Source organism: Pseudoduganella flava, from assembly GCF_007830495.1.
Taxonomy (GTDB): domain Bacteria; phylum Pseudomonadota; class Gammaproteobacteria; order Burkholderiales; family Burkholderiaceae_D; genus Rugamonas; species Rugamonas flava.
Genome location: NZ_VLKW01000013.1, coordinates 1 through 112,786 on the forward strand (window position 1 = coordinate 1; position 112,786 = coordinate 112,786).

The window sequence follows — 112,786 nt, forward strand, 5'->3', positions numbered from 1 at the left end:
CTGAGATAGCCCGGATTCCGTAGACAGTCTAATTTGGCATCGCGTGCCGTTTTTCGACTTCGATTGGACTGCGGTAGCCCAGCGTTTGGTGGGGCCGCCGCAGATTGTAGTACAGCTCGATGTAATCGGAGATTTCGGCGATGGCTGCTGCTCTGGTGGCGAAGATGCGGTGACGGGTTAGTTCGTTCTTCACTGTGGAAAACCAGCTCTCCACCACGGCGTTGTCGTGGCAGTTGCCGCGCCGGCTCATGCTTGGTCGTACGCCGTGCTCCTCGAGCATGGTGCGGTAGTCCTTCGACCCATACACGGAGCCTTGGTCGGTGTGGCAGATCAGTCCTGCGGCCGGCTGACGCTGATCAAATGCCATTATCATGGCCGCAATTGGCAGGTCTGCATTCTGTCGAGCGCTCATCGCCCAGCCGACGACACGACGCGCAAACAGGTCCAGCACAATGGCTAGATGCAGCCATCCTTCGCGCGTGTTGATGGTCGTGATATCGGCGGCCCAGACTTTGTTCGGCATCGGCACCATAAACGCTCTCTTGAGCAAGTCTGGGGCTGGTGGCTCTGTATGCTGATGGGCGTGCATGACTCGGAACTTGGCTTTGCGCGACGCTTCAATACCGTCGAGTCGACGTAGGCGTGCCACCTGATGCTTGCCACAGTCAATTCCTTCCCCCTTCAGGACCTTCCAAGTCTTCACCGCACCAAGAGCTTGGCGATGTGATTGATGGATGCGCAGGATGTGTGCGCGCAGAGCTTGATCTTCCTGGCTGCGCTGGCTCGGCAGCCGTTGTTGGGAGGCGTAGAAGCCGCTCCGACTGACCCGTAGCGCCCGGCACAGCGCCTTCACCGGGTACCGCTTCCTGTACTTTTCAATACACGCGTACTTTACCGCTTCATCCGCTTCAAGTACACGTCGAACTTTTTTAGGATTTCGAGCTCCTGCTTGGCATTGGCAAGCTCGCGCCGCAGGCGCACTACCTCGTCTTCCTCGCTTGCCGGTTTGCGCCCGCGCGCATTGAAACTGCCTTCCGTGCCTTTCTGCTCCAGCGTCTTTGCCCACTTGTACAGCTGGTTGCGCCTGATCCCCAGCTCCAGGGCCAGCGACTCGGCACTCTGCTTGCCGTCCTTCAGGCGAGCGACAGCGGCGATCTTGAATTCTTTGGTATAGACAGAACGATGCTGCCGCTCGGCGGCGGCATCTTCCGTTGGGGTATTGGATGGTTTGATTGTCATGGATTCCTCAAGACGTATTGTCTCTTGTTTAGGATGTCCACGAAACCCGGACCACCTCAGTCCCTCCCGCCGGCGCAACGCTTTTTCGTCGCGCGCTGGCCACGTTTTGACAGTGCGTCAGAGAGCAGGCCCGCAGGCAGCGTAGCGCGGGCGCGACGGGGGACTGTCCCTCGATTTGGGAAATATTTCCGAAAATGAGGGACAGTCCCTAAGGGTGCTGGTGTCGTTTTACGACCAGCTCAACCGACTGGGGACAGTCCCTGGTGTTGTTTTGAGACCAGCTCGGCTTTAGACCACGCGTCAGGCTTTGTCGGCAGCCAGCGCCGCCGCTTCGCGCAGCTTGTCCTTCTTGCTTTTGCGTTTGCCCTTGATGCCGCCGTTCGGGTCGGATGGGGTGCAGGCCGGGCTGGCGGCCGCGGTGGTGGGCGATGGTGCTTCGGTTGGGGCGTAGCCGTCGATGCGTTCGCGCGGCACGCGCTTGGCTTGCCGTTTTTCGATCAGGCGGAAGTGCTGCTCGGCGTCCGGCGTGATGAATGAGACGGCGACGCCGCTGGCGCCCGCGCGGCCCGTGCGGCCGATGCGGTGGGTGTAGTCGGCCGGGGAGCGCGGCAGGTCGTAGTTGACGACCACCGGCAGCTGCGCGATGTCGATGCCGCGCGCGGCGACGTCCGTTGCGACCAGCACGTGCAGCTTCCCGGCGCGGAAGTCGGCCAGCACTTCGGTGCGGGCGCCCTGGCTGAAGTCGCCGTGGAATGCCTCCGCCGCGACGCCATTGCGGCGCAGCTTGTCGGCCACATGTTCGGACGCGTACTTCGTCGCGACGAACACCAGCACCTGCCGCCACTGATGCTCGCGGATCAGCGCTTTCAGGAGCTGCGTGCGGCGCACCGCGTCGACCTCGATCGCCCGCTGGACGATGTCCGGCTCGTGCGCCGCATTTCCCTGCACCTCGGCGCGCACCGGATCGTGCAGCAGCGTCGTCGCGAGACGCTGCACGGCCGGCGGGAACGTCGCCGAGAAGAACAGGTTCTGGCGCTTGGCGGGCAGCAGCGCGAGGATCTCCCCGATCTCATCGGCGAAGCCCATGTCGATCAGCTTGTCGGCTTCGTCCAGCACGAGGGTCGCGGTGGCGTCGAGCTTGACCGCGTTCTGGCGCACCAGGTCGAGCAAGCGGCCGGGCGTGGCGACGATGATGTCGGTGCCGCCGCGCAGCGCCATCATCTGCGGGTTGATCGAGACGCCGCCGAACGCGATCGACACCTTGATCGTCGACGGCAGGTGCTGCACCAGCGCGCGGATCGCTTCGCCCACCTGCGCCGCCAGCTCGCGCGTCGGCACCAGCACGAGGCCGTGCAGGCCGCGCCGCGTGCCCTGGCGTGCCAGCAGCGCATGCAGCATCGGCAGCGTGAAGGCCGCGGTCTTGCCCGAGCCGGTCTGCGCGGCGCCCAGCACATCCCTCCCCTGCAGCGCGGCGGGGATCGCGGCCGCCTGGATGGCGGTCGGGGTGTCATAGCCGACGGCGGCGACGGCTTCGAGCAGGGCGGGCGACAGGCCCAGGGAGGTAAATGACATGGAGATGCAATCGGATGAACAAGCGCGCAGTATAAGCGAAGCGGCTTGCTCAGCCGCGCCTGCCCGTCAGGCGGGGCGCTTCAGCCGCGCCTTCAGGTAGGCCGCCAGCGCCTGCGTGAATTCTTCCGCCAGCAGGCGGCGCTCCGCCGCGGATGCCGCGGCATACAGGGGATTCATGCTCTTCACGATCTGCAGCGCCACCGTCGCGATGCGCTGCGCCTCGGCTGCATCGAGCCAGTCCGCGTGCGCGCGCAACAAGCCGGCGAACGCACTGCGCAGGCGCTGGCGCGCATCCGCATTGCGCTCGTAGGCGACGGGCGCCGCCAGCAGCACGAAGTAAGCGGGATGCTCCTCCAGGAAACCCGTCATCAGCGCGACGACCTGCTGCGCCAGCAGCGGAATACGCAGCGCGGCGCCGCTGTCGGCCAGCGCGGTCCAGCGCACCGCCATCTCGTCCGCATAGCTCGTGCGCAGCGCCCGCGCCAGCGCTTCCTTGTTGGGGAAGTACTGGTACACGGCGCCGATCGAAGAGCCGGAGCGGGCCGCGATCTGCGTCATCGTCGCCGCCTCGTAGCCGGCTTCCGCGAAGACGTCGGCGGCCGCCTGCAGCAGCATGTTGACGCGTTGTTCGCCGCGCTGCTGGCGCGGTGCGCGCCGCCCGGACGGCGGCGTGGATGTTGAATGTGAGCCCATCCTCAGATTGTACCGTACAATATCTGAGGATACCCTCACATACGGAGCCCTCATGACTGAAAGCCTGTTTACCCCAGCCACCACCGCCCTCGTCCTGATCGACCTGCAGCACAGTAACGTCGAGCGCACGTTGGCGCCCTATCCCGCCAGCCAGGTCGTCGCCAACGGGACGCTGCTGGCCGACCGCCTGCGCGCTGCCGGCGGCACGATCGTGCACGTGCGAGTGCTCGTGCACGACTTGCTGCGCCTGCCCGCGGACAAGCCAGTCGGCCGCGATACGTCCGCACCGCCGCTGCCGCCCGCGGCGTCGGAGCTGGTGGCGGACGTGCCGAAGCACGAGACCGACGTGTTCGTGACGAAGCGCCAGTGGGGCGCGTTCCACGGCACGGACCTGGACCTGCAGCTGCGCCGGCGCGGCATCCGCACGCTGATCCTGGCCGGCATCGCGACGAACTTCGGCGTCGAGTCCACCGCCCGCGCGGCGCTGGACATCGGCTACGCGCTCGTGTTCGCGGATGACGCGATGTCGGGCATCAGCAGCGCGCTGCATACGTTCGCGACGACGGAACTGTTCCCGATCATGGGCCGGGTGCGCACGACGGCGGACATCGTCGCGGCACTCGGCGGCTGACGGCTTACAGCCCCGCCAGTGCGCGCATCTCGGCGTACAGGTTGGCCTTGCCCTCGAAGCCGATACCCGGCAGGTCCGGCATCGTGATGTAGCCGTTCTCCACCTTGACACCGTCGGGGAAGCCGCCGAACGGCTGGAACAGGTCCGGATAGCTTTCGTTGCCGCCGAGGCCCAGGCCGGCGGCGATGTTCAGCGACATCTGGTGCCCGCCGTGCGGGATGCAGCGCGTGCGCGACCAGCCGTGTTCGTGCAGCATGTCCAGGGTGCGCAGGTATTCGACGAGGCCGTACGACAGCGCGCAGTCGAACTGCAGCCAGTCGCGATCCGGACGCATGCCTCCATAGCGGATCAGGTTGCGCGCGTCCTGCATCGAGAACAGGTTTTCGCCCGTCGCCATCGGGCCGCTGTAGTAGCTGCGCAGCGTGGCCTGCAGCTCGAAGTCGAGCGGGTCGCCCGCCTCCTCGTACCAGAACAGGTCATACTGCGACAGCGCCTTCGCGTAGGCGATGGCCGTATCGAGGTCGAAGCGTCCGTTCGCATCGACCGCGAGCTTCTGGCCGTCGCCCAGCACGGACAGGATCGAGTCGATGCGGCGCAGGTCCTCGTCCAGCGACGCGCCGCCGATCTTCTTCTTCACGACCGTGTAGCCGCGGTCGATGTAGCTACGCATCTCGTCCTTCAGCGCATCGTGGCTCTGGCCCGGATAGTAGTAGCCGCCCGCCGCGTAGACGAACACCTTGCGGTCCGGCGTGCCGCTGCCGTAGCGCTCCGCCAGAAGCTGGAACAGCGGTTTGCCGGCGATCTTCGCGGTGGCATCCCAGATCGCCATGTCGATCGTGCCGATCGCCACCGAGCGCTCGCCGTGGCCGCCCGGCTTCTCGTTCTTGTACATGCAGTCCCAGATGCGGTGCGGATCGAGGTTGCCGCCGTCGTCCGTCACGAGGCTGGCCGGATCGGCTTCCAGGATGCGCGGGATGAAGCGCTCGCGCATCAGCATGCCCTGGCCATAGCGGCCGTTCGAGTTGAAGCCGAAGCCGACGACGGGTTTGCCGTCGCGGATCACGTCCGTGACGACAGCCACGAGCGACAGCGTCATCTTCGAGAAGTCGATGTAGGCGTTGCGGATCGGTGAGCTGATCGGGATGGTCTTTTCGCGGATCTCGACGATTTTCATGCTGGTCTCCAGTGATGGTCAGATGACGCACAGCTTACTCTTGTCCCGCGCGCCTATAATTCAATCGAATTGAACTCATTTTTAAGAAAAAGTGAAAAGCGACCTGGAATTTATGGTGCTGCTGGCGCAGCTGGGCAGCCTGTCGGCGGCGGCGCGCGAGCTGGGCGTCACACCGCCGGCCGCGACGCGCCGGCTGGCGCAGATGGAAGAGCGCCTCGGCGTGCGGCTGGCGAACCGCAGTACCCGGCGCGTCAGCCTGACGAGCGAGGGCGAGCTGTACCTGGCGCAGGCGACGCAGATCCTGGCCGACATCCGCGCGATGGAGGACTCGGTGCGCAGCAGCCGTGCCGTGCCGAAGGGCTTGTTGCGCGTGAACGCGACATTGGGCTTTGGCCGCACCAGCATCGCGCCGCTGGTGTCGCGCTTCGCCCGCAAGTATCCTGAGGTGGAGGTGCAGCTGCAGCTGACGGACCGGGCGATCAATCTGGTGGAGGAAGCGTACGACCTGGGCATCCGCTTCGGCGAGCTGCCTGATACCCGGCTGACGGCGCGCCGCATCATGAGCAACCGCCGCTTCCTGTGCGCGGCGCCGGCCTACCTGAAGAAGCATGGAACGCCCGCGGTACCGGCCGACCTGACGCGCCACGCTTGCATCCTGCACCGGCAGAACGACGATGCGTACGCCACCTGGCGGCTGACCAAGGGGCGGCGCGGCGAGACCGTGAAGGTGCGGGGGCGGCTGTCGTCGAACGACGGCGACGTCGTGCTGGGCTGGGCGCTGGACGGTCACGGCATCCTGCCCCGCTCGGAATGGGATGCGGCGAAGTACCTGGAGAGCGGCCGGCTGCAGGTCGTGCTGCCCGATTATCAGCTGCCGCCGGCGGACCTGTACGCGTACTACCCCAGCCGCGAGCACCAGGCGGCGAAGGTACGTGCGTTCATCGATTTCCTCGTCGCGGCGTTCGCCGCCTGATCACATGCCGACGTCGCCGTACGGCCCGGCGATGACGACGACATAGCCTTCCGGATCGCGCAGCCAGATCTCGCGGTGCTGCGCATTGCGGTTTTCCTTCGGCCCCTCCAGCACGGTGGCCGATGCGGCCGCGGCGCGGTCGACGGCATCGTCGAAGTCGTCGGTCCAGAACCACAGCAGCACGCCGTTGCCGTACGGCCGGCAGCCGGGATCGCCGATGTGCGCGTGGTGGTGCGCATCCCAGCGGTGCAGCTGCAGGATCATGCGGCCCTCGAACATCAGCTGTTCGTATTCGGTGCCGCCATGGCCGCTCTTACAGCCCAGCACGGCCTGGTACCAGCGGCTCGCCGCCTCGACGTCGGCCACGGCGATCAAAGGTTGCGCTTGCATAGCCCTCCTCCTTGGACGCAGAGGTGCACAGGATAGCATCGCCCGCCACGGCCGCGCCGCCCGGATCGGCATCAGAAGGCGCGACTCGTCAGTGCCGGCTCCGGTCGGATGCGAAGCCGTGGTAGCGGTGTCAGGCTCCATGCGCTTTAAGGCTGAGCTCGTGTCTCTGGTGCCTGGCACTAAAGGGACACAAGCTCAGCAGCGTCGCCTCGCTCGATCCACACGCGTCGAGCGTAGAGACCGGCAGCGACGGTCGAGCTCGTGTCTCTGGTGCCTGGCACCAGAGACACGAGCTCGACCATAAGGCGATCAATCCCGCTGCCGTGGAGGCGCTACCGGCACCCACTGCGCAATCCCCCACGCCAGCTCCGGCACAATGAACACCCACAGCACGGGCGTCCCGGTGGCGGCCAGCGTCCAGCCCATCCACAGCGCGAAGCCGAAGCGGCCGGCGCCGTCGTAGCGGCCGAAGCGCTGTTGCGGGTCGGTGATGCGCAGCACGGCCCACAGCAGCACGACGGTGCCCATCAGGCAGGCGAACAGCACGTGCAGCGGTGCGAATGGCGGCAGCGGCGCGCCGCCCAGCGCCGTGTTCAGCGCCGTGAGGTGCTCGCGCAGCAGCGCGAACGTCCACGGCGTCGCGAACGGCGCCGTCAGCAGCAGGTCGTACCACGCGCTGGCGCGCACGATGCGGGTGAAGGTGGTGAGGGAAATGGCGGTCATGTGACGGCTCCTGTAATGAACGTGACCGGATGCTAAAGCGTGGAGTACACTCCAGGGTCAAGCACTGACGATCATTTCCACGAGGAGCCCTCATGCGCATCGGCGACGTCGCCCAGGCCACCGGCATCAGCCGCGACACGCTGCGGTTCTACGAGAAGCGCGGCCTGCTGCGCGCGCGCCGCCATGCCAACGGCTACCGCGACTACGAGCCCGAGGCCGTGCAATGGCTGACGTACATCCGCACCGCGCAGGCACTCGGCTTCACGCTGGCCGAGATCGAGGCGGACCTGCCGCTGCTGGCCGATCCGGCCGCATCAAGCGACGCGATCCGGGCCGCGCTGCGCGGCAAGCTGGCCGAGATCGACCGCCGCATCGCCGGCCTGGCCGCGTTGCGCGGCGAGCTGGAACGGCGGGTGGAACTGGCGCCGGACGATTGCCCGCTGCGCCCTGCCCCTCAAGCCGCCAGCGCCGCCAACGCGGCCGCGTAGCGCGCGCCCGCTTGCGCCAGCACGTCCGGCGCCGCATCGCGCGCATCGTAGACGACGAACGGCGCCTGCCACGCCAGGCCGCAGCGCAGCGCCGTCGCCTGCAATGGCCGCAGCAGCTCGTCGAGCGTGAAGCCGTTGCGGCCATCCGGGCGGTACGCGCTTTCCGGCGCCCCGCACGTCACGGCCACGAGCAGCTTGCGGCCGCGCAGCCTGGCCCCTTCCGTATCCCCATGCACGTACACCATCCGCGTCAGCACGGCGTCGAGCCAGTCCTTCAGCAGCGCCGGCATCGCGTACCACTGCAGCGGGAACTGCAGCACCAGCGCGTCATGCTCCAGCACCTGCGCGGCTTCCGCCGCGGGATCGATCGCGCCGTCGGGATAGCGTGTGGCGAGGCGGTTCACGGTGGCGCCGCCGGCCGCGGCCAGCAATGCTTCGTTGGCGCGCGAACGGGCCGGGTCGGGGTGGGCGAAGAGAATCAGCGTCGTCATGTGTGGCTCCTTGTGGGGTGGTCGATGAAGCCATTCTGGGATGGCGCCCATCATCCGTCCAACGGATAATTTGTATGATCTATAATTCACCGCATGAATTTACGATCGCTCGACCTGAACCTGCTCGTGATCCTCGATGCGCTGCTCGACGAGGCGCACGTGACGCGTGCCGCGACCCGGCTGGCGCTGTCGCAGCCGGCCACGTCGAGCGCGCTGGAGCGCTGCCGCCACCTGTTCGGCGACCGCCTGCTGGAGCGCGGCGCCGGCGGCAGGATGCGGCTGACACCGAAGGCGCAGGCGCTGCGCGAACCGCTGCGGCGCGCGCTGGCGGCCGTGACGGACGTCGTCGGGCCGGCGCAGGCCGACCTGGCCACGTTGCGCCAGACGGTGCGGATAGTGATGGCGGACCTGCCCGCCGCACTTGTCGCGGCGCCGCTGTATGCCGGGCTGCAGGCGACGGCGCCCGGCATCCGCCCCGTGCTGCTGCCCTGGCGCAGCGAGGCGGAGGCGCTGCGAATGCTGGAAAACGACACGGCGGACATCGCCGTCTCCGTGGCCGGCGAGCCGGTGCCGGGCGTGCACGGCATGCTGCTGCTGGACGAAACGTATGTCGTCGCGATGCGCGCCGGCCACCCCGCCGCGGCAGGCTTCGACCTGGAGCGCTGGCTCGCCCATCCGCATGTCATCGTGTCGAGCCGCGGCCAGAGCGAAGGCGCGCTGGACCGCGCGCTGGCGGCACAGGGCCGGCAACGCACCGTCGGCATCGTCGTGCCGGCGTTCGCGATGGTCGTGCCGCTGCTGCGCGAGTCCGACCTGATCGCGATGGTCCCGTCGCGCGCGTTGCGTGGCGTCGCTGGCCTGGCCGTGTTCGCGCCGCCACTGGCCGTGCCCGGCTTCAGCCTGGCGATGAGCTGGCATGCGCGACGCGACCGCGATCCGGGCGTGCGCCACGTCACCGCGCTGCTCGAGGAACGCGTGCGCGCGCTGTGATGGCCGCATGACATACTCGCCCCACGCATACTCGCCCCATGGTCACCGCCACCTTCCGCTTCGACCCCGCGCTGAACGCCTTCCTGCCGCGCGACCGGCGCGAGCACGCGTTCACGACGCCCTGCGCGCGCGCCGCCACGGTCAAGCACATGGTCGAGGCGCTCGGCGTGCCGCACACGGAAGTGGGCACGGTGCTCGTCAACGGCACGCCGGCCGCGCTGGGCCATATGCTGGCCGATGGCGACGACGTACAGGTGCTGCCGCCGCAGCCCGTCCGCGTGGCGCCGGACGACGCGCGCTTCGTCGCCGATGCCCACCTGGGCGGCCTCGCCCGGTTGCTGCGGATGGCGGGCTTCGACACGCTGTACGACAACAATATCGACGATGCCGAGGTCGAGGCGATTGCCGAATCCGACGGCCGCATCGCGTTGACGCGCGACCGCGAGCTGCTCAAGCGCCGCGGCGTGCTGCGCGGCTGCTACGTGCGGGCATTGAAGCCAGAGCAGCAGTTGCGCGAGGTGTTCGTGCGCTACGGCCTAGCGGAAGCGATGCGGCCGTTCTCGCTGTGCCTGTCCTGCAACGTGCCGCTGCACGGCGTCGCGAAGACGGACGTCGAACACCGCCTGCCGCCGTCCGTGCGCGCCGGCCACGATGAATTCCTCGCTTGCGCCCAGTGCGGCGGCGTGTTCTGGCGCGGTTCGCACTGGAGGCGCATGCATGCGCTGCTGGACGATGTCCGCGGCGATTGACTGAAACCCCTCGCCCCCCGGCAAGAAACGCGTTACCATTAAGAAATTGCCGAAAAGAATTATCTTCAGGGGAATAAAGTGCTTGTCATCCTGGGTTTCATCGTCGTGCTCGCGTCGGTGCTGGGCGGCTTCGCCCTGCAGGGCGGGCATCTCGCCGCACTGTTCCAGCCCACCGAACTGCTGATCATCGGCGGCGCCGCGCTGGGCGCCTTCTTCGTCGCCAACGACGGCAAGGCGATCCGCGCCACGCTCGGCGCGCTGCCGACGCTGTTCGAAAGCGCCACGTATACGAAGACGATGTACATGGACCTGATGTCGCTGCTGTTCGAGCTGCTGACGAAGATCCGCAAGGAAGGCCTGATGTCGATCGAGAACGACGTCGACAACCCGTATGAAAGCCCGGTCTTCACGCGTTATCCGCTGATCATGCAGGACCACCTGATCCTCGAGTTCATCACCGATTACCTGCGCCTGATGGTGTCCGGGAACATGGACGCGTTCCAGATCGAGAACCTGATGGACAACGAGATCGAGACGCACCACGAGGATGCCGAACTGCCCGCTCATACGATCGCCCAGATGGCCGAGGCGATGCCGGCCTTCGGCATCGTGGCCGCCGTGATCGGCGTCGTGCACACGATGGCGTCGGTGGGCCTGCCGCCGGCGGAGCTGGGCGTGCTGATCGCCGGCGCGCTGGTCGGCACGTTCATCGGCATCCTGCTGGCCTACGGCTTCGTGGGCCCGATCGCCAGCCTGCTGCGCCGCAAGCACCATGAAAAGGCCAAGATGTACCAGTGCATCAAGGTGACGTTGCTGGCGAGCCTGAACGGCTATGCGCCGGCGCTGTCCGTCGAATTCGGCCGCAAGGTGATCTCGGCCACGGAGCGGCCATCGTTCGTGGAGCTGGACAAGCAGGTGCGCACGGTCAAATCCAAATAATCGTCGGGCCAAGCGCCTGTTGACGATTTTTTCGCGCCGTCGCGCGGCAAGCTATAATGGCCGGCTGAACCTGTTCCGCCGTGAACCCCGCCGCGAATCCGCCGCAAATCAGCCGTGAAGCCCGCCGTGAATCCCTTACTCGACAAACTGCATCCCTACCCGTTTGAAAAGCTGCGCCAGCTGTTCGCCGGCGTGACACCGAATGCCGACTACCGGCCGATCAGCCTCGGCATCGGCGAACCGAAACACCCGACGCCGCCGTTCATCTGCGAAGCGCTGTCCGCCAACCTGGCCGGCCTGGCCGCGTATCCCGCCACGGCAGGCTCCGAGGCGCTGCGCGGCACGATCGCCGCATGGCTGGAGCGCCGCTACCATCTGCCGCCGCTGGACCCGGCCACCCAGGTGCTGCCCGTGAACGGTTCGCGCGAGGCGCTGTTCGCGTTCGCGCAGGCCGTGATCGACCCGGCCCGCACGCCGGGCGCCGGCGCGCTCGTGATGTGCCCGAACCCTTTCTACCAGATCTACGAGGGCGCGGCCTACCTGGCCGGCGCCGAGCCGTACTACGTCAATTCGGACCCGGCCCGCAACTTCGGCTGCGACTACGACAGCGTGCCGGCCGAGGTGTGGCAGCGCGTGCAGCTGCTGTATCTGTGCTCGCCGGGCAATCCGACGGGCGCCGTGCTGTCGCTGACGGAATGGGAAAACCTGTTCGCGCTGTCCGAGCGCCACGGCTTCATCATCGCGTCCGACGAGTGCTATTCCGAGATCTACCACGGTGCCGAACCGCCGCTGGGCGCGCTGCAGGCGGCCCACACGCTGGGCCTGTCGTACGACCGCCTCGTCGTGTTCTCCAGCCTGTCGAAGCGCTCCAACGTACCGGGCCTGCGCTCCGGCTTCGTGGCCGGCGACGCGGCCGTGCTAAAGAAGTTCCTGCTGTACCGCACCTACCATGGCGGCGCGATGAGCCCGCCCGTGCAGGCGGCCTCCGTGGCGGCCTGGAACGACGAGCGGCACGTCGAGGAAAACCGCGCGCAATACCGCGCCAAGTTCGACGCGATCACGCCGCTGCTGGCAGAAGTGCTGGACGTGGCGCTGCCGGACGCCGGCTTCTACCTGTGGGCGGACGTGACGCGCACGGGGCTGTCCGATACCGAATTTGCCCGCCGCCTGTACGCCGAATACAATGTCACGGTCCTGCCGGGCAGCTACCTGGCGCGCGACGCGCATGGCACCAACCCGGGCCGCAACCGCATCCGGATGGCGCTCGTTGCCGAGACGGCCGAAGGGCTGGAAGCGGCACAACGCATCGTCCAATTCTGCAACACCCTCACCCAGTGAACATCATGACTCAACAACTCCAGCAAATCATCGAACAGGCTTGGGACAACCGCGCCGAGATCAACCCGTCCAACGCGACCGCCGAGGTACGCGACGCCGTCAACCACGTGCTGGCCGGCCTGGACGACGGCAGCCTGCGCGTGGCGCAGAAGGACACCGGCACCTGGGTCGTGAACCAGTGGATCAAGAAGGCCGTACTGCTGTCGTTCCGCCTCGAGAACAACGTGGTGCTGCCGTCCGATGGCACGATGCAGTTCTACGACAAGGTGCCGACCAAGTTCGCCAACCACACGGCCGACGACTTCGCCAAGGGCGGCTTCCGCGTCGTGCCGCCGGCCGTTGCGCGCCGCGGCTCGTTCATCGGCAAGAACGTCGTGCTGATGCCGTCGTACGTGAACATCGGCGCCTACGTCGATGAAGGCGCGATGGTCGATACGTGGGCGACGGTGGGCTCGTGCGCGCAGATCGGCAAGAACGTCCACCTGTCCGGCGGCGTCGGCATCGGCGGCGTGCTGGAACCGATGCAGGCCAACCCGACGATTATCGAAGACAACTGCTTCATCGGCGCCCGCTCGGAAATCGTCGAAGGCGTGATCGTCGAAGAGAACTCGGTGATCTCGATGGGCGTGTACATCGGCCAGTCGACGAAGATCTACGACCGCACCACCGGCGAAGTGACGTACGGCCGCGTGCCGGCGGGCTCCGTGGTGGTCTCCGGCTCGCTGCCGTCCGCGGACGGCAAGTACAGCCTGTACTGCGCGGTGATCGTCAAGCGCGTCGACGCGCAAACGCGCGCGAAGACGGGCATCAACGAGCTGCTGCGCGGCGTGTAAGCGCAGCGCTGGGGACTGTCCCTCCGGGACTGTCCCCGGTTTTTCACGCTTTCAGGATGCTTACCATGATGGACCGCCTGTTCCAGCTGATGAAGGAGAAGAACGCGTCGGACATGTTCTTCGCCGTGAATTCGCCCGTGCACCTGAAGATCAACGGCAATCTCATTCCGATCAACCAGCAGAAGCTGGAACCGGACAACATCGATGCGCTGCTGGCCGAGGTCTGCACGCCGGCCCAGCTGCGCGAGCTGGCCCAGACCAATGAGCTGAACATGGGTGTGTCGGTGCCGAACCTGGGCCGCTTCCGGCTGTCCGCGTTCCGGCAGCGCGGCACGATTTCCGCCGTGTTCCGCTTCGTTCCAGCCAACATCCCGGCGCTCGGCGAACTGGGCCTGCCTTCCGTGCTCGCTGAACTGATCATGGAGAAGCGCGGGCTGATGCTGATCGTCGGCTCCACGGGCTCCGGCAAGTCGACGACGATCGCGGCGATGCTCGATCATCGCAACGAACTGCGTTCGGGTCACATCCTCACTTTGGAAGACCCGATCGAGTACCTGTTCAAGAACAAGAAGTCCATCGTCAACCAGCGCGAGATCGGCAGCGATGCGCAGGACTTCGACACGGCGCTGCGGAACTCGATGCGCCAGGCGCCCGATTGCATCCTGATCGGCGAAATCCGCGACCGCACGACAATGGCCGCGGCGCTCGCCTATGCGCAGTCGGGCCACCTCGTGCTGGCCACGCTCCACGCCAACAACAGCTACAACGCGCTGAACCGCATCATCAGCTTCTACCCGATCGAGAACCGCCCGGCCCTGCTGCAGGACCTGGGGACGACGGTGAAGGCGATCGTGTCGCAGCGGCTGATCCGGTCCAGTGCCGGCGGCCCGCGCACGCCGGCCGTCGAGGTGATGGTCAATACCCGCTACGTGTCGGAGCTGATCGAGAAAGGCGAGATCGGGCAGATCAAGGAAGCGCTGGACAAGAGCCTGTCGCCAGGTTCGCAATCGTTCGAACAGGCGCTGTACAAGCTGGTCCAGGAAGGCAAGATCACGCAGGACGAGGCGCTGGCCAATGCCGATTCCGCGACGAACCTGCTGTGGCTCCTGAATAACGGCCCGGACAACCGCCAGGCCGCCGAGCCGGAACCGAAGCCGGTGGCCGAAACGTCGTTTACCGAGTTCACGCTCAATTCCTGACGCGCTGTTCGCGTTAGCTGAGCTTTCCTCGGAACGGAACTTATCGCAGATATAACGGTCGCTCCTGCTGCCGGGGTGCAACCGCCGCCCGCAGCCAATGCTCGGGAATGGTCAGCGCCGCCGCATCAAGGATCATTTGCCAGCCGGCGTAATTGGCCAGGTAGCGGCTCGCCACACCGCAAAAGCAGCGCAGCCAGGTCCTGAAGCGGCCATGCCAGCCGTTGACGCCGTTGACGTGGATTGCGCCGCGCGCGTACTCGCCGGCGCGCACGTTGATCGCCCGATGGCTGATCCCGGCCAGCTTCGCAAATCGCGGATAAGCGGCGGCGCCGTCGCTGACCAGCAAGGCATCGCGCGCCAGCACCGGTTTCAGGTAGCGCAGCAGGCGCTCGGCGTCCGGCTCTCCCTGGCCGGCATGAAAAGCGTGCGTGGTCTTGCCGCGATCGCGCGCGACCAGCACACACTCATGCTGCTGACTGATGCCGCGGCAGGTGGCCTTGCCACCGCGCTTGCGGGGCGGCCTGTCGAGATGGCGCGAGCCTTTCTGCGATTCGAAGACGTAGGTTTCGTCAGCTTCGACGATGCCCTTCAATGTAGGCGGCTCCTCGCGCCGCACGGCGGCGATGAAACGGTGGCGCCAGCGAAAGCTGGTCGACTTCGCGACCGCGACGCGTTCGGCGGCTGCGCGCACCGTGCGCGACTCGATCAAGCACTGGAAATAGGAGAGCCATTTGTCGCGATGCCGCAGGCGCGCTAACGGCGTGCCGGTCAGCGCGTTGAAGCTGTGTCGGCAGACGATGCAGCGATACCGCTGCAAACCGTCCGCGTGCCCGCTGCGGTGACAGCGCGCGTTGCCGCAATACGGACAGACGCATCGCCCCTTTGCTTGTTCGATCAGCGCCAGGCAGCGGCCGGGTGCCTCCAGCGCGGCGAGCCAGTCCCGCAGACAGGCGATCTCGTCAGCCGACAGCGGTAGCTGCGCCAGCGCACGGAACAGGTGCTGAAAGCCGCTCGTTCCCATCGTTGCCTCCTGTTATCGATGAGTTATCTCAACAGAAGGTAAGACAGCGTTGACGCCTGGAAGTTCCCCAACCTTACGCGAACAGCGCCATTCCTGACGTCCCCCGTCAGCCCCGCCACACCAGCTCGCACCGCACGCCATCCCCGCCGCAGGCGACGAAGCCCAGCGCTTCGTACAGCCGGCGCGCCCGTCCATTGGTGTGCAGCACCGACAACACGACCCGCTTGCCCCGCCCCGCCGCTGCGCGCTGCCAGATGCCGATCAGCGCCGTGCCGATGCCCTGCCCGCGGGTCTGCGGCAGCAGCGCGATGTCCACCAGCCGCAGTTCCTCATCGTTCTCGTCGACGATGGCTCGCCCCAGCGGCTCGCCGTCCCGTTCGACGACCAGGTAGCTGGCCCGCGGGTACATCGCCCGATAGCCGGTGCGCTGCGCCTCGTACTGCATGTCGATCAACGCGCCGAGCGACGCGGGATCAAGCGGCAGCTGGCGCAGGTCGTCCCGCGTCATCGCGTACAGGTGGCGCAGGAAGGCTTCGTCCTCCGGTCGTTGCGCGCGCAGCATGGGGCTCGTCATGGGCGTCGTCCAGCTTATTGATTTGCTATCATCGGCGCTTTCCCTTCATGGCGCAAGAGCATGGACCACCTCGATACGCTGCGGCGGCTGAGCCGCGCGCTCACCGATCCCGCCCACGCAATGACGGACCTGGTGGCTGAAGCCACCGCGCTGCGCGAACTGCTCGAGCACTGCTCGACCTTGTCGACCGCCGGCGGCATGCCCGTCAACGCAGACGCTTCCGTGCTGGACTCGGGCCTGGCCATCTCGCCCGTGCAGGCGGCGCTGTGCGCCCTCCAGCCCTACCGCACGATCGCCTTCATCAAGGGCCTGCATGCCGCGATCGGCACCGTGCTGCGGGCGCATGAGCGGGTGCACGTGCTGTACGCCGGCTGCGGGCCGTATGCGCTGCTGGCGCTGCCGCAGATGGCGTTGTACGGCGAACAGGTGGGCTTCACGCTGATCGACGTGCACGACGAGTCGCTGCGTCACGCGCGCGCCCTGGTCGACAGCTTTGGCCTGGGCGATTGCGTCGACGCGTGGGTGTGCGCCGATGCGACGCACCACCGCATCGATCCGGCCCGGCCGCCGCACGTGATCGTCAGCGAAACGATGAACGCGGCGCTGCGCAGCGAACCGCAGGTGGCGATCTTCCGCGCGCTGCACGCCCAGGCGCCCGCCGCGCTGCTGGTGCCGGAACGGGTGACGGTGCACGCCTGCCTGCTCGATCCGGCCCGCGAACTGAGCCCGCCGGTACCGGATGCCAGCGTGCCGTTCACGCCGCCGCAACGCGACCGGATCGACCTTGGCCCCATCTTCACGCTGGACAGTGAAGCGCTTGCCGCATGGTGCGCGCTGGAAGGCGACGAGCTGCCGGCGGCGGCCGTGCGCGTGCCGCCGTTCGGGCCGGCCCAGCAAGCGCGCCTGCTGACGAAGATCGACGTGTATGGCGGCCACCGGCTGGACGACTACGAGTGCAGCCTGACCGTGCCCCAGCGCCTGCCCGGCCGCATGCCCGTCGCGCCCGGCGACACGCTCCAGTTCAGCTACCGGCTCGGCAGCAGCCCGGGCCTCGTGTGTGCGCGGGTGTGACGGGGCGCGTAGTCCGAGCGGCTATAATGGCGCACTTTGGTTCCCCGGCACTGCGCCATTCCCCGATTTTCCGATGATCACTCTCTACGGCATCCCCAACTGCGACACCGTCAAGAAAGCCCGCACCTGGCTGGCCGAGCGGCAGCAGGACTTCACGTTCCACGACTTCAAGAAGCAAGGCCTCGACGAGGCCACGGTGCGGCACTGGCTGCAACACCTGGACTGGGAAGTCCTCGTCAACAAGAAAGGCACGACGTGGCGCGGCCTGCCGGACGAGCGCAAGGCGCAGGTCGTCGATGCGGCCAGCGCCACCGCGCTGATGCTGGAGAACCCGTCCGTGATCAAGCGCCCCGTGCTGCAAACGGCACAGGCCTGCCACGTCGGCTTCAAGTCGGAACAGTACCAACAGATCTTTACGAATTGAGACCATGAGCGAATCGCGTACCCTCGTGCTGACCGAGAAACTGATCGGCCGTTCTTCCGTCACCCCCGAGGACAAGGGCTGCCAGCAGCAGTTGATCGAGCTGCTCGAGCCGCTCGGGTTCAAGTGCGAGACCATCCGGTCCGGCGACGTCACCAACCTGTGGGCGCGGCGCGGCACCGAGCAACCGGTGTTCGTGTTTGCCGGCCATACGGACGTGGTGCCGACGGGCCCCGTGGACCAATGGACTTCCGAGCCGTTCTTCCCGACGATCCGCGACGGCAAGCTGTATGGCCGCGGCGCGGCGGACATGAAGACGTCGCTCGCGGCGATGGTCGTCGCCTGCGAGGAGTTCATCGCCGCCCACCCCGACCATAAAGGCTCGATCGCTTTCCTGCTCACCAGCGACGAGGAAGGCCCGGCCACGGACGGCACCGTCGTCGTCTGCAACAAGCTGAAGGAACGGGGCGAAGCGATCGACTACTGCGTGGGCGGCGAGCCGACGTCGTCGCGCACGCTGGGCGACATGATCAAGAACGGCCGCCGCGGTTCGCTGTCCGGCTGCCTGACGATCAAGGGCGTGCAAGGCCACATCGCCTACCCGCAGCTGGCGAAGAACCCGATCCACCTGGCCGCGCCGGCATTGGCCGACCTGGTGGCCGAGGTGTGGGACGAAGGCAACGAGTACTACCTGCCGACGTCGTGGCAGATGTCGAACGTGAAGGCCGGCACGGGCGCGAACAACGTGATCCCGGGCGAGATGGTCATCGACTTCAACTTCCGCTTCTCCACCGCCAGCACGGCCGACAGCCTGAAGGAGCGCGTCCACGCGATCCTCGACCGGCATGGCCTCGAGTACCACCTGAAGTGGACCTTGTCCGGCCTGCCCTTCCTGACGCCGCGCGGCACGCTGTCCACCGCGATCTGCGAGGCGATCAAGGCGGAAGTCGACATCGACACGGAACTGTCGACGACGGGCGGCACGTCGGATGGCCGCTTCATCGCGCAGATCTGCCCGCAGGTCATCGAGTTCGGCCCGCCGAACGGCAGCATCCACAAGATCGACGAGCACGTGGAAGTGCGCTTCATCGACCCGCTGAAAAACATTTACCGCCGCACGCTCGAGAATCTGCTCGCGTCGGGCGCATAAGGAATACCATGGACACCTCCCTCTTCACGACCCCGCGCGACCTGCTGCGCTACGCAACGACCCGCTTCAACACGGAGCAGCTGTTCTTCGGCCACGGCAGCGCGGAAGCGTTCGACGAAGCCGCCTACCTTATCCTGCACACCCTGAAGCTGCCGCTCGATAAACTGGAGCCGTTCCTCGACGCGCGCCTGCTGCCGGACGAAGTGCAGAAGGTTGCCGCCGTCATCGAGCGCCGCGCCACCGAGCGGATCCCGGCCGCCTACATCACGAACGAGGCCTGGCTGGGCAGCTACCGCTTCTACGTGGACCAGCGCACGATCGTGCCGCGCTCGTACATCGCCGAGCTGATTCCCGATTACTTCTCGCCATGGGTCAACAACCCGGAAGGCATCGAGAACGTGCTGGAACTGTGCACGGGCTCCGGGTGCCTGGCGATCATGCTGGCCGACGCGTTCCCCGATGCGCAGGTCGACGCCGTCGACATCTCCGCCGATGCGTTGGAAGTCGCGCGCAAGAACGTCGAGACGTACAAGCTGGAAGACCGCGTCAACCTGATCCAGTCGGACCTGTATGCGAACGTCCCGGCCGGCAAGAAGTACGACCTGATCATCACCAACCCGCCGTACGTGAATTCCGGTTCAATGGGCCGCCTGCCGCAGGAATACCGCCATGAGCCGCAGATCGCGCTGGACGGCGGCGTGGACGGCATGGACCTGGTGCGCAAGATCGTCGCCGGCGCCGCCGAGCGCCTGACGGACGAGGGCCTGCTGATCGTCGAAATCGGCAACGAGAAGGACTTCGCGGAAGCGGCGTTCGGCGACCTGGGCCTGACGTGGCTGACGACGAGCCAGGGCGATGACATGGTGTTCCTGCTCACCGCCGACCAACTGAAAATCTAACTGAAAATACGCAGATGATACGTATCGAAGGCGTCAGCCTGATGCGCGGCGTGAAGCCGCTGCTGGAAGGGGCTGACCTGACGCTGAACCCGGGCGACAAGATCGGCCTGATCGGCGCGAACGGCGCCGGCAAGTCCAGCCTGTTCGCGATGCTGCGCGGCGAGATCCATCCGGACGGCGGCAATATCGACTTCCCCGCCAGCTGGCGCATGGCCTACGTGGCGCAGGAAACGCCGCCGCTCGAACGCGCGGCTCTCGACTACGCGATCGACGGCGACGTCAACCTGCGCCGCCTGCAGGCGGAACTGGAGCGCCTGGAAGCGCTGCCCGAATCGCCGCACGGATCGCACGACACAGGCATCGCGCTGGGCGAGGTGCACAGCGCGCTGGCCGATGCCGATGCGTACACGGTGCAGTCGCGCGGCGAGCAGCTGCTGCTGGGCCTGGGCTTTTCGCTGGCGCAGATGCGCCAGCCGGTGTCCAGTTTCTCCGGCGGCTGGCGGATGCGCCTGAACCTGGCGCAGGCGCTGATGTGCCCTTCCGACCTGCTGCTGCTGGACGAACCCACCAACCACCTGGACCTGGATGCGATCATCTGGCTCGAGGATTGGCTGAAGCGCTATCCCGGCACCCTGATCATCATTTCGCACGACCGCGATTTCCTCGACGAGATCGTCAACGTCATCGTGCACATCGACGACCGCAAGCTGAAGCGCTACTCGGGCAATTACTCGAGCTTCGAGCGCCAGCGGGCCGCGCAGATGGTGCTGGCCGCCGGCATGATCGAGAAGCAGCAGAAGAAGCGTGCGCACCTGGAATCGTTCATCAACCGCTTCAAGGCCAAGGCCACCAAGGCCAAGCAGGCGCAGAGCCGCATGAAGGCGCTGGCGAAGATGGAAGAGCTGGCGCCGCTGCGCGCGGCCGCCGAGTTCTCGTTCGAGTTCCGCGAGCCGCTGTCGGCACCGAATCCGCTGCTGGTGATGGAAGGCGTAAACGCCGGCTATCGCAGCGAAGACCCGAAGACCTACGCGGTCGAAGAAAAGGTCATCGTGCGCGGCATCGATTTTTCGCTGCAGACGGGCCAGCGCATCGGCCTGCTCGGCGTGAACGGCGCCGGCAAGTCGACGCTGATCAAGACGGTGGCGGGCGAACTGGCGCCGCTGGCGGGCACGGCGACGACGGGCAAGGGCCTCGTCATCGGCTACTTCGCCCAGCACCAGGTCGAGATGCTGCGCCACGACGAGTCGCCGCTGTGGCACCTGCAGAAAATCGCGCCGACGGTGCGCGAGCAGGAGTTGCGCAACTTCCTGGGCAGCTTCAACTTCCCCGGCACGATGGTGACCAGCCCGATCGCGCCGTTCTCCGGCGGCGAGAAGGCGCGCCTGGCACTGTCGCTGATCGTGTGGCAGCGGCCCAACCTGCTGCTGCTGGATGAACCGACGAACCACCTGGACCTGGAGACGCGCGAGGCGCTGACCGAGGCGCTGGCGCAGTTCGACGGCACGCTCGTCGTCGTGTCGCACGACCGGCACCTGCTGCGGGCGACGACCGACCAGTTCATCATCGTCGCGGACGGCCGCCTGCAGCCGTTCGACGGCGACCTGGACGACTACAAGGATTGGCTGTTCCAGACCAAGCTGGGCAAAGGCACCGCCGTGCTGCCGGCGGCGACCGCGGCGACGGCGACTGCCGAACGCCCCGCGGCCGCGAGCGCACCCGTGGCCACGCCGGCGGACCGCAAGGAACAGAAGCGGCTCGAGGCCGAGCAGCGCCAGCGCACGGCGGCGCAGCGCAAGCCGCTCGAGAACCGGCTGAAGAAGGTCGACGACCGCATCGCGCAGCTGACCGCGCAGAAGAGCGGCATCGACGCGCAGCTGCTCGATCCGGCCATCTACGAAGCGGACAACAAGCCGAAGCTGAAGGCGCTGCTGGCCGAGCAGGCCGCGTGCGCGAAGGAGCTGGAGCAGCTGGAAGAGGAATGGCTCGAACTGCACGAACAGCTCGAAGCGCTCGCCGCATGATCGAAACGCCGCCTTCGGGCGGCGTTGTTTTACGCGGCGTGCAGGTCGTCCTGCTTCACGCGCCGGATCGCCATCAGCTTGTCGATGTCGACGACGATCAGCTTGCGGCCATCCAGTTCGCCCAGTCCTAACAGGTAGTCGGCATCCTGCGGGCCGTTCGGGAACGGCTTGATCTGCCGGCCGGACAGGCTGACGATGTCCGTCACGCCGTCGGTCACCATGCCCATCACGCAGGTCGACAGCTTCAGGATGATCACGTCCGTGTGCGGATCGTGCTGCGGCGGCCTGGGGCCGAACGCGATGCGCATGTCGACGATCGGCATGATGACGCCCCGCGACACGGCCACGCCGCTGATGATTTCGCCGTCGGCGGCAAAGCGCTCGAGCGCCTTCAACGGCCGCAGCTCCTGCACATTGCAGTAGTCGAGCGCGTATTCCAGTCCGCCCAGGCGGAACGTCAGGTATTGCCGCACATCGTCGGCAGGGACAGCGACAGCGGTGGCTTCGTGAGTCGGTTGCATGGTGATCCTTTCGTCTGATCGACTGGCGGCGACGGGGTTCGGGTAACCGCCATTGGCCATGCTAAAGTCGGCCCCGGCTGGAGACGTTGATTATTCTCAACCCCCGGTCCCGCTCGCCTGGTTTGACAACGCCCGTCACTCTTCCACCACAACGCCCGCCACAACAGCCGCCACCGTGCGCGCCGACACGACGCGGAGCGCGGCGCGCTCTTGCCCGATCGGCCCATACGCATTACCGTGGCGGCAAGCCCCCGATTGGAGACTGTCATGGACATCGCACTGCCGCTCGCTGGCATCCGCGTGCTGGATTTTTCGCGCCTGCTGCCCGGGCCCTACGCGGCGATGCGGCTGGCCAGTCTCGGTGCGGACGTGCTGAAGATCGAGCAGCCCGGCGCGGGCGACCCGGCACGGGGCATCAGCGCCGCCATGCACCGCGCGCTCGACACCTGCAAGCGCACGCTCGCGCTGGACCTGAAGGACCCGGCCGGCCGGGCCGAAGCGCTGCGCCTCGTCGACGGCGCCGACGTGCTGCTCGAAACCTTCCGCCCCGGCGTGATGGACCGGCTGGGGCTCGGCTGGGCCGTGCTGAAGGCGCGCAAGCCGGATCTGGTGATGTGCGCGATCTCCGGCTACGGCGCGGCAGGCTCGCTGGCCGACCGGGCCGGCCACGACATCAACTACGTCGGCTGGGCGGGCATGCTGGCCGCGAACACGGATGCGGACGGGCGCCCCGTGCTGCCGAACCTGCAGGTGGGCGACCTGCTGGGCGGGGCCGCGCTGGCCGTGCAAGGCATCCTCGCCGCGCTGCTCGCGGTGCGCATGGGCGGCCCGGGGCGCTTCGTCGACGTGTCGATGACGCACGGCGTGTTTGCCCACAACGTGATGCCGCTGGCCGCGCTGAACGATGCGCGGTCAGGCGGCGCCCCGGACCGGGCGGCCTTGCTGACGGGCGGCGTGCCGTGCTACGGCGTGTACCGCAGCCGCGACGGCCGCTGGATGGCGGTAGGTGCGCTGGAACTGAAGTTCTGGGAAGCGTGTTGCGCGGTGCTGGGGCGGCCGGACCTTGCACGGCGCCACTGGCAGCTGGGCCAGGAGCCCGGCAGTGCGGACGCGTTGGCGGTGCGCGCGGAACTGGAAGCGCTGTTCGCCACCCGCACGCAAGGCGAATGGACCGCGGCATTCGCCGCCGCCGACTGCTGCGTCAGCCCGGTGCTGACGATGGCCGAGGCGCTTGTCCATCCGCTGTTTGCGCCATCCATCTCAGACGACGGCAGCGGCTTCGTGACGGCGCGCTGCCCGCTGCGCTTCGTGGCGTAACAGTCAAGCCGGGGACGTGGCTTCGGGCGCGGACGTCCACGCCAGCGTTCCCTGCGCCGCATGCACCACGGGCGCGTGGCTCCACGAGCCGGCACGCAGCTTCGCCTTGACGTCTTTCGGCGCCAGGTCGTGCGGCGGCCCGGCGTCCGGCTGGAACACCATCGTGCGCAGCATCGTGTCGCCGGACAGCATCTTGACCTTGCACGTCGAGACGCCGGCGATTTCCGTGCGGCGGGTGCGCAGCAGCGCCACCTGCTCGGCCATCTTGTCGTGCTGCGCCTGCGCTTCCTTGCCGGCCAGCGACAGCTTGGCGACATCTTTCAGCGCCGGGCCCACCTGCTCGGCCATCTTGTGGAAGCGCGGCAGCTGCTCGGCCGTCAATGTCAGCTCGCGCTTGCGCACGCGGGTCGCCAGGGTCAGGTAGCTGCGCACGTCCTGGCGGGTGGTGATCGCGTCGATCGCCGCCTTGTGCCGCTCGGCCGCGGCGGCGCCGGCGGCCGCGCGCGCCAGGCTGTCGGCGATCGCGTCGTCGTAGCGCGTGGTATCCGGCACCAGCGCGAACAGCAGCATCTCGCTCTGCTTGCGCGGGCCGGCGTAGTCGATCGCGATGCGCCGCGCCGCGATCGCGCAGCCGGTCGCGTTGCCGATCACCACCTCGTCGGCGATGATCTCGCAGTTGGTGGCTTCCCGTATCGTCACCTTCGAGCCCGTGATCACGCAGCTTTGCGCCTGGCGGATCGTGACTTCGCCCTGCTTCGTCTGCACGACGGCATTCGCGGCCACGCCGCCGATGCGGATCGGGCCGTTTACGTTGGCGGCGCTGCCACCCATCAGGTTGCGCTTCAGGTGCACACTGCCGCCGCGCGAAGCGATGTTGCCGAATACGTCGCCATGGATCGTGATGTTGCCGCCTTCGACGACGCGGTTTTCCTGCACCTCGCCGAATTCCTCGTACTCGCCGGTCAGCTGCAGATTGCCCGTCGTGCGCACGCTGACGCCTTCGCGGCTGACGATCTTCGGGCCGATCGACAGGCGCTGCGTCTTGCCGTCCACGTTGATGAAGCCTTCGACGGCGGCGATCAGGTAGTCGTACCCGTCCAGGTGCTCGATCACGGTGCCCTGCCCCGCGACGCGGGTCAGCTCCAGGTCCTTGCCGGCCGGCGCTTCGATCGGAATGCCGGACAGCTCGAAGCCGCGGCTGCCCTCGGAGCGCGGCTCCTTGCGCAGCAGGCGCACGCGCGCCTTCACTTGCGGGAAGCGGTTCTGGAACGTGTGCAGGTCGAAGCGGCCGTTGGCCAGCTCGCGCGGCGCGTTGGAGCGGTGCAGGTCGTCCGACACCTCGACGATCGCCGCATCGCGCCCCGGCACGGGGTCAAGCCGGCGGGCGACGACGCGCCGCGCCGGCTTGCCGCTGGCGATCGCGTCGCGCACGGCGGCGGCGTCGATGCCGAAGCGGATCCCCTTGATCCACATGTCGGCGACGAATTCGTCGAACTTCAGCGTGGCCGGCTGCGGCTCGCCTTCGCCCGTGTCCAGGAACACGGGCTCGAAGAAGTAGTCGGCTTCGCCGGCGATGATCTTGACGGACTTGTACAGCGCCCGGCGGGCGGAGACGAACGGCACGATCGCGTCCGCGAAGCGCACCAGCGGCTGCTCGCGCTGCGCCTCGGGCAGCTCCGGCCCGGCGCCGAACAGCATGCGCAGGAACACGCCGTAGTCGAGCCCGGCGAAGCAGGAGCCGGACAGGAACACGTGCCCCACCGCGGCCTGCGCGTCGACAGGCGCAACGCCGGCCACCAGCCAGACGCCGTCGTCACGCGGGACGACAGCCGGCTGCGGCGCGAGCGCCGGCGATGGCACTGTGGCGGCCGGTAAGTCGTCCGGCACGGCGTCGGTTTGCACGAGATTCCCCCAATATTGCCCGGCATCAATGTCAAGAATGGTGCCGTTAATTTATAAGTTTTTTTCTAGGGTAACATGACGCCAGCACAAACGTTGGTGCGAAATTGTCGCCAAAACGCACAACGGGCCGGAAAACCGGCCCGTCTGGGATGCAGCGGCGGCGCTCAGCGGCGCGGTGTCACCGAATACACTTCCTGGCTCGCCTCGTTGATCTGGCGGCGCAGGTCGCGGCGCTCGTCCGGCGTCATGCGGCTCATGCGGCGCGTCATTTCGGCGTTGTTGGCGTTTTCCTGCATGATGCGGCGCTGCTCCTCGGCGCGCGCTTCGAAGCTGCGGGGATCGGCCGCGTCGCCCCAGCGGCTGTCGCGAAAATCGCGGCGCTGCTGCGATTGCTGGCCGCGGTCGTCGCGGCGACCTGGACCGTCGTTCGGCCCGGCCACGGCGGCGGACATCGCCACCACGCCGCCCAAGGCAAGCGCCAGTGCGCCGGCCAAGGCGCGGACGCGATACGCGCCTGCCCTGCTCCGTTCCTGTGCCTGCTTGCTCATCCGTGTCCTCGTGTCGTGTCTGGTAAGCTCTACCCGATGGTCAAAGTGTATGCCCCTTTCCCAGCGCGCATAAGGGTGTTTGGGTAAAGTATGTAACACTTTGTAATGGGTGCGTCTTCGCGCGCCTTGTCACGCGTTAAGACGTTACCATAGCAACATGCTTCTGACAATTCCGACAGCACTATGACAACGAACCCGACTGATTCCGGCAACACTCAGGCCACCACATCCACCGCCGCGAACCATGGCGGCCACCAGGCCAAGATCATGGTGGTGGACGACGACGTCCGCCTGCGCGACCTGCTGCGCCGCTACCTCACCGAACAGGGCTTCAACGTGTTCACGGCCGAAAACGCGACGGCGATGAACAAGCTGTGGCTGCGCGAACGCTACGACCTGCTGGTGCTGGACCTGATGCTGCCCGGCGAGGACGGCCTGTCGATCTGCCGCCGCCTGCGCGGTGCCGGCGACCAGACCCCGATCATCATGCTGACGGCGAAGGGCGAGGACGTGGACCGCATCGTCGGTCTCGAGATGGGTGCCGACGACTACCTGCCGAAGCCGTTCAACCCGCGCGAACTGGTGGCCCGCATCGGCGCCGTGCTGCGCCGCAAGGCCCCGGACGAGATCCCCGGCGCGCCGTCGGAAACCCCGCAGACGTTTGAATTCGGCCAGTTCGTGCTCGACCTGGGCACCCGCACCCTGAAGAAGAACGGCGAGACGGTGCCGCTGACGACAGGCGAATTCTCGGTACTGAAAGTATTCGCCCGCCATGCGCGCCAGCCGCTGTCGCGCGAGAAGCTGATGGAGCTGGCGCGCGGCCGCGAGTACGAAGTGTTCGACCGCTCACTGGACGTGCAGATCTCGCGCCTGCGCAAGCTGATCGAGCCAGATCCTTCCAGCCCGCTGTACATCCAGACGGTCTGGGGCCTGGGCTATGTGTTCATTCCGGAGGGCCAGCCACGCTGATGCGTGACGCCGCATGAGGTTCCGCCGCCCCACCCTGGCGCGCCTGAAGAGTGGCCTCTTCTGGCGCACGTTCCTGTTGCTCGGTGTGCTGACGACGCTGTCGATGGCGTCCTGGGTCGGCATGATCAGCTTCGTCCAGCGCGAACCGCAGGCGCAGCAGCTGGCCGCCCAGGTCATCTCCGTCGTGACGATCACCCGCGCGGCGCTGACGCACTCGGCGCCCGAGCTGCGCACCGAGCTGCTGTTCGAACTGGTGTCGAACGAAGGCATCCGCGTCTTCCTGCTCGAGGAAAACGACGAGATCGACCCGCCGCCGGACAACGCCCTGATGCCGGACGTCGAGCGCCTCGTCAAGGCCAAGCTGGGTGCGGACACCCGCTTTTCGGCCCGCGTGAACGGCATGCGCGGCTTCTGGGTCAGTTTCAAGATCGACGACGACCAGTACTGGCTGATGCTCGAACGCGAGCGCATCCCATGGCTGACGGGCATCCAGTGGATCGGCTGGGCGGCCGTCGTGTCGCTCGTGTCGCTGCTCGGTGCCGCGGCGATCTCCAGCCTCGTCAACGCGCCGCTGCGCCGGCTGACGGCGGCCGCGCGGGCAATCGCCCAGGGGCGCCGGCCCGAGCCGCTGCCCGAGAAGGGGCCGCAGGAAATCAGGCAGGCGAACCGCAGCTTCAACCAGATGGTGGACGACCTGCAGCAAGTCGAGTCGGACCGCGCCGTGATCCTGGCCGGCATCTCGCACGACCTGCGCACGCCGCTGACGCGCATGCAGCTCGAGGTGGAGATGGCCGACCTGACGCCCGATGCGCGCGACGGCATGAAGTCCGACCTGGCCCAGATGGACGCGATCATCGCCCAGTTCCTCGACTACGCGAAGCCGACGGAAACGTCCAGCTTCGTCAACGTGGACGTATCGGCGATGCTCGACGAAGTGGCGCACGAGGTGTCGCGGCTGCCGGACGTGAAGGTGGTCACCGACATCGCCGACGGCGCCCACGTGCGCGGCAACGGCACCGACCTGAAGCGCGTGTTCCACAACCTGATCGAGAACGCCCGGCGCTACGGCAAGACGCCGGGCACGGACCTGGCAGAGATCGACATCCGCTGCACCGTGAAAGGCATGCACACGGCCAAGCGCGTCGTCATCGAAGTGCAGGACCATGGCGTGGGCGTGCCGCCGGAACGGATGACGGAACTGCTGAAGCCGTTCACGCGGCTGGACACGGCACGCAGCCAGGCCAACGGCGCGGGCCTGGGCCTGGCGATCGTCGAGCGCGTGCTGCAACGGCACGGCGCCGAGCTCCAGCTCGGCAACCGCGACGGCGGCGGCCTGCTGATCCAGATTTCGCTGGAAGCCATCTAGGCTACTGACAGGATCTGTCAGCACGCGCGCCTACCATGGTTGTCCCTCACTTATCCGAAGGAGACAACCATGAACGAAGTAAAGAAAATCCCTGAAGGCATGCACACCGTGACCCCGCACCTCGTCTGCCGCAATGCCGCCGACGCGATCGAGTTCTACAAGAAGGCGTTCGGCGCCGTCGAGCTGGGCCGCATGCCCGACCCCGCCGGCAGCGGCAAGCTGATGCACGCGATGATCCGCATCGGCGACTCCCCCATCATGATGATGGACGAATACCCGGGCTGCACCGGTCCGCAGGATCTGGCCGCCTCGCCAGTCACGCTGCACCTGTATGTCGAGGACGTCGATGCGTCGTTCCGGCAAGCGGTGGCCGCCGGCGCCGAGTCGAAGGCGGAACCGGCCGACATGTTCTGGGGCGACCGCTACGGCGTCGTGCGGGACCCCTTCGGCCACTTCTGGTCGCTGGCGACGCACGTCCGTGATGTTTCCCCACAGGAAGCGATGGAAGCGGCAAAAAAACAATACCGTTGATGTAGGTCAAAACGGCCGCGGCGTGCGCGTCGCGGCCCCCTGCAAAAAAAATTTTCGCGTGCTTGTCGATCTGGCCTTGGCCCGTCCGTCGTGGGAGTATGGGAGCGCAGTTCCGCGCTTCCTCAACCACGATGAAGGAGATACGCCATGAGCACCGTCAAAAAAATCCCCGAAGGCATGCCCGCGATCGTGCCGCATCTCGTCTGCAGCGACGCGTCCGCCGCGATCGAGTTCTACAAGAAGGCGTTCGGCGCCGTCGAAGAAGTGCGCATGCCCGTGCCGGACGGCAGCGGCAAGCTGATGCACGCGATGGTCCGTATCGGCGGCGCCCCCGTGATGCTGGTCGACGAATTCCCCGAGTGGGGCAGCGTGGGGCCGCAGGGCAACTCGCCCGTCACCCTGCACCATTACGTCGAGGACATCGACACCGTGTTCAAGCGTGCCCTGGATGCCGGCGCCAAGGAAAAACTGCCGGTGGCCGACATGTTCTGGGGCGACCGCTACGGCATCCTCGTCGACCCGTTCGGCCACAGCTGGTCGTTGGCCACGCACGTCCGCGATGTCAGCCCGGAAGAGGCGATGGAAGCGTCGAAAACGGCGATGGTCGGCTGCCCCGAAGCGGCCCAACAATAAGAACGGGAGACCATCATGCGTTTCATGATCATCGTAAAAGCCAATGCCGATTCCGAAGCGGGCAAGATGCCATCCACCGACCTGCTGGCGGCGATGGGCAAGTACAACGAACAGCTCGTCAATGCGGGCGTGCTGCTGGCCGGCGAAGGCCTGCACCCCAGCTCGAAGGGCGTGCGCATCCGCTTCCAGGGCAAGGACCGCAGCGTGATCGACGGCCCTTTCTCGGAAACGAAGGAACTCATTGCCGGCTTCTGGCTGATTCAGGTAAAGTCGCGCGACGAGGCGATCGAATGGGTCAAGCGGGCCCCGATGCCCGACGGCGACGAGATCGAGATCCGCCAGGTGTTCGAGGCGGAAGACTTCGGCGCCGAATTCACGCCCGAGCTGCGCGAACAGGAGGAGCAGCTGCGCTCTCGGGTGGCCGCCAACGCGACATGACCTGACCAACACGAGGAGGATGCAATGGCTTTCATGGTGATACGGCGCGGCGACGCCAGCCTGGACGAGGCCGAGCAACTGGCACGCAGCGTGCCGGACGGACGCTGGTTGCATCCCTCCTCAGCGGCCCTGCGCATGACCAGGGCGGGCGATATCTGGCAGACGCAGGAAGGCCCGTTCCCCGCCGATGAAACCGTGGCCGGCTTCGCGATCGTCGATGCGCCGTCGCAGGAGGCGGCGCTCGCGTGGGCGCAAGGCTGGCCGACGGCGGATGCGGAAGGCAATGCCGTCCTCGAAGTGCGCGAGACGGGCTGCCCGGGCGGCTGCCATGGCGTCGACTCGCAATCGCCGGCGCACCTGACGCCGTACGCGGTGCTGATCCGCTCGTGCCCGAAGCTGGAAGCGGACATGATGCCGGCGCCCGGCGTCATCGAGCGGATGAACGCGCGCAACGCGGCCGACGCGCAAGCGGGCGTGCTTCTCGCGGGCGACGGACTGAAGTCGACGGCGAAAGGCGCGCGCGTCAAGTTCAAGGGCGGCCGCGCCACGGTCGTCGATGGGCCGTTCACCGAGATCAAGGAACTGATCGCCGGCTTCTGGCTGATCCAGGCCGCCAGCCGTGACGAGGCCATTGCGTGGATCAAGAGCTATCCGTTCCCGTGGCCGGACGCCGTACTGGAACTGCGTGAAGTGATCCGGTGACGGCACACGTCCACCGCGCCGTCGAAGCTGTCTGGCGCATCGAATCGGCCCGCATCATCGCCGCGCTGACGCGGATGCTGCGCGACGTCGGCCTGGCCGAGGAAATGGCGCAGGAAGCGCTGGTCGCCGCGCTGGAGACGTGGCCGGCCGCATTTCCCGAAACCGGCATGCCGGACCGCCCGGCCGCCTGGCTGATGGCCACCGCGAAGAACCGCGCGCTGGACCACCTGCGCCACCGCAAGCTGGCGCACGACAAGGAACCGGAACTCACCTACGAAATCGAAAGCCTGCTGGAAGACGCGGCGCCCGACCTGGAGCGGGCACTGGAAAACCGCATCGGCGACGATCTGCTGCGCCTCGTCTTCATCGCCTGCCACCCGGTGCTGCCGACCGAGGGCCGCGTCGCCCTCACGTTGCGGCTGCTGGGCGGCCTGACGACGGACGAGATCGCGCGCGCCTTCCTCGTGCCGGAACCGACCGTGGCGCAGCGCATCGTGCGTGCCAAGCGCACGCTGGCGGAAGCGAAGGTGCCGTTCGAGGTGCCCACCGGGCACGAGCTCGTGCAGCGGCTGTCGTCCGTGCTGCAGGTGATCTACCTGATCTACAACGAAGGCTATTCGGCGAGCGCCGGCAGCGACTGGATGCGCCCGGCGCTGGCCGACGAGGCGCTGCGGCTCGGCCGCATCCTGGCCGAACTGGTGCCGCGCGAACCGGAGGTGCATGGGCTGGTGGCGCTGATGGAAATCCAGTCGTCGCGCGCCCGCGCCCGCGTGGGCCCGGGCGGCGCGCCGGTGCTGCTGCTGGACCAGGACCGCGCGAAGTGGGATCAGCTGCTGATCCGCCGCGGCCTGGCGGCGCTGGAGCGCGCCAGCCAGCTGGGCCGGACATTGGGGCCATACGGCTTGCAGGCGGCAATCGCGGCCTGCCACGCCCGCGCCCGCACGGCGGCCGACACGGACTGGGAACGCATCGCCGCGCTGTACGACGGCCTGGCGCAGCTGGCGCCGTCGCCCGTCGTGGAACTGAACCGCGCGGTGGCGCTGGCGATGGCGTTCGGCCCGGCCGCCGGCCTGGAGGTGGTGGACGCATTGCAGGACGAACCGGCGCTGCGCCACTACCACCTGCTGCCCAGCGTCCGGGGCGATCTGCTGTTCAAGCTGGGCCGGCTGGACGAGGCCCGTACCGAGTTTTTACGGGCGGCGGAGATGACGCAGAACGAACGGGAACGCACGCTGCTACTGGGGCGGGCGGAGGGATGTGTACCGGCCGCGCAGCTGGGCCAGGGACGCTGAGGACCGCTGAGATGAGCTAAGGCAGCTCGCGCGTGCCTTCGCCGCGGGTACGCACGTAGCGCGGCAGCGTGTCGGCCAGCTGCAGCCAGCGCACGTGGCTCTGCATGAACGTGTGGTCGCCGGGCGAGATCATTTCGGGATCGTCCAGGCTGCTTGTCGTGACGTCGACCTCGTTCGGCGAGCGCTCATCCTCGAACGTCAACTGGGTGCCGCAGGCGGTGCAGAAGCCGCGCCGGCAGCCCGGGCTGGAGTGGTAGTAGGACGGCGTGCCGGACGTGAAGTGCAGGCCCGGCCCGGGCACGGAAAACCAGGCGACGGCGGGTGCGCCGCTGGCGCGGCGGCACATCGTGCAGTGGCACAGCGTGCTGTTGAACGGCTGGGCCGTGACGACGTAGCGCACGGCGCCGCAGAAACACCCTCCCTGGTGCATCGCCCCTCCCCGTCAGTCGAGTAATTTCGTCAGCAGCAGTTCCGTCGAGCCGTAGCCGTACAGCGAATCGCTTTCCAGCCCTTCCGTTTCATACGGCACCGAGACTTCCCGTTCCGGCTTCGCTGGGTCGTCCGCGTAAGTCGCCTGCCAGGCGCGCTTGAGCGTGTCCGAGCGGCGGATGAACACGGGCACGGGCCAGTCGCCGCGGTCGAACTGTTCGCAATCGCCCAGCACGGGCCAGCGCCCGTTCGCGAGCGCCATGTCGCCGGTGCGGATCGCCTTCACGGCGTCGCTGGCTTGCAATGTGCACACGTCGGCCAGCGTCGGCATCGTCGCGCGCTTCGGGCCGAACAGGTAGGCAAGCATGATCTTCCCCTGTGGCGACATGCGGGCGACGAGCCCGGCGGCATACCCGCCGTTCATCAACGGCACGGCAAACCAGCTTCCTTCATGATACGGCTGCTTCATCCAGGTCTTCCCATCCGTGAGGTTGTCCTCACATGTTTTCATCGTAGTGATACTGCGCGGCGATCGGGCCGGCCTTGAACAGCGCTTCGCGCAGCTCCTTGTCCAGCTTTGGATCGCGCCGGCGGGCCCATTCCAGCAGCATCGCGACGTGCTTGCGCGTGGCATCGCGCTGGCTGGACATCACGAGCTTCAGTTCCGGGTCCGTGCAGGCTTCGATGCGCTGGTTGTACATGTCCAGCGCTCCCAGCTTGTCGGCCAGCGAGGTCAGCGCGCGGTGCATGTCCAGCACCTGCGCATTCAGGGTCTCGCGGGATTCGACGACGTGCTCCTGCGTCATGGCGGCCTCCTAGTAATGGATTGAACGACAGGGTGACATTGTCGGTCCAAGGCCATGTTTCCTCAAGTGTAACGGCACGTCGGGAAAGCTGGCGCACGAATTTGCAAGCGGATGTGTTAAGCTTGCGCCTCGCTAGGGGTCCTGGCACGCGTGCGTGCCGGGTGAGAGATACCCTTCGTACCTGATCTGGATAATGCCAGCGAAGGAAAGCGCAACACGGTGCCTGTCCCCTCCCCACACGTCTGCTGTGCTCTTTCGCTGCTGAACAACCGAAGAGCACAATAATGTACAAGACCCGCTTTACCGTCACCGCCGCCGCGCTCGCCATTGCGCAGGCGTTCCCCGCATTGGCCCAACAGAACGAACCCGCGATGACGGAAGTCGTCGTCGCCGCCGTGCGCGGCAGTGCCGACACCGCATCCGTCGCCGGCTTTGCCGAGACGCCGCTGCTGCAAACGCCCGCCTCGGTCAACGTGCTGACGCGCGAGCGCATGCAGGACCTGAACATCCGGTCGACGACCGATGCGGCGCGCTACGACGCCAGCATCAGCGATGCCTACAACGCCGTCGGCTACGCGGAACAGTTCTCGATCCGCGGCTTCAAGCTGAACAACGCGAGCAGCTACCGGAAGGATGGCCTCGCCATTTCCGGCGACACCCAGATCCCGCTGGAGAACAAGGAAAGCATCGAAGTGTTGAAGGGCCTGGCCGGCCTGCAGTACGGCATCGCGGCCCCCGGCGGCATCGTCAACTACGTCACGAAGCGCCCCACTGAGCAGGCCCTGCGTTCCGTGCTGTTCGAGGTGAGCGAACGGGGTACCGTGCTGGGCGCGGTGGACGTCGGCGGCCGCTTCGAGGACCGCCGCTTCGGCTACCGGATCAACGTGGCCGGCGAGCGTCTCCGTTCCTACATCGAAGGGGCGGACGGCCACCGCGGCTTCGTTTCCGCGGCGTTCGACTGGCGCATCTCGCCGCAGGCGCTGCTGCAGGTCGATGCCGACTACCAGAAGAAATCGCAGGTGTCGGCGCCCGGCTTCCAGCTGATCGACGGCGTGCGCCTGCCGACCGGCGTGGCGGCCGACACGATGCTGAACAATCAGCCGTGGAGTGAACCCGTCGAGACGGAAAGCGCCAACTTCGGCGCGCGCTTCCAGTACCAGTTCACGCCCGAGTGGAAGGCCGTCGTCAGCGCCAACCAGCACGTGTTCAAGCGCGACGACTACACGGCGTTCCCGTACGGCTGCGGCGCCATCCAGCCGGGCTTCTGCGCCAACGGCGACTACGACATGTACGACTACCGCAGCCTGGGCGAAAAGAAAAAGCCGTTCTCCGCGCAGGCGCTGCTGCAGGGCCGCTTCGCCACCGGCACGCTGGCGCACGAGTTCACGGCCGGCCTGTCCTGGTTCCGCAACAAGGAAAGCTGGGGCGACTATGTGTACGACCCGGTCGGCACCAGCAATGTGTGGCACCCGGTGCCGCTGCAGATGTCGACGAACCAGCCGGGCCCCGTCTCGGAGCGGCGCAACGACCTGCAGCGGGGCGTGTTCGTGCAGGATATCGTGGGCCTTGCCGACGGCTTGAAACTGCATGCGGGCGCGCGCTTCGTCAACGTGCAGCGCAACGAGATCGATGTCGCACCGACCGACGAGAACTTCTGGCTGCCGAACGTGGCTGTGGTGTACAACCCGCAAGCGAACGTGACGTTGTATGCGTCGTACTCGCAGGGTCTGGACCACGGCGGCATCGCGCCGCTGGGCACTGGCAACGCCAACCGCGCGCTGGCACCGGGCAAATCGAAGCAGGTCGAACTGGGCGCCAAGGCGGACGTGCACGGCATCCAGTATGCGGCGGCCCTGTTCCAGATAGAGAAGGGCCTCGAATACACCGACGACGCATTGAAGCTGTTCGTCCGCAACGGCCAGGCGCGTCACCGCGGCCTGGAGTTCTCCGCGCAAGGCAAGGTGCTGCCCGACCTGACGGTGGGCGCGTCGCTGGCGGCACTGCACACGGAGCAGAGCGGCACCGGCAAGAGCAACCTCGATGGCAAGCGCGTCACGGACGTTCCCGCACTGCGCTCGACCGTGTTCGCCGAGTACGCGTTCACGCCGGCGCTGAAGGTGAACGGCGACTGGCAGTTCGCCGGTAAGAAGGCGTTCGACGACGAGAACACCGTGTTCGTGCCGAAGTACCACGTGTTCAACCTGGGCGCTTCCTACGCGACGCGCATGAGCGGCATGCCGCTGGTGCTGCGCGCGCAGGTGCGCAACGTGGCGGACAAGTTCTACTGGCGCGACGTGACGCCGGAGCTGGGGGGCTACCTGTTCCCGGGCGCGGAACGCACGTTCCGGGTGTCCGCGCAGCTGAACTTCTGACCGGAAGGATGGGCCGCTGTCGGCGGCCCAGTACATCAGAGGCCCAGCACCTCTTCCACCTGGCGCAGCCGCTGCGCCATCGGGCCCTGGATGCGCACGTGCGGGATGCCGCGCGCGGCCAGTTCCTCGGCAAGGATCGTGTTGACGGGCACGCTCTGGTCTTCCGGCTCGCGGCACAGGCCATCGGGCGTCCACGGGAAGTCCGGCGCGCACAGGAACGTCACGTCGTAGCGGCGCGCCGCCACCAGCTGCGCCAGCCTGTCCTCGATGCGGCCGAAGTAGTGGCGGCTGTAGACGGCCGTCATCAGCGGCGTCGTGTCGCAGAACAGGAAGCGGCCGGCCCGCGTGGCCGCCAGGTCTTCGCGCGCGGCCTGCGTTTCGGCGATGTGCAGCTGGTCGCCCTCGACCGGCACGCGGCCGCGCGACTCGACGAACTCGCGCAGGTACTCCGGCACCCACACGTCGCGATAGCGCTCGGCGAGCGCCTGCGCCAGCGTCGTCTTGCCCGACGACGCGCTGCCGACGATGGCGATGCGCGCCAGGCCGCCGCGGGCCAGCGTCATTTCAGCACCATCGCCGCACTGGCCGCATTGGCTTCTTCGTCGCCGGCCATCGACTTGCGCCACGCCAGCAGGCCGATGATCGCCATCACGACGAACATCGCATACAGCACGGCCGTCAGCATCAGGCCCTTGTGCACGTACAGCGCGACGTACAGCACGTCGACGATGATCCACGTGTGCCAGTTCTCCAGCTTCTTGCGCGACAACAGCACCTGGCCGACCAGGCTGCCGGCGGTGAGGAAGCCGTCCGCGAACGGCACGTCGGTATCCGTGTTCGACTTCAGGAACCACGCCAGCCCGGCGAACAGCACCAGCCAGGCCACCGCCGCAACCGCCCTGCCCCGCCACGCCAGCGCCGTGACGGGCAGGCGTTCGTGGCTGTCGTCGCCGCGCAGCCACTGGTACCAGCCCCACACGGAAACGGCGATGAACACCAGTTGCAGGCCCATGTCGCCATACAGCTTCGACTCGTAGAACACGGCGCCGTACAGGGCCGACGACAGGATCGCGAACAGCCAGGCCCAGTGATTCTGGCGGATGTTCAGCCACACGGTGGCGATCGACAGCGCGAAGGACAGCAGTTCGAGCGGCGTGGTGGCCAGGCCGAGCAGGTTCAGGGTTTCGTTCATGGGGCTGCGGGATGGGGGACGGCGGATTATGCCACGGTGGCGTTATCGGCGGCCAGCCGCGCGGCAATTCTCACCAATTATTGCAATTGTAGAAAGTCTGTTTCTTCAAGATAATGGACGCTTCATTCATCCGCCACCCGCCGTCATGACATTCCCGACTTTGCCGCTCCTGCTGCCCCTGCTGCTGGCGCAGACTGCCGCCGCCGCCGCGGCGCCCCCTGCCGCGCCGATTCCGATCCGCGCCTTCGTCGGCGACGAACTGCTGGCCCCGCCGAAGCTGTCGCCCGACGGCAAGCGCCTCGTGCTGGCGACGCGCACGCTGTTCAAGGACCGCGAAGTGCGCGGACTTGCCGTGCTGGCGCTGGAAAGCGCGACGACGGAGGCACTGATGCCGTTCCCGCCGGAGCAGGTGCCGATGAACTTCACGTGGGTCAGCAACACGCGCATCGTGGCCGCGCGCGGCTTTCGTGCCGGCTCGCGCGGCCCGGTGCTGGCGCGCGGCGAGGTGCTGGCGGTGAACCGCGACGGCAGCCAGGCCAGGTACCTGTTCGGGCTGGCCAGCGGCAAGTCGCAGGGTTACGGCTATGTGGCGAGCGTGCCGGCGCAATACGACGGCCACGTCAGCCTGGCCGAAGTGATGTGGCACCACGACAGCACCTATCTGCACGATATGGACACGGCGACGGGTTACCGCACGACGATCACGCAGGTGCCGCAAGCCCATGCCACCTTCCTGTTGCAGCACGACGGCCAGCCCCGCTTCGCCTATGGCCACGACGAAGGCGGCAAGTTCCAGCTGTGGCGCCGCGGCGACGGCGCGCGCGACTGGCAGCGCGTGCCGGACAGCCGCGTGGGCAGCCTGCTGCAACCGATCGCGTTCTCCGCCGACGACAGCGAGTTCTTCGCACTGCATTCCGCCGCCGGCGGCCCCGAGGTGCTCGTGGCCGAACACCTGGCGAGGGGCGCGCGCCGCGTCGCGGCCGCCGATCCCGCGGGCGACATCGATACGCTGATGCAGGTCAGCCGCCGCGATGCGCCGTTCGCCGCGCTGTCGAGCGTGGGCATTCCGCGCGTGCACTACCTGAAGCCGGACGGCGACCGCGACGTGCAGTTGCACCGCGAGCTGTCACGCCACTTCAAGGACGCGGTCGTCGAGTTCATCAACGCTTCCGAAGATGGCGGCAAGGTGCTGTTCTCGGTGCGCAGCGACCGCGATCCGGGCAGCTACTACCTGTACGACCGTGCCACCAACAAAGCGAACCTGCTGCTGGCGCGGATGCTGGGCATCGTGCCGGAACAGATGGCCGAGCGCCGCCCGATCGCGTTCCAGGGCCGCGACGGCACGACGCTGCACGGCTTCCTGACGATGCCCGCGCACGCCGCCGGCGCGAAGCTGCCGCTTGTTCTGATCCCGCACGACGGTCCGAACGGGTTCCGCGACCGCTGGTACTTCGACGCGGATGCGCAATTCCTTGCCAGCCGGGGCTACGCGACGCTGCAGGTGAACCACCGCGGTTCGGGCGGCATGGGCCCGGCGTTCGAGCGCGCCGCCTTCGGCCAATGGGGCGGCAAGGTGCTGGACGACCTGGCCGATGGCGTGCGCTGGGCCGCCGGCAATGCCGACATCGACGGCAACCGCATGTGCGTGTTCGGCACCGGCTTCGGCGCCCTGCCGGCGCTGACGCTGGCGGCGCGCGAGCCGAAGCTCTTCAAGTGCGCGATCGGTTACGCCGGCGTCTATGACGTGGGCCTGTACGCGGGCGAAGGCTTCATGTCCGAGATCGGCTCGGGAGAAAACGTGGAGCGTTTCGTGACGGACAAGCGCGCCGAGATGAAGGCGCTGTCGGCCACGACGCAGGCGGCGTCGATCGAGGCCGCCGTGCTGCTGATCCACGGCGGCGAGGACAGGATCGCCCCCGACAGCCACGCCACGCGCATGCGCGCGGCGCTGCGCAAGGCGGGCCGGGAGCCGGAATGGTTCCACGTCGACGACGAAGGGCACGGCTTCCACAAGCTCGACAACCAGGTCGAGGTGTATCGCCGGCTCGAGGCGTTCCTGGCGAAACACCTCGCACGATAGAGCGAGGTAGACTGGCATCGAGGAGGATGCCATGCAATTCGATCTCGACCGTTTCGTTGCCGCCCAGCGGCATGCCTACGACGACGCCGTGCGCGAGCTGCGCGCGGGCCGCAAGACGAGCCACTGGATGTGGTTCGTGTTCCCCCAGCTGCGCGGCCTGGGCCGGTCCGAGACCAGCCGCTTCTACGGCATCGCGTCGCTGGACGAAGCCCGCGCCTATGCCGCGCATCCCCTCCTCGGCGCCCGGCTGCGCGAGTGCACGCAGCTCGTCAATGCCCATGCTGGCACGCCGATCGGCACGATACTCGGCAGTGTGGATGCGCTGAAGTTTCGTTCGTCGATGACGCTGTTCGTGGAAGCGACGGGAGACGCCCTGTTCCGCACCGCACTGGACACGTTTTATGGCGGGGTGCCGGACGAACAGACATTGCGTTTGCTGAACATTGGCAAGTGAAAGCGTCGAACCGCCAGATGCAAACCCGACGCAAACCCGGGGGTCAGACCCGGCGGGTCTGACCCCAGCCCTTGCCGTTGGGTTGAATCCCGTTCGCGACACGCTCCCGAAAAAAAAGGGCGCTGTTCGCATTAAGTCTGCTTGACGATTGGAACGGAACTTTTTGCTGAGGATGGGGTCACTTCCAGCGCTCCTCCGGCGCCACTGCCAGCCTGAGCCAATGTGCCGCCGCCGTGGCCTTGCCGTCGTCGAGCGCACGTCGCCAGCCCGAGTAATTGGCCAGGTAGCGGCTGGCCACCCCATTAAAGCGGCGCAGCCAGGTTTTGAAGCGCCCGTGCCAGCCGTTGACGCCGTTCAAGTGGATGGCGCCGCGCCCATGCTCTCCGCCGCGCACGTTGATGGCCTCATGACTGATGTTGACTTGCCTGGCGAATGAAGCAAACGCTTTCGCGCCATCGCTGACCAGCAGCGCGTCCTTCGCCAACACGGGTTTCAGGTAGTGCAGCAGGCGCTCGGCGGTGGACTGGCCGCGGCCGGCATGAAATTCATGTGTCGTCTTGCCGCGATCGCGTGCCACCAGGATGCAGTCATGCTGGTCGTTGATGCCGCGGCGAGTCGCCCGGCCTCCACGCCGGCGCGGCGGGCGATCCAGATGCCGCGAACCCTTTTGGGATTCGAGCACGTAGGTTTCATCCGCCTCGACGATGCCCTGCAACTTGGGCGGCTGGTCGCGGCGTACGGCGCAGAGGAAGCGGTGACGCCACCGAAAGCTGGTGGACTTCGCCACCGCGACCCGTTCGGCCGACGCCCGCACCGTGCGTGAATCGATCAGGCATTGCAGATACGGCAGCCATTTGTCGCGGTGCCGTAAGCGCGCCAGCGGCGTGCCGGTCAATGCATTGAAACTGCGCTGACAAACGAGGCACCGGTAGCGTTGCAGCCCGTCCGCATGACCGCAGCGGTAGCAGCGCTCATTGCCGCAGTGCGGGCAAGATGGCCGGCCCTTCGCTTGTTCGATCAACTGGCAGCAGCGACCCGGCGCTTCCAACGCGGCGAACCACTCACGCAGGCAGGCAATCTCGTCAGGGGACAACGGCAGTTGCACCAGTACCCGGAACAACGTGCGAAAGTCGAAGTGCGATTCGGTGCATTCCATGCAGCGTCCTCCTGCTGTGAGGGTGATGGCACCTCGATGAGGTACCTCAACAACAGGTCAGACAGCATTGAACAGAAGAAGTTCCCCGACTTTGCGCGAACAGCGCCAAAAAAAGCCGCCACCCTCGCGGATGGCGGCTTCGTTGACGCGGCAGCGCTTACTGCTTCGGATACTTGATCGTCATTTCCTTCAGCACGTTGTCGGCGTGGTCGACTTCCTTCATCACCCACAGCATGTAGCGCACGTCCAGGTGGATCGCCCGCGTGATCGCCGTGTCGAAGTACCAGTCCTTCGTGATCGACTCATACGTCGAATCGAAATTCAGGCCGACCAGTTCGCCGCGCTTGTTGACGATCGCGGAGCCTGAGTTGCCGCCCGTCGTGTCGGCGCTGGACAGGAAGTCCACCGGCACGGTGCCCAGCACCGGGTCCTTGAACTGACCGTAGCGCTTCGCCTTGATCTCATCGAGCAGCGGCTTGGGCGCATCGAACGGGTCCTTGCCAGTGTGCTTTTCGACGATGCCTTCGACCGTCGTGAACGGGCCCTTCGTCACGCCATCCTTCGGCGAATAGGCCGACACGGTGCCGTAGGTGACGCGCAGCGTGGAGTTCGCGTCGGGGTACACGGGCTTGCCCTGCGATTTCTTCCACGCGATCACGGCGCTCATGTACTGCGGGATCACCTTCTCCAGGTTGCCCTCGACTTCCTTCGAACGGTCTTCCAGCTTCAGCGCGAAGTCGTTCAGCTTGACGGCCAGGCGGATGAACGGATCCTCCGATTTCTCCAAGGTGGCGGCATCCGCGTCCAGCAACGCCAGGCGGGTCTTCGTGTCGCCCAGCTTGGAGCCGCGGTACAGCGCCGGCACGTCGGCCACGCCCGGCAGCAGCGCATCGAGCCCTTGCGGGTGGAACGCGGCGGGCAGCTTCGCGTAGCGCTGCAGGCCGGCGGCAAAGCGCGCTTCGTCGACGCTGCCGACGTATGACTGCTCCAGGCGGGTCAGGCGCGCCTTGATCATCGCCAGGTCGCGGTCCTGGTAGCCGGATTCACGCTCGGCGTCGGGCTTCTTGCGCTCCAGCGCCAGGCGGTACAGGGTGCGCGCGCTCTTGAACAGGTCGGAATTGGTGGCGACGTTCCACGCGAACTGCTGCTGGTCCAGGGTCATGTCGGCGGCGATCGCCGCATCCAGCTCGGCAAGCATAGCCTTTGACACGCCCGGCTGCTTCGCGTACCAGGCGCGGAACTCGGCGTCCTGCACGTCCTTGATCGCCGCGATGTCCTTGCGCGCGAAGCCGTCCAGCAGGCCCTGCGTCTTCTTCATCCGGTTGTTGATCGACTTCACGACGGAGGCATAGCGCACTTCGTCGTTCTTGCTGTGCTTCGTCGCGGCTGCGATCGTGTCCAGGTCGGCCTGGTACTCGGCCACCGTGGCCGGATAGCTCACGTCGCGGGCGAAGCGGATCTCGGACGGCAGCTTGTAGCGGCTTGTGCGGCCCGGATAGCCGGCCAGCAGGATCGGATCGCCCGCCTTCAGGCCTTCGGCCGAGACGACGAGGAAGTCCTTCGACTTGTACGGCACGTTGTCCGGCGACGGGTCGGCCGGACGGCCATCCTTGCCCACGTACGCGCGCAGGAACGAGTAGTCGCCCGTGTGGCGCGGCCATTCGTAGTTGTCGATGTCGCCGCCGTAGTTGCCGATCATGTCCGCCGGCGCATACACGAGGCGCACGTCGCGGATCATCATCTGGCGGATGCGGTAGTACTCCAGGCCGCGGTGGAACGCCGGCACGGAGCAGCGGTACGATTTGTCAGTCTCGCACTCGGCGATCAGCTGCTTGACGCGGCGCTCGATCGCTTCGTGGCGCTGTTTGCCGGCGACGTTGTCCAGGCCCTTCAGCACGCGCTCGGTGACGTTCTCCACCTTCTCGGTGACGTACACCAGCGTGTTCGGCCCGCCCGGCAGCTCTTCGGCGCGGGTCTTCGCGAGGAAGCCATTGACGATGTAGTTCTTCTCGGCCGTCGAGTTGCGCTGGATCGCGCCATAGGCGCAGTGATGGTTCGTGACGACCAGGCCATCCGGCGACACGAACGACGCGGAGCAGCCGCCCAGCGACACGATCGCGCTCATCGGATGCTTCGTCAGGTCGGCGATCCGCTCGGCGGGAATCTGGATGCCGATGCGTTTCAGTTCCGATTTCAGTTGCGGCAGCTGGTGGGGTTGCCACTGGCCTTCGTCGCCGTGCGCGGCACCGGTCATGCCGGACAGCGCGGCCAGCAGCGCGGCCGGCAGTGCGAGTTTGTTGAACAAGGTATTGTCCTGTAGGTTGTGGAGAGCGGGGGCAAGTATAAAGCCAGACCCGCGGCGTGGAAATGGGGCCGGCCGACGTTTTTTTGCGCCGCGCACGATCGCGCCACAATATTTTCGCGCCTGATCCGTCTATATGGACATGGACACGCCGTACAACCGCAGGATACCGATGACCGAACCCGCCGAAGGCATCACCGACATCGTCGCGCGCGAGCGCAAGCGCCTGTTCGGCTTCATCCGCCGCCGGGTGGCCGACCCGGGCGACGCCGAGGACATCCTGCAGGACGTGTTCCATGAGTTCGTGCGCGCCTGCAGCCTGCCCGAACCGATCGAGCAGGCCGGCGCGTGGCTGGTGCGGGTGGCGCAGAACCGCATCGTCGACCGCTTTCGCAAGCGGCGCGAAGAGCAACTGCCGGAATTCGACGAGGATGACGACGGCATCTACCTCGACCAGCAGCTGCCCTCGCCCGACGGCGGGCCGGAGGCGGCGTATGCGCGCTCGATGCTGCTCGCAGCGCTGTCCGCCGCGCTGGACGAACTGCCCGCCAACGAACGCGACGTGTTCATCGCGCACGAACTGGAGGGCACCAGTTTCAACGAGCTGTCCGCCAGCGGCGGCGTGAACGTGAACACGCTGCTGGGCTGGAAACGGCGCGCCGTGCTGCACCTGCGCGCGCGACTGCAACCCCTGTATGACGAACTTGACTGGTAAGGAAGGTGGAACGATGAGAACTTTCGATGGCAAACGCGGTGGCGACTGGCGCTTCCGCTCGGCGCGGTTCCTGGTGCGGATCGTGGTGGTGATCGCGGTGCTGGTCGCGGTCGTGTGGCTGGTGATGATGCTGTGGAACTGGCTGATGCCCGCGCTGTTCGACGGCGCGCGCACGATCGACTACTGGCATGCACTGGGCCTGCTGGTCCTGTGCAAGATCCTGTTCGGCGGCGGCCATGGCCGCTGGCGCGAACACCGGCGCTGGCACCACATGAGCGCCGCCGAACGCGAGGAATTCGGCCGGCGCTTCCGCGGCCGCTGCCGCGACGGCTACCCGGGCTCCGACTCCGCAACGAGCATGCCTGCCGGCGACAACGGCGGCGACAAGACCTGACGACCTTCTGGCGACGACGATGAACGACATGACGACTCCCCCACCCCCTAGCGCCGGCCTGATCGGCTCGGCGCTCCTGAAACTGTTCACCCGCGCCGCCCGCGTGGTGGACATCGAAGACGCCGGCCCGGCCTTCCGCATCGTCACCCTCGGCGGCCCCGCGCTGCGCAACGCGGCATGGACGCCGGGCGACAAGATCCAGGTCCAGCTGCCCGGCTGGGTGCGCCGCACCTACACGCCGATGCACTGGGACGCCGTGTACGGCCTGGCGCGCATCCTCGTCTACCTGCATGGCGACGGCCCCGGCGCGCGCTGGGCGCGCAGCCTGCGCAAGGGCGACACCTGCAGCATTTACGGCCCGCGCCGGTCGATCGTGCCCGATGGCGCGCCGGTCATCCTGTTCGGCGACGAGACGTCGCTGGGGCTGGCCGCGGCGCTGCGCAGCGACGCCGCGCCAGGCGACGTGCACGTGCTGCTGGAAGTGTCGCGCGATGCCGACGTGCGCCCGGTGCTCGAGCGCCTGCGCCTGGGCGATGCACACATCGCGGTGCGTGAGGCCGGCGAGCGGCATCTGGCGGCACTGCAGGAGCACCTGACGGCGCTGCTGCGCACGCACGACTCGGCGGACGTCGTCCTGTCCGGCAAGGCCGGCTCGATCCAGCACCTGAGCCGCGCACTGCGCCAGCACGGCATCGGCGCGGCACGCCGCCACACGAAGGCCTATTGGGCGCCTGGCAAGCAGGGGATGGATTGAAGATCGGGGTCAGGAAGGAGTGCAGGCTTACAGGCCTGCACCGCTTCGCAGGCGAAGAGCGGTGCTCTCCGAAACCCCTGCTACGCCCCGCCGGGTCTGACCCCGGGGTTTGCCCTGGCGTTGCATCTTAGCGCGGCGGCCCTTCCGCGTGCCACCCTCCGCCTAACGATTGGATCAGCGCCACTGCCGTCGTCTGCCGATCCGCCTGCACCTGGATCAACGCACGCCGCGCATTGAGCGCCGTGACCTGGGCGCTGACGACGTCCGTGTAGTTCACCTGACCGGCGCGGTAGCGGTTCTCCATCTGCTGCTCGACCTGGTCGGCCGCCTCCGATGCCTGGCGGCGCAGTTCCTGCTGCTGGGCCAGCGCGCGCGTGGCGGCCAGCTGGTCCTCGACGTTGGCGAACGCGTCGAGCACGGCCTGCCGGTAGCGGGCGATCGCCGCGTCGCGCGCGGCCTTCGCCTGATCGACGCGGGCAGTGGTCGCGCCCGCATTGAAGATCGCCTGCGCGGCCGACACGCCCAGCGACCACAGGCTGTTCGACGCGTTGAACAATCCGCCCACTTGGCTGTTGCCGTAGCCGTAAGAGGCGGACAGGTTCAGCGACGGGAAGTAGGCGGCGCGGGCAATGCCGATGTTCTCGTTCGCGGCCGCCACGTCCCGCTCGGCCGCGGCGATGTCCGGCCGCCGCTGCAGCAATGTCGACGGCACGCCCAGCGGCACTTCCGGCACGACGATGCGCCACCGCGCCGGCGCCAGTGAGAACTCGGACGGCGCCTTGCCCAGCAGGACGGCGATCGCGTGCTCGTACACGGCACGCTGGCGGACCACCGTCAGCTGGTCCGCACGCGCATTGGAGAGCTGGGTCTGCGCCTGCAGCAGGTCGGACTTCGCGGTCACGCCCGCGTTGACGCGGTTCTGCGTGATCTGCAGCACGCGCTCGTAGCCGGCCACCGTCGTATCGAGGATATCCTTTTCCACGTCCGCCTGGCGCAGGCCGATGTAGTTCGCCACCAGCTCGCCCTGCGCGGACAACCGGGCGGACGCCAGTTGCGCCGCGCTGGCCTGGGCGCTGGCCTGCGCGCCCGTGACGCCGGCGCGCAGGCTGCCCCAGATGTCCGGCTCCCAGCTGCCGCCGATGTCGACACGGTAGTTGTTCGCCGTGCGGGTCGTGCCGCCGCCACCGGAGCGGCCCGCCGACGCATCCAGGCTGACGGTGGGGAACAGCGATGCGCGCTGCTCGGCCACCACGGCGCGGGCCTGCGCATACTGGGCCGCGGCCAGCGCCACGTTCTGGTTGTTGACGTCGATGGAGGCCGCCAGCTCGTTCAGCACCGGGTCGCCGAACAGCGTCCACCACGGGCCCTTCTCGAGCGCATCGGCGGGCGCCGCGGGCGTCCAGCCGGCGGCCTCCTTGAAGGTGGTGGGGGACGCGGCCGTGGGCACCTCGTATCTCGGGCCGACGGCGCAGCCGCACAGCAGCGCGGCGCAGGCGATAGTGGAAAGGCGCAATGTCATCTTGGTCTTCATGGGTGCACGGCCGCCGCCTCGGCATGGGCGCGGCTCAGTTCTCGTTCGTCGGGTTTGCGGGTGCGCAGCTTGTCGAGCAACAGGTAGACGACGGGCGTCGTCAACAGCGTCAAGAGCTGGCTGGCGACCAGGCCGCCGATGATCGCCACGCCCAGCGGCTGGCGCAGTTCGGAGCCTTCGCCGAAGCCGATCGCCAGCGGCAGCGCGCCCAGCGCGGCGGCCAGGGTCGTCATCAGGATCGGCCGGAAGCGCAGCAGGCACGCCTCGCGCACGGCGTCCACGGCGGACAGCCCGCGGGCGCGCTCCGCTTCCAGCGCGAAGTCGATGATCAGGATCGCATTCTTCTTGACGATGCCGATCAGCAGGAACACGCCGATCAGCGCGATCAGCGAGAACTCCATGCGGAACAGCAGCAGCGCCAGCACGGCGCCGACGCCGGCCGACGGCAACGTCGACAGCACCGTCACCGGATGCACGAGGCTTTCGTACAGGATGCCCAGCACGATGTAGATGACGACGATCGCGGCCAGGATCAGCAGCGGCTGCTGGCGATTCGATTCCTCCGCCTGCTTGGCCTGGCCCTGGAAGCTGCCGCGCACATTGTTCGGCATCGCGATGTCGGCCTCGGCCTGCTTGACGGCCTGCTGCGCCTGCGACAGCGTGTAGCCTTCGGCCAGGTTGAACGAGATCGTCGTCGCCAGTTCGCCATCCTGGTGGTTGACGGATGTCGGCGTCGCGCTTTCGGCGAACGTCGCGATGCCGGACAGCGGCACCATCGGTGACGCCGCCGTCGACAGCGCCGAGCCGGTCGCCGTGTCGCGCTGCCCTTGCGCGTTGTTGGCCGACGCGTTGGCGCCGCCCGACGCGGCGCTGGTACTTGTACTAGTGCTGGCGCTGGTGCTCGCGCTCGTGGTGGCCGTCGCCTTCCCCGGCACGTACACATCGCGCAGCGCCTCCGGGCTCTGGGCGAACTCCTGCGCCACTTCCATCACGACCTTGTACTGGTTCAGCTCATCGTAGATCGTGGCGACCTGGCGCTGGCCGAACGCGTTGTACAGCGCGTTGTCGACGTCCTTGACGGACATGCCGAGGCGCGACGCCGTGTCCTTGTCGATCGTCACGAACGTCTCCACGCCGTTGTCCTGCTGGTCCGTGTCGACGTCCGTGAGTTCCGGCTGGTTCTTCATCGAGTCCGCCAGCTTTGTCGCCCAGTTCTTCAGGTCCGCCCGGTTGTCGCTCTTCAGCGTGTACTGGTAAGTCGAGTTGCTGGAGCGCCCGCCCATCCGCAAGTCCTGCACGGGGTTCAGGAACAGCTGCACGCCCGTCACCTTCGCCAGTTGCGGGCGCAGCCGCGCGATCACGGCCTGGCCTTTCACATCCCGCTCGGCGGCCGGCTTCAGGTTCACGAACATGAAGCCGCCGCCGGCGCGCGAGCCGCCAGTGAAGCCGACGACAGTGTCCACCGCCGGGTCCTTGCGGATGATGTCGACCAGCTGGCGCAGCTTGCCCTGCATGGCCTGGAACGAGATGCTCTGGTCGGCGCGGATGCCGCCGCTGATCTGGCCCGTGTCCTGCTGCGGGAAGAAGCCCTTCGGCGCGGCGGCGAACAGGTAGACGTTCAGGCCCACGACGAACACGAGGATCAGCATCACCAGCCAGGCGCTGTGCAGCGCCCAGTCCAGCGCATGCGCATACACGCGCTGCATCCACACGAAGCTGGCCTCGAACGCGCGCGACACGCGGCCCGGCGGTTTGCTCCCCTGCCCGGACTTGAGCAGCCAGGCGCACATCATCGGCGTCGTAGTCAGTGAAATCAGCAGCGAGATCATCACGGCGGCGGACAACGTGACGGCGAATTCGCGGAACAGCCGGCCCACCTGCCCGCCCATGAACAGCAGCGGAATGAACACGGCCACCAGCGACAGGCTGATCGACAGCACCGTGAAGCCGACTTCGCGCGCGCCCAGCAGCGCGGCCTTGAAGCGGTCCATGCCCTCCTCGATGTGCCGCGCCGTGTTTTCCAGCACGACGATCGCGTCGTCGACAACGAAGCCGGTGGCCACCGTCAATGCCATCAGCGACAGGTTGTTCAGCGAGAAGCCCAGCATGTACATGACGCCGAACGTGCCGAGCAGCGACACGATCGTCGCGATCGCGGGAATGATCGTCGCGCGCACGCTGCGCAGGAACGCGGAAACGACCAGCACGACGAGAATCACGGACAGGATCAACGTGAACTCGATCTCGTGCAGCGACGAACGGATTGAGTTGGTGCTGTCCGATGCGACGGACACCGTGATGTCCTGCGGCAGTTGCTCGCGCAGCTGCGGCAGCAGCGCACGCACGCTGTCCACCGTTTCGATGATGTTGGCGCCGGGCTGGCGCGTGACCAGCACGATGACGGCGGGCTGGCCGTTGAACAGGCCCAGCGTGTTCTTGTTCTCCGGCCCATCCTCGACGGTGGCCACGTCGCGCAGGCGGATCGCCGCCTTGTCGCGCCACGCGACGATCAGGTCGCGGTAGTCGGCCGCCGTGCGGCCGCCCGTCGCCGTGTCCGGCGCCGAGTAGATCTGCAGCCGGCGGCCTTCGCTCTCGATGGCGCCTTTCGGCCGGTTCGCATTGGTGGCCTGGATCGCCGCCCGCACGTCTTCCATCGCCACGCCATAGCGGTTCAGCGCATACGGCAGCAGCTCGACGCGCACGGCGGGCAGCGAGCCGCCGCCGATCTCCACGTCGCCCACGCCCTTCACCTGCGCCAGCTTCTGCTGCACGATGTTCGACACGGCCTCGTAGATCTGGCCCGGCCGGCGCGTCGGCGACGTCAGCGCCAGGATGATCACCGGCGAGTCGGACGGGTTCATCTTGCGGTACGTCGGGTTGCTCTTCAGCGTGGCCGGCAGGTCCGCGCGCGACGCGTTAATCGCCGCCTGCACCTCGCGCGCCGCCGCGTCGATCTTGCGGTTCAGGTCGAACTGCAGGTTGATGCGGGTCGAGCCCGACGACGATTGCGACGTCATCTCGTTGACGCCGGCAATCACGCCCAGCCGGCGTTCCAGGGGCGTTGCGACGCTGGAGGCCATCGTGTCCGGGCTGGCGCCGGGCAGGTTCGCCGACACGGAGATCGCCGGGAAATCGACCTGCGGCAGCGGCGACACCGGCAGCACGAAGAACGCCGCGATGCCGGCCAGCGCCAGGCCGATCGTCAACAGCACGGTGGCGATCGGGCGCCGGACGAACGGTTCGGACAAGTTCACGATGCCGCTCCATCGACGGCCACGTTGCCACGGCGATTCCGGAAGCGCTGGCCCACGCGGTCGAAGGCCAGGTAGATCACGGGTGTCGTGTACAGCGTCAGCAACTGGCTCACCAGCAGGCCGCCGAAGATCGCGAGGCCCAGCGGACGGCGCAACTCGGCGCCCTCGCCCCAGCCGAACATCAGCGGCACGGCGGCGAACAGCGCGGCCAGGGTCGTCATCAGGATCGGGCGGAAGCGCAGCAGTGCGGCCTGGTGGATCGCCTCACGGGGCGCCTTGCCTTCGTCCCGTTCCGCCTCGATCGCGAAGTCGATCATCATGATCGCGTTCTTCTTCACGATACCGATCAAGAGGATGATGCCGATGATGCCGATCACGCCCAGGTCCTGGCCGGACACCATCAGCGCCAGCAGCGCACCGACACCGGCCGACGGCAACGTCGACAGGATCGTCAGCGGGTGGATGTAGCTCTCGTACAGCACGCCCAGCACGATGTACACGCAGACGACGGCCGCGAGGATCAGCCACAGCTGGTTCGTCAGCGACGCCTGGTAGGCGCCGGCGGCACCGAGGAACGTCATCGTCACGGAACCGGGCAGCTTGATCTCGTCGGCCGCCTCGCGGATCGCGTCGACCGCACGGCCCAGCGATACGCCGTCGGCCGTATCGAACCCCAAGGTGGTGGCCGGATACTGCGCCACGTGCGTGATCTGCAGCGGCGCCGGCTTTTCGGTGATCGTCGCCACCGCGGACAGCGGCGTCGGCCGGCCACTGCCGGTGCGGATCTGCAGGTCGCCCAGCGATTGCGGCGTCGACAGCAGGCCCGGTGCCGCTTCCAGGATCACGCGGTACTGGTTGGTCTCCGTGAAAATGGTCGACACGATGCGCTGGCCGAACGCGCTGTACAGCGCATCGTCGATCGCCGACGCGGTGATCGACAGGCGTGATGCGGTGTCGCGGTCGATGCTGATGTAGGCCGCGGCACCGGTCGCGCCGGCATCGGACACCACGTTGCGCAGCTGGGCCTTTTTGGCCATCTGGACGGCGAGCTTGTTGGCCCATTCGGTGACGGTGGCCGTATCGGCGCCTTCGATCGACACGCGGTATTGCGTGGGGCCCGTTTCGGCGTCGATCGTCAGGTCCTGCGTCGGTTGCAGGTAGATGCGCACGCCGGGCACCTCGGCCACGCGGCGGCGCAGGCGCTCCATCAGTTCCGCCTGGTCGCCGCGGTCCGCCTTCAGGTTGATCAGCATGCGGCCCGTGTGCAGCATCGTGTTGTTGGCGGCATCGACGCCGACCAGGGAACTCAGGGACTGTACATCCGGATCGACGAGGATCGCCCGCGCCGCCTGCTGCTGCAGCTCGGCCATGCGCGCATATGATACCGCTTGCGCCGTCTCGATCCGCGCCTGCAGCTGCCCCGTGTCCTGCGTCGGGAACAGGCCTTTCGGGATCAAGAGGTACAGCACGGCCGTCAGCACCAGCGTGCCCAGCGCCACGATCAGGGTCAGCCCCTGGCGGCCCAGCACCCACGTCAGCGAGCGGTCGTAGTGGAAAATGACGCGATCGAAGAAGTGCTGCACGCGGCCGCCGAAACTGTTCGGATCGTCGTTCTTGTGCGACGTGAGCCAGCGGCCGGACATCATCGGCACGAGCGTCAGCGAGACGACGGCCGAGATCAGGATCGTGATCGACAACGTGACGGCGAATTCGCGGAACAGCCGGCCGACGACGTCGCCCATGAACAGCAGCGGAATCAGCACGGCGATCAGCGACACGGTCAGCGAGATGATCGTGAAGCCGATCTGCGCAGCGCCCTTCAGCGCGGCGGCCATCGGCGTCTCGCCCTCCTCGATGTAGCGCGAGATGTTCTCGATCATCACGATCGCGTCGTCGACGACGAAGCCGGTGGCGATCGTCAGCGCCATCAGCGACAGGTTGTTCAGGCTGTAGCCCATCAGGTACATCACGCCGCACGTGCCGATCAGCGAGATCGGCACCGCCAGGCTGGCGATCACGGTGGCGCGCACGCTGTGCAGGAACAGGAAGATCACCAGCACGACCAGCACGACGGCCAGCACCAGCTCGATCTCCACGTGTTCGACCGAGGCGCGGATGCCTGCCGTGCGGTCGGACAGCACGTCCACCCGCAGTGCGCTGGGCAGCCCGGCCTGCAGCTCCGGCAGGCGCTCCTTGATCGCATCGACGGTGGCGATCACGTTGGCGCCCGGCTGCCGCTGCACGTTCAGGATGATGGCCGGCTTCATGTTCGCCCACGCGCCCAGCTTGACGTTTTCCGCGCTGTCGACGACCTTCGCCACGTCGGTCAGCCGCACCGGCGCGCCGTTCCGGTACGCGACGATCAGGCTTTTGTAGTCGTTGGCCGTCAGCAGCTGGTCGTTGGCATTGATCGTGAACGCGCGCGTGGGGCCGTCAAAGGAACCCTTGGCGCTGTTGGCGTTCGCGTTGGAGATCGCGGTGCGCAGCGTATCGAGGCCGAGCCCATAACTGGCCAGCGCCAGCGTATCGGCCTGGATCCGCACGGCCGGGCGCTGCCCGCCGGACAGCGTGACGAGGCCCACGCCCGACACCTGGCTGATCTTCAGTGCGAGGCGCGTGTTGACGATGTTCTGCACTTCCGTCAGCGGCATCGTGTCCGACGTGATGGCCAGGGTCAGCACGGGCGCATCGGCCGGGTTGACCTTCGCATAGACGGGCGGCGCCGGCAGGTCCGTCGGCAGCAGCGAACCGCCCGCGTTGATGGCCGCCTGCACTTCCTGCTCGGCCACGTCCAAGGTCTGGCCCAGGCCGAACTGCAACGTGACGATCGAGACGCCGGCCGCACTGGTGGAACTCATCCGCTGCAGGCCCGACATCTGGCCGAACTGGCGCTCCAGCGGCGCCGTCACCGTCTGCGCCATCACTTCCGGGCTGGCGCCCGGGTACAGCGTCTGCACCTGGATGGTCGGGAAGTCGACCTGCGGCAACGCCGACAACGGCAGGAACTTGAAGCCCACCAGGCCCGCCAGCACGATCGCCAGCATCAGCAGCGATGTGGCCACCGGGCGGCGGATGAATGGTGCCGATGGACTCATTTGCCGGCCGCCGGACGTTCGTTATGCGCCGGCGCGGTGCCCGGTGCAGTATTGGTACCGTCGGCGGCGCTCGGTGCGCTGCGACCGCCAGTTTCGGGCATCGCGCGCTGCGGCGCCTCACCCTGTTCGGCGCGGTGACGGCGCATCTTCGCCGCGTCGCTGCCGACGGCGCCCGGCGCTACGTCGGCCGTCGAAGCAGTCGGCCCACCCTGGGCGCTGCCCTGTCGGCGGCCCTGCCCGCGCGGCTTGTCTCCCGGCAGCGTGACCTTGGCGCCATCCGTCAGGCGGTCCGCCCCTTCCGTGATCACCTTCTCGCCCGCTTTCAGGCCGCTGGCGATCTGCACCTTGTCCACCGTCGCCTGGCCCCGTTTCACCGGGCGCAGCGAGACGGTGCGGTCCTGGTTCAACACCCAGACGAAGTCGCCGTCGGTACCATGGCGCAGCGCCGTGACGGGCACCACGACGGCATCCTGGATCGTGCGCATTTCCAGGCGCACGTTGACGAACTGGCTGGGGAACAAGGTCATCTTGTCGTTGTCGAAGCGGGCCTTCGCCATCACGGTGCCCGTCTGCGTATCGACCTGGTTGTCCAGCGCCGCGAAACGCCCCGTCGCCAGCACGTCGGTGCGGGTGCGGTCGTACGCCTGCGCAGCCAGCGCGGCACCGGTGGATGCGCGGCTCATGATGTCCGGCACACGGTCCTGCGGCACGGCGAATTCGACGTCGATCGGCGACTGCTGCGTGATGACGGCGATGCCGTTCGCATCGCTGGCCGACACGAGGTTGCCGACGTCGACGACGCGCAGGCCCACCCGCCCGCTGATCGGCGCCACCACCTTCGTGTAGCCGAGGTTCAGGCGCGCCGTGCCTTCCGCCGCGCGGTCCGTCATCACCGTGCCTTCCAGCTGCTTGACGAGGGCCGCCTGCGTATCGACATCCTGCCGCGCGATCGAGTCCTGCGACAGCAAGGTGCGATAGCGTTCCAGCGTGAGGCGCGCGTTCTCCAGCTGCGCCTCGTCGCGCTGGCGCTGCCCCGTCGCCTGCAGCAGCGCCATCTCGAACTGACGCGGGTCGATCTGTGCCAGCACCTGGCCTGCCTTCACGAGCTGCCCTTCCTTGAACAGCACCTTCTGCAGGATGCCGGAGACCTGCGGCCGCACGGTCGTCGTCGCGGCAGCCGTCACGGTACCAAGCGCGTCGAGCGTGACGGGCAGCGTGGCCTCTTCGGCCGTCGCGACGCCGACCGTCGTCGCCATGCCGCCCCTCCTGCCCCCTGGACCGCCCGGTCCACCGGGACCGCCAGGGCCGCCCATGCCGGGCCCACCCGCCCCTGGCGCGGCCGGACGGTGCGTCAGGTACCAGGCCAGCGAGCCCAGGGCAAGCATGGCGATCAGGGCGATGATGGTTCCGAGGATGCGGATACGGCGGCGGGGCTTGTTGGGAGGGGTCGTGAGCGCTGCGGGCGAGGTCATCGCTTATCCTTGTTGGCTGTTCAGTAGAGTAACTATGCTTATCAAATCGACTCTATCACAGCGATTTGTGCCGTCCGCGCGGGTTTGCTTACATTTACAGCTTGAAAACAATGCGTTACATGGCGTCCTAGCGCGCCGGGCGGGCCGGAACGTTGATGGCAGGCGTGGAAACGCACGCGGCGCCGGGGAAAGCCGGCGCCGCGGGCGATAAACTACGTTACAAACTCGCTACAAAAATGTGCAGTGGCTGGTTCGGTTGCGGGCTCTCAAGTCCCCCCGCTGCTCGACGAGCGCCTTTTTGCCTCGCGTCGCGAGCAGCCCCCTTCCCCGAACCCGGCAGCGTGTCGACCCGGTCGAAAACTGTCTCATGGGCTTGCGGCGCCGCGCTCGACGGCGTCGAGAAACGCGTTGGCGGTCAGAGCTCGCGCCGTGGTCTCCCGGAAGCTCGCCACTTCGCGCTGGTGGATGGCTTCGAGCGCGTCCAGCAATGCGTTATAGCGGTCGGCCAACGCGTCGTCGTCGAACGCGATGGCACCGGCGGTGATGTCGAACGCGCCGCGCTGCTCGTCGACCAGCGTGAACAATGCGATGGCGGTGGCGATCCACTCGTCCCGGTCCTGGTAAAACCGGGCCTGCCCGGCAAGGCGCGCTTCGAGCCCGCCAACCAGCCCTTGCTGGTACTCGCGCGCCTTCGCGGCCGGCATGGCCGCGAGCGCATCCTTGAACTGCCCCATCGCGGCCGTGGTGAAACCCGCGAACATTTTCTTGTGCTGCTCGTGCAGCGTGCGCAGCTCGGCGAGCGTGTCCAGGGAGCGCCGGGTTCCCTCGGCCGTCGCCATCCGTTCGGGCAACAGCAGCTGGTCCAGCTGCAACGCGGCCTGCGCCTGCCCGTACAGCGCACTGGCATGCTGCGCCATGGCGCCGATCCGGCGCGCCAGCTGGACAAAGGCAAGTTCGCCCGGTTGCATGCCCACCGTCACGCGACGCGCTCCCCGTCCGCCAGGATCTGCTGCGCCACATTATCGACCAGCACCGGACTGTCGAAATACGTGACGACGGCATCGGTGCCGTACTTCCCCTTCACGAACGCACGCCATGCATCCGTGTACATCGCCTCGGCCTCGGCGCGCGAGTTCCACAGGTAGACGCCGCCGGCCGTCTGGCCATCCTCGGACAGCACGTAGTGCTTGCGCAGCAGGCCCGGCACGCCCTGGTAGGTGGGCGCTGTGCCGAGGAAGATCGCCCGCGCCTCGTCGCGCGTGAGCGGGTTCGGCAGCTTGAATGCGGTGGTGACGATGATCATTCCGACCTCATGGTTTGTGCGGATATTGTCTCCGATCGCTGGCTGATCCGATCGGGCCTGGCTGCATGCTACTCCGGAACCGGATGCCCATGGCCAGAAAGCCGGTCGTCCGGCATCCACGGCCAGTCGCTGGGCCTTTTGTAGACCCTGCGGGCAAGGCGGAACTGTTCATCGGTCAGGAAGATGCCGGACAGGTCGTTACCCCCGTTCAGCGCATAAAATTTGTGCGTGGAGTCCGCCAGGTTCGCGTTGACGATCCGGAACAACGCGACCGTGGCGCGCGCCCACGATTCACCATCGTGACCGTGATCCTCCGCATGGATTTGGTGGCGCACGCCGGCCGCCACGACCGCGTAGCCCCCGCCATCGTTGTCCAACTCTTCGACAATCTCGATCGGATGTGCGCAGTACCGCGCCAGGTGTGGAAGCACCTCGCGATAGGCAGCCAGGATCCCCTGCTCTGCCAAGTCTTCCGCATCCAGCGGGAGGATGTCGTCGTAGTCGAACGGCGCCGGATCCGGCGCGCGCACGCCGTTGTACCACGTCTTCAATCGTTCAAGCATCGTTGTCTCTCACAGGGACACGCTGTTGCCGCCCGCCGCCCGTGCCGCGGCCATCAGGCAGCCTTCTGCCCGTCCGGCAACCACTCGGCCAGGTGCAGCAACACCCCCGCCGGATCCCACACATACGTCACCAGCGCGCCATACGGCTCTTCCTTCGGCTCCGCGACGCGAGCATCCGGAAAGCGGCCGCTGTCGAGCAGCGCCTTCACCTGCTCGTAGCACGCACGCGCATCGGCGACGGCCACGTGCAGCATCGTGTTCTCCACCCATTCCTTCGCGTAGTGGTTCTGCAGGTAGAAGCAGTAGTCGGCGTTGGCCAGCAGGGCCAGGCTGTCGTCCTCGTATTCGATTTCCCAGCCGAGCGCCTGGTAGAAGGCCTTCGACTCGGCGAAGTCGCGTGCACCGACGAACGGGCGCACTTCGTGCACTTTCAGGTCGATCATCGTTATCCTTTCCGAAGGCGACGGGGTGCGGCCCCGTCGCACGTCAAATTCACTCAGGCGCGCCGCACAGGCAGTGCGTCAACGCCATGAACGGCTGCTTCCGCGCCGTCATCTCGTTCAGCCAGTTCAGGTCGCGCGCCACGTCGCCCGCCACGCCCAGCGGCATGCCTTGCGGCGTCAGCACCGTCTTGACCTGCTTGGCGATCGCCGCATCGACGATCTCCGACATCGCCTGCGGCGCGCCGAAGAACTCCAGCAGCTTGTCGAAGCGGGTCGTTTCACGCTCGATGTAGACGAGGCGCGGCTCGCCCGCGATCTTGGCGCGGCGTGCGGCCGAGCGCACCGCGTCGCCGAAGCCGCCCAGCGTGTCGACGAGGCCCCGCTCCTGCGCCTGCGCGCCCGTCCACACGCGCCCTTGCGCGACGGCGTCGATCTTCTCCGGCGTGGACTTGCGGGCCTGCGCGGCCTTGGTCGTGAAGTCGCTGTACACGTGGTTGATCGCCGACTGGATCAGTTGGCCGAAGCGCGGGTCCATCGGGCGGGTTGGATTGCCGGCGTCGCCCAGCCACGTGGTGGGTTGGCCGCCGCTGTGGATGCCCAGCTTGCCCATCACCTTGTCCACCGTCGGGAACAGCGCGAACACGCCGATCGAGCCCGTCACCGTGGACGGATCGGCCACCACTTCGTCGCTGGACATCGAGATCCAGTAGCCGCCCGATGCCGCCACGTTGCCCATCGAGACCACCACTGGCTTGCCGGCCTTGCGGGTCAGTTCCAGCTCGCGCCGGATCAGCTCCGAGCCGAACGCGCTGCCGCCGGGCGAATCGACGCGCAGCACGATCGCCTTGATACTGTCGTCCTCGCGGGCCATGCGGATCAGGTTCGACGTGGACAGGCCGCCGATCGAGCCCGGCGCGGCGATGCCGTCGCCGATTTCGCCGACGGCCATCACGACGCCGATCGCATCGCCCGTCAGCGCCGGGTGGTGGCGCGCCACGTAGTCGTCCAGGCTGACCTGGCGGAACGACCTGTTCTGCGCATCCGGCGCGCCGCGCTGGACCATCAGCGCGCGGATCTCGTCGCGCGTCTTCAGGCCGTCGACGAGCTTCACGTTCAGCGCCAGCTTGGCCAGGTCGCCACCGCTCTGCTGCACCAGTGCCGGCAGCTGCTCGATATCGCGGGCGATCGTGCCCGGCGCCAGCTTGCGGGCCGTCTCCACGTCCTTCATGTAGCGCTGCCACAGGTCGTTGTTCAGGAACGATTCCGCTTCCAGCGCTTCCGGCGACGGGCCGTTGGCGATCAGCGGCTCGGCGGCGCTCTTGAAGCTGCCCACGCGCAGCAGATTCACCGTCACGCCCAGCTTGTCGAGCGCGTCGCGGTAATAATTGCGGTACTTGCCGAAGCCGTCCAGCACGACGGTACCCATCGGATGCAGGTACACCTCGCTGGCATGCGCGGCGATCTGGTACTGGCGCTGGTTGTAGCTGGCGCCCCAGGCGACGACGCGCTTGCCGCTGGTGCGGAAGCGGTCCAGCGCGGCGGCGATCTCGCGCTGCATGGCCGGGCCGCCGCCCTCCATCTCGTCGAGCAGCACGACGATGCTGCCGATCTGCGGATCCTTGGCGGCCGTGTCGATCGCACGCAGCACGTCGCGCAACTGGATGAAGCGGCGCACGTTCTCGTCGCCCAGGTTGGCCAGCGCGGCCAGCTTGGCGCCGCCCGGCGCCTGCTCGACCAGCTGGCCGTTCAGGTTCAGCACCAGCGCCGTCTTCTCGCCCAGCGGCTTGACGCCGCCGCCGAACATGGCAACGAGGATCGCGATGACGATCGCGAGGAAAATCAGGTTCAATACGGCGCGGCGGCTTGCATCGATGAAGCGCCAAACGACGCCGAATACGCGGCCAACACCACCACGCACATAGGAAGCAACGGATCGGGACACAACGGACTCCTGTCTACGAAGATGACGAAACTGTATCAGCTTGCACACCGGTCGCGCCACGCCTTTCGGGTGAGGTGATCAGGAACAAACCGGCGAACACGAGGATGCCGTTGATGACCAACAGCTCCAGGCCCAGACGATAACTGCCGAACAACAGGTGCTGCCAGCGCTCCAGCAGCGCGCACAACAAGGGGCCGGCCAGCACGACGGCGGGCACCCAGCGGTCGCGCACGGCGCGGCGCGTCAGCAGCCCGAACGCGAACAGGCCGAGCAGCGGGCCATACGTATAGCCCGCCAGTTTGAGGATCACGCCGATCATGCTGGCACTGTCGATCCACTTGAACACCATCACCAGGACGAGGAACAGCGCGCAGAAGCCCAGGTGCACGCGGTGGCGCCACCGTTTCGACGTGCCCTCGTCCAGCTGGCGGCGCCGCACGCCCAGCAGGTCGATGCAGAACGACGACGTCAGCGCCGTGATCGCGCCATCCGCGCTGGGGAACAGCGCCGACACGAGGGCGATGAAGAAGATCAGCTGCATCGCCGCCGGCAGGTGCTCCATGACGACGGTGGGGAACAGCTTGTCGCCCGTAGCGGTCACGCCGGCCTGCGCGGCATACAGGTGCAGGAGGCCCCCCAGGAACAGGAACAACACCAGCACGATCACGAGGACGAACGTCAGCAGCACCATGTTCTTCTGCGCGCCCGCCAGCGTCTTCACGGAGATATTCTTCTGCATCATCTCCTGGTCCATGCCCGTCATCGCGATCGTGATGAAGGCGCCGGCCACGATCTGCTTCCACAGGTAGCCGGGGCTGTCCACGTTCAGGTCGAACACCCGCGCCAGGCCCGCCTCCTGCATCTGCGCGAGGCTGCCGGCCAGGCTCACGTCCATCCGGTCCAGCAGGAACCACACGCAGGCTACCAGGCCGGCCAGCATGCCGGTGGTCTGCAAGGTATCCGTCCAGACGATCGTCTTCACTCCGCCTTCGTAGGTGTACAGCAGGATCATCGCGAGGATCACGCAGTTGGTGGCCCAGAACGGCACGCCGAGGCGGTCGAGGATCGTCGCCTGCAGGATGTTGACGACGAGGTAGAGTCGTGCCGTCGCTCCGAGGGTGCGCGACACGATGAAGAACGCGGCGCCGCTCTGGTAGGCACGGCGGCCCAGCCGCACGTCGAGGTAGTGGTAGATCGACGTCAGGCGCAGCCGGTAATACAGCGGCAGCAGCACGAACGCGACGACGAGGTAGCCGATCACGTAGCCGAGCGTGATCTGCAGGTAGCCGAAGCCGTCGCGGCCGACGGCGCCCGGCACGCTGACGAACGTCACGCCGGACAGCGTGGTGCCCACCATCCCGAACGCGACGAGCGCCCAGTGCGAGCTCTTGTTACCGATGAAGAAGCTGTCGTTGTTGGCGTTGCGCGACGTGGCCCATGCCACGGCCAGCAGCAGGCCGAAATACGCGAAGATGACGACAAACAGAAAAGCCGGGGACATAGTGCATCCGATACTAAAATCATTCCGGCAGCAATATACACCGCCGCGCGCGCGGCATCGGCTAGAATCGCCGCCAGCATCGAAAGGAGTCCACCATGTACTGTGCCGCCACCAAAGAATACGCCAGGGAGCAGGAAGCGCTCGTCACGCCGCTCGAGGTGCGCGTCCATGCGCAGACGGACGGCCGCGCCGAAGGCCGCGAGGAATGCATGCGCGACTATGCGCGGGTGCTGTACTCCTCGTCGTTCCGCCGGCTGCAGGGCAAGATGCAGCTGCTGGGCGTGGACGCCAACAACTTCAACCGCAACCGGCTGACGCACAGCCTGGAAGTGGCGCAGATCGCCCGCTCGATCGCGGCCGACCTGGGCCTGGAGCGCAGCGTCGTCGCCGAAACGTGCGCGCTGGCGCACGACCTGGGCAACCCGCCGTTCGGCCATTACGGCGAACGCATCCTGGACGAACTGGGCGCGGCGCACGGCGGCTTCGAAGGCAATGCCCAGGCGTTCCGCATCCTGCGCACGCTGGAGAAGAAGCACCACGCCTACGCGGGCCTGAACCTGACGGTGCGCACCCTGGCCGGCATCACGAAGTACTTCTATCGCCGTGCGGAGAACCCGAAGAAATTCCTGTACGACGACGATTACGACTTCCTGTCCGGGCAGCTGGCGCGGCATGGCCTGTCGATCAGGAAGAGCATCGATGCGCAGATCATGGACCTGTCCGACGAGATCGCGTACGCCGCGCACGACCTGGAAGACGCGATGAGCTTCGGCATCATCACGTGGGGCGAGATCCTGCACGAGTTCCGCATCAGCCGCGACTTCGCCGACGCGTTCGAGCCGTTCTCGGAGATCGCCCACGGCGCGCACGCGGAAGCGCTCAAAAGCGAGGCGCAGGCCAGCTCGGAAGAGTATTCGATCGTGCTGCGCAAGGAAATGACGTCGCAGATCGTGCATGAGCTGTGCCGCGACATCGCCGTCGTCGACGGCAGGCATGGCCCGGAACTGGGCTACCGTTCGATGGGCCCGCTGGCGCGCGGCCTGAAACACCTGCTGTGGAAGGCGATCCTGCGCAAGAAGGACGTGCAGCTGTACGAGAAGCGGGGCGAGAAGATCATCCGCGGCCTGTTCGAGGTGCTGACGGACCGCGGCTACAACCGCGACAACGTGCTGCTGCCGCCCGAGCTGCGCTGCCTGACGGACAGCCGCGAACGTCTCGTGATCGACTACATCGCCGGCATGATGGACGTGAACGCGGCCGTCGAATACGAAAAATACTTCGGCAAGGGCAGCCTGGAACGCATCTATGGATGACCACATGGATGATCGCAGTACCGATGAATACCGCGCGGCGGAGCTGGCCGGCTTCCTGCTTCCGGGCCAGCAGGCGCTGATCCACGAGCGCGGCTGGCTGAAGATGCTGGCGCCGCGCGCGGCCGGTGGCGCCGAACTGCCGCTGCCGGACGTGGTGCGGCTGGAGGAAGAACTGGCCGCGCAGGACGGCAGCCTCGGTTGGGTCGTCACGCTGTGCGCCGGGGCCGGCTGGTTCGCGGGCTTCCTGCCCCCTGCCGTGGCGCGCGACATCGTCGGCACGCCGCGCGTGTGCCTCGCGGGCAGCGGCGCGGCGACGGGCTACGCTGACCTCGACGGCGACAGCGCCGTCATCACGGGCCGGTGGGATTACGCCAGCGGCGCACCGATGGCCACCCACTTCACGTTGAACGCCGTGCTGCGCGAACAGGGCACGGTGCTGTGCGACGACGCGGGCCAGCCGCGCATCCGCGCGTTCGTCGTCCCCGCCGCGCACGTGACTTTGGAACCGTCCTGGCACACCATCGGCATGCGCGCTTCCGCGTCGCAGGCGTACCGCATCGACGGCGCCCGCGTCCCGTTGAGCCACGGCTTCACGATCGATGCGGCGCATGCGACGGCACAGGGGCCGCTGTACCGCTTCCCGTTCATGGCACTGGCCTACGTGACGCTGGCCGCCAACCTGCTCGGCATGGCGACGCACTTCATCGCGCTGGCCGAGCCGCTGATCGCCACGCGGCGCCGGCATGGCGGCGACGTGACGCTGCTCGACGTGCCGGCCGTCGCCAGCCTGCTTGCGGACGTGCGCGATGCGCTGGCGCGCGACCGTGCGGCTTTTTATGCGGCCTTAGACAAGGCTTGGGAACGGGTCGCGGCGCATGCGGCGGCGGACGAGGACACGCTGCGCACCGTCTCGCTGCGCCTCGTCGACACGTGCCGCCAGGCCGTGGATGGCCTGTATCCATACTGTGGCTTGCGCGCGGCGCGCGCGGACGCGGCGATCAACCGCGTCTGGCGCGACTTTCACACGGCCACGCAGCACACGCTGCTGCTGCCCGCCTGATCACGCGGTGCGCGACAGGCGCGGACGTAACTTCTCGCGTACGGTGCGGGCGAACTCCTCGCCGTACGGCAGCAGCTCGAACACCACGATCGCCGCCATCAGCCACAGCACGTAGCTGCGCGGCAGCGGCGACTCCTTCCAGCGCAGGCCGAAGTCCGCGGCCTCCGGCCCGGCACCGAACAGCGCGGCGAACTGCGGCCAGTGCAGCAACGCGATCATCGATACGGCCATCAGCGGCAGCATCTCGAGGAAGCTGTGGATGTGCTGCTCGAGCGGCGTGACGGTACGGTGCTGCGTGGCATACGACACGTCCCACAACGCGGTGGCTTCGTGCACGAAGAAGCAGGCGATCATGAAGGCCAGCACCAGCGCGTTCACGTCGAGGAACAGCGCGGCCAGCACGGGCGCGCCCATCTCGACGAGCATCAGCAGGTGAATTGCCGATTCCTTCGGGCCGCTGGTGTGCTCGATGCCGGACCTGCGGTGGCACAGCCAGTCGGCCACGCCGGCGGCCAGCCACAGGGGCACGATGAAATACATCAGGTACATCTCGGACAGATGGGACAGGGTCAGATGTGTGGGTTCCATGGGCAACCTCCTTGCATCCCGATGCTAAGACGGACACAGCCGGCATGTCAGCCGGCGTGCGCCCCATCGCGCTGTCGGACAAACTCCGACACGCGCCATCCCGATACCGTTCAGTGAGCGGCGACGCGCACCCGCTCGCCCGTGGCCACCGGCCGCGGAGCGCGTTCGTCCAGCCGGCCGGACAGCACCGTCAGCCCATACGCCACCAGCACGACGAGCGCGCCGATCCAGCCCGTATGCACGAGGCCCAGGCTGTCGACGATATGGCCGCCGCCCCACGCGCCGCCGGCGATGCCGAGGTTGAACGCGGCGATGTTCAGGCCGGACGCGACGTCGACGGCGCGCGGCGTGTAATGCTCGGCCTGCTGCACGACGTACACCTGCAAGCCGGCCACGTTGCCGAAGGCGACCGCGCCCCACAGCAGCACCGTCAGCACGACGAGCCACTTGTTCGGCGCGGTGAACGTCAGCACCAGCAGCACGGCGGCGAGGCCCAGGAAGATAATCTTCAGCGCGCCGACGGGGCCGCGGCGGTCGGCCAGCTTGCCGCCCCAGATATTGCCGACGGCGACCGACACGCCATACACGAGCATCACGAGGCCGACGGCGCTCTCGCCGAAGCCTGCCACCTTCTGCAGGATCGGTGCGAGGAACGTGAAGGCGATGAACGAGCCGCCGTAGCCCACCGCCGTCATCGCGTACACCAGCAGCAGGCGCGGTTGCGCCAGCACCTGGGCTTGGGCCAGCAGCGACGCGGGCTTGGTGTGGCGGATGCCGGCCGGGACGAACAGCAGGCTGCCGATGAAGGCGATCACGCCCAGCGCGGATACGGCGAGGAAGGTCTCGCGCCAGCCGAAGTGCTGGCCGATGAAGGTCCCCAGCGGCACGCCCGTCACCAGCGCCACCGTCAGGCCCGTGAACATGATGGCGATCGCGCTGGCCGCCTTTTCCTTCGGCACCAGCGACGTGGCGATGGTCGAGCCGATCGAGAAGAACACGCCGTGCGCCAGGCCGGTCAGGATGCGCGCCGCGACGAGCGACTCGTAGCCGGGCGCCTGCCACGCCAGCAGATTTCCGGCGGTGAACAGCACCATCAGCGCCAGCAGCAGGATCTTGCGGGGCAGCTTGCCGGTCAGCGCCGTCAGCACGGGCGCGCCGATGGCGACACCCAGCGCATACAGGCTGACGAGCAGGCCGGCGGACGGCAACGTCACGTGCAGGTCGGCGGCAATGGTCGGCAGCAGGCCGACGATGACGAATTCGGTGGTTCCGATCGCAAATGCGCTGATGGTCAGCGCGAGCAAGGCAATGGGCATGGCGGACTCCTGTTAAAGTGATGCCGCGCAGTATCCCGGAAGTCATTCTTCCGAAAAAGACCCACTCAAGCAGAAGTTTTTTGACCCAGATTCAACAATGAACAGCGAAGCACTTGCCCTGCTCCTCGTCCGCGAGATGCCATATGGGAAATACCAAGGCCGCAAGCTGGCCGACCTGCCGGGCCATTACCTTGGGTGGATGGCGCGCGCCGGCTTTCCGAAGGGCGAGCTGGGCGCGCTGCTGGCGCTGATGTACGAGCTCGATCACAACAACCTGCGAGGATTGCTCGATCCGCTGCGGGGGCGTTAGACGGTCCGGATCGTCAACTCGGGATAGCCAGTGGCGGCATCGTGGGCGCGGCCGAACGCATGCCCCGGCAACACGGCCAGCAGCAACTCGGCCGTCGTGCGCACGCGGCAGCCGGGTGCCACGTGTCCGCCCACCACCCTGCCCTGCGCGTCGGCCACCGACATGTGCAGGTGCGCGCCGTCGGGCGATACGGTGCCCGCCAGGGTCAGGATTTCCAGGTCGCCGGTGATTGCGTCGGCATGCGGGCGGCCGGCAAAGCGCAGCATCGCGCCGGACAGCGAGCCGATACCCTGCAGCACGTACACGGCGTCGTGGCCGTGCGCCACCTGTTCGATCGCGGCGCGCAGGTCGTCGCCCGGGTTCAGGCGCAGCGGCAGCGCATGCAGGCTCATGCCGGCGCCCGCGGTGCGGCCAGCAGCGCCACGAACTGGCCGTGCTCGACCAGCCGTTCCAGGTCGGCCGCGCCGCCGATCAGCACGCCGTTCACGAAGATCATCGGGAAGGTCGGCCAGCCGCTCCACATCTTCAGCGCCAGCCGCCGCTTCCACTGGCTCAGGTAGCTGCCGTATTCCAGGTAGGTGTATTGGGTGCCGATGCGGTCGAGCAGGCGGCGGGCGCGGCGCGGAAACGGGTTCTGCTTCATGCCGACGACGACGACCGGATGCCGCGCGATCGCGCTCTTCACCTCGTCGATCACGTCCGCATGGAAACGGCCAAGTTCGTCGCGCAGCGCGGGGTGGAGTTGGTCTTCGGGAAGCAGGTTACGCGGCATGGAGCGCCTTTCATCGAGGGAGAGATTGTGTCATGACCCATATTGCTGTGTTACTTTTCAGTTGGCCGTTGTCCTACAAAGACCCCTCCTAAGCTCTTATAAAGTCGACCAGCCGATGGGCATAAGATGAGCATTCCTTTACACGACTTGCACGCCATTGAAGGTGACATCGAAGGTGCCATCGAAGGTCAATGAGCGTGAGAACAGGTTCCGTAAAGGATGTGCAATGTTCATATCATAAAGGAGAAGACCATGGCATCATCGAATCAAGGTGGTAACAATCAAGGCGGCAACAAAGGCGGTAACAAGCAGAGCGGCGGCGACACCAGCAACCGCGGCTTCGCCTCGATGGACCCGCAACGCCAGCGCGAAATCGCCTCCGAAGGCGGCCGCGCAGCACATGCTTCGGGCAATGCCCATGAGTTCACCTCTGAGGAAGCACGCAAGGCCGGCTCCATGAGCCACAAGAACGACGGCAACCGCCAGAGCGGCAACCAGGGCTCCAGCGGTGGCGGCAATCAGGGCTCGAGCGGCAGCACCCGCGGCGGCACGCCGGAGCAGCACGCACAGGCAGGCCGTCAAAGCCACAAAAACGACGACAAGCGCTGATCCCGGCGCTGGCGTTTCCCCGCCCAGGCGGGAAGTGAAAAGCCGCTCGACAGAGCGGCTTTTTCGTTGGCGCCGGGAGTCACGGCAGATCATTCCGCCAGCGGCGCGCGCCGCCATGCGGGCAGCCTCAGGAACCCCATCGTCAGCGCGCAGCCAAGCAGGATCACGGCGCAGCAGGCGCCCATCCGCGCCGTCAGCCGCTCACCGAGGAACAGGCCACCCCACAGCACCCCGAACGCGGGAATCAGGAACAGCGCACTCATCGCGCGGCTTGCGCCCAGGCGCGCGATCAGCCCGTAGAACAGCACATAGGCGAATGTCGTGCACAGCGCGCACAAGGCCAGCAGCGCGGACCAGGCTTGCGCGGACGGCGTGCTGGCCGGCCACCACACCATCATCGGCACCACCAGCAGCAGGGCCGCGCCGACCTGGCTGCCGGCGGCTACCGCCAGCGGCGGCACGTGCGCCAGGTAGCGCTTCGTGAAATTGCCGGTGAAGCCGTACAGCATCGTCGCGCACAGGCAGGCGCAGGCCGCCAGCAACGTGCCCGCCAGGTCGCCGGGATGCAGGTGCACCTTGTCCGCGACGAGCAGCACCACACCGCCAAAGCCGATCGCCAGGCCCGTCATGCGCTGCGCCGTCAGCCGCTCGCCCAGCCACAGCGCGCCGAACAGCGCGGCGAACAACGGCGTCGTCGACGACAGGATCGCCGACAGCCCGGCCGGAATGGCCAGCGCGGCGAAATTGAACAGCAGGAACGGCAGCGCGCCATTCGTCACGCCCACCAGCGCGATGCCTTTCCAGTGCCGCACCATGTCGGCCCACAGGCCGCGCCACAGCAACAGCGGCAGCATCAGCGCAGCGGCCAGCACGGCGCGCGCGCCGGCCATCGCCACAGGGCCGAACGCGGGGGCGGCGACGCGGATGAACAGGTAGGAAGCGCCCCACATCGCGGCGACGAGCACCAGCTGGGCTGCATCGGCGCGCTTCATCGCGTTGCTCCGGCGGCGCGCGGACGGCAAACAGTGGGGACCGTAGAGCCCGTGTCTCTTTGGGGGTCTGACCCCACGGTGGACACAAGCTCTACAGTAAAGAGGTAATGGTGACGTTGCATGGCACACTCGTTGTTATCGTGCGTGCCATTGTCGCGGCAATGCTGGCTCCATCCAAGAGCCAGCCGAAGTCATCCCGATGGAGCCAGCGGCGTCAGTTCGCGGCGGGCAGCGCCAGGCGGCGGCCTTCGCGCAGCATGCGTTCGAAGTCGTGCGCCGGCACGGGCTGGCTGAACAGGTAGCCCTGCAGCTGATCGCAGCCCAGTTCGCGCAGGAAGGTCATCTGTTCCATCGTCTCGACGCCCTCGGCCACGATTTCCTGCCGCAGCTGCTGGGCCATCATGACGATCGCGCGGGCGATCGCGCAATCGTTTTCCTCGTGCGGCAGGCCGACGACGAACGCGCGATCGATCTTCAGGGTGCTGATCGGGAATTTCTTCAGGTAGGCCAGGCTCGAATAGCCGGTGCCGAAATCGTCCAGCGCCAGCGCGAGGCCCATCGCCACCAGTTCGTTCATGATCGCGATGACGGTCTCGGCGCCCCGTACCAGCAGGCTTTCCGTGATCTCCAGCATGATCTGCTCGGGGTGGACGGCATGCCGCTGCAGCGCCTCGGCCATGCGCTGCGGCAGGCCGCGGTCGAACTGGCGCGCGGACAGGTTGACGGCGATCGGCGGCATCACCAGGTTCGCGTCCTGCCACGCGCGGATCTGCCGGCACGCTTCCTCGACGACCCAGTTGCCGAGCTCCATGATCAGGCCCGTCTCCTCGGCGACCGGGATGAACACGCCGGGGGACACGAGGCCGCGCACCGGATGGCGCCAGCGCAGCAGCGCTTCGGCGCCGACGATACGGCCGCTGCGCAGGCTCACCTTCGGCTGGTAGTACAGCTGCAGCTCCCCGTTCGCCAGCGCGTCGCGCAATTCGCTCTCGATGCGCAGGTGTTCCTTGGCGCGCTGGTTCATCTCCTCGGAGAAGAACAGCAGTGCCGGTTCCATGCTGGTGCCGGCGCGCGCCGCCGCCACGTCCGCGCCGCGCAGCAGCGCGCCCGGCTCGTGCGCATCCTCCGGATAGACGGCGATGCCCACGTGCGTGCCCACCTGCAGCGTGTGCGTGCCGACGACGATCGGCGCGGCCAGCACGTCGACCAGCTTGCGGGCGACGAGGGCCGCATGTTCGCGCCGTTCGATGCGCAGCAGGCCGACGGCGAACTTGCCGCCATCGAGCCGCGCCAGGATGTCGCCTTCGCGCAGCCGCGAACGCAGCAGCCGCCCCGCCTCGACCAGCAAGGCGTTGCCCACGTCATGGCCCAGCGTGTCGGCGATGGCACCCAGCCGCGTGATCTCGATGACGAGCAGCGCGCCATGGTCGCGGTTGCGGCGCGCCTCCGCCATCGCCTGGCCCAGCAGCTGCATCAGCAAGCCCTGGTTCGGCAAGCCCGTCAGCGCGTCGTAGTTCGCCATGCGCTGCATGCGCGCCTCGGCATCCTTGTGCACGCTGATGTCGGTGAACAGCGAGAACGTGTGGCTGATGCGGCCGTGCTCGTCGCGCACGGCGCTGACGACGACCGATTGCGGGAACAGCTCGCCGCTCTTGCGGCGGCCCACGATCTCGCCGCGCCACGGCCCGCCGCCCTGCATCGCCGCGCGCACCTGGCCGCGGAAGTCGGCGTCGTGCACGCCCGAGCGCAGCAGGTCCGGCGTCTTGCCGATCGCCTCGGCCATCGTGTAGCCCGTGATGCGCGTGAACGCGCTGTTGATCGACACGATGCGTTCGCTCGCATCGGTGATCAGCACGCCCTGGTCGCTGTCCTCGATGATGCGGGCGTGCAGGCTCATTTTCTCGGCCGGCGACAATTCGTCGCGCAGCTGCGTCAGCCGCACATGCATGCCGGCCGGCTCGGACGTAGCGTCCTTGACGAGCGAGATCGACAGGCGCACCCAGATCACGTCGCCCGACTTCTTGCGCCGCCGCACCTCGGCCACGGCATTGTCCGATTCGACGACCAGCTCGGCGATATTGCCCTCCTCGTCGTCGTCCGCATACAGGAACAGCACGTGCTGCCCGATCGCCTCGTCCGCCGCGTAGCCGAACATGCGCTCGGCGCCGCGGTTCCAGCCCGTCACGTAGCCGGCCAGGTCCAGTTCCATCGCCGCTTCGTCGACCTGCTCCTTCTGCGCCCGCAGCACCGTCAGTTCGGCGGCCAGCTCCGTCTCCAGCAGCGCCAGCGTCTGCGTCTGCGCGTCGCCCTGCTGGTCGCGGGCCAGCCGGGACAGCTCCAGGCAACGAGCGAGCGCCGCTTCACGCATGGGCGCGTCCCGTCACGTCGCCCGTCACGGCCAGCATCCACAGGTTCGCTTCCGCCACCAGCGCATTGAACTGCGCGGCCGGCAGCTGGACGGCTTCCAGCGCGGCGGCGACGGACGCGAACTCGCCCCGCTCGGCCTCCTCGACGAGCGCAAGCAGCGCGCCCAGTTCGCCCTGCTGTGCCAGCAGCGCGCGCTGCACGGCGTCGCCGAGCGCCAGCGGCGCCAGCACCTCGGCCAGCGGCGTGCCGAACAGCACGCCCAGCAGCGAGAACATGCCCGTCATGAAAGCCTGTTCCTGGTTGTGCTTGTCGAGCCCCGTCGCGCGGGCCAGCAGCTCCATCAGCCGCGCCCGCACCGACACGCGGGCCAGCAACATCGCCGAACGCATGTCGCCGGCGCGCGCGGCGAACAGCATCAGGTTCAGCCAGCGGCGCAGTTGCTGCCGGCCGAGAATCAGGATCGCCTGCGAAAAACTGGTGACCTTGCGGCCGGCACCGGCCCGCAGCGAATTGACGAGTCGCAGCAGGTGGTACGACAAGGTCGGGTCGCGCCGCAGCAGGTCCTCGATTTCATGGGTGTCCGCATCCGCATTGACGAGCTGGACCAGCTGCAGCGCCAGCGCCCGCGACGCGGCCTGGTTGCCGGTGGGGCGGCACGGCGGCACCAGCGCCCAATCGCCTTCGATCCAGGCGACGTGGCCCGGCAGGTCCTTGTCGAACGGCCGGTCGGCACGCAGCGCGCGGCCGGGGCACAGCTCGATCCAGCCGGCTTGCCGCAACGGCAACGCGGAGGGTTCGGCCAACCCCTGCCGGTAATGGCAGGGAAACTTGGCGGCCAGCTGGGCCAGCGGCTGGGCGACCGTGACCGGCCAGTCGGCGTGCGCGGCATCCGGCGCCGACGCCAGGACAAGGCCGGCGGGAATGCCGTTCCGATCGGCCAGCAGCTGCAGGAAAATCGAGTTCATGGCGAGGAATCAGAGTGATGGCGCGAGCCGACAATCCTTATGTTAACGCGAAACAGTTGGCGACAGTCAACAATTACCGCAACCCAATTTCTACTTCCCGGCGCGTGTTTGACGCACCGCAATCAGACGGGGGGCAGGTGCCGGCACATGCGCTCGAACAACCCGCCTTCACAAAGCCGCGCCTGCCACCATTGCAACGCGGCACCCGCCTCGCCCGTGCGCCAGGCGAGATAGAACGTCTCGTCCGGCTTCGGCTCCTCGACCTCTTTCTCGACCAGCAGACCGGCGGCGATCGCGGCACGGGCGCACGGCTCGGGCAGGAAGCCGAAGCCGAGGCCGGCGATCTGATAATGCAGTTTAGCCGCCATATCGGGCACCGTCAGCGTATCTTGCCCCAGCAGCAGGCCGACGGTGCGCGCCGCCATCTGCCGCGCCGAATCGGCCATCGCGACGGCGCGATGGCGTTGCAGGTCGGAGCGGCCCAGCTTGCCTTCGACGGCCGCCAGCGGATGCGTTGGCGCCACCGCGAATACCCAGCGCAGCGTGCCGATCGGTTCGGATACGTAGCCGCCGCCGGCCGGCCCGTCGCCCGGTGCGCCGATCGCCAGGTCGATGCGGCGGTCGAGCAGCGCCTCCCACGTGCCGGACAGCGCTTCGCGGACGATGCGCAGGCGGGTCTGCTGGGCGACGTCGTAGAACGCGCGGATGTCGTCATCGAACGCGCCGCTGGCAAACATCGAATCGTGGCCGATGGCCAGTTCCGTCTCCCAGCCGGAGGCGACGCGGCGCACGCGGTGCTCCAGGTCCTGCGCGGCGCGCAGCAGGTAGCGGCCTTCCTTCAACAACTCGCGGCCGGCCTTCGTCAACTCCACTTTCGGGCCGTTGCGCTCGAACACCTGCACCCCGAGATCGTCCTCGAGCTTGCCGACAGTGTACGAAATGGTCGATGGCACGCGGTGCAACTCCTTGCCGGCGGCGGAAAACGAGCCGCGGCGGTCGATCGCGTCGACGATCTGCAGGGCTTCCAGGCTGAGTCTGAGCATATTCGATGTTTTCGATAATACAGGGGTAATTTTTCCGTTTTTTGAACCGATCGGCACGGCGTATAGTGCTTACATCCGAGCAGAAATCTGGAAAAAGCAAATGTTCGAAACGATCGCAAAACCAATTCAAGATAAGGAGCATATCATGCAAGCAGTCCGTCGCAGTGAAGAACGCGGTGTCGCCAACCACGGCTGGCTCGATTCCCGTCACACCTTTTCGTTCGGTCATTACCACGACCCGCGCTACATGGGCTTTGGCCCGCTGCTGGTCATCAACGAGGACAAGGTGATGCCGGGCCGGGGCTTCGGCACGCACGGCCACCGCGACATGGAAATCATCTCGTACGTGCTGGAAGGCGCGCTGGAGCACAAGGACAGCATGGGCAACGGCTCCGTGCTGCGCTACGGCGACGTGCAGCGAATGAGCGCCGGCACCGGCGTCCGGCATAGCGAGTTCAACCATTCGCAGACCGAGCGGGTGCACTTCCTGCAGATATGGATCCAGCCGTCCGAGACGGGCATCGCCCCCAGCTATGAGGAGAAGCACTTCTCTCCCGACAGCAAACAAGGCAAGCTGCGCCTGATCGCCTCCCGCGACGGCCGCGACGGCTCGGTGCTGATCCACCAGGACGCCGCGATCTACGCGACGCTGCTGAACGAAGGCGACAGCGTCTCGCACACGATGGATGACGAACGCACCAGCTACGTCCACGTGGTGCGCGGCACGGTGAGCGTCAACGGCACCGCGCTGAAAGGCGGCGACGCGCTGATGATCACCGGCGAGACGAAGGTCACGCTGGATCACGCGGAAGCGGCCGAGGTGCTGGTGTTCGACCTGCCGTACTGACGGCTGAGCCAGTCCCACGCGGCTGAGGCCGTGTCCACCTTGGGGTCAACCCTGTTTTTGGACACGGCCTCAGCCATCCTTACGGTTGGGTTCGTGTCCGATTTCGGGGTTGACCCCACGGTGGACACAGGCTGAGCCATAGGGGTCTCCCAGCGGAAAGCACAATTTTTGTTATGATGAGGGGCTACCGTATCAGGATGAAAAGAGCATGACCATGCAGCCCGCCGCTGAAACCGCCCCCAACGCCGATCTCGACGCCGATCTCGAATATGTCACCTCGTGCGCGCTGCCCACGCCGTGGGCGCAGTTCACGCTGCATGCGTTCATCGAGCATTCGACGGGCAAGGAGCACCTGGCGATGGTGCTGGGCGATATCGGCGACGGTGCGCCCGTGCTGGCGCGCGTGCACAGCGAGTGCCTGACGGGCGACGTGCTGTTCTCGCAACGCTGCGACTGCGGCGCCCAGCTCGAGGGCGCGCTGCAGCGCATCGCCGCCGAGGGGCGCGGCGTGCTGCTGTACCTGCGCCAGGAAGGCCGCGGCATTGGCCTGATCAACAAGATGCGCGCGTACCGGCTGCAGGAAGCCGGCGCCGACACCGTCCAGGCCAACGAGCAGCTCGGCTTCAAGCCGGACCAGCGCAGCTACGAGCTGGTGGCGCCGATGCTGCACCAGTTCGGCGTGCAAAGCCTGCGCCTGATGACGAACAACCCACGCAAGATCGCCGCGATGGAAAAGCTGGGCGTGCCGGTCGCCGAACGGGTGCCGCTGCTCGTCAACCGCAACGTCTTCAACCAGCATTACCTGAACACGAAGGCGCTGAAGCTGGGCCACATGATGTCGCCCGTCGTCGCCACCGCCACCAGCGACGGCGAGCAGTAAGACCTACTGTAAATAAACGTAACAGCTCGTAACGGCGCCCTGCCGTGACGGCCCGCGCCGGTATTCCTGAGGTACACTGTTCCTTGTTGAAAAGAAGTTCAGGAACTGCATGAAACCTACCCGGCTTGCCGTTTTCGTCCAATGCGCCGTCACGGTGGCCTGCGCCGCTTCGCCGGCCGCCGCCGCTTTTGCCGCCCCCGCCCCCGCCCCCGCTTCCGCCCAGGCGCCGCAAGCGCTGCCCGGCCTGCCCTCGGGGCTGCCTTCGGCGCCGCCAGCCGCACCGCGCCGCCAGGCGGCTCCGGACAACGCCGCGCCGCTGCCGACGCCCTCCTCCGCCGCACAGAAGCTGTACGCGGCCGCGAAAGCGGACCTGCTGCAGGTGCGCTCGCTGCTCAAAAGCGGCCGCACGCAATCGTCGGTGGGTTCCGGCTTCCTGGTCGGCACATCGAACCTCGTGCTGACGAACTACCACGTCGTCTCGCAGTTCGCGCTCGACCCCGAGACCTACACGGGCGAATGGGTGGATACGGCGGGCCAGCGCGGCAACATCGAATTGCTGGCGGTGGACGTGCTGCACGACCTCGCCGTCGTGCGCGTCAACCGCTACGGCACCGGCTACTTCAAAGTGCCGGAGCGCGACGTGAAGCTGACGCAGGGCCAGTACCTGTACTCGCTCGGCAATCCGCTCGACCTGGGCTTCGCGATCTCGGAAGGCGCCTTCAACGGCGTCATCGCGCGCAGCTTCTACGACCAGCTGATGTTCACGGGCCCGATCAACGCGGGCATGAGCGGCGGCCCCAGCGTGACGGCCGACGGCGAAGTGGTCGGCGTCAACGTCTCCAAGCGCCTCGATGGTGAACTGGTCAGCTTCCTCGTGCCGATCCGCTATGCGCAGCAGCTGCTGCAGCAGGTGGGCGCGAACATGCTGCCGCCGAAGGACTTCACGGCCATCGTCACGCAGCAGCTGCTGGCGCACCAGCGCGCGATGGTCGACCAGTTGCTGGCCGGCCCGCTGACGAAGAAGGCGATGGGCCCTTACGAAGTGCCGGTGCGCGAGTCCGAGCAGATGCGCTGCTGGGGCAGTTCGAACGCGCAGGAAGCGGCGCGCGGCGGCAAGCCGTACTCCGTCGACACCACGAGCTGCACGATGGAGTCGTCCGTGTTCGTCTCCGGCTCCCTGCAGACGGGCCAGATCGGCATCCGCCACCAGTTCCTGCGCAGCACAGGGCTCGATGCGATCCGTTTCGCGCAGCTGTCGTCGGGCTCCTTCAAGAACGAGGACTTCGGCAGCTACAAGGACCGCCGCCTGACGGGCCCGCAGTGCACCGAGCAGTTCGTGACGAACGGCTCCTTGCCGATGCGCGCCGTGCTGTGCGTGCGGGCCTACCGCAAGTTCGCCGGCCTGTACGACTTCTCGCTGCTCACCGCCAGCACGGACGACGGCGCGATGAACCTGCAAAGCCGGTTGGACGCGCGCGGCGTGTCCTATGAAAACGGCATGCGCACCGCGCGCGCGTTCCTCGAAGCGCTGGCGCGCACGAGTGCCAAATGACGGCGCCCTACTTCATCGAGATCCTGGCCCGCAACGGCGACGTCGTGTCGCGCCAGCGTTTCGCCGACCTGCCCGTGACCCTGGGCCGCGGTTACGACAACGACTTCGTGCTCGACGACGCGCACACGGCACCGCATCACGCCGTGCTGGAACAGGATGCCGACGGCGCCCTCGTGCTGCGCGACCTGGGCAGCCAGAATGGCATCGTGCTGCATGGCCGGCGCCATCCGTCCGTGCCGCTGAACGGCACCACTATCGTGCGCCTCGGGCACACGCGGCTGCGCGTGCGCGATGCGGCGTTTCCCGTCGAACCGGAACTTACCGACACGACGATGCACGCATGGGAAGGCGGCGCGCCCGCGTTTGCCGGGCTGGCGCTGATCGCGCTGTTCGTCGGCGTCGAGCAGGCGCTGTCGGACACGGAAGGCTTCCAGGCGATCCGCTACCTGCTGACGATCGTCACCGGCGTGGGCGCGGGCATGATCTGGAGCGGCATCTGGGCGCTCGTCAACCGGCTGTTCGGCGGTCACGCGCGGCTGGGGCGGCACCTGTTCATCCTCGGCGCGGGCCTGATCGCGATCGGCGCATGGAAGGCGCTGTCGTCCGTGCTGGCCTACGCGTGGTCCGCCGAGGCGTTCACGCGCTACGGCAACCACGTGGCGCTGCTGATCGTCTGCGGCATGGTGTACTTCCACCTGCGCACCGTGCGCCCGCACGTGGCGCCGCGCCGGCTCGCGGCCGCATGCGGCGTGCTGCTGGGGCTGGGCTCCGGCATTGCGCTGATGAGCAACCTGCAGACGACGGGGCAACTGTCCGACGAACTGTACATGTCGGTCCTGCTGCCGCCGTCCGTGCGCCAGAGCCCGGACCACAGCGTGGACGAATTCATGGGCGGCGCCGCACGGCTGCGGGCCGAGGCGGATGCCGAACGCAAGCGCGACGTGAACGGCGACGTAACGGACGACGAAGACGGCGACTGACCTGTACAATCTGCGCGCATGACGCCTCCCCAGGACATCCTCGCCGCCTTGCGCGACGCTACCGCGAGCCGCCACGCGGAACTCGACCAGGGCATGCCGCTCGCGCGGCCCGCGCCCACCCTTGCCGACTACCGCGCCCACCTGGCGCTGCTGCGCCGCTGGCTCGCGCCGATCGAGGCGTGGCAAGGCCGCTACGCGGATGGGCCGCAGGACGCGGCCCTGCTGCCCCCCGCCCTTCACCTGCCGTCAATCGACGCCGACCTGGCCGATGCGGCACTGCCGCCCGCCGACGGTGACGGCCCCGACGCGCGCTGGCACGGCCGCGACGGCGCGGCGTATCGCTGGGGCGTCGCTTACGTGATCGAAGGTTCGCGGCTGGGCGGCGCCGTGCTGCACCGCCGGCTGGCAGAGCGGCTGGCGCCCCATCCGCTGGGCTACCTGCAGGCTGGCGGCATCCCGCCCGGGCCGCGCTGGCAGCTTTTCCTGCGCGTGCTGCGCGAACACGTGCGCGAGCCCGCCGCCATCGCCGAAGCGTGCGCCGGCGCGCGCGATGCGTTCGACACCCTGATCGCGCTGCAGCGCGAAGCCACGCCCATCGCCGCATGAACGAACAGCCGTCGCCGCAAACGCCGGCTTCCCCGGTCGGCCTGGACAACTGCGCCGACGAGCCGATCCACATCCCCGGCCTGATCCAGCCGCACGGCGCGCTGCTGGCGTTCGCGCCCGACGGCGCGCTGCGCGCGTGGAGCGCGAACGTGCCGGCGCTGCTGGGCGTGACGCCTGCGCTGGGCATGCATTACGCGCGGATGGCGCTGGCGCCAGGCGTCGCCGACGTGCTGCGCGAATGCCTGGATGGCGCCGATACGCCGACCGGCATCGAAACGTCGATCGGCGGGCAGACCTTCGATTGCGTCGTGCATGGCAACGGCACACGGGCGATCGCCGAATTCGAGCTGCGCGACGTGGCGGCCGACGAGCTGGCCGCGTTCGCGCTGAAGGCGCATGCCGCGGTCGAACGGCTGCGGCGCCAGAAGACGATCGACGGCCTGCTGACGAACGCCGTCGAGCAGGTGCGCGCGATCACCGGGTTCGACCGGGTGATGGCCTACCGCTTCCGCCACGACGACAGCGGGGACGTCGTCGCCGAGAGCCGGCGCGACGACCTGAAACCGTTCCTCGGCATGCGCTATCCGGCATCCGACATTCCGGCGCAGGCGCGCCGGCTGTACACCATCAACACGCTGCGGCTGATCGCCGACATCGGCTACACGGCGGTGCCGGTGCTGGGCGCAGCGGGCGATGCGCCGCTGGACCTGTCCCACTCGGTGCTGCGCAGCGTGTCGCCGATCCACGTCGAGTACCTGCAGAACATGGGCGTGGCGGCATCGATGAGCGTGTCGATCGTCATCAACGGCAAGCTGTGGGGGCTGATCGCCTGCCACCACATGGCGCCGCTGCGGGTGCCCTATTCCGTGCGCATGGCGTGCGACGTCGTCGCGCAGGTGCTGGCCGCCGCCGTGCAGAGCATCGACGCGCGCGAACGGATGCTGCTGGCCGAGCAGGCGGCCGGCGTGCGCACCCGGCTGATCGAGACGCTGCTGCGCGAGGAAGACGTGCTGGCCGCGCTGGAACAGCATGCGCCGGACCTGGCGGCGAAGCTGGGCGCGCACGCGCTGGTGTTCTCGCAGCAGAGCAAGCTGACGACGCATGGCGCCATCGACGGCGAACTGGCCGCGGAGATCGTCGCCTGCCTGCCGGCCGATGGCGACGAGATGCTGCACCGCTTCCGGCGCGACCAGTGGCCGGCCCCGCTGCGGGATCGGCTGGGGCCGTGGGTCGGCCTGCTGGCGCTGCACTTCGACCCGGCGACGCACGGCTGGCTGCTGGCGCTGCGGCGCGAGCAGGTCGAGACGGTGCGCTGGGCCGGCAAGCCGGACAAGCTCGTGAAGACAGGCCCGCTGGGCCACCGCCTGACGCCGCGCGGCTCGTTCGACGAGTGGGTCGAATCCGTGCATGACATGGCCGAGCCGTGGGACGAGCCGCACCTGCTCGTCGCCGAACAGCTGCTGGGCGAGATGCACCGCGCCAGCATGGCGCGGCACGCCGAACTGGAAAAGGCGCGCATGCAGCTGCTGGCGATGCTGGGCCACGACCTGCGCGATCCGCTGCAGTCGATCTCGATGGCGGCAACGGTGCTGCAGCACGGCGCCCAGCCGCAGCAGCTGGGCCAGCGCATCGAACGCTCGAGCGGCCGCATGCAAAGGCTGATCAGCCAGGTGCTGGACATGAGCCGTCTCGACAGCGGCATGGGCCTGGCGCTGCGACCGGTGGACGTCGACCTGTCGAAGATGGTGGAGGACCTGCTGGACGAATCGCGCCTCGCGCATCCGGGCACGCACTACGAGGCATCGATCGCGCCGGACGTGCACGGCCGGGCGGACCCCGACCGGATGGCGCAGGTGATCAGCAACCTGCTCAGCAACGCGCGCCACCACGGCGCCGGCGGCCACCCGGTACTCGTCTCGCTACGCGCCGAGGATGGCCAGGCCGTGCTCGAAGTGGCCAACGAATCCGCGCCGATCCCGCCGGAACTGGAAGCCCACCTGTTCCACCCGTTCAAGCGCATGGCCCTGCAAAACCGCGCCAACCGCACGGGCATGGGCCTCGGCTTGTACATCGCCGAGAACGTCGTCAAAGGCCACGGCGGCACGGTCACCTACCGCTACGAAGCCCCGCACGTCATCTTCCGCGTCGCATTCCCGCTACAGCCAGCCAGCTGAGGCCGCTGGGGGCTGTCCCTCGATTCTGGAAATATTTCCCAAAATTGGGGACTGTCCCTCGATTTTGGAAACATTGTCGTCGGGCGACAAAATCCACCTCCCTCACTCTGAGCGCAGCGGATTGCCATTGCCGGATGGTACCGACGTGTTGTCTGGCCGCGACGATTCGGGGCATTTTGTGGCGAGATCGACACGAGGGACAGTCCCCGAATATCGGAAATATTTCCTGTTTCGAGGGACAGTCCCCGGTTTTGAGAAATGTTTCAGTACGCCGGGCCTTTCAGCTCGACGGTGTTGCCTTCCGGGTCGGTGATGTAGATCGATGGGCCTTCGCCTTCGGCGCCGTAGCGCGGTTCGGCGGGGCCGGCGGGGATGGCGTGCTGCGCCAGGTGCGCGCGGATGGCGGGTTCGTCGAACGGTTCGACGCGGAAGGCGAAGTGGTCGACGTTGCGGCCTTCCTTGCCCGGCGCCGCGCCGCCCATCCGGCCCAGCTTCTGGTCGATCGACACCAAGTCCACCAGCGAGCTGCCGGCGCGCAGCTGGACGAGGCCGATCTCGTCCTGCCGCCGCTCGATGGTGCAGCCCAGCACGTCGGTGTAGAAGCGGATCATCTTGTCGAGGTCCACCACGCGCAGCACGATGTGGTCGAGTTCACGGATGGTGATCATCAGGTCTCCTTGGTTGTTGGTTGTCAGATCCGCCCGCGCCGGAACTCGGCCAGGAACCGCTTCGTCTGCGCGTCGTTCAGCACGGTGATCGGATCGCCGTGGTACACGTACAGGAACGGCGGTCCGCCCAGCCGGTCCGTCAGCTTTGCCTGCACGAGGAAGCGCGTGCCGACCGGGTAGTCGGTGACGAACGCGCGAGCACATTGCACCCGCAGCAGCGGATGGTAGGCCTGCCCGACGACCGGCCGCACCCGCACCGTTCCCCCGTCGTTGAACGATTCGACGGCCACTTCCCGGTACGCGGAAAGGTCGCGCGCCACGTCAGTCCCTGAGCACGAGCAGCGCGACCGCCTCGGCGTTGATGCCTTCCTCGCGGCCGAGATACCCCATCTTCTCGTTGGTCTTCGCCTTGACGTTGACCTGGCCGGGTTCGACACCGAGATCGGCGGCGATATGCGACACCATCGTCGCGATGTGCGGCGCCATCTTCGGCCGCTGCGCGATGATCGTCGCATCGACGTTGCCGATGTCATAGCCCGTTGCCTTCACCCGCTCTGCGGCAGCGCGCAGCAGCACGCGCGAATCGGCGCCCTTGAATTCGGCCGCCGTATCGGGGAAGTGCTTGCCGATGTCGCCCAGCGCCGCGGCGCCGAGGATCGCATCGGTGATCGCGTGCAGCAGCGCATCCGCGTCCGAGTGCCCGTCGAGGCCCTTCTCATGGGGGATCTCGACGCCGCCGAGGATCAGCTTGCGGCCGGCGACGAGGCGGTGGCTGTCGTAGCCCTGGCCGATGCGGTATGGGAGTTTCTTCATTGTTCGTCCATCTTCAAAAACAGTTCGGCGATGCGCAGGTCGTCCGGCCGCGTCACCTTCAGGTTGCGCGGATGGCCTTCGACGAGCAGCGGCGACAGCCCCAGCATCTCGACGGCGCTGGCGTCGTCCGTGATCGCCTCCGGGTCGGGCGCTTCTTCCAGCGCCCGCAACAGCAGCCGGTATGGGAACATCTGCGGCGTCTGCGCCAGCCACAGGCCATCGCGCGCCATCGTGGTGACCGGGCCGGTTCGCGTGCTCTTCACGGTATCGACGACGGGCAGCGCAAGCAGCCCGCCCGCCTCGTGGTCCCCGACTGCATCGATCAACTTGCCGATCAGCGCCGGCGTCAGCCCCGGGCGCGCGGCATCGTGCACCAGCACCAGGTCGTCCTGGCCGATGGCCGTGGCGAGCTGCCGCAGGCCGTTGCGGATGGATTCCATCCGCGTCGCCCCGCCACAGCGCAGCACCGTCACGCCGGCGAGATCGGCCGGCAGCGCCTCGGCCACGTAGGCATCGTCCGCGCTCACCACGACATACGTGTGGGCGATGCGGCTTGATCCCAGGAACGCGTCGACCGTATGCCGCAGCATCGGCTTGCCGAGCAGCGGCAGGTATTGTTTCGGACAGCCCGCGGCCATCCGCGCTCCCACGCCGGCGGCGGGGATCAGGGCAAAATAACTCATCTCTTCACTATCTAACGTCCCGCGCGCGTCTTCACGAGGATGCGCTGGATCTCCCCACCGCACGCCCGCGACAGCCGCGCATACTCGGCCGGCGCATCGATGCGCGCCTGCACCGCTTCCACCTTCGCCATCTCGGCCTTGATGTACGGCAGCCAGCCGCTGTCGATCTCGAACGCCAGCGCCGAACGCGCCGTGCCGGCCGGCGCATACAGCGGCTTGCCTTCGAAGCGCTTCGCCAGCGCCGTGCTGACGGTGCCCTGCACCTTCGGCAGGTGGTCCATGTAGGCCTGCATATGCCGCATCTCGTGCGCGAGGATTTCCTTGTAGCCGCAGGAGCCGACCGGGAACTCGTTGCCGACATAGATCTTCACCGGCGCATACGTCAGCTGCACCTTGATCTGCGGCGCGATGCATTCGTAGCCGCTCTTCGGGTCCTGCAGCATCTGGCCATCGAGCCCGATCTGCACCATCGACTCGGTGCGCGTCAGCCCCAGCACGAATGCGTTGTTGCTGGCCACGCCCTTCATCGCGGTGAGCATCTTGTACGACAGCTGTGTGTTGATCGTGTAGCCGTTCTGCTTCGCCGACAGCACCGAGATCGTCTTGTTGATCGTGTCCTCGCAGCGGATCTGGAACGGCGTGCGCGCCGCCGCGGCGTGTCCCGCCAGCAGGCAGCCCGGCAGTATCAACAGCGGCAACAGCGGCACACGCCACATGATCAATCCAGCGTCCAGTCCTTGCTGCGCAGCTTATCCAGCCAGAACACGCCGATGATCGTCTTCACGTCCGTGATGCGGCCCGTGCGCACCCAGTCCAGCAGTTCGTCCAGCGTGGCCGTGAAGCACTCGACGAATTCGCCTTCGTCCAGTTTCACTTCGCCCGCCTTCAGGCCGCGCGCCAGGAACAGTTCCAGGTGCTCGTCCGAATAGGCGATCGCGTTGTGGATCGTGGCGACGAACTTCCACTCGGTGGCCGTGTAGCCCGTCTCTTCTTCCAGTTCGCGCTTGGCGCAGTCCAGGTGCGCCTCGCCTTCGTCGATCTTCCCGGCCGGGAACTCGATGAACACTTGCTCGTTGGGGTAGCGGAACTGGCGTTCCAGCAGGATCCGGCCATCGTCCAGCACCGGCAGGATGACCACGGCGCCCGGGTGGCGGATGTATTCGCGGCCCGTGACCGCCCCGTTGGGGAGGCGGACGCGGTCCTTGTGAACTTTGAGGAAGCCGCCGTCGTAGGCGATGCCGCCGTCGATCTTCGTTTCCCTCAGGTGAGCATCGTCGCTCATGCACGCTCCTGTGTTGGTCAAAACGACAGTGTAGCAGTGCCGCGCGTTCAGCGAGATTTGCGCAGGTAGCGGACGACGAAGCCGGGGAAGGCGAAGACGATGAACACGCAGGCGGAGATCGCGTAGAACTCCCACGTTTGCGGGAACACGGTACCGATGCGGCCCTCGAGGGCGATGCCCAGCGCGCCGACGACGAAGTACAGCACCGTCAGCTCGACCAGGCGGATCGGAAAGGCCTTGCGCCCTGCCCCACCTTTCAGTGGGACGAAGGCGAAGACCTTGTCGTTGAAGAACGGCAGGTTGGCCAGCAGCAGGGCTGCGAGGATGACCAACCAGGCCGCGGCGCCGGCGTCCATTACGAAGCCAGCGTGGCCGTCATCGCGTGCAGGCACGCGGTCAGCAGCGGGCCGGGCACGACGCCCAGCACGAACACCATTGCGCCGTTCAGGCCGAGGACGATGTTCTTGTCCAGTGCGACCTTGATCGGTGCCGTGTCGGTCGGCTCGTCGAACCACATCGTCTTGACGACGCGCAGGTAGTAGAACGCACCCACCAGCGAAGCCATCACGGCGAACACGGTCAGCCACAGGTTACCGGTCTTCAGCACCGACTGCAGCACGGCGAACTTGGCGGCGAAGCCCATCAGCGGCGGCACGCCGGCCAGCGAGAACATCAGCAGCGTCATCAGCAGCGCATACCAGCCGGAGCGCTTGCTCAGGCCCTTGAAGTCGGCCAGTTCTTCCGCTTCGAAGCCGGCGCGCGACAGCACCATGATCAGCCCGAACGTGCCGAGCGTCGTCAGCACGTAGGTGATCGAGTAGTACAGCGCGGCGCTGTAGGCGGCCGATGCGTTGGTCTGGTCGGTGCCCACGACGCCGGCCATCAGGCCAAGCAGCACAAAGCCCATCTGCGCGATCGTCGAGTAAGCCAGCATGCGCTTCAGGTTCGATTGCGCGATCGCGGTCAGGTTGCCGATCACCAGCGACAGCACGGCCAGCACCGTCAGCATCTGCTGCCAGTCGAATGCCAGCGGCAGCAGGCCTTCAACCAGCAGGCGCACGCAGATCGCGAACGTCGCCAGCTTCGGCGCGCCACCCAGGAGCAGCGTGACGGCCGTCGGCGAGCCCTGGTACACGTCCGGCACCCACATGTGGAACGGCACGGCGCCCAGCTTGAACGCCAGGCCGGCAACGACGAACACGATGCCGAACACGAGGATCGTCGGGCTGATCGTACCGGCGGCGATCTTGCGTGCCATCTCGGTCAGTTCCAGCGTGCCCGTCGCGCCGTACAGCATCGACATGCCGTACAGCAGGAAGCCGGAAGCCAGCGCGCCCAGCACGAAGTACTTCATCGACGCTTCCGTCGCGGCGGTGTTGTCGCGGCGCAGTGCCACCAGCGCATACAGCGACAGCGACATCAGTTCCAGGCCCAGGTAGATGGACAGGAAGCTGTTCGCCGAGATCATGACCATCTGGCCGATCGTCGAGAACAGCGCGAGCGCGTAGAACTCGCCGCCCAGCGAACCGCCCAGCATGCCGCGGTCATGCGAGTACTGGCGCGCATACACCAGCGTGACACCCACCGACAGGTAGGTGAACAGCTTGAGCAGATTGCCCATCGGGTCGGACACGACCATCTTGTTGAACGCGTACGTCGTCGCGCCGCTGGAGAAGTCGGCGTACGTGAACACGGCGCAGCCGACCAGGGCCAGCAGCGACAGCGCATACGTGATGCCGCGCTGCTTCTCCGACAGGAACATGTCGATCAAGAGGATCACCGACGTGGCGACCAGCAGGAAGATCTCCGCGTAGATCGGAATCAGGTTGGAGTTATTCATGAAACTAGATCCTATTCTCAATCAGTGTGCAATCGCGAGCTTGCTCTGCGCTGCATGCTTCAGCAGGTCGGCCACCGACGTTTGCATCGTGTCGGTGAACGGCGCAGGCCACAGGCCCATCACGAGCACCGCGATCGCCAGGACGCCCAGCATCAGGAACTCGCGGTTGTTCACGTCGGTCAGCTCGGCCACGTGGTGATTGGTCACCTTGCCGAAGATGACGCGCTTGGCCATCCACAGCGAGTAGGCGGCGCCGAAGATCAGCGCGGTCGCGGCCAGGATGCCGGTGACGAAGTTGAACTGCACGGCACCCAGGATCACCATGAACTCGCCGACGAAACCGGAGGTCGCCGGCAGGCCGCAGTTGGCCATCGAGAACAGGATGAAGAACGCGGCGAACTTCGGCATCTTGTTGACGACGCCACCGTAGTCGGCGATCTGGCGCGAGTGGGCGCGGTCATACAGCACGCCGATGCACAGGAACATCGCGCCGGACACGAAGCCGTGCGAGATCATCTGCATGATGGCGCCTTGCGTGCCCATGTCGTTGAACATGAAGAAGCCCAGCGTGACGAAGCCCATGTGCGCGATCGACGAGTAGGCGACCAGCTTTTTCATGTCCTTCTGCACCAGGGCCACGAGGCCCACGTAGATCACGGCGATCAGCGACAGCACGATGACGACCGGCGCCAGGTAGTGCGAAGCGTCCGGGGTGATCGGCAGCGAGAAGCGCAGGAAACCGTATGCGCCCAGCTTCAGCATGATCGCGGCCAGCACGGCGGAACCGCCGGTCGGCGCTTCCACGTGCACGTCCGGCAGCCAGGTGTGCACCGGGAACATCGGCACCTTGACGGCGAACGCCATGAAGAACGCGACGAAGATCGCCACCTGCTCGTTCATCGACAGCGGCAGCTGGTGCCAGTCGAGGATGTTCCACGAACCGGATTTGTTGTACAGGTAGATGATCGCGACCAGCGTCAGCAGCGAGCCGAGGAACGTGTACAGGAAGAACTTGAACGCCGCGTAGACGCGGTTCGCACCGCCCCAGATACCGATGATGATGTACATCGGGATCAGCGTAGCTTCAAAGAAGAAGTAGAACAGCAGGCCGTCGAGCGCCGTGAACACGCCGATCATCAGGCCGGACAGGATCAGGAACGCACCCATGTACTGCGCCACGCGCTCCTGGATCACTTCCCAGGCGGAGATCACGACGATGATCGTGATGAACGCGGTCAGCGGCACGAACCACAGCGACAGGCCGTCGATGCCGAGGAAGTACTGGATGTTGAAGCGTTCGATCCACGGCATCGATTCGACGAATTGCACGCCGTGCGCCGCGTTGTCGAACCCCGTGAACAGCGGGATCGTCGGCAGCAGCGAAACGATGGAACCGATCAGTGCCAGCACGCGTACCAGCCCGGCACGCGAGTCGCGGCCGATCGCCAGGATGATGACGCCGAACAGGATCGGCAGCCAGATCGACAGGCTGAGGTAAGGAGGAAGATTATTAATCGTTGACTGCATCTTTTATCTCTTTTGCATGTCGGCGTTAAGCGTGCCAGAACGGCAGGAAGTACACCAGGAAGCCCAGGATACCGATGATCATCACGAACGCGTAGTGATAGATGTAACCGGTCTGCGCCAGGCGCGTCAGCGACGAGAACCAGCCCACCACTTTCGCCGAACCGTTGACCACCAGGCCGTCGATCAGCGCGCGGTCGCCCACTTGCCACAGGCCCGTGCCCAGCACGCGTGCACCCTTGGCGAAGAACGCCTGGTTGAACGCATCCATGTAGTACTTGTTGTCCAGCAGCGTGTGCAGGAACTTGAACTTGTCGTAGAACCAGGCCGGAACGCGCGGGTTCACCATGTAGCAGTAGTACGCCGAGACGACACCGGCCAGCGCGAGCCAGAACGGCGGCGTTTGCAGGCCGTGGATCGCCATCGCGACGGCGCCATGGAATTCCTCGTGCAGCTCGTGCATCGCGTGGTGGTTTTCGCCCACCGTGATGACGCCCTTGAAGAAGTCGCCGAACAGCATCGGCTCGATCGCCAGGAAGCCGATGATCACCGACGGAATCGCCAGCGCGGCCAGCGGGAACCAGACGACGAACGGCGACTCGTGCGGTTTCTCGCCCGGTGCCAGGCCGTGGTGGCCGTGATCGTCCTCTTCCTCTTCGCCGTGGGCGTCGGAATCGTGCGCGCCCTTCGCGATGTCGGCCGCGTGGTCGTGATGGTCGTCATGGTGCGCCTTGCCGAAGTTCTCCGGACCATGGAACACGCGGAAGTACATCCGGAACGAGTAGAACGCCGTGACGAACACGCCGGCCAGCACCGCGAAGTACGCGAAGCCGGCACCCGGCAGGTGCGTGGCGGCGACGGCCTCGATGATCGAGTCCTTCGAGTAGAAGCCGGAGAAGAACGGCGTACCGATCAGCGCCAGGGAACCCAGCAGCGACGTGATCCACGTGATCGGCATGTACTTGCGCAGGCCGCCCATGTTGCGGATGTCCTGGTCGTGGTGCATGCCGATGATGACGGAACCCGCGCCGAGGAACAGCAGCGCCTTGAAGAACGCGTGCGTCATCAGGTGGAACACGGCCACCGAGTAGGCGGACGAGCCCAGTGCCACGGTCATGTAGCCCAGCTGCGACAGGGTCGAGTAAGCGACGACGCGCTTGATGTCGTTCTGGATGATGCCCAGGAAGCCCATGAACAGCGCGGTGATCGCGCCGATGATCAGGATGAACGACAGCGCCGTGTCGGACAGCTCGAACAGCGGCGACATGCGCGACACCATGAAGATGCCGGCGGTAACCATCGTCGCCGCGTGGATCAGTGCGGAGATCGGGGTCGGGCCTTCCATCGAGTCCGGCAGCCACACGTGCAGCGGGAACTGGGCCGATTTACCCATCGCGCCGATGAACAGGCAGATGCAGGCGGTGGTGATCACCATCCAGTCCGTGCCCGGCAGCGTGGCGTTGACCAGCACGTCCTTCTTGGCGAACACGGTCTGGTAATCCATCGAGCCCGTGTAGGCCAGGATCAGGCCGATGCCGAGGATGAAGCCGAAGTCGCCCACGCGGTTGACGAGGAACGCCTTCATGTTGGCGAAGATCGCCGTCGGACGCTTGAACCAGAAGCCGATCAGCAGATACGACACGAGGCCCACCGCTTCCCAGCCGAAGAACAGCTGCAGGAAGTTATTGGACATCACGAGCATCAGCATCGAGAACGTGAACAGCGAGATGTACGAGAAGAAGCGGTTGTAACCCTCGTCCTCGGCCATATATCCGATGGTGTAGATGTGGACCATCAGCGAAACGAACGTGACGACGCACATCATCATCGCGGTCAGCGAATCGATCTGGAAGCCGACGTCGAGATTGACGCCCGCCACCGTCATCCAGCGGTACACGGTACCGTTGTAGGTGGCGCCGTCCATCACTTGCATCAGGGTCTGGAACGAGATCAGGAATGCGACGAGCACGCCCAGGATCGTTGCCGCCGTGGCCACCTTGCGGTTGACCACGTTGCCGAAGAACTTCGTGCCGAAGAGGCCCGCGATCGCGGACCCCGCCAACGGCGCGAGGGGAACAGCGAGAAGAAGGTTAGGGTTAAGCCCCGTCATGATGAACCTATCTGTTTATTATTCGAGGGTTAAAAACTAGCCTTTGAGGCTGTCCAGGTCTTCGACGTTGATCGTGTCCAGGTTACGGAACATCAGCACCAGGATCGCGAGGCCGATCGCCGATTCGGCGGCCGCCACGGTCAGGATGAAGAACACGAAGATCTGGCCGGCAGCGTCGCCCAGGAAGTGCGAGAACGCGATGAAGTTCATGTTCACTGCCAGCAGCATCAGTTCGATGGCCATCAGCAGCACGATGACGTTCTTGCGGTTCAGGAAAATACCGACGATCGAGATCGCGAACAAGATCGCGCCCAGGACCAGGTAGTGAGCCAGCGACAGGGTCATGGGGCCTCCTTGGTTGCTACGGTGGACGCGACTTCCTTCTTCACGGCGTCCATCTTGACGATCTTCAGGCGGTCGTTGCGCTTCACGCGCACGGCCTCGCCCGGATCAAAGTACTTGATGTCCTTGCGCTTGCGCAGCGTCAGCGCGACAGCGGCGACGATTGCCAGCAGCAGGATCACGGCGGCCACTTCGAACGCATAGACGTACTGCGTATAAATCAGCTTGCCCAGTTCCTTCGTGTTGCCGATGGTGTTCGCGGCTTCCGGAATCGGCGTCTCGACGCCGAACGAACGCCACAGCACCGATGCCATCTCCAGCACGATGATGCCGCCGACGATCGACGCTACCGGCAGGTAGTTCCAGAATCCTTCGCGCAGCTTGGTCTGGTCGATATCGATCATCATCACGACGAACAGGAACAGCACCATGACGGCGCCCACGTACACGAGCACCAGCACGATCGCCAGGAACTCGGCTTTCAGCAGCAGCCAGATGCCGCCTGCCTGGAAGAAGGCCAGCACGAGGAACAGTGCCGCCGTCACGGGATTGCGCGCCGTGATCACGCGTGCCGCGGCGACCACCATGATGGTCGCGAACACGTAGAACAATACGGTTGTGAAAGTCATCTTCTTATTCCGTTCCTGATCAGCGATACGCGGCGTCCGCAGCGCGGTTGGCGGCGATTTCCGCCTCGTAGCGGTCGCCGACGGCCAGCAGCATCTCCTTGGTGTAGTACAGGTCGCCCCGCTTCTCACCGTGGTATTCCAGCACGTGCGTCTCGACGATCGAGTCGACCGGGCAGGACTCTTCGCAGAAGCCGCAGAAGATGCACTTGGTCAGGTCGATGTCGTAGCGCGTCGTGCGGCGGGTGCCGTCGTCGCGCTCGTCCGATTCGATCGTGATCGCCATCGCCGGGCACACCGCTTCGCACAGCTTGCAGGCGATGCAGCGCTCTTCGCCGTTCGGGTAACGGCGCAGCGCGTGCAGGCCGCGGAAGCGCGGCGACATCGGGGTCTTCTCTTCCGGGTACTGCACCGTGATCTTGCGCGAGAACATGTACTTGCCCGTCAGCGCCAAGCCCTTGAACAACTCGGTCAGCATGAAGCTGCCGATAAAGTCTTTTACTCGTGTCATTTTTGCGCTTCCCTTACTTCCAAATATTCCACGGCGTCTGCATCCAGCACGCGACCAGCACCAGCCAGAACAGCGTCAGCGGAATGAATACCTTCCAGCCCAGACGCATGATCTGGTCGTAGCGGTAACGCGGGAAGGTACCACGCACCCAGATGAAGAGCGACACGATCAGGAACGTCTTCACGAACAGCCAGAAGAAGCCGCCGAACCCGCCCCAGAATTCCAGGAACTTGAACGGTGCGGCCCAGCCGCCCAGGAACATGATCGCTGCCAGCACGCCGACGAGGATCATGTTGGCGTATTCGGCCAGCATGAACATCGCGTACGACATGCCCGAGTACTCGACCATGTGGCCGGCCACGATTTCCGATTCGCCTTCCACCACGTCGAACGGGTGGCGGTTCGTCTCGGCCAGGCCGGACGTCAGGTACACGACGAACAGCGGCAGCAGCGGCAGCCAGTTCCACGACAGGATGTTCACGCCCATGTCGGCGAAGCGGCCGACGCCCTGGCCGTTGACGATGTCGATGAAGTTCAGCGAGCCGGACACCATCAGCACGACGACCAGCACGAAGCCCATCGGGATTTCGTACGAGATCATCTGCGCCGACGCACGCATCGCGCCCATGAACGAATACTTCGAGTTCGACGACCAGCCGGCGATGATGATGCCGTACACCTCCATCGACGTGATCGCCAGCAGCAGCAAGAGGCCCGCGTTGACGTTGGCGAGCACCGCTTCCGGGCCGAACGGCACGACGGACCATGCGGCCAGCGCCGGCATGATCGTCATGATCGGGCCGATCACGAACAGGCTGCGGGCAGCCTTCGACGGGATGACGATCTCTTTGAGCAGCAGCTTCAACGCGTCGGCGATCGGCTGCAGCAGGCCCATCGGGCCCACGCGGTTCGGGCCCACGCGGATCTGGATCCAGCCGATCAGCTTGCGTTCCCACAAGGTCAGATAAGCCACGAGGCCCATCAGCGGTGCGAGCACGCAGAGCAGCTTGATCATCGTCCAGACCAGCGGCCAGGCGGCGCCGAGCGCCGCTTCACCGTTGGTGGTGATGGTGTTGACGAATTCCAGAGCCATTATTTGCCCTCCCCTGCCTTGGCAACCGAGATGGATCCGAACATGTCACCCAGCGTTGCCGTCGACGGGTGTGCCGCGGAGACGCGCACGACGTGGGCCGGCAGGCCCGCGTCCACACGCGCTTCCAGGATGGCGGCGCCGGTGCCTTGCTGCACCTGCACCATGTCGCCGCTCTTCACGCCCAGCTGTTCGGCCAGTTGCGCGGAGATGACGGCCTTCGGCGCCTGCGCGTCGACGGTGGCCTGCAGCGGCGGCGAACGGCGCGCCAGCGCGTCGGCGAAGTAGATCGGCACGTCGGCGATGCGTTCGAGCTTGTCACCGGCGCCGAACGATGCCGGCTTGAGCGCCACGTTTGCCACATTCGACAGTTTCGCGGACACGTCAGCAGGGTTTGCCGGATTCGCAGCACCCAGCACTTCGTCGCGGATCGCTTCGGACGTTTCGTAGTCGAAGCCCGGCACGCCCAGGATGTTGCCCAGCACGCGCAGCACCTTCCACGCGGGGCGTGCTTCGCCCAGCGGTTTCACGGTGCCGTTGAAGCTTTGCGCACGGCCTTCGCAGTTGACGAAGGTACCGGACGTTTCGGCGAACGGCGCGATCGGCAGCAGCACGTCGGCGTAGTCCAGGCCATGCTGGAACGCGGACATCACGACGACCATCTCGGCACCCTTCAGCGCGGCGACGGCCTGCTGCGGGTTGGCCGCATCCAGCTCCGGTTCCGCGTTCAGCAGCACGTAGGCCTTCTTCGGCTCGGCGAATGCCGGCTTGGACGACACGGCGCCGGCGATGTAGCCGCCGACCGTGTTCGCGGCTTCCGTCAGGTAGCCCAGCTTCGCGCCGGTCGCGTTGGCGATCCATTGCGCGGCCGCGTGGATCGCGGATGCTTGCGGGTGATGCACGGCGGCGTTACCCAGGAATACAGCTTTCTGCTCGCCGGACAGCAGGCTCGCAGCGACGGCCTTGGCGGCGTCGGTGACGTCGCCTTCGAAGCCGGCGGGTGCCGCTTCGCCCTTCGCTTGCGCGACGGCCAGCACGATGTTGTTCAGCGCGGCGACCCAGTCGGACGGCGCGATGACGATGTTGTTGGCGACCTTGATCAGGTTCTCGTCAGCGGTGCCGTGCAGGATGGACAGCTGTGCGCCGCCCTTCACTGCCGCGCGCAGGCGTGCCGCCAGCAGCGGGTGATCCTTGCGCAGGAACGAACCGATGACGAAGGCACGCTGCAGCGACGACACGTCGGCGATCGGCATGCCCAGCCACGGGGTCACTTGACCGTCCAGTGCGAAGTCGGTCTGGCGCAGGCGGAAGTCGACGTTTTCAAAGCCGATGCCCGATGCCAGCTTCTTCAGCAGCGCCAGTTCTTCCAAGGTGGAGTGGCCGGTGGCGTACGCGGCGATCGCGTCGGCGCCATGTTCGTGACGGATGTTTTTCAAGCCGTGCGCGACATATTCCAGCGCCGTCTGCCAGTCGACCTGCTTCCATTCGCCGCCTTGCTTGAGCATCGGCTGCGTCAGGCGCTCCTGCGAGTCCAGCGCTTCGTACGAGAAGCGGTCCTTGTCGGAGATCCAGCACTCGTTGATCGCTTCGTTCTCCAGTGGCAGCACGCGCTTCACCTTGCCCTGCTTGACCTGGACGATCAAGTTCGTGCCCAGACCGTCGTGCGGCGACACGGATTTGCGGCGCGACAGTTCCCAGGTACGGGCGCTGTAGCGGAACGGCTTCGACGTCAGCGCGCCCACCGGGCACAGGTCGATCATGTTGCCGGAGATTTCCGAGCTGACCGCTTCGCCGACGAACGTCGTGATTTCCGAATGCTCACCGCGGCCCAGCATGCCCAGCTCCATCACGCCGGCCACTTCCTGGCCAAAGCGCACGCAGCGGGTGCAGTGGATGCAGCGGCTCATCTCCTTCATTGAGATCAGCGGGCCTGCCTCTTTCGGCACGACGACGCGCTTTTCTTCCTCGTAGCGGGAGTTGTTCTTGCCGTAGCCCACGGCCAGATCCTGCAGCTGGCACTCGCCGCCCTGGTCGCAGATCGGGCAATCCAGCGGGTGGTTAATCAGCAGGAATTCCATCACGGACTTCTGTGCCTGCACGGCCTTGTCGCTGTGCGAGCGCACCACCATGCCCGCGGAGACTGGCGTGGCGCAAGCCGGCAGCGGCTTCGGCGCTTTCTCCACCTCGACGAGGCACATGCGGCAGTTCGCTGCGATCGACAGTTTCTTGTGATAGCAGAAGTGCGGGATGTACGTACCCAGTTTGTTGGCAGCGTCCATCACCATCGAACCTGGTGGGACTTCTACCTTTTTGCCGTCAATTTCGATTTCAACCATGATGTCGCATTAGTAGGCCGAGACAGGCACCAGGCAGTGCTTGTGCTCGACGTGATATTCGAATTCTTCGCGGAACTGCTTGATGAACGCGCGGACCGGCATTGCGGCAGCGTCGCCCAGCGCGCAGATCGTGCGACCCTGGATGTTGTCGGCGATCGAGTTCAGCATGTCGAGGTCCGACTGGCGGCCTTCGCCGTGCTCGATGCGGTGGATCATCCGGTACATCCAGCCCGTGCCTTCGCGGCACGGCGTGCACTGGCCGCAGGACTCTTCGTAATAGAAGTACGACAGGCGCTCCAGCGCCTTGACCATGCAGCGGGTCTCGTCCATCACGATCACGGCGCCCGAACCCAGCATCGAACCCGCTTTCGCGATCGAGTCGTAGTCCAGGTCCGTCTCCATCATGATCTCGCCGCGGATCACCGGTGCGGACGAACCGCCCGGAATCACGGCCTTGATCTTCTTCCCGCCGCGCATGCCGCCGGCCAGTTCCATCAGCTTCGCGAACGGTGTGCCGAGCGGGACTTCGTAGTTGCCCGGACGCTCCACGTCGCCGGAGATCGAGAAGATCTTCGTGCCGCCGTTGTTCGGCTTGCCCAGCGCCGCGTAGTTCTCGGCGCCGATGTTCAGGATGAACGGCACCGCGGAGAACGTCTCGGTGTTGTTGATCGTCGTCGGCTTGCCGTACAGGCCGAACGAGGCCGGGAACGGCGGCTTGAAGCGCGGCTGGCCCTTCTTGCCTTCCAGCGATTCCAAGAGCGCGGTCTCTTCGCCGCAGATGTAGGCGCCGTAGCCGTGGTGCGCATGCAGCTGGAAGCTGAAGTCCGAACCCAGGATGCGGTCGCCCAGGAAGCCGGCGGCGCGCGCCTCTTCCAGCGCCTCTTCGAAGCGCAGGTATTCCTGGAAGATCTCGCCGTGGATGTAGTTGTAGCCCACGGTGATGCCCATCGCGTAAGCGCCGATGGCCATGCCTTCGATCAGCGCATGCGGGTTGTAGCGGATGATGTCGCGGTCCTTGAACGTGCCCGGCTCGCCCTCATCTGTATTGCAGACGAGGTACTTCTGGCCCGGGAACTGGCGCGGCATGAAGCTCCACTTCAGGCCCGTCGGGAAACCGGCGCCGCCGCGGCCGCGCAGGCCGGAGGCCTTCAGGTCGGCGATGATCTGTTCCGGCGCGATCTTCTCTTCGAGGATGCGGCGCAGGGCGGAATAACCGCCGCGCTTCACGTAGTCGGCCAGGCGCCAGTTGTCGCCGGTGAGGTCCTTCAGGATCAGCGGATTGATGTGACGATTGTGGAGCGAGGTCATTTCTTCAGTTCCTCCACCAGTTCGTCGATCTTCGCATTGTTCATGAAGCTGCACATGCGGTGGTTATTCACCAGCATCACCGGCGCGTCGCCGCAGGCGCCCATGCACTCGCCTTCCATCAGCGTGAACTCGCCGTCTTCGGTGGTTTCGCGGTAGTCGATGCCCAGCTTCTGCTTCAGGTGTTCGCCGGCCTTCACGCCGCCCGACAGCGCGCACGGCAGGTTGGTGCACACGGTGATCTTGTGCTTGCCGGCGGGCTTCAGGTTGTACATGTTGTAGAAGGTCGCGACTTCCTGCACGGCGATCGCCGGCATGCCGATATAGTCGGCGATTTCCTTCATCGTTTCCGGCGACAGCCAGCCCAGTTCAACCTGGGCATGGGCCAGCGCGGCCATCACGGCCGACTGACGCTGGTCGGCCGGATACTTGGCCAACTCGCGGTCGATTTTTTTGTAGCACTGCTCGGATAACATAATCTTTCTGCCTCTTTAGCGGTCAATACTGCCGAACACGATGTCTTGCGTGCCGATGATGGTCACGGCGTCGGCGATCATGTGACCGCGCGCCATTTCGTCCAGGCTTTGCAGGTGTACGTAGTCCGGCGTACGGATCTTCAGGCGGTACGGCTTGTTGGCGCCGTCGGACACGATGTAGATGCCGAATTCGCCCTTCGGGTGCTCCACGGCGGTGTAAACCTCGCCCGGCGGCACGTGGAAGCCTTCCTGGAACAGCTTGAAGTGGTGGATCAAGGATTCCATGTTCGACTTCATGTCCACGCGGTTCGGCGGCGCGACCTTGCGGTTGTCCGTCATCACGGGGCCCGGGTTATTGCGCAGCCATTCGATGCACTGCTTGATGATGCGGTTCGACTGGCGCAGCTCTTCCACGCGCACCAGGTAACGGTCGTAGCAGTCGCCGTTGGTGCCGATCGGGATGTCGAAGTCCATCAGGTCGTACACTTCGTACGGTTGCTTCTTGCGCAGGTCCCACTGGATGCCCGAGCCGCGCAGCATCGCGCCCGTGAAGCCCATCGCCAGCGCGTCTTCCGGCGTGACGACGCCGATGCCCACCGTACGCTGCTTCCAGATGCGGTTATCGGTCAGCAGGGTTTCGTATTCGTCGACGTAGCCGGGGAAGCGGTTCGTGAACGATTCCAGGAAGTCCAGCAGCGAACCCTGGCGGTCTTCGTTCAGGCGGTCGATTTCCTTCTTGCTGCGGATCGGCGACTGCTTATGCTGCGGCATCACGTCCGGCAGGTCGCGGTACACGCCGCCCGGGCGGTAGTACGCCGCGTGCATGCGCGCGCCCGACACGGCTTCGTAGCAGTCGAACAGGTCTTCGCGGTCGCGGAACGCGTACAGGAATGGGCCCATCGCACCGACGTCCAGCGCGTGCGCGCCCAGCCACATCAGGTGGTTCAGGATGCGGGTGATCTCGTCGAACATCACGCGGATGTACTGCGCGCGCAACGGCACTTCGATGCCCAGCAGCTTCTCGACGGCCATCACGTAGCCGTGCTCGTTGCACATCATCGACACGTAGTCGAGACGGTCCATGTACGGCACGGATTGCAGGTAGGTCTTCTGCTCGGCCAGCTTCTCGGTCGCGCGGTGCAGCAGACCGATGTGCGGGTCGGCACGCTGGATCACTTCACCGTCCAGCTCAAGCACCAAACGCAGCACACCGTGCGCTGCCGGGTGCTGCGGACCAAAGTTCAGGGTGTAGTTCTTAATCTCAGCCATTATTTCATCCCGTATTTTTCTTCGCGGATCACGCGCGGCACGTTTTCGCGCGGCTCGATCGTCACCGGCTGGTAGATCACGCGGCCCTGCTCGGCGTCGTAGCGCATCTCGACGTAACCGGCGACAGGGAAGTCCTTGCGGAACGGGTGGCCGATGAAGCCGTAGTCGGTCAGGATGCGACGCAGGTCGCTATGGCCTTCGAAGATGATGCCGAACAGGTCGAACGCCTCGCGCTCGAACCAGTTCACGGCGCGCCAGATGTCGGTGACCGATGCCACGATCGGCATTTCGTCGTCCGGGCAGAACGTGCGTACGCGCACGCGCCAGTTGTGCTTCACCGACAGCAGGTGCGACACCACGCCGAAGCGCGGGCCTTCCCACGTGCCTTCGCCGTAGGTGGAATAGTCGACGCCGCACAGGTCGATCAGCTGATCGAAGCCGAGTGCGGCGTTGTCGCGCAGCGTCTGCATCACCGCGTGATAGTCGTCGGCCTTGACGACCAGCGTGATTTCACCGAGCGCCACCGTGATGGCGGCGCGTTCGCCCAAGGCGCTGGCCAGGGCGCCTTGCAATGCTTCCAGATGTGTAGTCATAGTTCTTGCGCGCCCCGTTTAACGTGCGATCGTGTTGGTGCGCTTGATCTTGTTTTGCAGCTGCAGGATGCCGTACAGCAGGGCTTCCGCGGTCGGCGGGCAACCCGGAACGTAGACGTCGACGGGCACGATGCGATCGCAGCCGCGCACGACGGAGTAGGAATAGTGGTAGTAGCCGCCGCCGTTCGCGCAGGAACCCATCGAAATGACCCAACGCGGTTCGGACATCTGGTCGTACACCTTGCGCAGTGCCGGCGCCATCTTGTTGCACAGCGTGCCGGCGACGATCATCACGTCGGACTGGCGCGGCGATGGACGGAACACGATGCCGAAGCGGTCCAGGTCGTAACGGGCTGCGCCCACGTGCATCATTTCAACCGCGCAGCAGGCCAGACCGAACGTCATCGGGAACATCGACCCGGTACGCGCCCAGTTGATCAGCTTGTCGGCCGAGGTGGTGATGAAACCTTCGTTTAATACGCCTTCAATAGCCATGGCTTATTCCCAATCAAGGGCACCTTTCTTCCAGATATACCAAAAACCGACGACGAATTCGGCGATGAACACCATCATCGTCACGAAGCCCTGCCAGCCCAGCTCGCGCATGGAGACACCCCACGGGAAGAAGAATGCCGTTTCCAGGTCGAACAAAATGAAAAGAATCGCGACGAGGTAATAACGCACGTCGAATTTCATGCGCGCATCTTCGAAGGCTTCGAAGCCGCACTCGTAAGGGGAAAGTTTCGCCGCATCGGGCTTGTGCGGACCAAGCAGACGGCCCAGCACCTGGGGTGCTACACCGACACCGAGGCCGACCAGAATGAACAGAAGTACGGGGAAGTAATTTTCGAGGTTCACGGTAGGATCACTGCTGTTGTTGATCGGTTGGAGGTGCCACGCCATTGCGACGCAGCTCATACGCTCGATCCCAATCAAACGTACCAGACCAGGATCAAACGACACATCCTCGTAAAAAAACCAGCTAGAGGCATGAGGGAACTCAGGCGCCTTTTGCTGGCTTTTCAGAATCTTTTGGTGCCGACGACGAGACTCGAACTCGTACAGCTTGCGCCACTACCCCCTCAAGATAGCGTGTCTACCAATTTCACCACGTCGGCATGTCAAGGCCATTATTCTACTCTTCTTTGCGCCGTTTGTTAATCGGAATTGCGCAGGATCAAGGAGAAAAACGGCAAAAAGATCAAAATGCTCTGTTTTACTTCGGTGCCGGCTCGGTTGCCGGCGCCGCTACAGGCGCAGCAGGCTGGGCCGGAGCGGCTTGCGTTGCCGGCGGCACACCCTGGCTTCCGGCAGGCGCAGCCGGCGCCGGCTGCGTCGCGGCCGGAATCGCAGCGGAACCCTTGACCGGCACCGTCACGTTCGACAGCACGCCGCCGCCGGACGATGCGCCGCGGTTGTTCGCCATCAGTGCCAGGCCCAGCGTGGCGGCGAAGAACACGGCCGCGGCCAGCGCCGTCGACTTCGACAGGAAGTTCGACGAACCGGTGGCGCCGAACAGGCTGCCCGATGCGCCGGAACCGAATGCCGCGCCCATGTCGGCGCCTTTGCCGTGCTGCATCAGCACGAGGCCGATGATGGCCAGCGCCGACAGAACCTGTACTACGACGATCAGATTGAACAAGGTGTTCATGCTATTCCATTCTCAGTTATCAATTACCGGGCCGCCTTTTACGCGGCCCGCCTACCCTTCCCGTCACCGGGAAATTCTTTCTATTCGATGCTCAGTTACCGGCATCCACGATGGCCAGGAAATCCTTTGCCTTCAATGCCGCGCCGCCGATCAGGCCGCCATCGATGTCCGGCTGGCCCAGCAAATCCTTCGCGTTCTCCGGCTTCATGCTGCCGCCGTACAGGATCGGTACGGTGGCCGCCGCGGCCGGGTTGCGCTCGCCGACTTGCTTGCGCAGCAGCGCGTGCACTTCCTGCGCCATTGCCGGCGTGGCCGTCTTGCCGGTGCCGATCGCCCACACGGGCTCGTACGCCAGCACGATCTTTTCCAGCGCCGGATTTTCCAGCACGTCCAGCACCGCTTGCAGTTGCGCGCAAACGACAACGTTCGTGCGCCCCGCCTCGCGCTGCTCGAGCGTTTCGCCGACGCAAACGATCGGGGTCAGCCCGGCATTCAGCGCGGCCAGCGCCTTCTGTGCCACCAGCTCGTTGCTTTCGTGGTGATAAGCACGCCGCTCCGAGTGGCCGCAGATCACGTAGCGGCAGCCGAAATCCTGCAACATCGACGCCGCCGTTTCGCCGGTGTACGCACCGGCGGCATAGGCCGACACGTCCTGCGCACCCCACGCCACGGGTGTGCCCTGCAACTCGGCCTGGCATTGTGCCAGATAAGGGGCCGGTACGCATACTGCGCAGTCGGCGTTTTTCGCGGCATAGCCTTCGACGATCCCGCGTAATAATACAGAATTGGCGGCCAGGCTGCCGTTCATCTTCCAGTTTCCGATGACGAGTTTGCGTCTCATAGTTATTCGAGTATCAAGAAATCCTCGATTGTAACGTGCGCCGCAACAGGGGGTCAAACGAACTGTAGTCGACTACATGAGCAATGTAGTCGGTGTTTTTACGTCACCTGCAGCATGATCTTGCCGACGTGCGTGCTGCTTTCCATCAGCCGGTGCGCCTCGGCGGCCTGCTCCAACGGGAAGCTTTCGTAGATGACGGGCTTGATCTTTTTCGCCTCCAGCAGCGGCCACGCGTGCGTGCGTAACTGCTGCGCGATCGCGGCCTTGAAGGCGACGGAACGGGGCCGCAGCGTCGAGCCCGTGACGGTGAGGCGGCGGCGCAGCACCTGGCCCATGTCCAGCGTGCCTTTCGCGCCGCCCAGCAACGCGATGATGACGATGCGTCCGTCATCGGCCAGGCAGTTGATCTCGCGCGGCAGGTAGTCGCCGCCGACCATGTCGAGGATGACGTCGACGCCGTTGTCGCCCGTCAGTTGCTTGGCGACGACACCGAAGTCCTCATGCCGGTAGTTGATGCCCCGCTCGGCGCCCAGCTGTTCGCAGGCCCGCGCCTTGTCCTCGCTGCCGGCCGTGGCGAACACGCGGTGGCCCAGTGCGCTGGCCAGCTGGATCGCCGTGACGCCGATGCCGGACGTGCCGCCCTGCACCAGCAGCGACTCACCCGGACCCAGCCGGGCGCGGTCGAAGACATTGCTCCAGACGGTGAAATAGGTTTCGGGCAGCGACGCCGCCTCGATCAGCGACAGCCCCTGCGGCACGGGCAGGCATTGCAGCGCCGGCGCGACGACGTACTCGGCATAGCCGCCGCCCTGCACGAGCGCGCAGACGAGGTCGCCCGGCTTGAAGCCGGTGCCGTCCAGGTCGCCTTCGACGATCTCGCCGGCCACTTCCAGGCCCGGCAGGTCGGACGCCCCCGGCGGCGGCGCGTAGCTGCCCAGGCGCTGGAACACGTCAGGGCGGTTGACGCCGGCCGCATGCACGCGGATCAGCACCTCGCCGGCGCCCGGCACGGGCTTGTCGCGGTAGCACAGCCGCAGCACATCCGCCGGGCCCGGTTTGGTGATCTCGATCGCGCGCATGGGGGGTCCTTTCAGGGAAAGGGCCATTTTAGCAAAACGCTATTGTTGGCGCGTCGGGGCCTGTCGGCTTGCTAAACCCAACGGCAGAGGCCGGGGTCAGACCCGCCGGGTCTGACCCCTGGGTTTGCAGTTGGGGTGAATGCAAGCGCCTGCAGCTTGCTGAAAGCTAGCCCCCAGCCGCAGCCCTGCATGGCTGCGGCGTTCGGCCCGACTTCGGGACTGGCTCGACTGCGCTAGCCCCCAGCCGCAGCCCTGCATGGCTGCGGCGTTCGGCAGGCGCGAAGCGGTGCTTCGCGAAACCCCTGCCTCCCCCCCCGCTTCACCCGCCGGTTCTGGAAGTCCTCGGCAGCGGCTTCCCCGGCTTCCACGCAGCCGACAGCGCCTGTCCTTCCTCGATCTGCTCCGGCGTCATCTTCTTGGCGACAGCGTTGCGATGTTCGGCGGCGTTGGCGTTGCCGCCGGCGGCGGCCAAGTTCCACAGCATGTAGGCGAGCACGTCATCCTGCGGCATGCCGCCGATGTGGTAACGGTACATCAGGCCGAGCACCTGCTGCGCGTCCGCGTGGCCTTGCTCGGCCGCCTTGCGGAACCACGTCACCGCCTGCTTGTGATCCTGGATCACGGCGTTGCCCGTGTAGTACATCGCGCCGACGACGTACTGCGCGTCGGCCTTGCCCTGCAGCGCCGCGCGGCGGTGCCACATCAGGGCCTGCTTGTAGTCCTGCTGCACGCCGCGCCCCATGTAGTACATGATGCCGAGCAGGTGCTCGGCATCCGCATTGCCAGCGCGCGCCAGCGGCAGGATTTCCTTGTACGCGAGTGCGTAGTTGCCATTGTTGTAGGCGGTCGCCCCTTCCGCGAAACCGGCATGCGCGCTGCCATGCCAGGCCAGCGCGATGCCGAAGGAGGCGGCGATCGCCACGATCAGTCGTCCTAGTTTTTTCATTTGCGAGTGGATTCGTTCTTTTCTTTATTTCCGTCTCGTCGGGAGCGATGCGCGCTCCCGTCGTCTCATTTCCAGCTGACTTTGCCGAGCCCGTCCACGCTGACGTTGCGGTGCTGCGGCTTGCCGTACACAGTGACCGAGCCAAGGCCGGACAAGTTCAAATTGGCGTTCATGCGCGCGTTGACGGTGGCGTTGCCGAGGCCGGACAGGTCGATCTCGACGGTATCGGCCTGGAACTGCTGCGCGTTCAAGCCGCCGAGCCCGCCCAGCGACGCCTTCAGCATCCTGCTGCGTCCGCCGAGCGTCACGTAGCCGGCGCCGCCCAGGTCGAGGTCGACGTTGTCGTTGTCCGTTACCCACACGTGCATGCTGCCCACGCCGCCCAGGCTCGCCTTCAGCCGCCGGTACTCGCCCACGACCTTCAGGCTGCCCGCGCCATCGAGCGTGATGTCGAGGGCGTCGCCAGTGAAGCCCGACACGTCCGCCGACCCGACGCCTTCCGACACCAGCTCGCGCAGCTCCGGCAGCACGAGCTCGGCGCGCAGCGATGAACGCCCCAGCTTGATACCCTGGCTGTCGCTGTCCAGGGTCAGCGTGTCGCCGGACTGCACGGCCGTGACCCTGGACACGTGGCGCTTTTCTCCAATGACGTTCAGCGACGGCACCGCGCCCTGGCGCAGCTTCAGGTCGAGTACGCCATCGAGCTTCACGCGCACGACCTTGGCATCGATGGGCCTGGTCTCGTTGACGTCTTCCGCGGCCGTGGCGCCAATCGCCAGACACAGCAATGTCAACAGGAGGGCGAAGCTGAATCGTTTGTTCATCGTGGTTCCTTGGTACGGGTCAGGTCGTGGCTCGGTGTGGCGCTTGTACGCGCTTGTACGTGTGTTTCTACGCGTGTTTTTACGCTTTTCCTACGTGTATTTGCGCGGGTTTACGGGCGCCGGCACGGCATGACGGCCGGGATGGTGCGATGTGCGGCAATGTTCATTGGATTCTCCTTCCCGGCATGAGTTGTTCGATATTCGCATGGTAACGATGGCGGGCCGCGAAAGCACGGCAAATGCGATGAACTGCAGAAAACAGGGATCAGGCGACCAAAACGCCTGCCCGGGCGGGCCGCCGGCACATTCGCCGCGCCGCTGGCAGCGCCGGCATCGCTGTTTAGTAAATCGAATTAAACTGGGCCGCCATTTCGGGATTCACTTGATCTTGCCTTTTTAAAAATCAATACTCGTCTCGCCAAAAAGGCCGTACCCGGCCATATTCCAAGGAGACGAAATGCATCCAACCAAGCGATCCCTGATGAGCCTGGCGGTCGCCAGCGCTTGCAGCCTCGCCGCGTGGTCCGCCCATGCGCAGGCCGGCGCCGCCGCCGATCCCAATGCGAATTCCACCGCATCCGCGCCGGCCGAGGCACCCACCGTCGGCCCGGTCAACGGCGGCGACCAGATCCCCGAAGTGAAGGTGACGGCGACGCGTTATTCGACGTCGCTGCTGCGTACCCCGCTGGCCGTGTCGGCATTCAGCCAGGACCAGCTGACGCGCAAGGGCGCGACGAGCCTGAAGGACCTGACCGGCGAGATCCCCAACGTCGTCATCGACAGCACGGGGCTGGACTCCGCGGTGCAGATCACGATCCGCGGCATCACGTCCACCAACTTCACGGAGACGGGCGACCCGGCCGTGGGCTTCCACGTGGACGGCATGTACTCGCCGCGGCCGCAGGGCGCGCAGGCGCTGATGTTCGACGTCGACCAGGTCGAGGTGCTGCGCGGCCCGCAAGGCACGCTGTTCGGCCGTAACTCGACGGGCGGCAGCATCAACGTGATCTCCGCGAAGCCCGACTTCTCCGGCAATTACGGCCGGGCCAACGTCGACATCGGCAATTACCGCAAGAAGCAGATCTCGGTGGTCCAGAACATCGCGGTGAACGACCAGCTCGCGCTGCGCGGCACGTTCATGAAGGTCAAGCGCGACGGCTACGCGAACCAGATGCGCGATCTGTCCGAAGCAAATGCGCCGGCGTTGGGCTGGATCCCGAACGGCAAGCCTGACGTCGACCAGCGCTTCAACGCCGTCATCGGCAAGGACAAGTTCTACACCAACCAGGACCAGTGGGCGGCCCGCCTCTCGGCGCTGTACAAGGTGAACGCGGACCTGACCCTGAAGGCCGCTTACGAACACTTCCAGGACAACGGCGCCGGCGGCGCGGACTTCCGCGATTGCGACGCGACCGCGGGCACCCGCTACGCGTGCGCACCGGGCACCGGCAAGTGGGACCTGCTGATCAACGTGCCGGGCCAGGTGGACATGCAGATCCGCACCTTGCGCACTGGCCTGTCGTGGACCATCAACCCGACGACGACGTTCGACTACACGTTCCAGGTCGCCGACCAGAAGCGCGCCGAGATCACCGACGACGACAAGGGCATGCAGCACGCGGCGCCGTTCCAGATCAACGGCGCCTATCCGAATTCGGCCACCGGCAACTGGGGCACGTGGCCGCTGAAGGACGTGTTCCACCGCACCCTCGATTCGCGCTATCTCTCCACCGTGCACGAGGCGCAGCTGAAGCAGACGCTGGGGCCGTTGCAGTACGTGGCGGGCCTGTTCTGGATGCACGAACGTAACCGCATCGATTACGAGATGACGGAGACGATCCAGAAGCCGTTCGGTGACGTCGGCTCGGTGCTGTATCACCAGCCGAACCGGCAGGTGGATGCGAAGGCGCTGTTCGCGCAGGGCGACTGGAAGTTCGCACCGACGTGGACCGGCACGCTGGGCGCGCGCTACAGCAAGGACAGCAAGGAGGACAAGGGCGGCAAGGTGTATGGCGCGAACTGGATCGGCAACGCGGCCTACTACAATGGCCTGTACAGCCAGGGCACGCCGGGCACGCCGGGCTTCCACGTCCACGACGGCACCGACCTGACGCCGGCGATGGGCGGCAGCGTCGACGCGTACCGCCTGTACGGCCCGGCCACGTCGAACGACCACAAGGAGACGTGGAACAAGGTCACGTGGCGTGTCGGCCTGCAGAAGCAGTTCACGGCGAACCAGATGGCGTATGCGTCCGTGTCGACGGGCTACAAGGCGGGCGGCTTCGCCGACAAGACGGACAGCTGCAACTACCACCTGTGCGCCGACGGCAAGCCGGGCGTCGTGACGTTCCTGCCGTACGGCCCGGAGACCGTGACGAACTACGAGCTGGGATACAAGGGCAAGTTCCTGAACAACACGCTGTCGCTGTCGGCCACCGCGTTCTTCATGAAGTACAAGGACATGCAGCTGACGGGCACGTACTTCATCAACCAGATCATCCCGGACGCCGGCCTGCCCTGCCCGGCCGACCAGCCGAAGTGCGACGTGTATGAGGCGTGGCGCACGATCAACGTCGGCAAGGTCGACATCCCGGGCCTGGAGCTCGAATGGGATTGGCGCCCATGGCACGGCGCGCGCTTCGGCGGCGGCTTCGCGTACATCAACACCGACGTGCACGACTTCCGCGAGTTCTCCGACGACTACCAGTGCGACGTCCGCACGGAACTGGGCCTGCCGGCCTGCCCGCCCGCGTACAACGGCCCGGACAAAGCGCTGATCGGCCGCCGCCTGTACAACATCGACGGCAACCACCTGCCGAACACGCCGAAGTTCCAGGTGAACCTGAACTTCTCGCAAGAGTTCACGCTGCCGAACGGCTACCGCATCACGCCGTACGTGAAGGTGAACTGGCGCGACAAGGCCTACTTCGACCTGCGCAACTCCGACTTCGCCAACATCGGCCGCTACCAGAAGGCCTACGCGATCGGCGACGTCTCGGCCCGCCTCGACGCCCCGAGCGACAAGTGGTACGCCGAACTGTACGTCCGCAACGTCGCGGACAGCCACGCCGCCCTGAACCGCGACTCCGTCTTCGGTGGCTTCATGAAAGCGCACTACGTCGAACCGCGCATGTTCGGCGTGCGCGTAGGTGCGGAATACTGACCATAAAAGTTTCCAAATTCGGGGGACTGTCCCTCGAATTTGGAAATATTTCCTGAAAACGGGGACTGTCCCTCGATTTTGGAAACATTTTTTGTCTCGCGCTTGCCACGTTTTCCTTGAGCTGTCGCAGCTTCGCAACTGCAAGCCAGGTGCACAGTTGAGCTTCTTACCTAACAGGAGCTCGCCATGCCACGCCATGCCAGACAGCTGCTACCCGGCTACCCCGTCCACCTGATCCAGCGCGGTCACAACCAGCAGCCCTGCTTCCTCCAGCGCTCGGACTATTTCGTCTATCTCGACAAGCTCCGCGAAGCAGCGGACTTCTATGGCGCGCAAGTGCACGCCTACGTGCTGATGACGAACCACGTGCACGTGCTGGCATCGCTCATCGACATGGACGAGCTGTCCGCCTTCATGAAGTGCGTGGGACAGAACTATGCGCAGTACCTGAACCGCCGGCTGGAACGCAGCGGCGCCGTCTGGCGCGGCAGGTTCCACTCCTCCCCCATCACGAATGACCGCTACTTCCTGGCCTGCCAGCGCTATATCGAGTTGAATCCCGTCCGCGCGAAGATGGTGGAGTCGCCCGGTGGGTACCGGTGGTCGAGCTATGCCGGCAATGCGGGTTTGCTGGAAGACCGCGTCGTGACGCCGCATTCGACCTACCTGGGCCTGAGCACGCAAACGGCGCGGCGCTACGCCGCCTACCGCGACCTGTTCGCGGACGCGATCGACCCGGCAGTCCTCGCCGCCATCCGCCGCGCGGCGGCCAAAAGCTGCCCGATCGCCTGCGTTTGAAGCGTGCGGTAATCGCGCCGGCCAGCAATGTTTCCAAAAAATAGGGACTGTCCCTCGATTCCGGAAATATTTCCTGAATCGAGGGACAGTCCCCTGTTGTTTAGCTACCAGCTCATCAACTGGCGCAGCGCCGGAACCAGGTCTTCGGCCATCCGCGCGTGCTGCGCGCGCGTCGGGTGGGCGTCCTGGGCGTCGCCCGGGTAGTGGTGCGACGGGATGTAGTGGAGGCGTGGGTCGTTCACGCGGCGGATCGTCTCTTGCAGGTAGTCCGTCAGCGCGGCCTTCTTGGCGCCGTCGAGTATCGCGCCTTCCGTCAGCACGATCCGCGCCCGCGGGTGGTCGCGCAGCAGCGTGCGGACAAACGCGACGTACGTGTCCACGTATTGCGAGCGCTCAGGAATGCCCTGGTTGAAGTCGTTGGTGCCGATCGCGCTGACGATCAGGTCGGGCGCATATCCGCGCTGGTCCCATGCCGACGCCTGCGCCGGGTCGGCGATCGCCAGCTCGTAGAAACGGGGAAGATTGAATTCGTCGGTGCGGCCGTTCCAGCTGCGCAAGAGACCGCGGCCGCCGTGGCAGACCAACTGCACCTGCGCATCCAATGCCCGCGCCGTCAGCATGCCGTACGAGGCGCGCGGGTTCCACCACACGGGCTGCTTCGGCCCCGGCGGCGTGCGCTCCAGCGCTTCGCCGCACGTGACGGAGTCGCCCAGGAACAGCAGCCGGCGTGACGGCAGCGCCGGTGGGGCCAGCATGCGTCCGTCTGTCACGAACGATGCCAGCGTGACGACGCCGTGCCACGTCTCGGACCGGTGCAGCACTTCGACCGTATGCGCGCCCGCGGCCAGCCCTTCGGCCAGCCGCACCGAAGAACGTTCGCGCGCCAGATGGATCGTGCGTGGCGGGCCGCCATCGACGACCACGTCCAGCCAGCTTTTATCCCCCGTGCTCGATGCATCGACCGACAACGCGCTCCCTTCGAAGCGCACGAACAGCGACACGCCCGGGTACGCAAACCTGACGCCGCCATCGGCCGTGTCGACCATGCGCCCCATCCGCGCGACCTGGCCGCCACCCGCCAGCGCGATCTCCGCGCCCGAGACCGGGCCGATGGACAGCACGGACAGCACGGCCAGCACCGCCGCGGCAGCGGGCAGCCGCCGCGCCAGCCAGGCCCGCGGCCGCATCAGCGCACCAGCTTTTCAATATCGGGAGCCAGCGCCTCCGCCCACACGTTGTACGCCTGCGGCGTCAGGTGCAGGAAGTCCGGCATCGTCTCCTTGGCGATGTCGCCGTTCGGCTGCAGGAAGCGCGCGCCGTAGTCGCGGAAGAACACGTGGCTGCCGTCATCCAGCTTGGCGATCTCGCGATTCACCGCCTTCACGTCCGCGCGCGCCGGGTCCTGGGCGGACTGCTTGAACGGCAGGATACCGTTCAGCAGGATCTTCGTATCCGGGTACAACTGCCGCAGCTGCGCGACGACGGCCTTGACGCCCTGCGCCACCTGCTCCGGACGCTCGCCGCACAGGCCGAAATTGTTCACGCCGATCAGCAGCACGACCGCCTTCGGCCGCAGCTTGTCCATGCCGTCGTTCTTCAGCCGCCACAGCACATTGCCCGTGTGGTCGCCGCCGATGCCGAAGTTCGCCGCGCGGTACTTGCCGAAGTGGCTGTCCCATGCGCCCTTGTCCCACATCTCCGTGATCGAGTCGCCCAGGAACAGCACGTCCACGTCGGCCTGCGCCGAGCGGGCCTTCAGCGCGTCGTTCATCTGGTTCCAGCGCGCGATCGACATCCACGGGTATTCCACGGTACGCGGTTCCACGTTCAGCGCGCATTCGCGCGGCGCGGCCTGCGCCATCGCTCCCGCCAACATCAGGCCCGCCAGCAGCATCGTCTTCTTGTTCAAGCTCGTCTCCTCAATGTACGTCGATGGTTTTCTCCGCCAGGTTCCAGCCCCGCACCTGCAGGCGCAATGGACCTTCGCGGCCATGCGTGGCCGTGACGACGCGCGTCTCGCCCGGCATCAGGGTCACGTAATTATCCGAATAATAAACCGGCAGCACCCGTTCGCCCGCATCGTTCGTCAGCGTCAGCTTGGCGGCCAGCAGCGGCGCGGTGCCGCTGTTACGCAGCGTGACCCGCACCTGGTGCTCGTCGCCGTCGCGCCGCCGCTCCGTGGCCACGGCCACCTGCCCGGCCGCCAGCTGATGCAGCGCCTGCTGCCCGGCCGGCGTGGCGCTCGGCCAGTACGCATTGCGCGACAGGACCGTGCCGTCCTCGCCGCGCAGTTCGAGCCGCACGAACAACAGCCCGTGCTCGCGCAGCAGCGCATGGATGCCCGCCTCGATGGGCGCGGACGTGCCCACGCCGTCGACCGCCACCTTGAAGTCGTTCAGCCCCACGCGCCGGCCCTTCACGTCGAACAGTTCCACGTGCACCGTGCCGCGCACCTGCGCTGCCGGATTGTTGACGACCATCAGCCGGTAATCGGGCAGGTTCATCTGCACGTGCACGGGTTCGGCCGCGCTCTTCACGCCGTAGAAAGCCGCATGCGTGTCATAGTCGTGCGACAGGATCTGCCACATCGTGCTGGGCCAGGCCGGCTGCGTCATCCACAGCATCCGCCCGCTGTTCTCCTTCCACAGGCCGGCGTTCATGCCTTCGAAGATCGCACGGTGGCTGTCGTAGTTCAATAACTGCGCCTTGCGTTCGAAGTCTTCCAGCGACTTGCCGGCGCCGTAGCGCACAGCCAGCGCGTCGATGAACGGCTGCACGGCGCCGTTTCCGTCCGGGTGCCAGTCGTGGTAGGCGACGGCATCGGCCAGCGGCCATTGATCGGCCGCGCCGACCGTCGCGCGCAGCGCCTCCACCGTCGGGAACGACGGCGTGCCCACCTCCACCGAGAAGCCCTTCGCATGCTCGGTGAAATAGCTGGCCGGCTCCTTCCAGCTGTATGGCCCGCTGTTCTGCAGGTTGACGCGGTTCGAGCTGCCCGTGTACCAGCGCGTGCCATCGAGCTCGTACACCAGCGCTTCCAGTGCCTGGTTCAGCGCCGGCTGCGGCACGCCCTCGTTGCGGCCGAACCAGAGCACGATGGACGGGTGGTGCCGGTAACGCTGCACCACGTCGCGCGCGTTGCGCATGAACAGGTCGACGTCCTGCGGCTCCACGTTGTAGTCCTGCGTCGATGCCCAGAAATCGTTCAGCACCATCAGCCCGTACTCGTCCGCCAGCTCGAAGAACGAGTCCTGCGTGTTCTGTCCCACCCAGTTGCGGATGATGTTCACGTTGGCGTCGCGGTGCAGCCGGAAGTACGGCTCCAGCCGGGCGCGGTCGACCCGCTTCATCCAGTCGTCCATGCCCCAGTTGCCGCCGCGCGCGGCGATGCGCACGCCGTTGACCTTGATGACGAGGTAAGGCGCCAGTTCCGTCTCCGGCAAGGCACGGATCGCCGCCGTGTTCTCCGCCTCGGCACGCAAGCCCGTGGCCCAGCCGTTCGGCACCTTGCGCAGCGCCTCGTGCCGCGCGTCCGTGATACGCACGCCCAGCGCGCGCCCCTTCGTGAAATCGGCCTCGACGCGGCGCAGGTTGCCGCCGCCATCCACCAGCGACAGCTCGTACGTCACGCTGCGGATGCCGAAGCGCAGCGTGGCTTCGTCGGACACGCCGCCGCCCTGCGCCGCCGTCAGCGCCAGCGTATGCAGGTGCGGTGCGCCATAGCCGTTCGGCCACCACAGCTTCGGCTGCGCGATGCGCAGCGCCGGGAACTCGCGCGCCGTCAGCCGCACCGTCTGCACACCCGGTGCCAGCCGCACGGTCTTGGCAATGGCGAGCGGCTTGGCGCCGCCCGTGATGTGCGCCCGCAGCGTCGCCGTCACCGCCTGGCCGGCCAGGTTCGTCACAGGCACGTCGACGGCCAGCTCGGCCTCGCTGCGGTCGGCCTTCGTCAGTGCCGTGATGACGTGCGCGTCGCCCAGCACCACGTCGCCGGTGGCGCGCAACACCACGTCCTGCCACAGGCCCGTGTTCCGGTCGCGCACACTGGGAATCCAGTCCCAGCCTTCGGACGCGATGAACGTCGGCCCATCCTGCGCCAGCACGCCGCCGTTTTCGCCGACGCCGGCCGCCACCGATTCCTCATGCGGAATGCCGGGGTGCGGCGGTGGCGACACGAGGATCGCCAGCGCGTTCGCGCCGCGCGGCTTGACGTAGCGCGCGATATCGAAGGTGCCGCGGATGAACGCGCCCTTCATGCCGCCCAGCCGGTGGCCGTTCAGCCAGACCTCGCCCGCATAGTTGACGCCCTTGAACGTGACGAACAGGTGCCGTCCGGCGCGGAACGTCGCCGGCGTGTCGAACGTGGCGCGGTACCAGTAATTCTGCTTGTTCAGCGCTTCGGGAATGGCCAGGTTGTTCAGGCCGAAAGCGGGATCGGGATACACGCCGCGATCGACGAGCGTCGTCAGCACCGTGCCCGGCACCGTGGCGCGGTACCAGTCGCGTGCCGCATAGTCGGGCTGCGAAATGCGCGCACCGTCGTCCCGCACCTGCGGCGCCGCCTGCATGCTCCACGCCTTAAGCGCGAATGCGCCGCCGTCCTTGACGAGCGCCGGGCCAGCGTAAGCCGGCTTGGCGACGGGCGTCCCGACGGGTGTCGTGGACTTCGGCAACGTGGCCGCATCCTGCGGCGCCACCTGGCCCAGCATCTGCCGCGTCTGCAGAGGCCAGTGCGGGCTACCCGTCTCGAAATTGATCAGCGCCTCGTTCGGCTGCAGCTGCGCCAGCGCAGCCGTGTCCTGCACCGCCGGCGTGGCCGCGAAATAGGCGATGCGGCCGACAAAGCCGCCCTGCCCCACGCGCGGGCCCAGCACCAGCCTCGCATCGGCGGGCGGCTCCAGCTTGACGGCTTGCTGCGCGACCTGGCGCCCGTCCGCGTACAGCGTCAGCCGGCGGCCGTCGTACGTCGCGGCCACGTGTGTCCAGCGGCTTGCCGGCAGCGGCGCCGGCGAGCGCACCTGCACGCCATCGGCACAGAACGCGAGCTGGCCATCCACACCGCACACCGTGCTGCCGCCGATGCCGGCAATCGGAACCGTGCCGACGGACGTAGCGGCAGGCTTGACCCAGCCGGCCAGCGTGAACGCGGCCCAGCTGCCGGCCGGCGCGGGCTTGACGATGACGTCCGCGGCGGCCGGGAACTCGGCGTTGTACTGCGGCGCGGCGTTGGGCGCCGGATTCGGTGCGGCCGGCACGGAGCCTGCCAGCACCGCCAGCGCCAGCAACACCGCTGCATGACGCACCATCGCCTACCCCTGCGCTTTCAGGCGCAGCATCAACACGCTGTGCGGCTTGAGCTTCACGTCCAGCGGTTTGGCGGTGTCGCCGCCGGCGCCGTTCCACAGGTCGGTCCAGCGGAAGCGCGTCTTCTTCAGGTCCGCCTCATGTTTCGACAGGTCGTCGGCCAGCGCGTACTTCTGCCAGTCGTGGCGGTAGTCCAGCGTGCGCTCGCCACGGTTCAGGAACATCACGGCCCAGTCGCCGCCGTCCAGCGGCTTGATCCACATCTCCAGGTCGCCCTGGGCGATGCGGCGCAGCGCCTGCACGCCCAGCTTGTCCTGGTTGACGGCGATGACGTTCCGGTTCGTCAGGATCTTCAGCGTCTCGGCGGACATGCTGCGCAAGTCGTTCCCGGAGATCAGCGGCGACGTCATCATCGCCCAGATCGAGAAGTGCGCCCGTTCCTCGTCGGGCGTCAGGCCATTGCCCACTTCCAGCATGTCCATGTCGTTCCAGTGGCCGGGCCCCGCGTACTTGCGCAGCGCGGCCGTCTTGTCCATGATGTTCAGCACACCGAACTGCGTCCACGAGCCATGCGACAGCTCGCAGTCCCAGCATGCCGTGATGTCGCCCGTCGTGCGCCACGAGTGCGATACGTCCTGGGCCCATTCCCACGGCTTGTTGTCGCCCCACTCGCACATCGAAAACAGGATCGGCCGGCCGGCGGCGCGCAATGCGTCGCGCATCGTCGTGTAGGCGCCCTTCGCGGACAAGCCTTCCGTATCGCACCAGTCGTACTTCAGGTAATCGACACCCCACGCCGCATAGGTGCGGGCATCCTGGTACTCGCGGCCCCGGCTGGCGGGCTTGTGGCCGCACGTCGTGTTGCCGGCATCGGAGTAGATGCCCAGCTTCAGGCCACGCGCGTGCACATAGTCCGCCAGTGCCTTGATTCCGGACGGGAAGCGCTGCGGATCCGGCTGGATGTTGCCATTCTCGTCGCGCTTGCCGTGCCAGCAGTCGTCGATGTTGACGTAGCGGTAGCCCGCGTCGCGCATGCCGTTCTTGACCATCGCATCGGCTGTGTCGCGGATCAGCTGTTCGTTGATGTCGCAGCCGAACTTGTTCCAGCTGTTCCACCCCATCTGCGGCGTATCGGCCAGGCCGTCGAACTTCTGCGCGTGGGCGGTGGCGGCCGCCATCAGCAATGCCGTCGTGACGAGCCGTTTCATTTGCGCTCCAGTGCGTGCAGGCGGTCCGCGTACTGGCGGATCAGCGCCATCGTCGATTTATCCGTGTCGAACACCGAGTACAGGCCCTGCTCCTCCTGCGGCGGGTCGCCCATCAAGTCGTTCCCTTCCTTCCACCAGTAATCGGGATTGGCCGCCCGCCCGGCACCGCCCCACGCCCAGAAATTGAAGCCCGCCACCGGGTCGCCCTTCTCGGCGCGGCCGACGACGACGTCGAGCACTTCCTTGTAGAAGCGGTCGCGCACGGTGGTCGGCGCCTTGATGTCGAACGACGCGCCATCGCGGTCCATGCCGAATTCCTCCAGCACGATCGGTTTGCCCAACTGCTTCGCGTAGTCGATGTGGACGTTCAGGTAATGGCTGCTTTTCGCCAGCGCGTCGTTCCACGTCGCGTCCACCCGCTTCGAGTCGATCCAGCCCCAGTTCTTCGGCCACAGGTGATACGTCAGGTAGTCGACGTCGCGCGCCTGGTGCGCCTTGACGAACAGGTCTGCATCCTGCGCGGAGCCGGCCAGGCCTTCGCTGCCGGTGCTGACGAGGTGGTGCTTGTCCAGGCTGCGGATGTAGCCGGCCGTGTCGGCGATCCACTTCACGTAGACGGCCTTCTCGTCGGCCGTCGCATTGCCGTTGCCGGGGCGCGGCTCGTTCGCCAGCTGCCACGACATGATCACCGGGTCGCTTGCATACGCGCGGCCGTTGACGGTGTTCTTGCGCTGCACGAAGGTGCGGATCACGTTGCGGTACTCGGCCTGCGCCTTGTCGTTACGGTAGAACTTCGCCGTCTCGCGCATGTACGTGTCGTAGTCCTTCGTCACGTTCGGGTCCAGCGCCGGCGTGCCCGCGAACCAGTTCAGGTACTGCGTCATGCCGCCGGACCATTGCCAGAAATTGTTCAGGTAGATCACCGCAGTCATGTCGCGTTTCGCCAGCTCGGCCAGCAGCACGTCCATGCCGGCCAGCAGCCGCTCGTCGTACTTGCCCGGCGCGCTCGTCGTCGCGGGGCGCACGGCGCTCGGCATGTCCGTCTTCTCGGAAACGGCCAGCACGCGTACGTTGTTGATGCCCATGCTTTTCAGCGTATCGAGCTCCTTCACCAGCCTGGCCTTGTCGTTCGCACCCAGGTAGGCGCCGTACCAGAAGTTGGCGCCGGCGATGTAGTAGGCCTTGCCGTCGCGCGTGAAGTGCGTCTTCTGCACCGCGACGAAGCCGGCCGGCTTGCCCGCCGTTGCTGCGTCGGCCGGCACTACGCCCATCATCAGCAGCGACGCTGCCAGTGCGATCATCCGCTTGGTCCCCATCATCATTGTTGCTTTCCTTTCTGGTTGATTGGCCGGCCCGCCACGTCGAGCGTCTGGGCCGGCAGTTGGATCGTGACCGTTTGGGCTGCCGGGTCGGCCGCGTGACGCGCCAGCATCACCTGGTAGCGCCCCGCCGCCACGTGCCACCGGTTGTCGGCACCCTTGATCATGCCGAACAGGCGCGGATCGATCGTCACGGCGACTTCGGTGCTGGCGCCCGGCGCCAGGTCGACCTTGTTCCAGCCGGCCAGGCGCTTC

The 112,786-nt window shown here is 66.5% G+C and carries 110 protein-coding genes, 1 tRNA gene and 1 riboswitch (1 of these 112 cut by a window edge); of the genes, 40 read left to right on the plus strand and 71 right to left on the minus strand.

The window, feature by feature from the left end; all coding sequences use genetic code 11:
- Positions 1–28 precede the first annotated feature (28 nt).
- From IP92_RS25710 to IP92_RS25725, 4 genes are all read right to left on the minus strand, one after another.
- Positions 29–880, minus strand: a complete 852-nt coding sequence (locus IP92_RS25710) for an IS3 family transposase (RefSeq protein WP_229418681.1) — start codon at positions 878–880, stop codon at positions 29–31.
- Positions 881–891: 11 nt separating this feature from the next.
- Positions 892–1,239, minus strand: coding sequence for a transposase (locus IP92_RS25715; protein WP_145873327.1), 348 nt, complete (start codon positions 1,237–1,239; stop codon positions 892–894).
- 300 nt (positions 1,240–1,539) lie between these two features.
- Positions 1,540–2,811 (minus strand): DEAD/DEAH box helicase, encoded by a 1,272-nt coding sequence (locus IP92_RS25720; protein ID WP_145880718.1) that lies wholly within the window; start codon positions 2,809–2,811, stop codon positions 1,540–1,542.
- Between the two features lie 66 nt (positions 2,812–2,877).
- Positions 2,878–3,504 (minus strand): TetR/AcrR family transcriptional regulator, encoded by a 627-nt coding sequence (locus IP92_RS25725; protein WP_145880720.1) that lies wholly within the window; start codon positions 3,502–3,504, stop codon positions 2,878–2,880.
- A 52-nt stretch (positions 3,505–3,556) separates the two neighbouring features.
- Between IP92_RS25725 and IP92_RS25730 the strand changes: the two genes are divergently transcribed.
- Positions 3,557–4,135, plus strand: coding sequence for an isochorismatase family protein (locus IP92_RS25730; RefSeq protein ID WP_145880722.1), 579 nt, complete (start codon positions 3,557–3,559; stop codon positions 4,133–4,135).
- 4 nt (positions 4,136–4,139) lie between these two features.
- Here IP92_RS25730 and IP92_RS25735 read toward each other — a convergent pair whose 3' ends face one another.
- Positions 4,140–5,309 carry a mandelate racemase/muconate lactonizing enzyme family protein gene (locus IP92_RS25735; RefSeq protein WP_145880724.1) on the minus strand — a complete coding sequence of 390 codons (1,170 nt, stop codon included), beginning with the start codon at positions 5,307–5,309 and terminating at the stop codon, positions 4,140–4,142.
- A 112-nt stretch (positions 5,310–5,421) separates the two neighbouring features.
- Here IP92_RS25735 and IP92_RS25740 point away from each other — a divergent pair, with 112 nt between their 5' ends.
- Positions 5,422–6,282, plus strand: coding sequence for a LysR family transcriptional regulator (locus tag IP92_RS25740; protein ID WP_145881101.1), 861 nt, complete (start codon positions 5,422–5,424; stop codon positions 6,280–6,282).
- Here the strand turns inward: IP92_RS25740 and IP92_RS25745 are convergent, their stop codons facing one another.
- Positions 6,283–6,672, minus strand: a complete 390-nt coding sequence (locus IP92_RS25745; RefSeq protein ID WP_145880725.1) for a VOC family protein — start codon at positions 6,670–6,672, stop codon at positions 6,283–6,285.
- 309 nt (positions 6,673–6,981) lie between these two features.
- Positions 6,982–7,395 carry a hypothetical protein gene (locus tag IP92_RS25750; protein WP_145880727.1) on the minus strand — a complete coding sequence of 138 codons (414 nt, stop codon included), beginning with the start codon at positions 7,393–7,395 and terminating at the stop codon, positions 6,982–6,984.
- A 92-nt stretch (positions 7,396–7,487) separates the two neighbouring features.
- On the opposite strand from IP92_RS25750, the gene IP92_RS25755 reads away from it, so the two are divergent.
- Complete coding sequence (locus tag IP92_RS25755; protein WP_145880728.1) at positions 7,488–7,883, plus strand: MerR family transcriptional regulator; 396 nt, start codon at positions 7,488–7,490, stop codon at positions 7,881–7,883.
- On the opposite strand, the gene IP92_RS25760 is transcribed toward IP92_RS25755, so the two are convergent.
- The gene (locus IP92_RS25760; protein WP_145880730.1) at positions 7,850–8,374 is read right to left on the minus strand and encodes an NAD(P)H-dependent oxidoreductase; all 525 of its coding nucleotides are present in this window, start codon (positions 8,372–8,374) and stop codon (positions 7,850–7,852) included. The genes IP92_RS25755 and IP92_RS25760 overlap by 34 nt on opposite strands.
- Before the next feature lie 93 nt (positions 8,375–8,467).
- Here IP92_RS25760 and IP92_RS25765 point away from each other — a divergent pair, with 93 nt between their 5' ends.
- The 6 genes from IP92_RS25765 (at position 8,468) to IP92_RS25790 (ending at position 14,422) form a co-directional block, all read left to right on the plus strand.
- Positions 8,468–9,364 carry a LysR family transcriptional regulator gene (locus tag IP92_RS25765; RefSeq protein ID WP_145880732.1) on the plus strand — a complete coding sequence of 299 codons (897 nt, stop codon included), beginning with the start codon at positions 8,468–8,470 and terminating at the stop codon, positions 9,362–9,364.
- A gap of 38 nt (positions 9,365–9,402) precedes the next feature.
- A complete protein-coding gene (locus IP92_RS25770) occupies positions 9,403–10,113 on the plus strand; it encodes a Mut7-C RNAse domain-containing protein (protein WP_145880734.1) in 711 nt (236 codons plus the stop codon).
- A gap of 78 nt (positions 10,114–10,191) precedes the next feature.
- Positions 10,192–11,052 carry a flagellar motor stator protein MotA gene (motA, locus tag IP92_RS25775; RefSeq protein WP_145880736.1) on the plus strand — a complete coding sequence of 287 codons (861 nt, stop codon included), beginning with the start codon at positions 10,192–10,194 and terminating at the stop codon, positions 11,050–11,052.
- 126 nt (positions 11,053–11,178) lie between these two features.
- Positions 11,179–12,390: a succinyldiaminopimelate transaminase gene (gene dapC / locus IP92_RS25780; protein WP_145880738.1), complete on the plus strand. Its 1,212-nt coding sequence runs from the start codon at positions 11,179–11,181 to the stop codon at positions 12,388–12,390.
- Positions 12,391–12,395: 5 nt separating this feature from the next.
- On the plus strand, positions 12,396–13,223 hold the full coding sequence (gene dapD / locus IP92_RS25785) for a 2,3,4,5-tetrahydropyridine-2,6-dicarboxylate N-succinyltransferase (protein ID WP_145880740.1): 828 nt from the start codon (positions 12,396–12,398) through the stop codon (positions 13,221–13,223).
- A 68-nt stretch (positions 13,224–13,291) separates the two neighbouring features.
- Positions 13,292–14,422, plus strand: a complete 1,131-nt coding sequence (locus IP92_RS25790) for a PilT/PilU family type 4a pilus ATPase (protein ID WP_145881103.1) — start codon at positions 13,292–13,294, stop codon at positions 14,420–14,422.
- 40 nt (positions 14,423–14,462) lie between these two features.
- On the opposite strand, the gene IP92_RS25795 is transcribed toward IP92_RS25790, so the two are convergent.
- Together IP92_RS25795 and IP92_RS25800 are read right to left on the minus strand one after the other, a co-directional pair.
- On the minus strand, positions 14,463–15,443 hold the full coding sequence (locus IP92_RS25795; protein ID WP_229418970.1) for an IS1595 family transposase: 981 nt from the start codon (positions 15,441–15,443) through the stop codon (positions 14,463–14,465).
- Positions 15,444–15,549: 106 nt separating this feature from the next.
- Positions 15,550–16,017: a GNAT family N-acetyltransferase gene (locus tag IP92_RS25800; RefSeq protein ID WP_145880742.1), complete on the minus strand. Its 468-nt coding sequence runs from the start codon at positions 16,015–16,017 to the stop codon at positions 15,550–15,552.
- Between the two features lie 60 nt (positions 16,018–16,077).
- On the opposite strand from IP92_RS25800, the gene IP92_RS25805 reads away from it, so the two are divergent.
- From IP92_RS25805 to IP92_RS25825, 5 genes are all read left to right on the plus strand, one after another.
- Positions 16,078–17,088, plus strand: a complete 1,011-nt coding sequence (locus tag IP92_RS25805) for an SAM-dependent methyltransferase (RefSeq protein ID WP_145880744.1) — start codon at positions 16,078–16,080, stop codon at positions 17,086–17,088.
- Between the two features lie 73 nt (positions 17,089–17,161).
- On the plus strand, positions 17,162–17,512 hold the full coding sequence (locus tag IP92_RS25810; protein ID WP_145880746.1) for an ArsC family reductase: 351 nt from the start codon (positions 17,162–17,164) through the stop codon (positions 17,510–17,512).
- 4 nt (positions 17,513–17,516) lie between these two features.
- A complete protein-coding gene (gene dapE / locus IP92_RS25815) occupies positions 17,517–18,659 on the plus strand; it encodes a succinyl-diaminopimelate desuccinylase (RefSeq protein WP_145880748.1) in 1,143 nt (380 codons plus the stop codon).
- A gap of 8 nt (positions 18,660–18,667) precedes the next feature.
- Positions 18,668–19,558, plus strand: a complete 891-nt coding sequence (gene prmB, locus IP92_RS25820; protein WP_145880750.1) for a 50S ribosomal protein L3 N(5)-glutamine methyltransferase — start codon at positions 18,668–18,670, stop codon at positions 19,556–19,558.
- A 14-nt stretch (positions 19,559–19,572) separates the two neighbouring features.
- Positions 19,573–21,579 (plus strand): ATP-binding cassette domain-containing protein, encoded by a 2,007-nt coding sequence (locus IP92_RS25825; RefSeq protein ID WP_145880752.1) that lies wholly within the window; start codon positions 19,573–19,575, stop codon positions 21,577–21,579.
- Positions 21,580–21,608: 29 nt separating this feature from the next.
- Here IP92_RS25825 and IP92_RS25830 read toward each other — a convergent pair whose 3' ends face one another.
- The gene (locus IP92_RS25830) at positions 21,609–22,100 is read right to left on the minus strand and encodes a chemotaxis protein CheW (RefSeq protein WP_145880755.1); all 492 of its coding nucleotides are present in this window, start codon (positions 22,098–22,100) and stop codon (positions 21,609–21,611) included.
- 267 nt (positions 22,101–22,367) lie between these two features.
- Here IP92_RS25830 and IP92_RS25835 point away from each other — a divergent pair, with 267 nt between their 5' ends.
- Positions 22,368–23,417: a CaiB/BaiF CoA transferase family protein gene (locus tag IP92_RS25835; RefSeq protein WP_145880757.1), complete on the plus strand. Its 1,050-nt coding sequence runs from the start codon at positions 22,368–22,370 to the stop codon at positions 23,415–23,417.
- A gap of 3 nt (positions 23,418–23,420) precedes the next feature.
- Here IP92_RS25835 and IP92_RS25840 read toward each other — a convergent pair whose 3' ends face one another.
- Entirely contained in the window at positions 23,421–25,319 is a 1,899-nt protein-coding gene (locus IP92_RS25840; protein ID WP_229418971.1) for a flagellar assembly protein A, read from the minus strand.
- Positions 25,320–25,483: 164 nt separating this feature from the next.
- Positions 25,484–25,867, minus strand: a complete 384-nt coding sequence (locus IP92_RS25845) for a hypothetical protein (RefSeq protein WP_229418972.1) — start codon at positions 25,865–25,867, stop codon at positions 25,484–25,486.
- Between the two features lie 267 nt (positions 25,868–26,134).
- Between IP92_RS25845 and ompR the strand changes: the two genes are divergently transcribed.
- The 7 genes from ompR (at position 26,135) to IP92_RS25880 (ending at position 31,798) form a co-directional block, all read left to right on the plus strand.
- A complete protein-coding gene (gene ompR / locus IP92_RS25850; protein WP_229418989.1) occupies positions 26,135–26,836 on the plus strand; it encodes an osmolarity response regulator transcription factor OmpR in 702 nt (233 codons plus the stop codon).
- Between the two features lie 13 nt (positions 26,837–26,849).
- Complete coding sequence (locus IP92_RS25855; RefSeq protein WP_145880760.1) at positions 26,850–28,202, plus strand: sensor histidine kinase family protein; 1,353 nt, start codon at positions 26,850–26,852, stop codon at positions 28,200–28,202.
- A gap of 69 nt (positions 28,203–28,271) precedes the next feature.
- Positions 28,272–28,733 carry a VOC family protein gene (locus IP92_RS25860; RefSeq protein ID WP_145880762.1) on the plus strand — a complete coding sequence of 154 codons (462 nt, stop codon included), beginning with the start codon at positions 28,272–28,274 and terminating at the stop codon, positions 28,731–28,733.
- A 147-nt stretch (positions 28,734–28,880) separates the two neighbouring features.
- Positions 28,881–29,366, plus strand: coding sequence for a VOC family protein (locus IP92_RS25865; protein WP_229418973.1), 486 nt, complete (start codon positions 28,881–28,883; stop codon positions 29,364–29,366).
- Between the two features lie 15 nt (positions 29,367–29,381).
- A complete protein-coding gene (locus IP92_RS25870) occupies positions 29,382–29,804 on the plus strand; it encodes a YciI family protein (protein ID WP_145880763.1) in 423 nt (140 codons plus the stop codon).
- A gap of 24 nt (positions 29,805–29,828) precedes the next feature.
- Positions 29,829–30,506, plus strand: a complete 678-nt coding sequence (locus IP92_RS25875; RefSeq protein ID WP_145880765.1) for a YciI family protein — start codon at positions 29,829–29,831, stop codon at positions 30,504–30,506.
- Positions 30,503–31,798, plus strand: a complete 1,296-nt coding sequence (locus IP92_RS25880) for an RNA polymerase sigma factor (RefSeq protein ID WP_145880767.1) — start codon at positions 30,503–30,505, stop codon at positions 31,796–31,798. The genes IP92_RS25875 and IP92_RS25880 overlap by 4 nt, the downstream gene beginning before the upstream one ends.
- A gap of 16 nt (positions 31,799–31,814) precedes the next feature.
- On the opposite strand, the gene IP92_RS25885 is transcribed toward IP92_RS25880, so the two are convergent.
- Genes IP92_RS25885 through IP92_RS25895 form a run of 3 tightly spaced genes read right to left on the minus strand, consistent with a single transcriptional unit; the run spans position 31,815 to position 33,033 of the window.
- Positions 31,815–32,228, minus strand: a complete 414-nt coding sequence (locus IP92_RS25885) for a GFA family protein (RefSeq protein WP_145880769.1) — start codon at positions 32,226–32,228, stop codon at positions 31,815–31,817.
- 12 nt (positions 32,229–32,240) lie between these two features.
- Positions 32,241–32,696 (minus strand): Imm26 family immunity protein, encoded by a 456-nt coding sequence (locus tag IP92_RS25890; protein WP_145880771.1) that lies wholly within the window; start codon positions 32,694–32,696, stop codon positions 32,241–32,243.
- A gap of 28 nt (positions 32,697–32,724) precedes the next feature.
- Entirely contained in the window at positions 32,725–33,033 is a 309-nt protein-coding gene (locus tag IP92_RS25895) for a ferritin family protein (protein ID WP_145880773.1), read from the minus strand.
- Between the two features lie 124 nt (positions 33,034–33,157).
- Positions 33,158–33,258: riboswitch (TPP riboswitch) on the plus strand.
- 59 nt (positions 33,259–33,317) lie between these two features.
- Here IP92_RS25895 and IP92_RS25900 point away from each other — a divergent pair.
- Entirely contained in the window at positions 33,318–35,405 is a 2,088-nt protein-coding gene (locus IP92_RS25900; protein ID WP_145880776.1) for a TonB-dependent siderophore receptor, read from the plus strand.
- A gap of 35 nt (positions 35,406–35,440) precedes the next feature.
- Here IP92_RS25900 and IP92_RS25905 read toward each other — a convergent pair whose 3' ends face one another.
- Both IP92_RS25905 and pnuC read right to left on the minus strand, forming a co-directional pair.
- Positions 35,441–35,968: an AAA family ATPase gene (locus IP92_RS25905; protein ID WP_145880778.1), complete on the minus strand. Its 528-nt coding sequence runs from the start codon at positions 35,966–35,968 to the stop codon at positions 35,441–35,443.
- On the minus strand, positions 35,965–36,597 hold the full coding sequence (pnuC, locus tag IP92_RS25910; protein WP_145880780.1) for a nicotinamide riboside transporter PnuC: 633 nt from the start codon (positions 36,595–36,597) through the stop codon (positions 35,965–35,967). Before pnuC ends, IP92_RS25905 begins: the two co-directional genes overlap by 4 nt.
- Before the next feature lie 145 nt (positions 36,598–36,742).
- Here pnuC and IP92_RS25915 point away from each other — a divergent pair, with 145 nt between their 5' ends.
- Together IP92_RS25915 and IP92_RS25920 are read left to right on the plus strand one after the other, a co-directional pair.
- The gene (locus IP92_RS25915; RefSeq protein WP_158206696.1) at positions 36,743–38,677 is read left to right on the plus strand and encodes an alpha/beta hydrolase family protein; all 1,935 of its coding nucleotides are present in this window, start codon (positions 36,743–36,745) and stop codon (positions 38,675–38,677) included.
- Between the two features lie 31 nt (positions 38,678–38,708).
- Complete coding sequence (locus tag IP92_RS25920; RefSeq protein ID WP_145880784.1) at positions 38,709–39,131, plus strand: DUF1810 domain-containing protein; 423 nt, start codon at positions 38,709–38,711, stop codon at positions 39,129–39,131.
- 178 nt (positions 39,132–39,309) lie between these two features.
- On the opposite strand, the gene IP92_RS25925 is transcribed toward IP92_RS25920, so the two are convergent.
- Both IP92_RS25925 and IP92_RS25930 read right to left on the minus strand, forming a co-directional pair.
- Entirely contained in the window at positions 39,310–40,287 is a 978-nt protein-coding gene (locus IP92_RS25925; RefSeq protein WP_229418974.1) for an IS1595 family transposase, read from the minus strand.
- Positions 40,288–40,444: 157 nt separating this feature from the next.
- Positions 40,445–42,592, minus strand: coding sequence for a S46 family peptidase (locus IP92_RS25930; RefSeq protein ID WP_371860985.1), 2,148 nt, complete (start codon positions 42,590–42,592; stop codon positions 40,445–40,447).
- A 169-nt stretch (positions 42,593–42,761) separates the two neighbouring features.
- Here IP92_RS25930 and IP92_RS25935 point away from each other — a divergent pair, with 169 nt between their 5' ends.
- The 3 genes from IP92_RS25935 to IP92_RS25945 are packed head-to-tail and all read left to right on the plus strand — an operon-like array spanning position 42,762 to position 44,452.
- Positions 42,762–43,304 carry an RNA polymerase sigma factor gene (locus IP92_RS25935; protein WP_229418975.1) on the plus strand — a complete coding sequence of 181 codons (543 nt, stop codon included), beginning with the start codon at positions 42,762–42,764 and terminating at the stop codon, positions 43,302–43,304.
- Positions 43,305–43,317: 13 nt separating this feature from the next.
- Entirely contained in the window at positions 43,318–43,698 is a 381-nt protein-coding gene (locus tag IP92_RS25940) for a hypothetical protein (RefSeq protein ID WP_229418976.1), read from the plus strand.
- 28 nt (positions 43,699–43,726) lie between these two features.
- Positions 43,727–44,452, plus strand: a complete 726-nt coding sequence (locus IP92_RS25945; RefSeq protein WP_145880789.1) for a siderophore-interacting protein — start codon at positions 43,727–43,729, stop codon at positions 44,450–44,452.
- A 127-nt stretch (positions 44,453–44,579) separates the two neighbouring features.
- Here the strand turns inward: IP92_RS25945 and IP92_RS25950 are convergent, their stop codons facing one another.
- From IP92_RS25950 to IP92_RS25995, 10 genes are all read right to left on the minus strand, one after another.
- Positions 44,580–45,971 carry an efflux transporter outer membrane subunit gene (locus IP92_RS25950; protein ID WP_229418977.1) on the minus strand — a complete coding sequence of 464 codons (1,392 nt, stop codon included), beginning with the start codon at positions 45,969–45,971 and terminating at the stop codon, positions 44,580–44,582.
- Positions 45,972–45,979: 8 nt separating this feature from the next.
- Positions 45,980–49,237, minus strand: a complete 3,258-nt coding sequence (locus tag IP92_RS25955; protein ID WP_145880794.1) for an efflux RND transporter permease subunit — start codon at positions 49,235–49,237, stop codon at positions 45,980–45,982.
- Entirely contained in the window at positions 49,234–52,332 is a 3,099-nt protein-coding gene (locus IP92_RS25960; protein WP_145880796.1) for an efflux RND transporter permease subunit, read from the minus strand. Before IP92_RS25960 ends, IP92_RS25955 begins: the two co-directional genes overlap by 4 nt.
- Positions 52,329–53,804: an MdtA/MuxA family multidrug efflux RND transporter periplasmic adaptor subunit gene (locus IP92_RS25965; protein WP_145880798.1), complete on the minus strand. Its 1,476-nt coding sequence runs from the start codon at positions 53,802–53,804 to the stop codon at positions 52,329–52,331. Before IP92_RS25965 ends, IP92_RS25960 begins: the two co-directional genes overlap by 4 nt.
- A 365-nt stretch (positions 53,805–54,169) precedes the next feature.
- Positions 54,170–54,772: a hypothetical protein gene (locus tag IP92_RS25970; protein WP_145880800.1), complete on the minus strand. Its 603-nt coding sequence runs from the start codon at positions 54,770–54,772 to the stop codon at positions 54,170–54,172.
- Between the two features lie 8 nt (positions 54,773–54,780).
- Positions 54,781–55,107, minus strand: coding sequence for a YdhR family protein (locus tag IP92_RS25975; RefSeq protein WP_145880802.1), 327 nt, complete (start codon positions 55,105–55,107; stop codon positions 54,781–54,783).
- A 68-nt stretch (positions 55,108–55,175) separates the two neighbouring features.
- On the minus strand, positions 55,176–55,670 hold the full coding sequence (locus IP92_RS25980; RefSeq protein WP_145880805.1) for a hypothetical protein: 495 nt from the start codon (positions 55,668–55,670) through the stop codon (positions 55,176–55,178).
- Positions 55,671–55,723: 53 nt separating this feature from the next.
- Positions 55,724–56,113, minus strand: a complete 390-nt coding sequence (locus IP92_RS25985; RefSeq protein WP_145880807.1) for a VOC family protein — start codon at positions 56,111–56,113, stop codon at positions 55,724–55,726.
- A 49-nt stretch (positions 56,114–56,162) separates the two neighbouring features.
- The gene (gene sppA / locus IP92_RS25990; RefSeq protein WP_145880809.1) at positions 56,163–58,055 is read right to left on the minus strand and encodes a signal peptide peptidase SppA; all 1,893 of its coding nucleotides are present in this window, start codon (positions 58,053–58,055) and stop codon (positions 56,163–56,165) included.
- 13 nt (positions 58,056–58,068) lie between these two features.
- On the minus strand, positions 58,069–59,556 hold the full coding sequence (locus IP92_RS25995; RefSeq protein WP_145880811.1) for a sodium:solute symporter: 1,488 nt from the start codon (positions 59,554–59,556) through the stop codon (positions 58,069–58,071).
- 95 nt (positions 59,557–59,651) lie between these two features.
- Here IP92_RS25995 and dgt point away from each other — a divergent pair, with 95 nt between their 5' ends.
- Both dgt and IP92_RS26005 read left to right on the plus strand, forming a co-directional pair.
- Complete coding sequence (gene dgt / locus IP92_RS26000) at positions 59,652–60,869, plus strand: dGTP triphosphohydrolase (RefSeq protein ID WP_145880813.1); 1,218 nt, start codon at positions 59,652–59,654, stop codon at positions 60,867–60,869.
- 4 nt (positions 60,870–60,873) lie between these two features.
- Positions 60,874–61,929, plus strand: a complete 1,056-nt coding sequence (locus IP92_RS26005; RefSeq protein ID WP_229418978.1) for an acyl-CoA dehydrogenase family protein — start codon at positions 60,874–60,876, stop codon at positions 61,927–61,929.
- Here IP92_RS26005 and IP92_RS26010 read toward each other — a convergent pair whose 3' ends face one another.
- Both IP92_RS26010 and IP92_RS26015 read right to left on the minus strand, forming a co-directional pair.
- Entirely contained in the window at positions 61,930–62,517 is a 588-nt protein-coding gene (locus IP92_RS26010) for a diguanylate cyclase (protein ID WP_229418979.1), read from the minus strand.
- Positions 62,518–62,627: 110 nt separating this feature from the next.
- Positions 62,628–63,833, minus strand: coding sequence for an MFS transporter (locus IP92_RS26015; RefSeq protein ID WP_145880817.1), 1,206 nt, complete (start codon positions 63,831–63,833; stop codon positions 62,628–62,630).
- 97 nt (positions 63,834–63,930) lie between these two features.
- Here IP92_RS26015 and IP92_RS26020 point away from each other — a divergent pair, with 97 nt between their 5' ends.
- On the plus strand, positions 63,931–64,143 hold the full coding sequence (locus tag IP92_RS26020) for a DUF3820 family protein (protein ID WP_145880819.1): 213 nt from the start codon (positions 63,931–63,933) through the stop codon (positions 64,141–64,143).
- Here the strand turns inward: IP92_RS26020 and IP92_RS26025 are convergent.
- Positions 64,140–64,529: a PPC domain-containing DNA-binding protein gene (locus IP92_RS26025; RefSeq protein ID WP_145881122.1), complete on the minus strand. Its 390-nt coding sequence runs from the start codon at positions 64,527–64,529 to the stop codon at positions 64,140–64,142. The two genes, IP92_RS26020 and IP92_RS26025, sit on opposite strands and share 4 nt — an antisense overlap.
- Before the next feature lie 2 nt (positions 64,530–64,531).
- Positions 64,532–64,915 (minus strand): glutaredoxin, encoded by a 384-nt coding sequence (locus IP92_RS26030; RefSeq protein WP_145880821.1) that lies wholly within the window; start codon positions 64,913–64,915, stop codon positions 64,532–64,534.
- 252 nt (positions 64,916–65,167) lie between these two features.
- On the opposite strand from IP92_RS26030, the gene IP92_RS26035 reads away from it, so the two are divergent.
- Positions 65,168–65,524, plus strand: a complete 357-nt coding sequence (locus tag IP92_RS26035) for a KGG domain-containing protein (RefSeq protein ID WP_145880823.1) — start codon at positions 65,168–65,170, stop codon at positions 65,522–65,524.
- 89 nt (positions 65,525–65,613) lie between these two features.
- On the opposite strand, the gene IP92_RS26040 is transcribed toward IP92_RS26035, so the two are convergent.
- The 4 genes from IP92_RS26040 to IP92_RS26055 all read right to left on the minus strand — a co-directional run bounded on the left by IP92_RS26040 (position 65,614) and on the right by IP92_RS26055 (position 70,891).
- Positions 65,614–66,516 carry a DMT family transporter gene (locus IP92_RS26040; RefSeq protein ID WP_145880825.1) on the minus strand — a complete coding sequence of 301 codons (903 nt, stop codon included), beginning with the start codon at positions 66,514–66,516 and terminating at the stop codon, positions 65,614–65,616.
- A 214-nt stretch (positions 66,517–66,730) separates the two neighbouring features.
- Positions 66,731–68,884 carry a putative bifunctional diguanylate cyclase/phosphodiesterase gene (locus IP92_RS26045; protein ID WP_145880827.1) on the minus strand — a complete coding sequence of 718 codons (2,154 nt, stop codon included), beginning with the start codon at positions 68,882–68,884 and terminating at the stop codon, positions 66,731–66,733.
- Positions 68,877–69,848: an EAL and HDOD domain-containing protein gene (locus tag IP92_RS26050; RefSeq protein WP_145880829.1), complete on the minus strand. Its 972-nt coding sequence runs from the start codon at positions 69,846–69,848 to the stop codon at positions 68,877–68,879. Before IP92_RS26050 ends, IP92_RS26045 begins: the two co-directional genes overlap by 8 nt.
- A gap of 122 nt (positions 69,849–69,970) precedes the next feature.
- Positions 69,971–70,891: a LysR substrate-binding domain-containing protein gene (locus IP92_RS26055; protein ID WP_145880831.1), complete on the minus strand. Its 921-nt coding sequence runs from the start codon at positions 70,889–70,891 to the stop codon at positions 69,971–69,973.
- A gap of 145 nt (positions 70,892–71,036) precedes the next feature.
- On the opposite strand from IP92_RS26055, the gene IP92_RS26060 reads away from it, so the two are divergent.
- The 6 genes from IP92_RS26060 to IP92_RS26085 all read left to right on the plus strand — a co-directional run bounded on the left by IP92_RS26060 (position 71,037) and on the right by IP92_RS26085 (position 77,930).
- Complete coding sequence (locus IP92_RS26060) at positions 71,037–71,738, plus strand: pirin family protein (RefSeq protein WP_145880833.1); 702 nt, start codon at positions 71,037–71,039, stop codon at positions 71,736–71,738.
- 214 nt (positions 71,739–71,952) lie between these two features.
- On the plus strand, positions 71,953–72,618 hold the full coding sequence (gene ribA / locus IP92_RS26065) for a GTP cyclohydrolase II (RefSeq protein ID WP_145881124.1): 666 nt from the start codon (positions 71,953–71,955) through the stop codon (positions 72,616–72,618).
- Positions 72,619–72,727: 109 nt separating this feature from the next.
- Positions 72,728–74,170 carry a S1 family peptidase gene (locus IP92_RS26070; protein ID WP_145880835.1) on the plus strand — a complete coding sequence of 481 codons (1,443 nt, stop codon included), beginning with the start codon at positions 72,728–72,730 and terminating at the stop codon, positions 74,168–74,170.
- Positions 74,167–75,150 carry an FHA domain-containing protein gene (locus IP92_RS26075; protein ID WP_145880837.1) on the plus strand — a complete coding sequence of 328 codons (984 nt, stop codon included), beginning with the start codon at positions 74,167–74,169 and terminating at the stop codon, positions 75,148–75,150. Before IP92_RS26070 ends, IP92_RS26075 begins: the two co-directional genes overlap by 4 nt.
- Positions 75,151–75,168: 18 nt before the next feature.
- Positions 75,169–75,756: a biliverdin-producing heme oxygenase gene (locus IP92_RS26080; RefSeq protein ID WP_145880839.1), complete on the plus strand. Its 588-nt coding sequence runs from the start codon at positions 75,169–75,171 to the stop codon at positions 75,754–75,756.
- Positions 75,753–77,930: an ATP-binding protein gene (locus IP92_RS26085; protein ID WP_145880842.1), complete on the plus strand. Its 2,178-nt coding sequence runs from the start codon at positions 75,753–75,755 to the stop codon at positions 77,928–77,930. Before IP92_RS26080 ends, IP92_RS26085 begins: the two co-directional genes overlap by 4 nt.
- 263 nt (positions 77,931–78,193) lie before the next feature.
- On the opposite strand, the gene IP92_RS26090 is transcribed toward IP92_RS26085, so the two are convergent.
- From IP92_RS26090 to IP92_RS26220, 27 genes are all read right to left on the minus strand, one after another.
- Positions 78,194–78,598, minus strand: coding sequence for a VOC family protein (locus tag IP92_RS26090; protein WP_145880844.1), 405 nt, complete (start codon positions 78,596–78,598; stop codon positions 78,194–78,196).
- 23 nt (positions 78,599–78,621) lie between these two features.
- Positions 78,622–78,918 (minus strand): hypothetical protein, encoded by a 297-nt coding sequence (locus IP92_RS26095; protein ID WP_145880846.1) that lies wholly within the window; start codon positions 78,916–78,918, stop codon positions 78,622–78,624.
- Between the two features lies 1 nt (position 78,919).
- Positions 78,920–79,411 (minus strand): 2-C-methyl-D-erythritol 2,4-cyclodiphosphate synthase, encoded by a 492-nt coding sequence (gene ispF / locus IP92_RS26100; protein ID WP_145880847.1) that lies wholly within the window; start codon positions 79,409–79,411, stop codon positions 78,920–78,922.
- Entirely contained in the window at positions 79,408–80,094 is a 687-nt protein-coding gene (ispD, locus tag IP92_RS26105) for a 2-C-methyl-D-erythritol 4-phosphate cytidylyltransferase (RefSeq protein WP_145880850.1), read from the minus strand. The genes ispF and ispD overlap by 4 nt, the downstream gene beginning before the upstream one ends.
- Before the next feature lie 11 nt (positions 80,095–80,105).
- Positions 80,106–80,810, minus strand: a complete 705-nt coding sequence (locus tag IP92_RS26110) for a hypothetical protein (RefSeq protein WP_145880852.1) — start codon at positions 80,808–80,810, stop codon at positions 80,106–80,108.
- A 2-nt stretch (positions 80,811–80,812) separates the two neighbouring features.
- The gene (locus IP92_RS26115) at positions 80,813–81,376 is read right to left on the minus strand and encodes an NUDIX domain-containing protein (RefSeq protein ID WP_145880854.1); all 564 of its coding nucleotides are present in this window, start codon (positions 81,374–81,376) and stop codon (positions 80,813–80,815) included.
- A gap of 47 nt (positions 81,377–81,423) precedes the next feature.
- Positions 81,424–81,732 carry a DUF2818 family protein gene (locus IP92_RS26120; protein ID WP_145880856.1) on the minus strand — a complete coding sequence of 103 codons (309 nt, stop codon included), beginning with the start codon at positions 81,730–81,732 and terminating at the stop codon, positions 81,424–81,426.
- Positions 81,732–83,216: an NADH-quinone oxidoreductase subunit NuoN gene (gene nuoN / locus IP92_RS26125; RefSeq protein ID WP_145880858.1), complete on the minus strand. Its 1,485-nt coding sequence runs from the start codon at positions 83,214–83,216 to the stop codon at positions 81,732–81,734. Before nuoN ends, IP92_RS26120 begins: the two co-directional genes overlap by 1 nt.
- 21 nt (positions 83,217–83,237) lie before the next feature.
- Positions 83,238–84,743: an NADH-quinone oxidoreductase subunit M gene (locus tag IP92_RS26130; protein WP_145880860.1), complete on the minus strand. Its 1,506-nt coding sequence runs from the start codon at positions 84,741–84,743 to the stop codon at positions 83,238–83,240.
- A 25-nt stretch (positions 84,744–84,768) separates the two neighbouring features.
- Positions 84,769–86,850: an NADH-quinone oxidoreductase subunit L gene (gene nuoL, locus IP92_RS26135; protein ID WP_145880862.1), complete on the minus strand. Its 2,082-nt coding sequence runs from the start codon at positions 86,848–86,850 to the stop codon at positions 84,769–84,771.
- Positions 86,851–86,886: 36 nt separating this feature from the next.
- Positions 86,887–87,195 (minus strand): NADH-quinone oxidoreductase subunit NuoK, encoded by a 309-nt coding sequence (gene nuoK / locus IP92_RS26140; protein ID WP_145880864.1) that lies wholly within the window; start codon positions 87,193–87,195, stop codon positions 86,887–86,889.
- Positions 87,192–87,821 carry an NADH-quinone oxidoreductase subunit J gene (locus tag IP92_RS26145; protein WP_145880866.1) on the minus strand — a complete coding sequence of 210 codons (630 nt, stop codon included), beginning with the start codon at positions 87,819–87,821 and terminating at the stop codon, positions 87,192–87,194. The genes nuoK and IP92_RS26145 overlap by 4 nt, the downstream gene beginning before the upstream one ends.
- 19 nt (positions 87,822–87,840) lie before the next feature.
- On the minus strand, positions 87,841–88,329 hold the full coding sequence (gene nuoI, locus IP92_RS26150; protein ID WP_145880868.1) for an NADH-quinone oxidoreductase subunit NuoI: 489 nt from the start codon (positions 88,327–88,329) through the stop codon (positions 87,841–87,843).
- 13 nt (positions 88,330–88,342) lie between these two features.
- Entirely contained in the window at positions 88,343–89,422 is a 1,080-nt protein-coding gene (nuoH, locus tag IP92_RS26155) for an NADH-quinone oxidoreductase subunit NuoH (RefSeq protein ID WP_145880870.1), read from the minus strand.
- Entirely contained in the window at positions 89,422–91,755 is a 2,334-nt protein-coding gene (gene nuoG, locus IP92_RS26160) for an NADH-quinone oxidoreductase subunit NuoG (protein WP_145880872.1), read from the minus strand. The genes nuoH and nuoG overlap by 1 nt, the downstream gene beginning before the upstream one ends.
- Positions 91,756–91,764: 9 nt before the next feature.
- The gene (gene nuoF / locus IP92_RS26165; RefSeq protein WP_145880874.1) at positions 91,765–93,063 is read right to left on the minus strand and encodes an NADH-quinone oxidoreductase subunit NuoF; all 1,299 of its coding nucleotides are present in this window, start codon (positions 93,061–93,063) and stop codon (positions 91,765–91,767) included.
- Positions 93,060–93,536, minus strand: a complete 477-nt coding sequence (gene nuoE, locus IP92_RS26170) for an NADH-quinone oxidoreductase subunit NuoE (protein WP_145880876.1) — start codon at positions 93,534–93,536, stop codon at positions 93,060–93,062. The genes nuoF and nuoE overlap by 4 nt, the downstream gene beginning before the upstream one ends.
- Before the next feature lie 15 nt (positions 93,537–93,551).
- Positions 93,552–94,805, minus strand: coding sequence for an NADH-quinone oxidoreductase subunit D (locus IP92_RS26175; RefSeq protein WP_145880878.1), 1,254 nt, complete (start codon positions 94,803–94,805; stop codon positions 93,552–93,554).
- Positions 94,805–95,398 (minus strand): NADH-quinone oxidoreductase subunit C, encoded by a 594-nt coding sequence (locus IP92_RS26180; RefSeq protein ID WP_145880880.1) that lies wholly within the window; start codon positions 95,396–95,398, stop codon positions 94,805–94,807. The genes IP92_RS26175 and IP92_RS26180 overlap by 1 nt, the downstream gene beginning before the upstream one ends.
- Positions 95,399–95,416: 18 nt before the next feature.
- Positions 95,417–95,893, minus strand: coding sequence for a NuoB/complex I 20 kDa subunit family protein (locus IP92_RS26185; protein WP_145880883.1), 477 nt, complete (start codon positions 95,891–95,893; stop codon positions 95,417–95,419).
- 3 nt (positions 95,894–95,896) lie between these two features.
- Positions 95,897–96,256, minus strand: coding sequence for an NADH-quinone oxidoreductase subunit A (locus tag IP92_RS26190; RefSeq protein WP_145881126.1), 360 nt, complete (start codon positions 96,254–96,256; stop codon positions 95,897–95,899).
- 175 nt (positions 96,257–96,431) lie between these two features.
- Positions 96,432–96,516 (minus strand) — tRNA-Leu (locus tag IP92_RS26195).
- Positions 96,517–96,614: 98 nt separating this feature from the next.
- The gene (secG, locus tag IP92_RS26200; RefSeq protein ID WP_145880885.1) at positions 96,615–97,049 is read right to left on the minus strand and encodes a preprotein translocase subunit SecG; all 435 of its coding nucleotides are present in this window, start codon (positions 97,047–97,049) and stop codon (positions 96,615–96,617) included.
- A gap of 91 nt (positions 97,050–97,140) precedes the next feature.
- Entirely contained in the window at positions 97,141–97,890 is a 750-nt protein-coding gene (gene tpiA, locus IP92_RS26205; protein WP_145880887.1) for a triose-phosphate isomerase, read from the minus strand.
- A 98-nt stretch (positions 97,891–97,988) separates the two neighbouring features.
- Entirely contained in the window at positions 97,989–98,969 is a 981-nt protein-coding gene (locus tag IP92_RS26210; protein ID WP_145880889.1) for an NAD(P)H-quinone oxidoreductase, read from the minus strand.
- A 319-nt stretch (positions 98,970–99,288) separates the two neighbouring features.
- Positions 99,289–99,915 carry a tetratricopeptide repeat protein gene (locus IP92_RS26215; protein ID WP_145880891.1) on the minus strand — a complete coding sequence of 209 codons (627 nt, stop codon included), beginning with the start codon at positions 99,913–99,915 and terminating at the stop codon, positions 99,289–99,291.
- Positions 99,916–99,980: 65 nt separating this feature from the next.
- Positions 99,981–100,739, minus strand: a complete 759-nt coding sequence (locus IP92_RS26220; protein ID WP_145880893.1) for a GIN domain-containing protein — start codon at positions 100,737–100,739, stop codon at positions 99,981–99,983.
- Between the two features lie 457 nt (positions 100,740–101,196).
- Here IP92_RS26220 and IP92_RS26225 point away from each other — a divergent pair, with 457 nt between their 5' ends.
- Both IP92_RS26225 and IP92_RS26230 read left to right on the plus strand, forming a co-directional pair.
- Entirely contained in the window at positions 101,197–103,902 is a 2,706-nt protein-coding gene (locus IP92_RS26225) for a TonB-dependent receptor (protein WP_145880895.1), read from the plus strand.
- A 186-nt stretch (positions 103,903–104,088) separates the two neighbouring features.
- Complete coding sequence (locus tag IP92_RS26230; RefSeq protein ID WP_145880898.1) at positions 104,089–104,700, plus strand: transposase; 612 nt, start codon at positions 104,089–104,091, stop codon at positions 104,698–104,700.
- Positions 104,701–104,804: 104 nt separating this feature from the next.
- Here IP92_RS26230 and axe2C read toward each other — a convergent pair whose 3' ends face one another.
- The 6 genes in view from axe2C to IP92_RS26260 are tightly spaced (at most 10 nt apart) and all read right to left on the minus strand, a layout consistent with a single transcriptional unit that may run on beyond the window.
- Positions 104,805–105,887: a bifunctional acetylxylan esterase/glucomannan deacetylase AxeC2 gene (gene axe2C / locus IP92_RS26235; RefSeq protein ID WP_145880900.1), complete on the minus strand. Its 1,083-nt coding sequence runs from the start codon at positions 105,885–105,887 to the stop codon at positions 104,805–104,807.
- Positions 105,887–106,609, minus strand: coding sequence for a GDSL-type esterase/lipase family protein (locus IP92_RS26240; protein ID WP_199271910.1), 723 nt, complete (start codon positions 106,607–106,609; stop codon positions 105,887–105,889). The genes axe2C and IP92_RS26240 overlap by 1 nt, the downstream gene beginning before the upstream one ends.
- 10 nt (positions 106,610–106,619) lie before the next feature.
- Positions 106,620–110,006, minus strand: a complete 3,387-nt coding sequence (locus IP92_RS26245) for a glycosyl hydrolase 2 galactose-binding domain-containing protein (protein ID WP_145880902.1) — start codon at positions 110,004–110,006, stop codon at positions 106,620–106,622.
- Between the two features lie 3 nt (positions 110,007–110,009).
- On the minus strand, positions 110,010–111,212 hold the full coding sequence (locus IP92_RS26250) for a glycoside hydrolase family 27 protein (RefSeq protein WP_145880905.1): 1,203 nt from the start codon (positions 111,210–111,212) through the stop codon (positions 110,010–110,012).
- On the minus strand, positions 111,209–112,534 hold the full coding sequence (locus IP92_RS26255) for a glycoside hydrolase 5 family protein (protein ID WP_229418980.1): 1,326 nt from the start codon (positions 112,532–112,534) through the stop codon (positions 111,209–111,211). The genes IP92_RS26250 and IP92_RS26255 overlap by 4 nt, the downstream gene beginning before the upstream one ends.
- A protein-coding gene (locus IP92_RS26260) for a glycoside hydrolase family 3 C-terminal domain-containing protein (RefSeq protein ID WP_145880907.1) crosses the window boundary here: on the minus strand, positions 112,531–112,786 show its end. 1,985 nt of this gene lie beyond the right edge of the window; 256 of the gene's 2,241 nt are visible here — the last part of the coding sequence; its start codon lies beyond the right edge, outside the window; it ends in the stop codon at positions 112,531–112,533. The genes IP92_RS26255 and IP92_RS26260 overlap by 4 nt, the downstream gene beginning before the upstream one ends.

Bases quoted from the DNA above. Each gene is read 5' to 3' on its own strand.
- IP92_RS25875 (WP_145880765.1), top strand. From the start codon at position 29,829: ATGGCTTTCATGGTGATACGGCGCGGCGACGCCAGCCTGGACGAGGCC.
- IP92_RS25985 (WP_145880807.1), bottom strand. From the start codon at position 56,113: ATGATCGACCTGAAAGTGCACGAAGTGCGCCCGTTCGTCGGTGCACGC.
- IP92_RS25805 (WP_145880744.1), top strand. From the start codon at position 16,078: ATGGACCACCTCGATACGCTGCGGCGGCTGAGCCGCGCGCTCACCGAT.
- IP92_RS25765 (WP_145880732.1), top strand. From the start codon at position 8,468: ATGAATTTACGATCGCTCGACCTGAACCTGCTCGTGATCCTCGATGCG.
- IP92_RS25735 (WP_145880724.1), bottom strand. From the start codon at position 5,309: ATGAAAATCGTCGAGATCCGCGAAAAGACCATCCCGATCAGCTCACCG.
- nuoG (WP_145880872.1), bottom strand. From the start codon at position 91,755: ATGGTTGAAATCGAAATTGACGGCAAAAAGGTAGAAGTCCCACCAGGT.
- IP92_RS26185 (WP_145880883.1), bottom strand. From the start codon at position 95,893: ATGGCTATTGAAGGCGTATTAAACGAAGGTTTCATCACCACCTCGGCC.
- IP92_RS25925 (WP_229418974.1), bottom strand. From the start codon at position 40,287: ATGGAATGCACCGAATCGCACTTCGACTTTCGCACGTTGTTCCGGGTA.
- IP92_RS26130 (WP_145880860.1), bottom strand. From the start codon at position 84,743: ATGCAGTCAACGATTAATAATCTTCCTCCTTACCTCAGCCTGTCGATC.
- secG (WP_145880885.1), bottom strand. From the start codon at position 97,049: ATGAACACCTTGTTCAATCTGATCGTCGTAGTACAGGTTCTGTCGGCG.
- IP92_RS26010 (WP_229418979.1), bottom strand. From the start codon at position 62,517: ATGGAACCCACACATCTGACCCTGTCCCATCTGTCCGAGATGTACCTG.
- IP92_RS25725 (WP_145880720.1), bottom strand. From the start codon at position 3,504: ATGGGCTCACATTCAACATCCACGCCGCCGTCCGGGCGGCGCGCACCG.
- IP92_RS25995 (WP_145880811.1), bottom strand. From the start codon at position 59,556: ATGTCCCCGGCTTTTCTGTTTGTCGTCATCTTCGCGTATTTCGGCCTG.
- IP92_RS26080 (WP_145880839.1), top strand. From the start codon at position 75,169: ATGACGCCTCCCCAGGACATCCTCGCCGCCTTGCGCGACGCTACCGCG.
- IP92_RS26055 (WP_145880831.1), bottom strand. From the start codon at position 70,891: ATGCTCAGACTCAGCCTGGAAGCCCTGCAGATCGTCGACGCGATCGAC.
- ispD (WP_145880850.1), bottom strand. From the start codon at position 80,094: ATGAGTTATTTTGCCCTGATCCCCGCCGCCGGCGTGGGAGCGCGGATG.
- IP92_RS25950 (WP_229418977.1), bottom strand. From the start codon at position 45,971: ATGACATTGCGCCTTTCCACTATCGCCTGCGCCGCGCTGCTGTGCGGC.
- nuoK (WP_145880864.1), bottom strand. From the start codon at position 87,195: ATGACCCTGTCGCTGGCTCACTACCTGGTCCTGGGCGCGATCTTGTTC.
- IP92_RS26220 (WP_145880893.1), bottom strand. From the start codon at position 100,739: ATGAACAAACGATTCAGCTTCGCCCTCCTGTTGACATTGCTGTGTCTG.
- IP92_RS26250 (WP_145880905.1), bottom strand. From the start codon at position 111,212: ATGAAACGGCTCGTCACGACGGCATTGCTGATGGCGGCCGCCACCGCC.
- IP92_RS26255 (WP_229418980.1), bottom strand. From the start codon at position 112,534: ATGATGATGGGGACCAAGCGGATGATCGCACTGGCAGCGTCGCTGCTG.
- IP92_RS26090 (WP_145880844.1), bottom strand. From the start codon at position 78,598: ATGATCACCATCCGTGAACTCGACCACATCGTGCTGCGCGTGGTGGAC.
- IP92_RS25895 (WP_145880773.1), bottom strand. From the start codon at position 33,033: ATGACGCAGGAGCACGTCGTCGAATCCCGCGAGACCCTGAATGCGCAG.
- IP92_RS25795 (WP_229418970.1), bottom strand. From the start codon at position 15,443: ATGGGAACGAGCGGCTTTCAGCACCTGTTCCGTGCGCTGGCGCAGCTA.
- IP92_RS26020 (WP_145880819.1), top strand. From the start codon at position 63,931: ATGAACAGCGAAGCACTTGCCCTGCTCCTCGTCCGCGAGATGCCATAT.
- IP92_RS26175 (WP_145880878.1), bottom strand. From the start codon at position 94,805: ATGGCTGAGATTAAGAACTACACCCTGAACTTTGGTCCGCAGCACCCG.
- IP92_RS25835 (WP_145880757.1), top strand. From the start codon at position 22,368: ATGGACATCGCACTGCCGCTCGCTGGCATCCGCGTGCTGGATTTTTCG.
- IP92_RS25965 (WP_145880798.1), bottom strand. From the start codon at position 53,804: ATGACCTCGCCCGCAGCGCTCACGACCCCTCCCAACAAGCCCCGCCGC.
- IP92_RS26085 (WP_145880842.1), top strand. From the start codon at position 75,753: ATGAACGAACAGCCGTCGCCGCAAACGCCGGCTTCCCCGGTCGGCCTG.
- ribA (WP_145881124.1), top strand. From the start codon at position 71,953: ATGCAGCCCGCCGCTGAAACCGCCCCCAACGCCGATCTCGACGCCGAT.
- IP92_RS26060 (WP_145880833.1), top strand. From the start codon at position 71,037: ATGCAAGCAGTCCGTCGCAGTGAAGAACGCGGTGTCGCCAACCACGGC.
- ompR (WP_229418989.1), top strand. From the start codon at position 26,135: ATGGTGGTGGACGACGACGTCCGCCTGCGCGACCTGCTGCGCCGCTAC.
- pnuC (WP_145880780.1), bottom strand. From the start codon at position 36,597: ATGAACGAAACCCTGAACCTGCTCGGCCTGGCCACCACGCCGCTCGAA.
- IP92_RS25790 (WP_145881103.1), top strand. From the start codon at position 13,292: ATGGACCGCCTGTTCCAGCTGATGAAGGAGAAGAACGCGTCGGACATG.
- IP92_RS25975 (WP_145880802.1), bottom strand. From the start codon at position 55,107: ATGATCATCGTCACCACCGCATTCAAGCTGCCGAACCCGCTCACGCGC.
- IP92_RS25945 (WP_145880789.1), top strand. From the start codon at position 43,727: ATGACGACTCCCCCACCCCCTAGCGCCGGCCTGATCGGCTCGGCGCTC.
- dapE (WP_145880748.1), top strand. From the start codon at position 17,517: ATGAGCGAATCGCGTACCCTCGTGCTGACCGAGAAACTGATCGGCCGT.
- IP92_RS26050 (WP_145880829.1), bottom strand. From the start codon at position 69,848: ATGAACTCGATTTTCCTGCAGCTGCTGGCCGATCGGAACGGCATTCCC.
- IP92_RS25800 (WP_145880742.1), bottom strand. From the start codon at position 16,017: ATGACGAGCCCCATGCTGCGCGCGCAACGACCGGAGGACGAAGCCTTC.
- IP92_RS25885 (WP_145880769.1), bottom strand. From the start codon at position 32,228: ATGCACCAGGGAGGGTGTTTCTGCGGCGCCGTGCGCTACGTCGTCACG.
- tpiA (WP_145880887.1), bottom strand. From the start codon at position 97,890: ATGAGACGCAAACTCGTCATCGGAAACTGGAAGATGAACGGCAGCCTG.
- IP92_RS26180 (WP_145880880.1), bottom strand. From the start codon at position 95,398: ATGACTACACATCTGGAAGCATTGCAAGGCGCCCTGGCCAGCGCCTTG.
- nuoL (WP_145880862.1), bottom strand. From the start codon at position 86,850: ATGACGGGGCTTAACCCTAACCTTCTTCTCGCTGTTCCCCTCGCGCCG.
- IP92_RS25830 (WP_145880755.1), bottom strand. From the start codon at position 22,100: ATGCAACCGACTCACGAAGCCACCGCTGTCGCTGTCCCTGCCGACGAT.
- IP92_RS26030 (WP_145880821.1), bottom strand. From the start codon at position 64,915: ATGCCGCGTAACCTGCTTCCCGAAGACCAACTCCACCCCGCGCTGCGC.
- IP92_RS25755 (WP_145880728.1), top strand. From the start codon at position 7,488: ATGCGCATCGGCGACGTCGCCCAGGCCACCGGCATCAGCCGCGACACG.
- IP92_RS25730 (WP_145880722.1), top strand. From the start codon at position 3,557: ATGACTGAAAGCCTGTTTACCCCAGCCACCACCGCCCTCGTCCTGATC.
- nuoH (WP_145880870.1), bottom strand. From the start codon at position 89,422: ATGGCTCTGGAATTCGTCAACACCATCACCACCAACGGTGAAGCGGCG.
- nuoI (WP_145880868.1), bottom strand. From the start codon at position 88,329: ATGACACGAGTAAAAGACTTTATCGGCAGCTTCATGCTGACCGAGTTG.
- nuoE (WP_145880876.1), bottom strand. From the start codon at position 93,536: ATGTTATCCGAGCAGTGCTACAAAAAAATCGACCGCGAGTTGGCCAAG.
- IP92_RS25905 (WP_145880778.1), bottom strand. From the start codon at position 35,968: ATGACGCTGGCCCGCGGCGGCCTGGCGCGCATCGCCATCGTCGGCAGC.
- IP92_RS25870 (WP_145880763.1), top strand. From the start codon at position 29,382: ATGCGTTTCATGATCATCGTAAAAGCCAATGCCGATTCCGAAGCGGGC.
- IP92_RS25935 (WP_229418975.1), top strand. From the start codon at position 42,762: ATGACCGAACCCGCCGAAGGCATCACCGACATCGTCGCGCGCGAGCGC.
- IP92_RS25770 (WP_145880734.1), top strand. From the start codon at position 9,403: ATGGTCACCGCCACCTTCCGCTTCGACCCCGCGCTGAACGCCTTCCTG.
- IP92_RS25750 (WP_145880727.1), bottom strand. From the start codon at position 7,395: ATGACCGCCATTTCCCTCACCACCTTCACCCGCATCGTGCGCGCCAGC.
- IP92_RS25915 (WP_158206696.1), top strand. From the start codon at position 36,743: ATGACATTCCCGACTTTGCCGCTCCTGCTGCCCCTGCTGCTGGCGCAG.
- IP92_RS26245 (WP_145880902.1), bottom strand. From the start codon at position 110,006: ATGGTGCGTCATGCAGCGGTGTTGCTGGCGCTGGCGGTGCTGGCAGGC.
- IP92_RS26075 (WP_145880837.1), top strand. From the start codon at position 74,167: ATGACGGCGCCCTACTTCATCGAGATCCTGGCCCGCAACGGCGACGTC.
- IP92_RS26115 (WP_145880854.1), bottom strand. From the start codon at position 81,376: ATGAGCGACGATGCTCACCTGAGGGAAACGAAGATCGACGGCGGCATC.
- IP92_RS26145 (WP_145880866.1), bottom strand. From the start codon at position 87,821: ATGACTTTCACAACCGTATTGTTCTACGTGTTCGCGACCATCATGGTG.
- IP92_RS26035 (WP_145880823.1), top strand. From the start codon at position 65,168: ATGGCATCATCGAATCAAGGTGGTAACAATCAAGGCGGCAACAAAGGC.
- IP92_RS25845 (WP_229418972.1), bottom strand. From the start codon at position 25,867: ATGAGCAAGCAGGCACAGGAACGGAGCAGGGCAGGCGCGTATCGCGTC.
- IP92_RS25715 (WP_145873327.1), bottom strand. From the start codon at position 1,239: ATGACAATCAAACCATCCAATACCCCAACGGAAGATGCCGCCGCCGAG.
- dapD (WP_145880740.1), top strand. From the start codon at position 12,396: ATGACTCAACAACTCCAGCAAATCATCGAACAGGCTTGGGACAACCGC.
- IP92_RS25980 (WP_145880805.1), bottom strand. From the start codon at position 55,670: ATGCTTGAACGATTGAAGACGTGGTACAACGGCGTGCGCGCGCCGGAT.
- IP92_RS25825 (WP_145880752.1), top strand. From the start codon at position 19,573: ATGATACGTATCGAAGGCGTCAGCCTGATGCGCGGCGTGAAGCCGCTG.
- ispF (WP_145880847.1), bottom strand. From the start codon at position 79,411: ATGAAGAAACTCCCATACCGCATCGGCCAGGGCTACGACAGCCACCGC.
- IP92_RS25970 (WP_145880800.1), bottom strand. From the start codon at position 54,772: ATGCAACCGGGCGAACTTGCCTTTGTCCAGCTGGCGCGCCGGATCGGC.
- IP92_RS25860 (WP_145880762.1), top strand. From the start codon at position 28,272: ATGAACGAAGTAAAGAAAATCCCTGAAGGCATGCACACCGTGACCCCG.
- IP92_RS26015 (WP_145880817.1), bottom strand. From the start codon at position 63,833: ATGCCCATTGCCTTGCTCGCGCTGACCATCAGCGCATTTGCGATCGGA.
- IP92_RS26120 (WP_145880856.1), bottom strand. From the start codon at position 81,732: ATGGACGCCGGCGCCGCGGCCTGGTTGGTCATCCTCGCAGCCCTGCTG.
- IP92_RS26005 (WP_229418978.1), top strand. From the start codon at position 60,874: ATGGATGATCGCAGTACCGATGAATACCGCGCGGCGGAGCTGGCCGGC.
- IP92_RS26215 (WP_145880891.1), bottom strand. From the start codon at position 99,915: ATGAAAAAACTAGGACGACTGATCGTGGCGATCGCCGCCTCCTTCGGC.
- IP92_RS26110 (WP_145880852.1), bottom strand. From the start codon at position 80,810: ATGTGGCGTGTGCCGCTGTTGCCGCTGTTGATACTGCCGGGCTGCCTG.
- IP92_RS26070 (WP_145880835.1), top strand. From the start codon at position 72,728: ATGAAACCTACCCGGCTTGCCGTTTTCGTCCAATGCGCCGTCACGGTG.
- IP92_RS26040 (WP_145880825.1), bottom strand. From the start codon at position 66,516: ATGAAGCGCGCCGATGCAGCCCAGCTGGTGCTCGTCGCCGCGATGTGG.
- IP92_RS25740 (WP_145881101.1), top strand. From the start codon at position 5,422: ATGGTGCTGCTGGCGCAGCTGGGCAGCCTGTCGGCGGCGGCGCGCGAG.
- IP92_RS25940 (WP_229418976.1), top strand. From the start codon at position 43,318: ATGAGAACTTTCGATGGCAAACGCGGTGGCGACTGGCGCTTCCGCTCG.
- IP92_RS25920 (WP_145880784.1), top strand. From the start codon at position 38,709: ATGCAATTCGATCTCGACCGTTTCGTTGCCGCCCAGCGGCATGCCTAC.
- IP92_RS25810 (WP_145880746.1), top strand. From the start codon at position 17,162: ATGATCACTCTCTACGGCATCCCCAACTGCGACACCGTCAAGAAAGCC.
- dgt (WP_145880813.1), top strand. From the start codon at position 59,652: ATGTACTGTGCCGCCACCAAAGAATACGCCAGGGAGCAGGAAGCGCTC.
- IP92_RS26045 (WP_145880827.1), bottom strand. From the start codon at position 68,884: ATGCGTGAAGCGGCGCTCGCTCGTTGCCTGGAGCTGTCCCGGCTGGCC.
- nuoN (WP_145880858.1), bottom strand. From the start codon at position 83,216: ATGAATAACTCCAACCTGATTCCGATCTACGCGGAGATCTTCCTGCTG.
- IP92_RS25900 (WP_145880776.1), top strand. From the start codon at position 33,318: ATGTACAAGACCCGCTTTACCGTCACCGCCGCCGCGCTCGCCATTGCG.
- IP92_RS25960 (WP_145880796.1), bottom strand. From the start codon at position 52,332: ATGAGTCCATCGGCACCATTCATCCGCCGCCCGGTGGCCACATCGCTG.
- IP92_RS26210 (WP_145880889.1), bottom strand. From the start codon at position 98,969: ATGCGCGCGATCGAGATCACCAAACCGGGCCCGGCGGATGTGCTGCGG.
- IP92_RS25720 (WP_145880718.1), bottom strand. From the start codon at position 2,811: ATGTCATTTACCTCCCTGGGCCTGTCGCCCGCCCTGCTCGAAGCCGTC.
- IP92_RS25855 (WP_145880760.1), top strand. From the start codon at position 26,850: ATGAGGTTCCGCCGCCCCACCCTGGCGCGCCTGAAGAGTGGCCTCTTC.
- IP92_RS26230 (WP_145880898.1), top strand. From the start codon at position 104,089: ATGCCACGCCATGCCAGACAGCTGCTACCCGGCTACCCCGTCCACCTG.
- IP92_RS25745 (WP_145880725.1), bottom strand. From the start codon at position 6,672: ATGCAAGCGCAACCTTTGATCGCCGTGGCCGACGTCGAGGCGGCGAGC.
- prmB (WP_145880750.1), top strand. From the start codon at position 18,668: ATGGACACCTCCCTCTTCACGACCCCGCGCGACCTGCTGCGCTACGCA.
- axe2C (WP_145880900.1), bottom strand. From the start codon at position 105,887: ATGCGGCCGCGGGCCTGGCTGGCGCGGCGGCTGCCCGCTGCCGCGGCG.
- IP92_RS26225 (WP_145880895.1), top strand. From the start codon at position 101,197: ATGCATCCAACCAAGCGATCCCTGATGAGCCTGGCGGTCGCCAGCGCT.
- nuoF (WP_145880874.1), bottom strand. From the start codon at position 93,063: ATGACCTCGCTCCACAATCGTCACATCAATCCGCTGATCCTGAAGGAC.
- IP92_RS25890 (WP_145880771.1), bottom strand. From the start codon at position 32,696: ATGAAGCAGCCGTATCATGAAGGAAGCTGGTTTGCCGTGCCGTTGATG.
- IP92_RS25865 (WP_229418973.1), top strand. From the start codon at position 28,881: ATGAGCACCGTCAAAAAAATCCCCGAAGGCATGCCCGCGATCGTGCCG.
- IP92_RS25760 (WP_145880730.1), bottom strand. From the start codon at position 8,374: ATGACGACGCTGATTCTCTTCGCCCACCCCGACCCGGCCCGTTCGCGC.